Origin of the sequence: Pseudomonas sp. DL, from assembly GCF_047199225.1 — a bacterium.
Lineage (GTDB): Bacteria > Pseudomonadota > Gammaproteobacteria > Pseudomonadales > Pseudomonadaceae > Pseudomonas > Pseudomonas aeruginosa.
The window spans coordinates 5180719-5295543 of record NZ_CP178323.1 but is presented as its reverse complement, the minus strand read 5'-3'; the positions used below and the strand labels follow the sequence as shown (position 1 = coordinate 5295543).

Genomic DNA, 114825 nt, shown 5'->3' with positions numbered 1-114825 from the left:
CTTCGGCTCCCTTGCGTTCTCCGGCCTTCCTGGCCGCTTGCGCAGTTCGCCTCGGCCACACCGGCGGGTGTTGCCATTGAGTGATTGCCGTTAAGGCAACGTTCGAGCGGGAGTCGAACCCGCGACAGACCATTTCGTGGATGGTTGCTCTACCAGGCTGAGCTATCGAACCGCGAAGCGGCATTGCCGTCATTCGCGAATGACCGTCGTTGTTGCGGGCGGCATGCACGACGCCGACACCAGGGGTGGGCTCGGGCACCGGCGGGACTGGAGTCCCGACCCGTCGGCCTGCATGGGCGATGCGGTCGAAATGGATATAGCGAGCGGCGTGCCAGGTTTTTATCGATGAGACTGTTTCTTGCTTAACTGTTTGATTTTAAAGGTGAATAAATTTTTTATTGCGCTTCGTCGGCGAATTCGATGGAGAGATGCCTGGCTATTTCTATATATTTTCATATCGATCTTTATCTTGAAGGATAAGCAGTGATGAAACGCACGGTCGCCATCGGCTTCATCGGCGCCACCCTCGACCGTCTCGGCAAGGGCGCGGCGCGCTGGCAAAAGTGGCGGCCGAGCATCGGCCTGTGCCAGCAGCCGGACCTGCTGATCGACCGCCTCGAACTGATCCACGGCAACGACGCCCGCGACCTCGGCCTGGCCGAGCGGATTCGCGCCGACATCGCCGCGGTGTCGCCGCATACCGAGGTCCGCCTGCAGCAGATGGAACTGCGCAACCCCTGGGACTTCGAGGAGGTCTATGGCGCCCTGCACGATTTCGTCAGCGCCTACCCCTTCGACACCGAGCGCGAGGACTACCTGGTGCATATCACCACCGGGACCCATGTCGCGCAGATCTGCTGGTTCCTCCTTACCGAGGCGCGCTACCTGCCGGCCCGGCTGGTGCAGACCTCGCCGTCGCGGCGCAAGGACGAGGCGCGCCATCCCGAGGGCTCGGCGACGCTGATCGACCTCGACCTGTCCCGCTACGACCGCATCGCCTCGCGGTTCCGCCGCGAACAGGAGGAAAGCCTGGCTTTTCTCAAGTCGGGAATCGCCACGCGCAATGCCGCTTTCAACCGCTCCATCGAGCAGATCGAGCGGGTCGCCGTGCGTTCGCGGGCACCCATGCTGCTGGTGGGGCCGACCGGTGCCGGCAAATCGTTCCTCGCCCGGCGCATCTATGAACTCAAGCGCAGCCGGCACCAGCTCGACGGGCGTTTCGTCGAGGTCAACTGCGCCACCTTGCGCGGCGACGGCGCGATGTCGGCACTGTTCGGTCACGTCAAGGGCGCCTTCACCGGCGCGCAGAATGCGCGCGAAGGCCTGCTGCGCGCAGCCGACGGTGGCATGCTGTTCCTCGACGAGATCGGCGAGCTGGGCGCCGACGAACAGGCGATGCTGCTCAAGGCTATCGAAGAGAAGCGCTTCTTCCCGCTGGGTTCGGACCGTGAGGTGGAGAGCGACTTCCAGCTTATCGCCGGGACCCACCGCGACTTGCGCGGACGAGTGGCCGAAGGCCTGTTCCGCGAGGACCTGTTCGCCCGCATCAACCTGTGGACCTTCGAGCTGCCGGGCCTGGCTGGACGCCGCGAGGACATCGAGCCGAACATCGACTTCGAACTGGAGCGGCACGCCCGCGAGCAAGGGCGGCAGGTGCGTTTCAACCTGGAGGCCAAGCGTCGCTACCTGGCCTTCGCCGGTTCCAGCGAAGCGCGCTGGGCCGGCAACTTCCGCGAGCTGTCGGCTTCCATCACACGGATGGCGACCCTGGCCGACAGCGGGCGGATCGACGAGGCGCTGGTCGAGGAGGAGATCCTCCGCCTGCGCCAGGCCTGGGGGCTCGATGCGGGCCGGGAGCCACTGGCCGATCTGCTGGGGCAGCGGGTGGAGGTCCTGGATCTGTTCGACCGCCTGCAACTGCAGGCGGTGCTGGAGGTGTGCCGCGGGGCTAAGACCCTTTCCGAGGCGGGACGCCGGCTGTTTGCCGTTTCGCGCCAGGACAAGCGCAACCCCAACGACGCCGACCGGCTGCGCAAGTACCTGGCGCGTTTCGGCCTGGACTGGGCGCAGATACGCGCCTGAACACCACTTCGGGATATCCTTGGCGTCTTTTCACGGGCTCCAGGGACGAATGCCGATGAGCGAGATAATGGACGTCGAGCGGCTGCGCCAGCGCTGCGCGGCCGGCGAAAGCTTCAAATACCTGTATTTCTGGGGACATCGCCCGGCGACGGATGACAAGGTCGGCAAGAGCTGTTTCAGCCAGTGGTACGAGGCTTCGTTCAAGCTCGACGGGGTGCGCTACGCCAGCGCCGAGCATTACATGATGGCGGCCAAGGCACGCTTGTTCGACGACCCTAGGTTGCTCGAGCGCATCCTGGCGGCGCGCAGCCCAGGCGAGGCGAAGGCCCTCGGCCGCGAAGTCGCCGGCTTCGACGAGGCACGCTGGAACGCCGAGCGGGTGGGAATCGTGATCGAAGGCAACCTCGGCAAGTTCGGCCAGAACGCTTCGCTGAAGAAATACCTTCTGGGCACCGCCGACCGGGTGCTGGTCGAGGCCAGCCCGGTGGACGCGATCTGGGGCATCGGCCTGGCCGCGAGCGATCCCCTGGCAGCCGAGCCGGCGACCTGGCAAGGCCTCAACCTGCTCGGCTTCGCCCTGATGGAGGTGCGCCGGAGGCTGGCTCAGTAGTAGTACCAGCGCAGCTCCAGCTTCACCTCGTTGATCGGCTTGCCGACATGGCTGAACTCGCGTTCGGCGCTCAGGCGCAGGCCGAGGTCGCGGCCCAGCTCCACCTGCTGGACGAAGCCCAGGCTGCGGCGCACTTCACCGTTGTGGAAGTAGTCGCCCTTGGCCTCCAGGGTCAGGTTGCCCAGCGGGTTGCGCCACAGCAGGCCGCTGTCGAAGCCCACCGCCGGGGCGATGGCGGCGGCGAAGTCCCTGTTGTTCTCGATCCGCGCGGTGCCCATGGCGTAGAGCAGCAGGTCGTCGCCGAACATCCAGCTGCCGCCGGCGCCGCCGTTCAGGTGGCTGACCAGGTTTTCGTCGCCGTCCTCGCCCGGCACCCGCTCCAGGCCGCCGGCGACCTGCCAGGACAGCGGCTTGAGCAACTGGTTGCGCGGGGTCAGCGAGCGGATGGTGACCAGGTCGAGATTCTGCAACTGCCAGCGGTTGCCTTCGTACTGGCGCAGCTTGAGCTGGCCGATCTCGATCTGCGCGCCGAGGGGGAAGCCATAGGCGTTATCGGCGAGGTCATGGTAGGCCATGCGCAGGCCGTACTCGGCGAAGGCGCGGTCATCGCGGCTGCCGACGCCGAACTGCCAGGTCCGTGACTCGTGGCCGTCTTCCGGCTGGCCGGGGCGCTCGACCTGGAGGTCCGGCGGCGGGTTGCGGTTGATCGCACGCAACAGGTTGTAGCTGCGCGAGGCGATGCCGCTGTCACGCGCCTGACCGGTGGCGCGGTAGCGCACCAGGCGGAAGGCGGCGTCCTGGATCAGCGCCTGGCGCGGCATCGGCAGGGCCTTGAAGTCGGGAGCGTCGAGCAGGCTGTCGTCGTCCGCCAGGCGCTTGGCCCAGTCGCGCTCGGCATGGTCGAGCGGTTCGGCGCGGGCGAGCAGTTCCTTCTCGCGCGACGGCCGGTAGTCGATGCGCTCGATCAGCCCGGCGTTCTTCACCGCGCGGACGGTGTCGGTGGGGATCGCGGTAAGCGGGAACTGCTCGGTCAGCTCGATGCCCGGGCGGGCGATCTCCATCAGTTCGAGCAGGCGGAACGAACAGTTCTCGTCGAAGAAGTAGTAGTCGAAGCGGACCTGCTTGAGTTCCCAGACGTGTTCGACCATGCGCCCGGTCTCCTCGGGCGTCAGGTTCAGCTTGTATTCCCAGAGGTCGCGGTTCTCCAGGCGGCTGTATTCGGCCAGCTTCTCCCGGTACGGGACCAGCGCGAACAGGCCGGGATAGCCGCCCATCAGGCCTTTCCAGGCATAGAGGATGCTGTTGTCCATGCCTTCGATGTAGGCGCCGAAGTTCAGCGCGTAGCTGAGCAGGGCAGTGTTGTTGCTGGTGACGTCGGCCTGGTCGATGCGCAGCAGGGTGTGGCCGAACATCGACGACGGGCTGTTCAGGTAGGCCGCGGGGAACACCAGCACCGCGCTGTGCGGGTTGATGTCGCGGTACCAGTTGTCGTATTCGCCGCACTGCGGCTGCGGCAGGTCGTCGAGTTGCAGTTGCTGGCGCAGCCAGCGGGTGCGCGCCGGGTAGACGCACTGAGCGTGCTTGTCGCCAAGGCTGGGCGAGGCATAGAGCGCCTTTAGCGTGGCCGCCAGTTCGGCGTCCGGGTGGCTCTCGCCGTTGTCGGCGAGGAAGAACCGCTCGTCGTCGACGTAGCTGCGCCAACCGCCGAGCTTGCCGCGTTCGTAGTGGCCGAGGGCGATCCAGTAGGGATCGGCGGCCAGTTGCTGGAGGCGGGCCTCGGGAACCGTGGGCGCAGCCAGAAGGGGGGAGCAGGCGCACAGCGCCATCCAGGGCAACAGGCGTTTCGGCATCGGCAAGGCTTAATGCTTGGGGAAAGGGGCCTGCCCGCGAACGGGCAGGCGGCGAGGCTCAGGCCTGCTCGGCGTACTTGGCCAGGCGGGCGTCCTGTTTCAGGATCGCCTGGGTGTTGGCATAGACGTCGGCGGCGGTGGCGTCGGTCTTGTTGAAGATCTCGGAGAAATGCTCATGGGTGACGGCGGCGAAGTGCTCGCGGTCCTGCGGTTGCACGCCCAGCACCACGGCATAGGTGGTCAGCGCTTCGCCATTGCCCTTGGCCATGTCTTCGGAGAGCTCGTCCATCATGCTGCCGAGCACCAGCAGGGGCTTGCCGCCATAGGACAGCGCGCCGTTGGTATGGCAGCCGTTGGTGCCGGTGGTCATGCCGAAGGTGTTGTTGCCGGAAGTACCGTTGGTGGTCGCCGCGACCACGTGGGTGGCCACGCCGCGCTGGCCTTTGAAGAGCATGTTGCCCCAGCCGCAGCCGGCGCCGCCGGGAGCGTCGGCGAAAGCGTTGAAGGAGGCGGCGGCGAACAGGGTACCGAGCAGAATCCGTTTCATCGTTTGTTCTCTCTTGAGGTGGATCGGAGCCATCTGGAGCGGGCCAGCGACGCCGTGAGCTTTTCGGAATGCCACCGGGGTGTCAAGGCACCGAATGGGTGGCAGCGCGCAATGCCGGGCGAAAATTGACCGGCGTCAGCGGCAATCCGCTTGGAACCGTCCAGACTTGGGAAAGTTCTGGTCGGTCTGAGCGAAACCGGCCTTGGTCAGCCGTTCCTCATGCAGGAGGTGGATATGAGCGCTTTCGACCCCGCTACCGCCCTGGAAACCCTGGCGACCGAGTACGCGGCACGCGCCGCGGCGATCCGCCGGGACCTGGCGCGCAGCCATTCGCCGGACTTTGCCGAGCAGGCGGTGCAGCGCCAGAACGACGAAGTGCTCGAAGGCCTGCTCGCCGAGGCGGAGGCGGGGATGCGCCAGGTCGGCCTGGCCCGCCTGCGCCTGGCGGAAGGTCGCTACGGCCAGTGCGAGCGCTGTGGCGAGGCTATCGAACCGGCGCGCCTGGCCGCCCTGCCTGCGGCGGAATACTGCCTGCGCTGCGCCGACCTGGTACATCGGTGAGATAGCGCCATCCGCGCCTTGTCAGTGGCGCGAGGCTGGGGGGAGAATGCGGGCGACGACACCCCGCGGCGATCTGCCGCCCGATGCAAGGATTCCCGATGCCCGATTCCGTCGCTGCCGGCCTGCGCCTGGCGCCAGAAGAACTGACCCGCCCGTTCGCTCCCGAGCAATTCGCCTTCGACACCACCGATGACCTGGAGCCCTTCCGCGGCGTGCTGGGCCAGGAGCGTGCGGTCGAGGCGCTGCAGTTCGGTGTGGCGATGCCGCGTCCGGGTTACAACGTATTCGTCATGGGCGAGCCGGGGACCGGACGCTTCTCCTTCGTCAAACGCTATCTGCAAGCCGAGGGCAAGCGCGTCGCCACGCCCTCCGACTGGGTCTACCTGAACAATTTCGACGAGCCGCGCGAACCTCGGGTGATCGAGCTGCCGCCGGGCAGCGCGACCGAATTCAGCGCCGACATCGACCGTCTGATCGACAACCTGATGTCGACCTTCCCGGCGGTCTTCGAGCATCCGGCCTACCAGCAGAAGAAGAACGCCGTCGACCGCGCTTTCAACCAGCGCTACGACCGCGCCCTGGACTCGGTGGAGCGGCGCGCCCTGGAGAAGGACGTGGCGCTGTACCGCGACAGCGCCAACGTCGCCTTCACCCCGATGAAGGACGGCAAGGCCCTCGACGAGGCCGAATTCGCCCAGTTGCCCGAAGCCGAGCGCGAGCGTTTCCACAAGGATATCGCCGCCCTCGAGGAGTACCTCAACGAGGAACTGGCGAGCCTGCCGCAGTGGAAGCGCGAGTCGAGCAACCAGTTGCGCGAGCTCAACGAGGAAACCATCACCCTGGCCCTGCAGCCCCTGCTGGCGCCTCTGGTGGAGAAGTACAACAACAACCCGGGCGTCTGCGCCTACCTGCAGGCGATGCAACTGAACCTGCTGAAGACCGTGGTCGACCAACTGGTCGACGACAGCCGCACCGACGCCCAGCGCAAGCAAGGGCTGATCGAGCAGTACGCGCCGAACCAGGCCATCGTCCACCACGCGACCAGCGGCGCGCCGGTGGTGTTCGAGTCGCACCCGACCTACGACAACCTGTTCGGCCGCATCGAGTACAGCTCGGACCAGGGGGCGCTCTACACCAGCTACCGGCAGTTGCGTCCGGGGGCGCTGCACCGGGCCAACGGCGGCTTCCTGATCCTGGAAGCGGAAAAGATGCTTGGCGAGCCGTTCGTCTGGGACGCGCTCAAGCGTGCCCTGCAGTCGCGCCAGTTGAAGATGGAGTCGCCGCTGGCCGAACTCGGCCGCCTGGCTGCGGTTTCCCTGACCCCCCAGGTGATCCCGCTGCAACTGAAGGTGATCATCATCGGCTCGCGGCAGATCTACTACACCCTGCAGGACCTCGATCCGGACTTCCAGGAGATGTTCCGGGTACTGGTGGACTTCGACGAGGACATCCCGCTGGGCGAGGACAGCCTCGAACAGTTCGCCCAGTTGCTCAAGACGCGCACCTCGGAAGAGGGCATGGCGCCCCTCAGCGGCGCGGCGGTGGCGCGACTGGCGACCTACAGCGCGCGCCTGGCCGAGCACCAGGGGCGGCTTTCGGCACGGATCGGCGATCTGTTCCAGTTGGTCAGCGAAGCCGATTTCATCCGTCAGCTGGCGAACGAGGAGGTGATCCAGCTCGGCCACATCGAGCGTGCCCTCAAGGCCAAGCAGACCCGCACCGGACGGGTGTCGGCGCGGATCCTCGACGACATGCTGGCGGGGATCATCCTGATCGACACCGCTGGCGCCGCGGTCGGCAAGTGCAACGGACTGACCGTGCTGGAGGTGGGCGACTCGGTGTTCGGCGTGCCGGCGCGGATTTCCGCGACCGTTTATCCGGGCAGCAGCGGCATCGTCGATATCGAGCGCGAAGTCAACCTCGGCCAGCCGATCCACTCCAAGGGTGTGATGATCCTTACCGGCTACCTGGGTAGCCGCTACGCCCAGGAGTTCCCCCTGGAAATCTCCGCCAGCATCGCCCTGGAACAATCCTACGGCTACGTGGACGGCGACAGCGCCTCGCTGGGCGAGGTCTGCACGCTGATCTCGGCGCTGTCGCGGACGCCCTTGAAGCAGTGCTTCGCCATTACCGGCTCGATCAACCAGTTCGGCGAGGTGCAGGCGGTCGGCGGCGTCAACGAGAAGATCGAGGGCTTCTTCCGCCTCTGCGAAGCGCGCGGCCTGACCGGCGAACAGGGTGTGATCATCCCGCGCGCCAACGTCACTACCCTGATGCTCGACGAGCGCGTGTTGCAGGCGGTGCGCGCCGGGCAGTTCCACGTCTACGCGGTGCGCGAGGTGGACGAGGCGCTGGCGCTGCTGGTGGGCAAGCCGGTCGGTGCCCAGGACGAGAAGGGACGCTTCCCGAAAGGCAGCGTGAACGATCTGGTCGTGGCGCGCTTGCAGGAGATATCCGAACTCGGCATGGAAGAGGACGACAAGGAAAAGGACAAACCGGCGGAGAAAGAGACCGTCGTGGCGAAGGACAAGGCCGCGGCGAAGAAGGACTGAGCCTGGCGCGCTGTCGGAACCTGTCGAGGGCGGGGCTGGAAAGCCCCGCCCTCGTGCGTTTCAGCCCTGTGGACAAGTTCCCGCCGGCGCTATGCGGAACCTGGCGGCAGGTGTAGGCTCAAAACTGGGAACCCCCGTGAGGATGCCGCCATGCCGCGTAACCTCTGCCTCATCCGCCCTTGTCTGGGGCTGACCACGCGAATCGAATGCGTGGTCAGGCCGCTGGCCGGAGAGAACGGACTCTGGACCCTGCTTTGCGCCGCCGGCATGTCCGGCTCCCAGCCTTCGGCGATCAAGGCCCAGGGCCCCTTCCACGGACCGCTGGTGGCCGAAGGGGTGTTGCAGGCGATTGCCGACTGCCTGGCCCAGCAAGGCTATATCGAAGCCGTCGACCCGCCGATCTGGCGCCTGCACCTGCAGGGCGAACTGCGCCGACTCAATGGCGAACGACGGCCGCATGTCGGCGACTACCTGTTTCGCCCGGAATCCTGAGCGGCGCCTGGGCAAAGCCTGAGCAATCCGGCCGAGGCCCCGTGCCATCATCGCTGGCGGGATCCATCCCGGCTCGGTGCACATATTTATCCACAGATTTTCTGGATAAAAACCGCCGGCCGCTGCGTTATACTCGCCGCCCCATTTTCCCCTGCACATACACACAAGAGACCATGGAACGCTTTTTCGAAAACGCCATGTACGCCTCGCGCTGGCTGCTGGCTCCCATCTACATGGGCCTGTCGCTGGCGCTGCTGGCGTTGACCATCAAGTTCTTCCAGGAAATATTCCACGTCATCCCGAACATCTTCGCGATGGCCGAGGCCGACCTGATCCTGGTCCTGCTCTCACTGATCGACATGGCTCTGGTTGGCGGCCTGTTGGTCATGGTGATGATCTCCGGCTACGAGAACTTCGTTTCGCAACTGGACATCGACGAAGGCAAGGAAAAGCTCAGCTGGCTGGGCAAGATGGATTCCGGCTCGCTGAAGAACAAGGTGGCCGCCTCCATCGTGGCGATCTCTTCGATCCACCTGTTGCGCATCTTCATGGACGCGAAGAATGTGCCGGACAACAAGCTGATGTGGTACGTGATCATCCACATGACCTTCGTGCTCTCGGCGTTCGCCATGGGCTACCTGGATAAGCAGACCCGTCACTGACGACCCTCTCCAGTGTTTCGCTCGCGCCGCCCGGCCGTTGTAAAACGGACGGGCGGCGGCGTTTCCGGCTTGCGTTGCCTGCCGCCTGGGCAAGACTTTCCTGTGATATCGGGCGGACGCCGGGAGCGGGCGTCCTTCGCATCGTCGGGGCCTGCCGGCCGGACGATGCCGGGAGTCGGGCCGGCGCTGTCGGGACCGAGGCGGTTGGCGGAAACCTGGAGGCTTCCGCTGCCTGCGCAACCTCGAGAGGTTCGCGATGAACATGCAGGATCTCGCCGGCCGGGTCCAGGCCGGACATATCGACGCCTTGCACCTGGTGTCGCTGGAGGGCGGCATCTATGTCCTGGAGGCGCAGATGGGCGACCGCGCCTATCCGGTGGAGGACGATCTCGGCCAGCCGGTCAGCCTGCGCTCCGTGGAGCATGCGCGCCAGGTACTGCGCGGGCTGGACAGGGTTCCGGTGGAGTTGGTGTGCGCCGATGTCGATGACGAGATGTGTGGACTCCTGGCCGAGTCGGGTTCGTTTATCGGCGGGCTGCCGCTGTCGATCCGCCAGGGTTGAGCACAAGCGGCTGCGCCGGTAGGGGGGAAGGGCCTTCTGTGCTAGGCTGGCCGCCCTTTTTCGACCCCACAGCGGAGCAGCGCCATGAGCGAACTCAACCTGACCACTGACGAAGCCCGTGTCAGCTACGGCATCGGCCGTCAACTGGGCGACCAACTGCGCGAGAATCCGGTTCCGGGCATGACCCTGGACGCAGTCCTGGCCGGCCTGTCCGATGCGTTCGCAGGTATCGACAGCCGGGTTTCCGGCGAGGCGCTGTCGGCCAGCTTCCAGGTGATCCGCGAGCGCATGCAGGCCGAAGCCCAGGCCAAGGCCGAAGCCGCCGCTGGCGAAGGCCGCGCCTACCTGGCCGAGAACGCCAAGCGCGAAGGCGTGACCGTGCTGCCCTCGGGCCTGCAGTTCGAAGTGCTGAGCACTGGCGAGGGCGCCAAGCCTTCCCGCGAGGATACCGTGCGCACCCACTACCACGGCACCCTGATCGACGGCACCGTATTCGACAGCTCCTACCAGCGTGGCCAGCCGGCCGAGTTCCCGGTGGGCGGCGTGATCGCCGGCTGGGTCGAAGCGCTGCAACTGATGAACGCCGGCTCCAAGTGGCGCCTGCACGTACCGAGCGAACTGGCCTATGGCGGCCAGGCCGTCGGCAGCATTCCCCCGCACAGCGTGCTGGTGTTCGACGTCGAACTGCTGGAAATCCTCTGAGGCGCATCGGCCCCAGGAAGGAGCGAAACGCCCCGTCGACGCATCGACGGGGCGTTTTTCATGGCGGCATCAGTAGCGGGCATCCAGCGGACGCTTGTCCTTCGGCCAGTCCTTGATCTTGTCCGGGAAGTCCGGGCGCGGCTGGTGCGAAAAGTACTCCGCGACGTCCACTGCGTCCTGGTCGCTGAGGCCGCCCTGGCCGAGCGGGAAGCGTTCCTGGAAGCCGATCGGCATGTTGTGCTTGACGAAGGCGGCAGCGGTGAAGGTCCGCGCCATGCCGGCGCCGATATTGAACGACTCGTCGCCCCACAGCGGTGGGAAGAGCATCTCGCCGGCACTGTTCCTCAGCCCCTCGCCATTCTCGCCATGACACACCGCGCATTGTCGGGCGTAGACCTTGCGGCCGTTCTCCGGGTCGGGCTTCAGCGCCGGGTCGACCTTGCCGACGCCGCGGCCGGCGACCTTGTCCTGCGGCCGGGTGTTGTTCTTCATCCAGTCGAAGTAGGCCACCATCGCCTGCATGTCGGCAGAGTCCGGCGGCAGAGGCTTACCGTTCATCGAGCGCCGGAAGCAGCCGTTGATGCGTTCCTCCAGGCCGATGACCTTGCCCGCCCGGGGCGCGTAGCTGGGGAAGAACGCCGAGACGCCGACGAAGGGCGAGCCGTCGGCTACGGTTCCGGCGTTCAGGTGGCAACTGGTGCAGTTCAACTGGTTGCCGACGTTCGCCGGCAGCAGCTCGCGGGTCTCCAGGTGCAGGCGCATGCCGCGTACCACCTGTTCGGCGTTCGGCGCCGCGAGCATGTCCGCCAGGCGTGGAGAGACGAAGGTCGTGGCCGGGCCGTTGCCGGCCTCGATCCGCTGGCGCAGTTTCTTCACCTGGCCGGCATCGATCGACGAACCCTGGTTGCCCCAACTGCTGCGGACGAAGCTGAGGATCTCGGCGATTTCGCGGTCTTCCAGCTGGGCGAAGCCGGGCATGGTGTAGACCCGCGAGTGGGTTGCGGTCTGCGCGGTTTTCCAACCGGTAAGGGTGATATGCAGTAGCGTGCTCGGGTTGGCCGAAGCGACCGTGGGGTTGCCGGCCAGCGGCGGGAACATGCCCGGGACGCCGCTGCCGTCCTTGCGGTGGCAGTCGGAGCAGAACTGCGCGTAGCCGAGACCGCCCCGCGAGCTGTACAGGTCGACCGGTGCTGCCAGTGGGCGTTCGCTGTCGGGCATGGGCAGGTCGTCCTTGCCGGCCGGCAGGGACTTCAGGTAGCTGGCGATGGCCAGCAGATCGTCGTCGCTGAAGTGCTGGGTGCTGTGGTGGATGACATCGGTCATGCTGCCGGACACCGTGGCGAAGCGGTTCTGCCCGGTCTTCAGCAACTGCACGGTGTCCTCCACCGTCCACAGGTTGCGCAGGCTCAGGGCTTGCCATTGTTCGACGGTTTCTCCGGCGAGGTAGAACTGCCCGGAACGACCGGCTTCGCTCATGGCTTTTTCCTGGAAGGCGATGCCGCGCGGAGTATGGCAGGCGCCGCAGTGGCCGAGCCCCTGTACCAGGTAGGCGCCGCGGTTGATCACCGGGTCCGCGTCGCTGGAGGGGGTGAACGGCGCGTCGTCGAGGAACGCCCAGTTCCACAGCGACAGGCCCCAGCGCTGGTTGAACGGCCAGCTCATCGCGCTCGGCGTATTCGCCTGGGTGACGGGTTGCACGCCGTGCATCAGGTAGGCGTACAGCGCACGCATGTCTTCTTCGCTGATCTTGGCGTAGGACGGGTAGGGCATCGCCGGATAGAGATTCACTCCCTCGGCGGTCACCCCCTTGCGCATGGCGCGGTCGAACTCTTCGAAGCTGTAGCGGCCGATGCCGGTCTCCCGGTCGGGAGTGATGTTGGTCGAGTAGATGGTACCCATTGGCGTCTTCAGCTCCAGGCCGCCGGCCATCGGCGCGCCCTGCGGGCCGGTATGGCAGGCGATGCAGTCGCCGAGCTGGGCCACGTAGCGGCCTTTTTCGATGAGCGCAGCGTCCGTGGTCGGTTCGCTGGCATGGAGCAGGGGAACGATGGAGCACAGTGCGCCGAGCAAGCCGAGGCGCGGGAAAGAAGCAGGCATTTCCTCATCCTTAGGCGTAGGCCTGGGGCGGTCCCCTCGGCCACGGTCCATTCTTTTTTTCGTTATGCGGCCGTCGGCAGGACGACGGTCACGCCGCTGTTGTAACGGCTTTCAGGCGAGGTCGGCTTGATGTGGATCAGGCAGGAATCCCTATCGCGGCGAGGGGCTGCCGGCGTGCTCGGGCGAGGCGTTGCGGAAAGACCGGGACATGAGGAAAGTGACTCCGGGAAGGTCGTCCGTGACCTTCCCGGAACCGGCCGGAGGCGCCTTTGCCTCCGTTCGTGCGATCCGCCTCCCGGGCAGCGGCGCACGGATGACGCGTCCTGGCGTCATCGCAAAGGCTCAGCGCAGGGCGCGGGCGTAGCAGAAGAGGAACAGGTTGCGTACCAGCTCCTTGAGGATCAGCGGTTCGCTCGAGTTCAACTCGTGCAGGTCCAGGCCGCCCTGGTCACGCAGTTCGTCCAGCGCGTCTTCTTCCAGGACTGCGCAGATTTCCCCGGTTTCCCGGTGCAGGATCCGCAGGTAGGGGTGTGGCCGATCAAGCCAGGCATCGATCAAATAAGTCATGGCGCTCATCTCCGTGACAAGACTGTGAGATGAGAATAATTCTTATTATCGTAATAGCAAGTCTTGATCGTGCCTTTCGTCGCAAAACGAAAACGCCGCCGTGAAAACGGCGGCGTTCGTCACAAGTCGAGCCCGGTTCAGTGGGTACGGGCGACAGCGAATTCGCTGAGTTCGACCAGGGCGGAGCGGTATTCGTTGTCCGGCAGCGTATCCAGGCAGGCGATGGCGCGGGCGGCGTAGTCGCGGGCGAGGTTGGCGGTATAGTCCAGGGCGCCGGCAGCCTCGACGGCGGCACAGACGCTCTCCAGGTCCTGGCTGCCGCCTTGCTGGATGGCCTTGCGTACCAGCGCGGCCTGCTCCTCGGTGCCGTCGCGCATGGTGACGATCAGCGGCAGGGTGGGCTTGCCTTCGGCGAGGTCGTCGCCGACGTTCTTGCCGAGGGTCGCGGCGTCGCCGCGGTAGTCGAGCAGGTCGTCCACCAGCTGGAAGGCGATTCCCAGGTAGTCGCCGAAGCGGCGCAGTGCCTCGGACTGTTCCTCGCCGGCCTGGCACAGCGCGGCGGCGCTGTGGGTCGAGGCCTCGAAAAGCATCGCGGTCTTGCCGCGGATCACTTCCATGTAGGTCTCTTCGGTAGTGCTGGCGTCGCGTACCTTGGACAATTGCAGCACTTCGCCCTCGGCGATCACCCGGGTGGCCTGGGATATGATGCGCATGACCGGCATGGAACCCAGCTCGACCATCATTTCGAAGGAGCGGGCATAAAGGAAGTCGCCTACCAGCACGCTCGGCGCGTTGCCCCACAGGGCATTGGCGGTGGAGCGGCCGCGGCGCAGGCCGGAGGCGTCGACGACGTCGTCGTGCAGCAGAGTGGAGGTGTGCAGGAATTCGATGGTGGCGGCCAGCAGGCAGAGGTCGTCGCCCTTGTAGCCCAGGGTCTTGCCGGCGAGCAGGACCAGCAGCGGACGCAGGCGCTTGCCGCCGGCGGAGATGATGTAGTCGCCGATCTTTTCCACCAGGGGAACGCGGGAGGTGAGTTGGCGACGGATGATCCCGTCGACGGCGGTGAAATCTTCCGCCACCACGCGGTAGAAGGCCTGGGGTTGCATCAGTGACAATAGCTCCACAAAGATTGCGCGGCATGCTAGGTGGCAGGGGGGGGACTGTCAAGGAAAGGCCCGTGGCACTTGCCTCGGCCTGGACCTTTCCGTACAATCGCGGGCCCTGAACTTCCTTGGCATACCCTGCCTTACGCAATTGCACGGGCGTCCGATCCGACCCCATGCAGCCATGCCGGCCGATTCCTACTTCTATAAAGCGTCGGGTGAGCAGGTTTAACGGAGATACACATGTACGCAGTGATTGTTACCGGTGGCAAGCAGCACAAAGTCACCGAAGGCGAATTCCTCAAGGTCGAGAAACTCGACGTCGCTACCGGCGAAGCGATCGATTTCGACCGCGTCCTGCTGGTTGCCAATGGCGAAGACGTGAAAATCGGCCTGCCGGTCGTCGAAGGTGCGAAGGTTACCGCTGAAGTGGTTTCCCACGGCCGTCACGACAAGGTCCGCATCATCAAGTTCCGCCGTCGTAAGCACCACATGAAGCGTCAGGGCCACCGCCAGTGGTTCACTGAAATCAAGATCACCGGCATTCAGGCCTAATTCCTTTCTGGAGGATATGACTCATGGCACACAAAAAAGCTGGCGGTTCTACCCGCAACGGCCGCGACTCAGAAAGTAAACGCCTTGGCGTGAAACTGTTCGGCGGCCAGGCTGTAAAGGCTGGCAACATCCTGGTTCGTCAGCGCGGCACCAAATTCCACGCCGGTTACGGCGTTGGCCTGGGCAAGGACCACACCCTGTTCGCGAAAGTGGACGGCGTGGTCAAGTTTGAGACCAAAGGCGCCTTTGGTCGCAAATACGTGAGCATCGTTGCTGCCTAAGCAATAGCTCGCTGAAAAAGCCCTGTCTCGCGACGGGGCTTTTTTGTTTCTGCGCCGGCTTCCGGCCATGCCCTGCTTTCGGGGCATCCTGTATCCTATGTTTTTTTCTGTTAACCCGCCCTCGTGGTGGGAGGCATATCCATGAAATTCGTCGATGAAGTATCAATCCACGTGAAAGCCGGTGACGGCGGCAATGGCCTCATGAGCTTTCGTCGCGAGAAGTTCATCGAAAAGGGCGGTCCCAACGGCGGCGACGGTGGCGACGGCGGTTCCATCTACCTGGAAGCCGACGTCAACCTGAACACCCTGGTCGACTATCGCTACACCCGCCGTTTCGATGCCCAGCGCGGCGAGAACGGCGGCAGCAAGGACTGCACCGGGGCCAAGGGCGACGACCTGATCCTGCCAGTGCCGGTCGGTACCACCGTGATCGACGCCAATACCCAGGAAATCATCGGCGACCTGACCGAGCCCGGTCAGCGGCTGATGGTCGCTCAGGGGGGCTGGCACGGCCTCGGTAACACCCGTTTCAAATCCAGTACCAATCGGGCGCCGCGCCAGACCACCCCGGGCAAGCCGGGTGAGGCGCGCGACCTCAAGCTGGAACTGAAGGTGCTGGCCGACGTCGGCCTGCTGGGACTGCCGAATGCCGGCAAGAGCACTTTCATCCGTGCAGTGTCCGCGGCCAAGCCGAAGGTGGCCGACTATCCGTTCACCACCCTGGTGCCGAACCTCGGCGTGGTCAGTGTCGGTCGCTACAAGAGCTTCGTGGTCGCCGACATTCCCGGCCTGATCGAAGGTGCCGCCGAAGGCGCCGGGCTGGGCATCCGCTTCCTCAAGCATCTGGCGCGGACCCGCATCCTCCTGCATCTGGTGGACATGGCGCCGCTGGACGAAAGCGATCCGGCCGATGCCGCCGAGGTCATCGTTCGCGAGCTGGGTCGCTTCAGTCCGGCGCTGACCGAGCGCGAGCGCTGGCTGGTGCTGAACAAGATGGACCAGATCCTCGATCCGGCCGAGCGCGAGGCGCGCAAGCAGGCGGTGATCGAGCGGTTGGGCTGGGAAGGCCCGGTCTATGTGATCTCCGCCCTGGAGCGCGATGGCACCGAGGCGCTCAGCCAGGACATCATGCGCTATCTCGACGAGCGTACCCTGCGCCTGGAAGAAGATCCGCAGTATGCCGAGGAACTGGCCGAACTCGACCGGCGTATCGAGGACGAGGCGCGGGCCCGTCTGCAGGCCCTGGACGATGCGCGAGCGCTGCGGCGTTCGGGTCTGAAGAACGCCGGTGCGGTGGATGACGATGATTTCGATGATGAGGAAGACGACGGCGACGGTCCGGAGATCTTCTACGTTCCCTGATGGCGTGATACCCCGCCGGGCGGGCCGGCGGGGCTGAAGAGTCGAAGCCTGGGCTTCTAAGGTTGAGGGTATGCGGGACAAGGTGACTGGCGCGCGGCGCTGGGTGGTGAAGATCGGTAGCGCCCTGCTGACGGCCGATGGCCGTGGGCTGGATCGCAATGCCATGGCCGTTTGGGTCGAGCAGATGGTGGCGCTGCATTGCGCCGGCATCGAGCTGGTGCTGGTGTCGTCCGGCGCCGTCGCCGCCGGTATGAGCCGCCTGGGCTGGGTGTCCCGACCTAGCGCGATGCACGAACTCCAGGCCGCCGCCTCGGTGGGGCAAATGGGGTTGGTGCAGGCCTGGGAGTCCAGCTTCGCCCTGCATGGCCTGCAGACCGCCCAGGTGTTGCTGACCCATGACGACCTCTCCGACCGCAAGCGCTACCTGAACGCCCGCAGCACCCTGCGGACCCTGGTCGAGCTGGGCGTGGTTCCGGTGATCAACGAGAACGACACGGTGGTCACCGACGAGATCCGCTTCGGCGACAACGACACCCTGGCGGCACTGGTGGCCAACCTGGTCGAGGCCGACCTGCTGGTGATCCTTACCGATCGCGACGGGATGTTCGACGCCGATCCGCGCAACAATCCCGATGCCCAACTGATCTACGAGGCGCGTGCCGATGATCCGCAGCTCGATGCGGTGGCCGGCGGCAGTGCCGGCGCCCTGGGGCGCGGCGGAATGCAGACCAAGCTGCGGGCGGCGCGCCTGGCGGCGCGTTCCGGCGGGCATACGGTGATCGTCGGTGGGCGTATCGAGCGTGTCCTCGACCGCCTGCGCGCCGGCGAACGCCTCGGCACCCTGTTGACCCCTGATCGCAGTCGCAAGGCGGCGCGCAAGCAATGGCTGGCCGGCCACTTGCAGATGCGCGGCACCCTGGTGCTGGACGATGGGGCGGTGAAGGCGGTGAGCCAGGATCACAAGAGCCTGTTGCCGGTTGGGGTCAAGGCGGTCCAGGGCAGCTTCCGTCGCGGCGAGATGGTGGTCTGTGTGGACCAGGGCGGGCGCGAAGTGGCGCGCGGCCTGGTCAACTACAGTGCGTTGGAGGCGCAGAAGATCCTCGGTCAGCCGACGGATGCCATCGAGGCCTTGCTTGGCTACGTGGATGGGCCGGAGCTGGTGCATCGCGACAATCTGGTTCTGGTCTGAGGAGAGGGCGAATGCGCAAGCTCGCGGGGTTGCTGGGTGGTCTGCTGCTGTTGCCGGCGCTTGCCGGGGCGGAGGAGATCGGCGAGGTTTCCACGGTGTTCAAGTGGGTCGGGCCGAACGACAAGATTGTCGTCGAGGCTTTCGACGATCCCAAGGTGCAGGGCGTGACCTGCTATCTGTCGCGCGCCAAGACCGGTGGGGTCAAGGGCGGCCTGGGGCTGGCGGAGGATCGCGCCGAGGCGTCGATCGCCTGTCGCCAGGTGGGGCCGATCCAGTTCAGTGGCGAACTCAAGGATGGCGAAGAGGTGTTCAAGCAGCGCACTTCGCTGGTGTTCAAAAGCATGCAGGTGGTGCGCTTCTTCGATCGCAAGCGCAATGCCTTGGTCTATCTGGTCTACAGCGACCGGGTGATCGAAGGTAGTCCGCAGAACGCGGTGACGGCGATTCCCCTCATGCCATGGCCGACCGCTCGCTGAAGCGAGCGAGTCGCGGGCAATAAAAAACCGGCCATTGGCCGGTTTTTTATTCGAGCAAGGCGTGCCTTAGGCGGCAGCGGTGCTGAGGGCCTTGATGTGGCCGCTCAGACGGCTCTTGTGACGAGCAGCCTTGTTCTTGTGGATGATGCCTTTGTCAGCCATGCGGTCGATCACCGGTACAGCGGCGGTGAAGGCGGCCTGGGCTTTTTCCAGGTCCTTGGCGTCGATGGCTTTCACGACGTTCTTGATGTAGGTGCGCACCATGGAGCGCAGGCTGGCGTTGTGGCTGCGACGCTTCTCAGCCTGTTTGGCGCGTTTTTTGGCGGAAGGTGTGTTGGCCACCGTCGAGCTCCTCGAAAAAAACTGGGTAAATAGCGAACAAATTAAGGCCGCGAATAATGCCGTCGCCTCCAGGGGTTGTCAAGGGGCTGCACATGCGGCCGGAAAGATCGGCGACGGATGTCGCCTGCTTTCTTGCGGGTGATTTATTCCGGCGCGCATTCTACACTCGGCGCGCCCTTGCGGACCGCCGTTCGGCGGCGAGGGCGTACTCGCGCGATGAACCGGCCCGGCCGGTCGCGGTCTTGGACAGGATCAATTTCGACATGCCGGCAGCCCGACATCCATGAATCTTCTCAAATCATTGGCGGCGGTGAGTTCCATCACCATGCTGTCGCGGGTCCTCGGTTTCGTCCGCGATACCATCCTGGCGCGGATCTTCGGTGCCGGCCTCGCCACCGACGCCTTTTTCGTCGCCTTCAAGCTGCCCAACCTGTTGCGGCGGATCTTCGCCGAAGGGGCGTTTTCCCAGGCTTTCGTGCCGATCCTGGCAGAGTACAAGAACCAGCAGGGCGAGGAGGCGACGCGGACCTTCATCGCCTACGTTTCCGGCTTGCTCACGCTGGTGCTGGCGCTGGTCACGGCGCTCGGCATCCTCGCCGCGCCCTGGGTTATCTGGGTCACCGCGCCGGGCTTCGCCGATACCCCGGAAAAGTTCGCCCTGACCACCGACCTGCTGCGGGTGACCTTTCCTTATATATTGCTGATCTCGCTGTCGTCCCTGGCCGGCGCGATCCTCAACACCTGGAACCGCTTCTCGGTGCCGGCCTTCGTGCCGACCCTGCTGAACGTCGCAATGATCGGCTTCGCGCTGTTCCTCACGCCTTATTTCGATCCGCCGGTCATGGTGCTGGGCTGGGCGGTGCTGGCCGGCGGCCTGTTGCAGCTCCTCTATCAACTGCCGCACCTGAGGAAGATCGGCATGCTCGTGCTGCCGCGCCTGAACCTCAGGGACAGCGGCGTCTGGCGGGTGATGAAGCTGATGCTGCCGGCGATCCTGGGGGTCTCGGTGAGCCAGATCTCGCTGATCATCAACACCATCTTCGCCTCGTTCCTGGCAGCCGGTTCGGTGTCTTGGATGTACTACGCCGACCGCCTGATGGAGCTGCCTTCCGGCGTATTGGGCGTGGCGCTGGGGACGATCCTCCTGCCGATGCTGGCGAAGACCTATTCGAACAAGGATCGCCATGAGTACTCGCGCCTGCTCGACTGGGGCCTGCGCCTGTGCTTCCTGCTGGTGCTGCCCTGTTCGCTGGCCCTGGCGATCCTCGCCGAACCTCTGACCGTCTCGCTGTTCCAGTACGGCAAGTTCACCACGGTGGACGCGGCGATGACCCAGCGCGCGCTGGTCGCCTACTCCGTCGGCCTGCTCGGCATCATCCTGGTCAAGGTTCTGGCGCCGGGCTTCTATGCCCAGCAGAACATCCGTACGCCAGTGAAGATCGCGCTCTTCACCCTGGTTTCCACCCAACTGATGAACCTGGCCTTCATCGGCCCGCTTCAGCATGCCGGCCTGGCCCTGTCCATCGGCCTGGCCGCCTGCCTGAATGCCGGCCTGCTCTACTGGCAACTGCGCAAGCAGCGTCTGTACCTGCCGCAACCGGGCTGGGCGAAGTTCCTGGTCAAGCTGGTGGTCGCGGTGCTGGCGATGTCGGCGGTGCTGCTGGCCACGATGCATTGGCTGCCGGCCTGGGAGCAGGGCGCCATGCTGGAGCGATTCCTGCGCCTCGGCCTGCTGGTGGTTGCCGGTCTCCTGGCCTATTTCGGTATGCTCGCGCTGCTGGGTTTCCGCCTGCGCGACTTTTCCCGCCGGGCGGTGCTGTGAAGCGCGTCCGGGCTGGCGGCGGGATCATGCCGTTTTGCCTGTTGTCCGGCGCCCGGTACGCGTATAATCGACCACTTTCTGAGCAATAAGCGTGCTATGCAGCTGCTTCGCGGACTACACAACCTGCAGCCCCTGGCCGGGGGCTGCGTCGCCACCATCGGTAACTTCGACGGCGTCCACCTCGGGCACCAGGCTATCCTGGCGCGTCTGCGCGAGCGCTCGCTGGAGCTGGGCGTACCCAGCTGCGTGGTGATTTTCGAGCCGCAGCCGCGCGAGTTCTTCTCCCCCGATTCGGCGCCGGTGCGCCTGACCCGCCTGCGCGAGAAACTCGAGTTGCTGCGTGGGCAGGGCGTCGACGTGGTGCTCTGCCTGGCCTTCAACCGCCGCTTGCGCGAGCTGTCGGCAGCCGAGTTCGTCCGCCAGGTCCTGGTCGATGGACTGGCGGTGCGGCATCTTGAAGTGGGCGACGATTTCCGTTTCGGCTGCGACCGCTCCGGTGACTTCGCCTTCCTGGTGAACGCCAGTCGCGAGCAGGGGTTCACCGTCGAGGCGGCCACCACCGTCGAACTGGACGGTGTGCGGGTGAGCAGCACGCGGGTCCGCCAGGCCCTGGCCGAGGGCGACCTGCATCTCGCCGAGCGCCTTCTGGGGCGTCCCTTCAGCCTGAGCGGACGGGTCCTGCATGGACAGAAACTCGGCCGGCAACTGGGCTCGCCCACGGCCAACATTCAACTGAAACGGCGCAAGGCGCCGTTGAACGGGGTCTACCTGGTCAGTACGCTGGTCGATGGTCAGCGTTGCCAGGGGGTGGCGAACATCGGCACCCGCCCTTCGGTGAACGGCGACGGCCGTCCCCATCTGGAAGTGCACCTGCTCGATTTCGCCGGCGATCTATACGGCCGGCATCTGCAGGTGACCTTCCACCAGAAGCTGCGCGACGAGCAGCGTTTTGCCTCCCTGGAGGCACTCAAGGCGGCGATTCTCGCGGATATCGCCGCCGCCCGGGCCTACTGGCTGGGCCAACCGCTTGATTGAAGAGATCCTGAACAGGCCCTGAGATGACCGACTACAAAGCGACGCTAAACCTTCCGGAAACCGCCTTCCCAATGAAAGCCGGCCTGCCCCAGCGCGAGCCGGAAACCCTGAAGTTCTGGAACGACATCGGTCTGTACCAGAAGCTGCGGGCCATTGGCGGCGACCGTCCGAAGTTCGTCCTGCACGATGGCCCTCCGTACGCCAACGGCAGCATTCACATCGGTCACGCGGTCAACAAGATTCTCAAGGACATCATTGTCCGCTCCAAGACCCTGGCGGGCTACGACGCGCCCTATGTGCCGGGCTGGGATTGCCACGGCCTGCCCATCGAGCACAAGGTCGAGACCACCCACGGCAAGAATCTTCCGGCGGACAAGACCCGCGAACTGTGCCGCGAATACGCAGCCGAGCAGATCGAAGGGCAGAAGGCCGACTTCATCCGCCTGGGCGTGCTCGGCGAGTGGGACAACCCCTACAAGACCATGAATTTCGCCAACGAGGCGAACGAAATCCGCGCCCTCGCGGAAATGGTCAAGCAGGACTTCGTGTTCAAGGGCCTGAAGCCGGTCAACTGGTGCTTCGATTGTGGTTCGGCGCTGGCCGAGGCCGAGGTCGAGTACGCCGACAAGAAGTCGCCGACCATCGACGTCGGCTTCCCGGTGGCGGATGCCGACAAGCTGGCCGCGGCCTTCGGCCTGGCGGCCCTGGACAAGCCGGCGCAGATCGTCATCTGGACCACCACGCCCTGGACCATCCCGGCCAACCAGGCACTGAACGTGCATCCGGAGATCGACTACGCGCTGGTCGATGCCGGCGATCGCTACCTGGTGCTGGCCGAGGCCCTGGTCGAGTCCTGCCTGGCGCGCTACCAGCGCGAGGGCAAGGTGGTCGCCACCGCCAAGGGCGAGGCGCTGGAGCTGATCAACTTCCGCCATCCGTTCTACGAGCGTCTGTCGCCGGTGTACCTGGCCGACTACGTGGCCCTCGACGCCGGCACCGGTATTGTCCACTCATCGCCGGCCTACGGCGAAGACGACTTCTACACCTGCAAGCGCTACGGGATGAGCAACGACGACATCCTCAGCCCGGTGCAGAGCAACGGCGTCTACGTCGACTCGTTGCCGTTCTTCGGCGGTCAGTTCATCTGGAAGGCCAACCCCAACGTGGTGGCCAAGCTGGAAGAGGTCGGCAGCCTGCTGGCCCACGAAACCATCAATCACAGCTACATGCACTGCTGGCGGCACAAGACGCCGCTGATCTATCGCGCCACCGCGCAGTGGTTCGTCGGCATGGACAAGCAGCCCAGGCAGGGTGCTTCCCTGCGCGAGCGAGCGCTGGAAGCCATCACCCAGACCGAATTCGTCCCGGGCTGGGGCCAGGCGCGTCTGCACGGAATGATCGCCGGGCGTCCCGACTGGTGCATCTCGCGCCAGCGCAACTGGGGCGTACCGATCCCGTTCTTCCTGCACAAGGCCAGTGGCGAACTGCATCCACGCACCGTCGAGCTGATGGAAGAGGTCGCACAGCGAGTCGAGAAGGAAGGCATCGAAGCCTGGTTCAAGCTCGACGCCGCCGAGCTGCTCGGCGAGGAGGCCGCGCAGTACGAGAAGATCAACGACACCCTGGACGTCTGGTTCGACTCCGGCACCACCCATTGGCACGTGCTGCGTGGTTCCCACCGGATCGGCCATGCCAGCGGCCCGGTCGCCGATCTCTACCTGGAAGGTTCCGACCAGCACCGCGGCTGGTTCCACTCCTCGCTGCTGACCGGCTGCGCGATCGACAACCATGCGCCGTACCGCCAGTTGCTGACCCACGGTTTCACCGTCGACGAGTCCGGCCGCAAGATGTCCAAGTCGCTGGGCAACACCGTGGTGCCGCAGACCGTCATCGATACCCTGGGCGCCGACATCCTGCGCCTGTGGGTGGCTTCGACCGATTACTCGGGCGAGATCGCGGTATCCCAGCAGATTCTCCAGCGTAGCGCCGATGCCTACCGGCGGATCCGCAATACCACGCGCTTCCTGCTGTCCAACCTGAACGGTTTCGATCCGGCCACGGATCTGCTGCCGCCCCAGGAAATGCTGGCCCTGGATCGCTGGGCGGTCGATCGCGCCCTGCTCTTGCAGCGCGAGATCGAAGAGGCGTACCGCGAGTACCGCTTCTGGAACGTCTATTCCAAGGTGCACAACTTCTGCGTACAGGAGCTGGGCGGGTTCTACCTGGACATCATCAAGGACCGCCAGTACACCACCGGCGCCAACAGCGTCGCCCGGCGCTCCTGCCAGACCGCACTGTTCCACATCGCCGAGGCCCTCGTGCGCTGGATCGCCCCGATCCTGGCGTTCACCGCTGAGGAAGTCTGGAAGTTCCTGCCCGGCGAGCGCGCCGAGTCGGTAATGCTCGCCACCTGGTACGACGGCCTCAGCGAACTGCCGGCCGACGTGACGCTGAATCGCCAGTACTGGGAACAGGTCATGGCGGTGAAGGCCGCGGTCAACAAGGAGCTGGAGAACCAGCGCGCGGCCAAGGCCGTGGGCGGCAACCTGCAGGCCGAGGTCACCCTGTATGCGGAAGACGCGCTGCAGGCCCAATTGGCCAAGCTGGGCAACGAGCTACGCTTCGTCCTGATCACCTCGACCGCGACCCTGGCGCCGCTGTCGGCGGCTCCGGCCGACGCGGTGGACAGCGAAGTCGCCGGCCTCAAGCTGAAAGTGGTCAAGTCGACCCACGCCAAGTGCGGTCGTTGCTGGCACCATCGCGAGGACGTCGGTCAGCACGCTGCGCATCCTGACCTGTGCGGTCGCTGCATCGAGAACATCGAAGGCAGCGGCGAGGTTCGCCACTATGCCTGACGTCGATCGTTTCGGGCGCTTGCCCTGGTTGTGGATCACCGTGCTGGTGTTCGTCCTCGACCAGGTCAGCAAGGCGTTCTTCCAGGCCGAACTGAGCATGTACCAGCAGATCGTGGTGATCCCCGATCTGTTCAGCTGGACCCTGGCCTACAACACCGGTGCCGCCTTCAGCTTCCTGGCCGACAGCTCGGGCTGGCAGCGCTGGCTGTTCGCCCTGATCGCCATCGTCGTCAGCGCGATCCTGGTGGTCTGGCTGAAACGCCTGAAGAAAGGCGAGACCTGGTTGGCCATCGCCCTGGCGCTGGTGCTCGGCGGCGCCCTGGGCAACCTTTACGACCGCATGGTCCTTGGCCACGTGGTGGACTTCATCCTGGTGCACTGGCAGAACCGCTGGTACTTCCCAGCGTTCAACCTGGCCGATAGCGCCATCACCGTCGGCGCCGTCATGCTGGCGCTCGACATGTTCAGATCGAAGAAATCCGGAGAAGCCGCCCATGGCTGAGTCGACCCGCATTGGCCAGGAGAGCCGCGTCACCCTGCATTTCGCCCTCAAGCTGGAGGACGGCAACGTCGTCGACAGCACCTTCGACAAGCAGCCGGCCTCGTTCAAGGTCGGCGACGGCAACCTGCTGCCGGGCTTCGAACAGGCGCTGTTCGGCTTGAAGGCTGGCGACAAGCGCACCCTGAGCATTCTTCCCGAGCAGGGTTTCGGCCAGCCGAATCCGCAGAACGTGCAGATCATGCCGCGCGACCAGTTCCAGGACATGGAGCTGGCCGAGGGCCTGCTGGTGATCTTCAACGACGCGGCCAAGACCGAACTGCCGGGCGTGGTCAAGGCGTTCGATGAGCAGCAGGTTACCGTCGACTTCAATCATCCGCTGGCCGGCAAGACCCTGGCCTTCGAAGTCGAGATCATCGACGTCCAGCCGGCCTGAACCGTCGGTCGCTGCGCCCTTCCCAAGCGGGGAGGGCGGTAGCAAGGTTCATTCGTCCAATCACCGCGTCGCCCACGAGACCGCCATGCAAATCAAACTCGCCAATCCCCGCGGCTTCTGCGCCGGCGTGGATCGCGCCATCGAGATCGTCAACCGTGCCCTCGATGTCTTCGGTCCGCCGATCTACGTGCGTCACGAGGTGGTGCACAACAAGTTCGTCGTGGACAACCTGCGCCAGCGCGGCGCCATCTTCGTCGAGGAACTCGATCAGGTGCCGGACAACGTCATCGTCATCTTCAGCGCCCACGGCGTTTCCCAGGCGGTCCGCAAGGAAGCCGAGGGGCGCGGCCTGAAGGTTTTCGACGCGACCTGCCCGCTGGTGACCAAGGTGCACATGGAAGTGGTGCGCTACAGCCGCGACGGCCACGAATGCGTGCTGATCGGGCATGAAGGGCACCCCGAGGTGGAAGGCACCATGGGCCAGTACGATGCCAGCAACGGTGGTGCCATCTACCTGGTGGAGGACGAGGCCGACGTCGCCGCGCTGGAGGTGCGCAAGCCCGAAGCCCTGCACTACGTGACCCAGACGACCCTGTCGATGGACGACACCTCGAAGGTCATCGATGCCCTGCGCGCCAAGTTCCCGCAGATCCAGGGACCGCGCAAGAACGACATCTGCTATGCCACCCAGAACCGCCAGGATGCCGTGAAGGAACTGGCCGACCAGTGCGACATGGTCTTGGTGGTGGGCAGCCCCAACAGTTCCAACTCCAACCGCCTGCGCGAACTCGCCGAGCGGATGGGCACGCCGGCCTACCTGATCGACGGCGCCGAGGACATGCAACGCGGCTGGTTCGACGGTGTGCGTCGCATCGGAATCACCGCAGGCGCTTCCGCGCCGGAAGTGCTGGTGCGCGGCGTGATCGCCCAGCTACGCGAGTGGGGGGCGTCGGAGGAGCAGGAACTGGAGGGGCGGGAGGAGAACATTACCTTCTCGATGCCCAAGGAACTGCGGGTCAAGGCTTTGTGAACCGTGCGCAATGAAAGAGCCCCTCTCGTAGAGGGGCTCTTTCGTTTCAGCGCCAGCAGTCGTTGACGGTGCTGTTGTTGCCGGTCTTGCCGGCTGCGCCGCGTTCGCCGAGCTGATTGAGGGTCAGCTTGCCGCAGGTCTTGTCGCGGGTCTGCGAGTTGATCGGCGTGGCGGTCAGGGTATAGGTGGTGCTGGTGGGCGTCGCTATGGTGAGGTTGTACAGGTTGTTCGGCGAGTTGGCCGAACTCATGCCCAGCTTGGCCACGTCCTTGGTGTAGCCGACCCCGGGGTTCTGCGAGTAGTAGCGTTCCTGGCGCGCGGCCGCGTCCGAGAGCAGCGCCTGCCCCTCGGTGCGGTTGGAGCGGATCACGTAGTTCTGGTAACTGGGAATGGCGATGCCGAGGAGGATGCCGATCACCGCCACTACCACCACCATTTCCAGCAACGTGAAGCCCTTCTGTCTTGTCCTCATCGGGGCTGCTCCTCCCCGTCCTGGCGGGGCTGTTCTTTCTCGATCATCTCGGCCAGCTCCTGTTCGCTCATCTGTTTGTGAATGTAGATATCGGTGATGGTGGACCACGGCTGGCTGACGGTGCCAGAGTAGGACACCACGGAGCCCGGCTTGACCTGAAACAGGCTGGGCATGCCGTTCCTGACGGTGCTGTTGGGCAGGTGGTAGAGCCGGTGGTCGATGTCCACCAGGTTCTTCTCGACCTGGACTTCGAAGACCACGCCAGCGCCTTCGAAGGTCTGGGGATCTTCGGCCCAGCAGAGGCCGGGAACGGCCAGGGCCAGCAGCATAGGCAGCACTTTCATATCAGTTCTTTCCTTCGATGGGGCGCCAGTTCTGGCGGCCACGGGTGTTCGGACCGGGGTTCACGGTCAGGCATTCGCCCGAGGAGCAGACTTCCGGATTGCCCTGTTCGTTGGTGCTCAGCGTCAAGCCTCCCAGGCCTTTCTGCTCGGTACCGGATACCGCGACGTTCTGCTTGTTGTAGCTGTAGTCGGATTTCGAGTCCACGACGCCCTGGCGTGCCAGGTCGAACACGGTGAAGCTGGTGCGACCGCCGGTATAGGGATCGAGGCCATAGGTCCAGTTGCTGGCGCCGTCGGCACAGGGGTCATCGTTCGGGGTGATGGTTTGCAGCAGCACCACCTGGCCGATGGCGATCATGTCCTCGATCAGCATCTCGCCCTTCAGGGTGCCGTTGACCATGAAGTCCAGATACCAGCCGGACTGCTTGGTGCTGCCGTCATTGTTCAGCCAGTTGACCGGGTTCTGACTGGCGATGCGAATGGTGCGAGCGGTCGAGGCAAAGGTCGAGTCGGCCTGGAGGTCCAGGGTCTGCTGCTGCAGGTTGCCGCGCGTCAGTCGGGGTGTGCTGCCCGCGGCTTCGCCCTTGGTTTGCTGGTCCCAGATGCCGTAGAGCGTCTGGGCGCGGCTGGTATCGGCCCGGGCGTCGGCGTTCTCGAAATACTTGCCGGTACCGAAGATCACGATGTAGCCCTTGCGTGTCGGATGGCGAACCAGTGAGGGCGCGGCGGTGATCGCTTGCGCCGCGCCGGCGGAGTCGACCGCCGAATAGAGCGGCTGGCCACCGAAAGACACCCTGAAGCTCGAGGCCACCGCCGGGCCGTCGTTGGCTCGGCTGAACGGATCGTCCTGGTTGACCTTGCCGGCGATCAGGTCGAAGCGCCAGAGGTTGCCTTGCAGGTCGCCGGCGTAGGCGTAGTCGGCTACGCCGTCGCTGTTGTTGTCTGCCAGGCGAGGGCTGGATAGACCGTTGGGTACGCCGGTCCTGCCGGTGACTTCCAGTTTGCGGGTGATGGCCCCGGTCTCCAGGTCGATGATCAGCAGCGCGGCCTTGTCGTTCAGGCTGGAATAACCGTTTCCGGTGACCACGGCCCACTTGCCGTTGTGCAGCCGGGCGACCGTGGGTTTGGGGAAGCTGTAGCCAAGGTCGGGCTCCTGGTCCACGCCGATTTCCCAGAGCAGCTTGATGTTGGCGGGGTCGGTCACGTCGAGGGCGAACAGACCCTTGCCGCCGGCGCGCAGGCTGCCGATCAGCACGGTATGCCAGGCGCCGCCGAAGAAGGCGTCGGCGACCACCGGCGAGCCGTCGACGTAGAACTGGTGGGCGCCGCCCTGGTAGCCGCGGGCGGTCAACTTGTGGAGCTTCTCGAAGACCGCGCTTGGGATGAAGGCGAAGGTCTCGTTACCGTCGGTATCGAAACCGTGCAGCATGCCGTCGTTGGCGCCGACGTATACCCGCGGGGCACGGGTTTTCTGTGCTTCTGCGAACGTGGAGTAGTTGCCGCTGGGCTCGATCGGCTGGGCCAGGTAGGTCAGGTACTGGGCCTTGCCGACCGTCGCCGGCGAGGAGTTGATGATATCGCCGAGGATCGAGTTGCGGGTGCGGAAGTTGTCGCTGTTCTCCTTGCTGCGATCGCCACGCAGGAAGGCCACTCGGTCCTGGCCCTTGGTGTCGGCGACATCGTTGCGGTCCGGATCGCGGTTCAACTGCCGCTGCTGGTCGGCGCTGAGGCTGCCCCAGGTGAACTCCTTGAGGCCCGAGGTACCGGATCCGGCCATCATGATCTTGCGGCCAGCTCCACCGTTGGGCATCGCGTCGAGGATACTCTGCGCGCTCCACAGCTTGGTCTGCACGGTGGCCTTGTCCTGGGTGGTCAGGCTGTAGCGGGTCAGGTCGCCAGCCCAGTTCTTGTCGCTGGCGAAGCTGGTCTGGTAGGCGAAGCGGGTCAGCTTGTCGCCAGTGTCGTCTTCCTGCAGGGACGAGCTGATGGCGGGGCGGGATGCCGGCAGGTCCTTGCCCGAAATTCGGTTGAGGATGTCCTGGAAGGCCGCGACCAGTTGGTCCGGCGAGTCGGCGCTGAAGAACTCGCCCCGGGAGTTCACTGCGGCGTGCCACAGGTCATAGACGTTGTTGCTATGGTTATTCGAAGCGTTCGGCCAGCTGAGGCGCCCGGCGGCGATTTCGTCATAGCCGCCGGAGTAGGTGGAACCCTCCCACTTCGGGCTGGTGAGGCTGGTGGTCAGGCCCAGGCCCAGGGTATAGGTCACCATGTGCTGCCAGGTCGCCGGATCGTTGCGCGGATTCCAGTACTCCGCCGAGGGATTGGCCTGGTCCGGGTAGGGAATGTACGGCTTGATATTGTCGTCGATATCCGGCCGGGCATCGGTGGCCCAGTAATGGAAGGCCTGGTCGGCCAGGGTATTGGACGCAGCATCCCTGTAAGGCGTCTGGCTGCTGTAGCTCTTGCCATCGGGGAGGCTACGACTCGTGCTGTCGGCATTGCCTACGCTGGCCGAGTCGTTGTTCCAAAGACCATCGGTCATCAGAATGTGATAGCTGCCACGGCAGCTGTATTCCGGCGAGGTCTGGGTACCAGGTCGATAGGCATAGGGGCCGTTGACGCCGGTCTTCTTGAGAAACTCCCCTGCTCGAGTCATGGCCTGACGCAGCGGAGTACCACCTCCGACCGACAGGTTCTCCAGCCAGTTGAAGAAGTTCACCCGATGTTGCCCGGTGAAGTCTCTCAGGTAGTTGTTGTAACAGTTACTGGAGCCACTGCCGATCAGGCACGAGGAACTGTTCAGTAGTTGCCAACTGATCCGGGCGTTTTCAGGCAGGCTGTAGAACGCCAGGTTAGCGGCGGTCTGGGTGGCCAGGGCGCGGGTACGATAGAAGGAGTACCAGTTGGCGAAGTTCTGCTGCTGGGCCGCGCCGCTGATTTCCACACGGGTGTAGCAACTCGAAGTGGTGAGGCTGCAACCGCGGCCCCCGCTGTATTGGTAGTAGAAGGCAGGAGCCCCGTACCAGTCGATGCTGGACTCGGTGCCTGCTCCCGATCCGCCCTGGTACTGCACCGTTGGCCTGTAGTCACGGGAAAGGTTTACCCGGCCTTCCTGAGTGAAACCGTTGCGCCATGCCGCGGTGAAGCTGGGCTTGGAATAGTCCTGCACCTGGATCTGGCCATTGGAAAGGGTCACCTTTTTCGGCAGCTTGTACTGGGTATTCGGGTCGAAGTACATCGGGTTGTAGCTGTTCGACGCGAAATAGACGTTGTTGCGGCTGTTGACCAGGCTATCCGGTGCATAGGCATAAGCCATACTGCCCGAGTCGTCGAGAGTCACCAGCATGTTCGGGGCGACGCCCTGGATCAGCATCAGCGGCTGCTGGCTGACCGACAGGGCGGCGGCGTGGGTGGTCTGGGCGGAGAGCAGGACGGCGCCGCTGAGCGCGGCTGCCAGCGAGGTCTTGCCGATCTGGTGGAGTACCGATTTCATGCGAGGCTCGATCAGTTGGTATAGAGACGGGCGAGAACGGTCTGCAGGACGGTTTCGCTGTTGGTCTGGTTGCGCGCGACGCTATTGGTCTCGTAGTAGAAGGTGCCGATGCCGCGCATCAGGTTGCCGTATTCGGGGCTTTCCGCTTCGTTGACCTGGCCGCCCGAGGGAATGGGCAGGTTGTTCCACTGCACGCTGTAGAGCGTGCCCGCGGTGGTCGCGCTGCTGATGTCGCTGCCGCGGTAACTCATCCAGGTATTGGCGATGCCCTTCAGCACGCCGACCGGATTCTGGTGGGTGTCCGCCAGCTTCAGGTTCAGCGCGGCGAGGTCCAGCAGGCAGGGGCGGGCCACGTTGTCGGCCGTACAACCGGTGCCGGGCTCCGGCGGACGCAGGGTGTTGACGAAGCGCCGCTCGCCTTCGCGGAGTCCGGACTCGGCGGCGTTCTGCAAGCGAGTCTGTTCGATGACGTTGCCGGTGATGCGGCTTTCCAGTACCACTTCGCGCATGCTCGAGACCGCCAGCAGGGTGACGATCACCAGGATCGCCAGGGCGATGACCAGCGTGGCGCCGCGCTGTTGTGCAGGGAAGTTGTTCATGGCACGAGATTCCTGAGTGTCTGGCTGCCCTTGGCGATCTGGTAGAGGCGGTCCTTGTCGTTGCCTTGCAGGCTGGTCTTGGACGAGGGGTAGAGCGTGATCCAATCGTCCAGGGTCTTGCTGTCGCCCTGGCGCAGGTTCTTGTCGCTGGCCATCAGCGCGGAGTAGCGCAGGGCACGCACCGGACGGTCGGCGATGTTGGCCTGTTCGACGAAGCTTTCCACCTCGCGTTTGCCGGCCATGGTCGGGCCGACGCCGTACTCGAGCTTGAAGTCGACCAGGCCGCTGACGATCTCCTGGCCTTTTTCCTTGATTGTCTGCGCGGAGCAGGCGAGGCTGCCGGGGACATCGGCGGTCGCGGGAACGAACAGAACGCGTGCGGTGATGGCCTGGGCGGTAGCGAAGGGATCGCTGGGGGTGGTGATCGAGTTGCCTTCGCAGTCGTAGGCTTCGCCTGGCGCCGGTTGATAGCGGTAGCAGAATCCGCTCTGGCCGGCCTTGACCACGGCGGGCACCAGGGTCGAGCCGGCTTTGAATGCCTCGCAATAGGCGGTTTTCTGCTGCGCCGGGAAGGCAAACTCGTTGGGGTCGTCCGCACGCCTACGGAAACCCACCTTGGCCAGTTGCTGGTCCAGGAACATCATGGCGAAGCGTCCGTTTTCCTGGTTGCCTGCCTGGCCTTGCTGGAACAGGTAGTTGCGCTTGTTGTCCAGGTAGATCTGGGTAATCCCGAGAATCAGGAAGCTGCTGATGGCGAGGGCCACCAGTAGTTCGATCATGGACAGGCCCGATTGCCGTCGGGAGCGGTTGTTCATGCTCATGGCTCGACCCTGAGGGTGTAGTAGCAGAGGGAGGTGTCGGCGCTGCTGTCGGCGGCGTTGACGCAGGCGCCTTGCTTGCCGCGCCAGGCAAGGCGGATTTCCAGCATGGAGCCCTTGCCGTCGCAGTCGCCCGGCTTTGAGCTGCGGCAGATGTAGTAGTCGCTCTTCAGCAGGTCGCCAGCGCCTGGCAGTTCGTTCTTCACCTGTTCCGCCCAGCATCCCAGGCGGTCCTTGATCGCGTCGGGCAATGGCGTGCAGGAGGACGGCGCGGTGGGGAACGCCGACCCCTTGGCCTTGAAGAAGTCGGATTGCGTGGCCATCTGGTCCTTGACGTCGTACAGCGCCTTCGGGCTCGCCCGCATGCTTTCCAGCAGGTTGCTGCCGAGCATGGCTGCCTTGTTGCGCTCGACCGAGTCGGCGGTGTACTGGATGGTCTTGCCCTGCATGGCGATCATGCCCAGCACGCCGATGCTGATCAGCAGCAGGGCGACCAGCACTTCGATCATGCTGAAGCCGGATTGGTGCAGCGACCTGTGTCGCGATTTCAATAGCATGACTGGGGCGCCTTGGAGGAAGGTTCGAGTTGGATCCGGCCGGCCTGGCTGATGCTCAGCACGCGGCCCCCGTCGGTCTTGCCGTTCTGGCAGATGGCGAAGGTTCGTTCCGTTGGCGGTACGAGGGTACCGTTGGCCGTGAAGGTCAGATGTTCCACGGCGCTCTTTTCCTTCGCTGTCAGCGTGGCGGCACGGAAGCCGTCGTGTTTGCGCAGGGGCGCGGCGATCGAGCCGGAGGCCAGGACACCTATGCTCAGGCCCTTGCCCCAGTCCTTGTCCTTCAGCGCCTGGATGCTGATCGCGCGCCTCTGGGACACGGCTTCGCTGCGAGCGTACTGCAGCATCGCATTGAGTTCCTCGGCGGCGCTCTGCAGTTCGTTGCGTTCTGTCAGCTGCTTGAAGTTCGGAATGGCGAAGCTCGCCATGATGGCCAGCAGGACGACGATGATCAGCAACTCGATCAGGGTGAAGCCGGTCGAGTTGGAACGATATGACATGCGGTTGCTCCAGGGGGTCTACGCCTGGAAAGCATGCCAAACGGGCCTGGGAGCGTCTTGCGGTCGTTGACGGTCGGCCCGTGGGGCAGGACAACTGGTCCATGATCATCCGGAAGTGCTGCATAGCTCACGTTTCTCCCGGTTCTCCCTGGCGCTCGCGGTACGGAGCCGGCCCTGCCGGTTGAGGATCAGTTGCCAGGCAACGGTATGCCTTCCGCAGAGCAGAAACCGCCCGTTGTGAATGTTGAGCTGGCCGCTGGGGAGGAACCTGAGGCGGTTCGAACGGTTCCAGCGGAGCCTTTCCTTCTTTGCAAGCGCGCGTCCCACGAGAAGCCGTTCCCCACCGTCTTCCGCAAGCAGCCAGCCCTCTCCCCAGTCGCTGCCGCAGTGACGGCCATCGGTCGACGGACAGAGCGTCACCGGGCGCTGGTAGGCGACGGCATGGGTTCTGCCCAGCTGGATGCTCGCGCTCAGCTCGTGCAACACACTTCGCTCGCGATTGCCGTCCAGCCAGGCTGCCATCCCGGGCAGCGCCAGGCTTCCCAGTATTCCCAGCAGAACCAGCGCAAACAGCAGCTCGGTGAGCGTCAACGCTCTCTGCGACCTTTCGACCATGGCAGGCGGTCCTTTTGCTCGTATCATTCCGCGACGGTCGTATCTCGCCGGATTTTCCCCGTTGCCTCAATCAGCTGCGGGATGAGGCGTATGACCGACTTTTCTGCAACCCCTGTGTGATCGTGGAGGCCCTGGTGTCGGAAAGAGTTGTGGTAGTGGGCGCTGGCGTCATCGGCCTGTTGACCGCCCGGGAGCTGGCGCTCGCCGGACTGCGGGTGACCCTGGTGGAGCGGGGCGAGAGTGGGCGTGAGGCATCCTGGGCGGGAGGCGGGATCGTCTCGCCGCTCTATCCGTGGCGCTACAGCCCGGCGGTGACCGCCCTGGCGCACTGGTCGCAGGACTTCTACCCGGCCCTGGGGCAACGTTTGCTCGACGAGACCGGGCTCGATCCCGAGGTCCATACCGTTGGCCTGTACTGGCTGGACCTGGACGACCAGACCGAGGCACTGCAGTGGGCACGCAAGCACACCCGGCCGTTGAAGGAAGTGCCGATCGAGGAGGCCTACGCGGCGGTGCCCGGGCTGGGCGCCGGCTTCCAGCGGGCGGTCTACATGTCGGGCGTGGCCAATGTGCGCAATCCTCGCCTGGCGCGCTCATTGCGGGCATCCCTGCAACAATTCGCCAATCTCGAACTGCATGAGCAGACGGAGGTGCGCGGCTGGTTGCGCGACGGCGATCGAGTGCTCGGCGTGGCGACCTCGCGTGGCGAGATCCGTGGCGACAAGGTGCTGCTGGCGGCGGGCGCCTGGAGCGGCGAGTTGTTGAAGCCGCTTGGCCTGGAACTGCCCGTGGTACCGGTGAAAGGGCAGATGATCCTCTACAAGTGCGCGGCGGATTTCCTGCCGCGCATGGTGCTGGCCAAGGGGCGCTACGCGATTCCGCGGCGCGACGGCCACATCCTGATCGGCAGCACCTTGGAACATTCGGGCTTCGACAAGACGCCGACCGACGAGGCGCTGGAAAGCCTCAGGGCGTCTGCGGCAGAACTGTTGCCGGAACTGGCGGACATGCAGCCGGTGGCCCACTGGGCAGGGTTGCGCCCGGGCTCTCCCGAAGGCATCCCCTATATCGGTCCGGTGCCTGGCTTCGACGGGCTCTGGCTGAATACCGGGCACTACCGCAACGGGCTGGTCCTGGCACCGGCGTCGTGCCGTCTGCTGGCGGATCTCATGAGCGGGCGGGAACCGATCATCGACCCGGTCCCCTACGCCCCGGCTGGTCGCCTCTGAGGAGCGAAAACCAAAAGGCCTGTCTTCGGACAGGCCTTTTCACTTTCAGTCGATGCCCAGCTTTTTCAGGCGGTAGCGCATCGAGCGGAACGTCAGGCCCAGGCGCTGGGCCGCGGCGGTGCGGTTCCAGCGGGTCTCCTCGAGCGCCTGCATGATCAGCTTGCGCTCGATGTCTTCCAGGTAGTCCTCGAGGTTGTCTATTTCGCTCAGGCTCGCGGCGCCTTCCTGGCTGGCACCCGGCGCATCGGCCAGGCGCAGGTCGTGAGGCTGGATCTGGTCGTCTTCGCACAGGGTGTAGGCGCGCTCCAGCATGTTTTCCAGCTCGCGGACGTTGCCCGGGAAGCGGTAGTTCTTCAGCTTCTCCTGTGCGTCGCCGGTCAGCCTGGCGGCCGGCAGGCCGGTGTCGCCGGCCAGGCGCTTGAGGATGCGTTCGGCGAGCAGCGGGATGTCCTCGCGGCGTTCGCGCAGCGGCGGTACGCGCAGCTCGATGACGTTGAGGCGGTAGTAGAGGTCCTGGCGGAAGCGCCCGGCGCCGACTTCGGCGGCGAGGTCCTTGTGGGTGGCGCAGAGGATGCGCACGTCGACGGCGACCTCCTGCTGGCCGCCGACCGCGCGCACGGCCTTTTCCTGGATCGCCCGGAGCAGTTTGACCTGCATGGCCATCGGCAGGTCGGCGACTTCGTCGAGGAACAGGGTGCCGCCGCTGGCGGCCTGGAACAGGCCCTGCTTGTCTTCGATAGCGCCAGTGAAGCTGCCTTTCTTGTGGCCGAAGAACTCGCTTTCCATCAGTTCGGAGGGAATCGCGCCGCAGTTCACCGGCACGAACGGCCGCTCGATACGTGGCCCCTGCTCGTGGATCAGGCGCGCCACCAGCTCCTTGCCGCTACCGGACTCGCCACTGATGTAGACCGGCGCCTGGCTGCGCGCCAGCTTGCCGATCTGGTTGCGCAGGGCGCGCATCGGCGGCGACTCGCCGAGCAGGCGGTTGTCCACCGGCGCTTCCTCGGCTTCCGGGTTGCGCAAGCGCAGGGCGGTTGCCACCAGCTCCCGCAAGCGACCGAGGTCGACCGGTTTGGTGAGGAAGTCGAAGGCACCGGCCTTGAGCGCCTGGATCGCGGTGTCCAGGCTGCCGTACGCGGTGATCATGGCCACCGGGGTTTGTGGATGGCGCTGCTGGATGTACTGGACCAGATCGAGGCCGCTGCCGTCCGGCAGGCGCATGTCGGTGAGGCACAGGTCGAACGGCTCGCGGGCCAGCAACTCGCGGGCTTCCTTGACGTTGCGGGCGCTGCGGGTGTCCAGCTTCATGCGGCCGAGAGTGATTTCCAGCAGTTCGCGGATATCCGGTTCATCGTCGACGATCAGGGCTTTTTGTCGGCTCATGCGTGCGGCTTCCGTCAGCTGAGTTTGCGCGGGTGGGCGAAGGTGATGCGGAAGCAGCCGCCGCCTTCCTCGCGATTGCGGTAGTCGATCCGTGCCTGGTTGCTCTCGCAGAGCTCGCGGGAGAGATAGAGGCCCAGGCCGGTGCCTTTGCTTTCTGTAGTAAAGAAGGGTTCGAACAGGTTGTTCAGTTTGTCCGCCGGTACGCCGGGACCGTCGTCGATGATTTCCAGCACCGGCAGGTCGCTCTCCGGGTCGCGCGCGAGGCTCAGCCAGACCTGGCCGCGCCCGTGCGCCTGGGCGCTGTAGCGAAGACCGTTCTGCACCAGGTTGCTCAGCACCTGGTTCAACTGATGTGGGTCCATGCGGGTCTGGATGTCGCCGGCACCGAGCTGCAGGTGCAGTTGGCTGTCGTTGCGCAGCCTGCCGGGGTATTCGTCGACGAACCGCTGAAGCCACTCCTTCAGGTCGAGCTGCTGCGGTTCGGCCTGGCGGCGACGGGAGAGCTGCAGGACGTTCTCGATGACCAGGTTCATCCGCTTCGACTGGTCCTGGATGATCTGCGTCAGGCGTCGGTCCGGGGCATCCAGTTCCTCTGACTCCTGCAGCAGTTGGGCGGCGTGGCTGATCGCGCCCAGCGGGTTGCGGATCTCATGGGCGATGCCGGCGGTCAGGCGGCCGAGACCGGCCAGCTTCATCTGCTGCGCCTGCTGGGCGATCTGCGAAATGTCTTCGAGGAAGATCAGCACGTGCTGGTCGTCTTCGCGGTTGAGGCTGATAAAGCTGGGTTGCACCGTCGGGCCATCCGGCACCACCTTGAGCGTCGGCGGACGGAGGCTGGGATTCAGGCGCCATTGCTTCATGCAGTGCATCAGCATCGGGCTGTGGCGGCCGAGGCTGGCGCCCTGCACGTCGTCCTGCCTGAGCAGGCCGAGGGCGGCCTGGTTGGCGAGGAGGATGGCCTGACGGCTATCGACCACAAGGATGCCGGTGCGCATGCGCTGCAGGATCAATGCGTTGAGTTCCTCCAGGTTGGCGACCGTCTCGGCGCGTTCTTCGGCCAGCGTTTCGGTCTGCTCCTGGCGCCGCACCAGGGCCTGGATCACCAGCGCGGCGGCGAAGCACAGGGTGCCGAGGCCGCCGGCCTGGACGTAGTGGTTGGTGGCGTCCGGACTGCTCAGGCTGAGGAAGAAGGTCAGGTAGAGCAGACCGAGGCTGGCCGCCGCCGCGATGACCAGGCCGATGCGCCCGCGCAGCAGGATGTTGGCAATGGCCACCGCCACCACCAGCAGGCTGCCGATGCCGCTGGGTACGCCGCCACCTGCGTAGAACAGGCCGCAAAGCATCAGCACGTCGGTGAGCGCGAGGATGAAGATCGGCAGCAATTGCCGTGACGGCGGCAGGAACAGCGCGACCAGGATGTTGAAGACCAGGTAGCACCAACTGCCGACATGGAACAGTTCAGGGTGGACGAGCTTGAGGACCTGATCTTCCAGTTCGCTGGAGATCAGCAGGACCAGTACCAGGCCGATGGTCAGGCGGTACAGGTGGTACAGACGGAGGATGCGTTGCCCCTGCTCCTCGCTCAGCCGTAGCCGTTCAGCGCGCACGGTCGCCCTGGTCCTGGCGCAGGTGCGCCTGGCTGCAATACCAGCGTTGTTCGTGGGCGAGGGCGTTGGCCTGCGGCACGTGGACGCCGCAATGGGCGCAGCGGACCATCGGCGATGCGCTCGGCTCGTCCTGCGGACGTTGCTGCTGGCGCGGAGTGGGACGGGTAAAGCGACGCCAGAGCCAGAACGCGATGGCGATCAGGGCGATCCAGAACAGGAGGCGGAAAAGGCCCATGGTGATCTCGGAGGCTGGAGAAAGCTGCAGTTTAGCCAAGCCGCCGGCTCGATCCCAGCCGGGAAGGTCCAGGCTGTGCGGCGTTTGGCGCTGGGAGAGGCATGGCGGCGGGCAAAAAGAAGGGAGGCCTGCGCCTCCCTTCGGTGTTTCGTGCGATCAGTCGAAGAGACCGAAGGTCATGTAGCTCCACCAGGAGCGGCCGGAGTCTTCGTCGTCATCGCTCTCCGGCTTCTCGTCGTCGGCGCTGTGATCCTGGTTTTCCGGCTTCAGTTCGGCGGGGATCTCCCGCTCGGCATCCTCGTACTGCTTGATCACGTCCTTGGCGGCCTGGGTTTCCATGTGCGGCGGCGGCTCGCCGCCTTCGATCAGGCCCAGGGTGGCCTTGGCCAGCCAGGAGCGGGTGTCGGCCTCGCTTTCGCGGGCGACGAACTCGCCATCCTTGAGGCTGGCGTTATCCGGATAGTTGAGCTTGAGGGTTTCCAGGCTGGTGCTGGCCAGGTCGTCGAGACCCAGGCGACGGTAGGCTTCGACCATGATCGCCAGGCCATCGCCGACGGCCGGGGTTTCCTGGAAGTTCTCCACCACGTAGCGACCGCGGTTGGCGGCGGCGACATAGGCCTGGCGCTTCAGGTAGTAGTGGCCGACGTGCACTTCGTAGGCCGCCAGCAGGTTGCGCAGGTACACCATGCGCGCCTTGGCGTCCGGGGCGTAGCGGCTGTTGGGGAAGCGGCTGGTGAGCTGGGCGAACTCGTTGAAGGAGTCGCGGGCGGCACCCGGGTCGCGCTTGGTCATGTCCAGCGGCAGGAAGCGCGCCAGCAGGCCGCGGTCCTGGTCGAAGGAGGACAGGCCCTTGAGGTAGTAGGCGTAGTCGACGTTGGGGTGCTGCGGATGCAGGCGGATGAAGCGTTCGGCGGCGGCGCGGGCGGCTTCGGGCTCCATGTTCTTGTAGTTGGCGTAGATCAGCTCGAGCTGGGCCTGCTCGGCGTAGCGGCCGAAGGGATAGCGCGATTCGAGGGCTTTCAGCTTGGTGACGGCGCTGTTGTAGCTCTTGTTGTTGAGGTCGTCCTGCGCCTGCTGGTACAGCTGGCTCTCGCTCAGGTTCTCGTCGACAGTCTCCTTGTTCGAGGAGCAGGCTGCGGTGAGGGCGAGGATGGCGATCAGCAGCAGGTGTTTCACTTGCATGGCGGCTTGCGTCCCTGGGACGGTCGGCTTGGCCTCAACCGTCTGTTATGATTGGCGCCCCAGGCACCCCCTGGGACAAAGACCCCGTATTTAACCACAGCGCGTAGCCGATTCCAAAAGCCGCGCTGAGCATCGTCTCCTACTCATGTCCGATATGATTCAACGCGCGGCCGAGGTGCCGTTCGAGCTGGGTGGCCAGCGTCTCGACCAGATCGCCGCCCAGCTTTTTCCCGAACACTCCCGCTCCCGTCTGGCCGGCTGGATCAAGGACGGACGCCTGACCGTCGACGGCGCCGTGCTGCGCCCGCGCGACATCGTCCACAGCGGCGTGCAACTCGTCCTGGAGGCCGAGCAGGAAGCCCAGGGCGAGTGGCTCGCACAGGACATCGAGCTGGAAATCGTCTACGAGGACGAGCACATCCTGGTGATCGACAAGCCCGCCGGCCTGGTGGTCCATCCGGCTGCCGGCCATCAGGACGGCACCCTGCTGAATGCCTTGCTCTACCATGTCCCGGACATCGCCAATGTGCCGCGCGCCGGGATCGTCCACCGCCTGGACAAGGACACGACCGGCCTGATGGTGGTGGCCAAGACGCTGGAGGCCCACACCAAGCTGGTGGCGCAACTGCAGGCACGGTCGGTCAGCCGCATCTACGAGGCGATCGTGATCGGCGTGATCACCTCCGGTGGCACCATCGATGCGCCGATCGGACGGCATGGCGTGCAGCGGCAGAAGATGGCGGTGGTCGACGCCGGCAAGGTGGCGGTCAGCCATTACCGCGTGCTGGAACGCTTCCGTGCGCACACCCATACCCGGGTCAAGCTGGAGACCGGGCGTACCCACCAGATCCGCGTGCACATGAGCCATATCGGCTATCCCCTGGTCGGCGATCCGGTCTACGGTGGGCGCTTCAGGATTCCCCCGGTGGCCAGCCAGACCCTGGTCCAGACTCTTCGCGAGTTCCCCCGGCAGGCGCTGCACGCGCGCTTCCTCGAACTGGATCACCCGGCCACCGGCGTGCGCATGAAGTGGGAGTCGCCGCTGCCGGAAGACTTCCTCTGGCTGCTCAGCCTGTTGCGCCAGGATCGCGAGGCGTTCGTCGGATGAACGCCTGGCTGACCCCCGACTGGCCGGCGCCGGCCCGTGTGCGGGCCTGCGTGACCACGCGCAGTGGCGGGGTCAGCCAGGCACCCTTCGACAGTCTGAACCTTGGCGCCCACGTCGACGACGATCCGCGCGCCGTGGAAGAAAACCGCCGACGCCTGACCGAGCGTCTGGAATGCCGGCCGAGCTGGTTGGACCAGGTGCACGGAGTGACGGTGGTGGAGGCCGACCCGAGCCGGGTGCTCAGGGCCGACGCCAGCTGGAGCGCGATGCCGGGCGTCGCCTGTACGATCATGACCGCCGACTGCCTGCCGGCGTTGTTCTGCGACCGCTCGGGCACCCGCGTGGCGGCGGCCCATGCCGGCTGGCGCGGGCTGGCGGCGGGCGTGCTGGAGGCGACGGTGGACAGCCTGGGCGTGCCCGGCGACGAACTGCTGGTCTGGCTGGGGCCGGCGATCGGCCCGCAGGCCTTCGAGGTCGGCGGCGAGGTCCGCGATGCATTCGTCGCTGCGCACGCCGAGGCGCGCTCGGCTTTCGTACCTAGCGCCAATCCGGGCCGCTTCATGGCCGACATCTACCGACTCGCGCGGATCCGCCTGGGCGCCCATGGCGTCACCGCCGTGCATGGCGGTGGCTTCTGCACCTTCAGCGATACCGCGCGCTTCTATTCCTACCGCCGCTCGTCGCGTACCGGCCGTTTTGCCAGCCTGGTCTGGCTCCAGGACTAGGCCCGCGCAGGTTATCCGGCGGCAACTGACCGATGTCACGGTCCGGTCGCTTGAACCGCGGAAAATCGCCCTTATCTACTGAGTCATCTCGGCGGGCTTTTCTTCATCAGGGACACCCATCGTTCCGGCCCGCTCTATAGAAGGAAGGACGACCCATGCGAATAGACCGTTTGACCAGCAAGCTGCAACTGGCGCTCTCCGACGCCCAGTCCCTGGCCGTTGGCCATGACCATCCGGCCATCGAGCCGGTGCACCTGCTTTCCGCCCTGCTCGAGCAGCAAGGCGGTTCGATCAAGCCCCTGCTGATGCAGGTCGGCTTCGATATCGCCGCCCTGCGCAGCGGCCTCAACAAAGAACTCGACGCGCTGCCGAAGATCCAGAGCCCGACCGGCGACGTGAACCTGTCCCAGGATCTCGCACGCCTGCTCAACCAGGCTGACCGCCTGGCCCAGCAGAAGGGCGACCAGTTCATCTCCAGCGAGCTGGTATTGCTGGCCGCGATGGACGAGAACACCAGGCTCGGCAAGCTGCTGCTCGGCCAGGGCGTGTCGCGCAAGGCGCTGGAGAATGCCGTGGCCAACCTGCGTGGCGGCGAAGCGGTGAACGACCCGAACGTCGAGGAGTCGCGCCAGGCGCTGGACAAGTACACCGTCGACATGACCAAGCGCGCCGAGGAAGGCAAGCTCGACCCGGTGATCGGTCGCGACGACGAGATCCGCCGGACCATCCAGGTCCTGCAGCGGCGGACCAAGAACAACCCGGTGCTGATCGGCGAACCCGGCGTCGGCAAGACCGCCATCGTCGAGGGCCTGGCCCAGCGCATCATCAACGGCGAAGTGCCGGACGGCCTCAAGGACAAGCGCCTGCTGGCCCTGGACATGGGGGCGCTGATCGCCGGTGCCAAGTTCCGCGGCGAGTTCGAGGAACGCCTGAAGGCGGTCCTCAACGAACTGGGCAAGCAGGAAGGCCGGGTCATCCTGTTCATCGACGAACTGCACACCATGGTCGGCGCCGGCAAGGCGGAAGGCGCCATGGACGCCGGCAACATGCTCAAGCCGGCTCTGGCGCGCGGCGAGCTGCACTGCGTCGGTGCTACTACCCTCGACGAGTATCGCCAGTACATCGAGAAGGATGCCGCGCTGGAGCGCCGCTTCCAGAAGGTGCTGGTGGACGAACCGAGCGAGGAAGACACCATCGCCATCCTCCGTGGCCTCAAGGAACGCTATGAAGTGCACCACGGGGTGAGCATCACCGACGGCGCGATCATCGCCGCGGCCAAGCTGTCGCACCGCTACATCACCGATCGGCAACTGCCGGACAAGGCCATCGACCTGATCGACGAGGCCGCCAGCCGCATCCGCATGGAGATCGACTCCAAGCCGGAGGAACTGGATCGTCTCGACCGTCGCCTGATCCAGCTGAAGATCGAGCGCGAGGCGCTGAAGAAGGAAGACGACGAAGCCACCAGGAAGCGCCTGGCCAAGCTGGAGGAGGATATCGTCAAGCTCGAGCGCGAATACGCCGACCTCGAGGAGATCTGGAAGTCCGAGAAGGCCGAGGTGCAGGGCTCGGCGCAGATCCAGCAGAAGATCGAGCAGGCCAAGCAGGAGATGGAGGCGGCGCGGCGCAAGGGCGACCTCGAGAGCATGGCGCGCATCCAGTACCAGACCATCCCGGACCTGGAACGCAGCCTGCAGATGGTCGACCAGCACGGCAAGACCGAGAACCAGTTGCTGCGCAACAAGGTGACCGACGAGGAAATCGCCGAAGTGGTTTCCAAGTGGACCGGTATCCCGGTGTCGAAGATGCTCGAGGGCGAGCGCGAGAAGCTGCTGCGCATGGAGCAGGAGCTGCATCGGCGAGTGATCGGCCAGGACGAGGCGGTAGTCGCCGTGTCCAACGCCGTGCGCCGTTCGCGCGCCGGCCTCGCCGATCCGAACCGGCCGAGCGGCTCGTTCCTCTTCCTCGGCCCGACCGGGGTGGGCAAGACCGAGTTGTGCAAGGCGCTGGCCGAGTTCCTCTTCGATACCGAGGAGGCGCTGGTGCGGATCGATATGTCCGAGTTCATGGAGAAACACTCGGTGGCCCGCCTGATCGGCGCGCCTCCGGGCTACGTCGGCTTCGAGGAAGGCGGCTACCTGACCGAGGCGATCCGCCGCAAGCCTTACTCGGTGGTGCTGCTGGACGAGGTGGAGAAGGCCCATCCGGATGTATTCAACATTCTCCTCCAGGTGCTCGAGGACGGACGCCTGACCGACAGTCACGGGCGTACGGTGGACTTCCGCAACACCGTGGTGGTGATGACCTCCAACCTCGGTTCGGCACAGATCCAGGAGCTGGCCGGCGACCGCGAGGCGCAACGTGCCGCAGTGATGGACGCGGTCAATGCGCACTTCCGTCCGGAATTCATCAACCGGATCGACGAAGTGGTGGTATTCGAGCCGCTGGCTCGCGAGCAGATCGCCGGCATCGCCGAGATCCAGCTCGGTCGCCTGCGCAAGCGCCTGGCCGAGCGCGAGCTGAGCCTGGAACTGAGCCAGGAGGCGCTGGACAAGCTGATCGCCGTCGGCTTCGACCCGGTCTATGGCGCACGCCCGCTGAAGCGGGCCATCCAGCGCTGGATCGAGAACCCGCTGGCGCAACTGATCCTGGCCGGCAAATTCGCGCCGGGTGCCAGTATCTCGGCGAAGGTGGAAGGCGACGAGATCGTCTTCGCCTGACCTCTTCGTGGACGGACAGGGAAAGCCCCGCTTCGGCGGGGCTTTTTCATGGGCGTCCGGTAGGAGCGAGAGCGCTGCCGCATGCAGTGGAAGGGCCGTTTTGCCGCTCGTGGAAAAAGAAGAAAAACTTTTTGGATCAGAGGGTTGACATGCCCGCGCGCATCCGTAAAATGGCGCGCCTCTGAGACGCGAATCCAGCAACACCGGAAGCGTCCAGGGTTGGAAGAAAGACGTTCCGCGATAGCTCAGTCGGTAGAGCAAATGACTGTTAATCATTGGGTCCCTGGTTCGAGTCCAGGTCGCGGAGCCAACTTCCAATCGGGGTATAGCGCAGTCCGGTAGCGCGCCTGCTTTGGGAGCAGGATGTCGGGAGTTCGAATCTCTCTACCCCGACCACCTCATACTTGGGTCGTTAGCTCAGTCGGTAGAGCAGTTGGCTTTTAACCAATTGGTCGTAGGTTCGAATCCTACACGACCCACCATATTCAAGACGAAAAAGCCCACCTGCGAAGGTGGGCTTTTTCGTTTCTGTACCCTTATTTTCCGAATGCTGGCCTGTGGGAAGGAGGAGGGGCCGCTCTTCCAGCCCTGTTTCTCCGACGCCTGGCCTTCCCGCATGGCATTCATCGAGCGTCTGGAGGCGGCGGGCCCTGAGGCCCGGCCGCTCCATCGAACAGGAAGCCTCCCGGTACGGGTACCGGGAGAATCGATTCACAGGTTGTAGTGGCGACCTATCATTGGAACGGTCGCCGCAGCCCCGTATACCGAGTTCCAGGACTGCCAGCCAAAATTGATGCCGATCAGTCCGCCATGGATCTGGTTGGGGATTTGTGGCTCCAGCCTGCCGCTGGCCGAAGAACCCATGACATTCCCCTGGTTCCAGGCGACCAGGCCGCCCAGCAGACCCGAGCCTCCGACCTTGCCGGAAGCGGAAGCGCCGCTGATGGTGGCGGTGCTGAAGCCCACCAGCCCGCCAATATAGCTATCGTAGCCCGCCGTCACATCGCCGCCGGCCGAGGCCCCCAGGATGAGAGCCTGCCAGCCCTCCAGGGAGCCGACCAGTCCGCCGGCCCTGATCCCGGCGCCTCCGCTCACCGCACCGCTGGCCTTGGCGGAGCGGATCGAGGTGTTTTCACCGCGGCCGACCAACCCTCCCAGGTTGTGGCCGGTCTTGTCGTTCACGATTCCATGACTGCTGGCGAGCATCAGCGAACCTCGCAGGTCACTGCCGATCAACCCGCCGATGGCCCTGGAACCACTGGCGCTGACGTTGCCCGAAGCCGAGACGTTCGTCAGCGAGGCGGCATCGTTATAGCCGACGAGTCCGCCGACGCGACTGCCCTTGCCCCCGGTGACATTGCCGGATGCCGCCAGGGTGCTGTGGTTGCCGCCCCGGTTGTGGCCGATCAGCCCTCCCACGTCACTGTTCGCCCCTGCGTTTACCCACCCGGAGGCCTTCAGGTTGGAATGATTGCCGCCGAGGTTGGACCCTATCAGGCCACCCAGGGTTTTGCCGCTGCCGTCGGTGACTTCGCCACTGGCGGAGCCGTTGATGACGGAGCCGTACAGGTTTTCTCCGAGCAGACCGCCAACCGCTTCTGCTCCGCGGGTAGCGACATTGCCCTTGGCGGAGGCATTGACCAGCGAGGCATTGGCGTTGAGACCGATCAGGCCGCCGGCCTGGAGCAGCGACCCACCACTCAGGTTGCCGCTGGCACTGACGTTGGCCAGATTGCCTGCCTGGTTGTGGCCGATCAGGCCTCCCAGGTAGCGACCGTCTTGCAGGCTGACATCGCCATGGGCGCTGGCGTTGTTGATGGCCGCGTTCAGGTTCCGGCCGATCAGCCCGCCCAGTGCTTCCGCGTCTGTGCCCCGGACCTTGCCGCTGGCCGTGGCGTGGGCGATACCACTGTTTACGTTGAGGCCGATGAGCCCTCCGTACAGGCCGTGCTGTCCGTTGCCTGAGACGTCGACGGAGGCGGATACGTCCGCCAGTCCGCCGGCGGAGCTGTATCCGACCAGTCCTCCCAGGTTCATTCCGTGACCGCTCAGCGACAGCGTTCCCTGACTGCCGCTGCTGCGGATGAGGCCGCCGCGGTTCCTGCCTACCAGGCCCCCCGCGCCGTAGTGGCTGGCATGGTCCTTCAACTGGCCGGAGATGGCAAAATCGGCCCGGCTGTTGGAGATGCTGGCCACGCCCCTGGCTGTGCTGATGTTTTCGGCTGCGAGTCCGCCCAGAGCATAGGTGTGGCGGTTGCCGACCAGCGTGCCGCTGGCGCTGGCGTTGTCGATACTGCCCAGGTTCAGTGCGACCAGCCCGCCGAGGCTGTTCAGCTTCGAGGCCGCGGCGATACGGATGTCGCTGGCGTTCACATTGTCGATGCGACCGAGGTTGACGGCGGCCAGGCTACCGACCTGGACGTTGTAGTGGGTGGCCTGTGCTCCATCGGCGGAAATGCGTTCCAGGTTCAGGTTGCGGAGGGTGCCCCGGTTGACGCTGAACAGGCCGGAGTAGGCGCCGGTGCCGTAGACGGCGAGATTATCGATGGTGTTGCCCAGGCCGTCGAAGGTACCGCCGAAGGCGCTCGCGTTGCCTATCGACAGGAAGCTGGAGTTGCCGCCTGCGATTCGATTGCCGAGGACATAGCTGCCGCCCAGGTCCCTATCGATGCCGCGCAACTGCTGCAGGTCCTGGATCACGCTGTAGTCCCGCCCATTGGCGCGGAATCCTGCGTTCTTGCCGGACAGGGTGATCCGGGTGCCTTCGGCCAGGGCATAACCCTTGTCCGAATTGAATTCGACCCGGGCTCCCTGGCCAGTGAGAGAGAGGCTGTCGTCGATACGGAGAGGGCGCTGCCCGGCATTGAGAGTAAGGCTGGCGTTTTCCCCCTGGGCCGTCAGCGCGCCATTGATCCTGAGGTCCCCGCGCTCGGCGGTTAGCGTCAGGCCGTTGCCGCTGTCCCAGGACAGCGGCGCGCCGACATGCGCGTTGCCCCGGGTGGCGACCACTTCGACGTTGCTTGTGGAAAGGTTGCGGGCCAGGGTATCGGCATGCAACGTCGGGCCTTTTCCCGCGCTGCTTGGATTCGCCAGGCCGGAACCGACATTCTCGTTGCTCCGGGCCTGAACGGTACGTGACCTGACGTTGGTGGCGGAGTTGCCGAAGACCTTGTTACCGCCGGTCTGGACCTGCACGACATGCACATTGCCGGCGTCGGCGGCGATATCGGGTAGCGTCTGGACCTGGACGATGCTGGAGCCATTGGCGCCTGGGCTCAGGTTGGGGAGAGTCTGGGTCTGGACGACATCGATTCCGCTGACGCCGGGGCCGATGTTGGCACCGCTCTGGCTCTGCACGATTGTGACGCCATTGACGCCCGAGCCGATGCTGGGGCCGCTCTGGCTCTGCACGACGCTGATGCCACTCGCGCCTGAACCGATATTTGCGCCATTCTGGCTTTGCACAACGGTGATGCCACTTGCGCCAGAACCGATATTGGCACCGTTCTGGCTCTGCACGACAGTCACGCCATTGACGCCCGAGCCGATATTGGGGCTGTTCTGGCTCTGCACGACGCTGATGCCACTCGCGCCGGCGCCGATATTGGCGCCATTCTGGCTTTGCACGACGCTGATGCCATTGGCGCCCGAGCCGATGTTGGCGCCGCTCTGGCTCTGCACTGCGGAGGTACCGTTGGCGCCGGCGGCGAGGTCGACGGCCGGCTGCTGCTGAACGATGGTCACGCCGTTGCTATCGGACGCATTGGCCCCGGCTGGGCCCTGCGCTACATGGACCTGGCCGGAACCATCACCGGCAGCGTTTGCCTGGCCGACAGCGGCTACGCTGACCTCGTGCGAGAGAATCCTCCAGGTGCCGGTTGCGCCCTGGTCGGCATGGGTGTCCACCTGCGCGGTTCGCTGTATCTCGACGTTCGCGCCCTGGTTCAGCACCAGGCCGCCATTGCCTCCGCCGATGGCGCTGGCGTCCTGCTTGCCGGCCACCCGCACGGTCCCCTGTTCGCCGCCGTCGAGGACGATGCGTCCTTCCGCGCTGCGTAGCGTCCTGGCCTCGAGAGTGCCCTGGTTGTTGACGACGGTCTTGAGCAGGCTGTCGGCGCTGCGGGCGCTCATCAGCACCTGGCCGCCATCGGCGCGGATGAGGCCGCCGTTGTGTGCGAGAGCGTCGACCGAGCCCTTGTCCACCTGCAGGTTGAGCAGGCCGTCGCCGTCGAAATTGAGGTTGATGCCCTGGCCTGCGCCCAGGGCCACGTCGCCGAGTTGCGCCTGGATCACGCCGTCGTTGCTGACCCGGGCGCCCAGCAGGGCGATGCTGCCGCCTTCGCTGGCTTGCAGGCTGCCGGCATTGCTTACGGTTGCGCCGGAGTCGCCGGAGAACTGGTAGTTGCCGGCGAGGAAGTCCCTGTCGGCCAGGTCCAGGGTGGAAGCCACCAGGCCGCCTACATTGACCTGGGCGGACTTGCCGAAGACCACGCCGTTGGGATTGACCAGGAAGACCTTGCCGTTGGCATCTATCCGCCCCTGGATATCGCTGCCGTTGCGGCCGATCACCCGGTTCAGGGCGACGGCGTCCTGGCCCGGCTGGTGGAAGCTGACCCGCTCATCGGCACGGACGCTGAACTCGTTCCAATTGGTGATCAGCTTGTGGCTCTGCTGGTCGATGACCATATGCCGGCCATCGGTGGATGTCTGGAATCCGGCATCGCCTGAAACGACCGTGGCGCCGCTGGGCAGGGCGAAGGCGGGGGCCTGGCAGAACAGGCCGAGCAGTGACGCTCCGGCGACTACGAGCGCCTTGCCGCGTCCGCTCTTGCTGCGCCGACGGGTACCTTCGCTTGCGACGTTCCAACAGCCTGTGGCCTGGTTCCAGACCAGCGTATAGCTCTTGTTCATGGCTTTTCCTTTCAGTGGGGCCCGCCGGCATGGCGGGCGGGAGCTTGCTCAGAAGTAGCGGGTCGCTTGCAACCACAGCCGGGGAGTGCGCTCGGGCTCGATGTTGTTTTCCTGGCTCAGGGGCCAGGCGGCGGTCAGGCTGACCTGGTGATCCGTTCCGTACCAGGTTGCGCCGCTGCCGACGGCGGCCATGCGGTTGCGATTGCCTTCCGTGGTGTTGGGGTGCTTGAGGAATTTCACCGCGCCCTGGTCGACGAACGAACTCAGCTGCCAGCCCGGAGCCAGGCTGTAGCGCAGCTCCGCACTGGCTTGCCAGCCTTCGTCGCCGTAGCCCTTGTAGCTGCCCAGGGGGAACGCCCGAACGCCGTAGGGGCCGCCCATGTCGAACTGTTCCGCGCTGTCGAGGTTGCCGCCGCTCCACTGGGCGTTGAGTTGGGCGAACAACTGCAGGCGGTCGCCCAGGTGCTGCAGGCGTACGGCGTTGAGCATGATCTTGTCGAAGCTGCCGGCGGTACCGATGGTGTAGCGGTCCAGCAGCCGCTCTTCGCCGGAGTCGATGGCGAGCTGGCCGTGGGCATAGGCCAGCGAGAAGCCGCTCTGTCCACCGCCGAACAAGCGGTCCTGGGCGTTTCCGCTGATGCTGGCGGTCCACAGGCGGATCTCCTTGCGGCTATGCCTCCCGGTACGCTCCTGGTCATCGCGAAGTCGCTTGTTTTCATATTGCAACTGGGTGGACAGGCTTAAGCTGCGGCTACGCAGCAGGGGCTGGCTGACGAACAGACTGTCGGTAATGGCCCGGCCATGGGCGTCCAGGCGCGAGAAATCGCGTACCAGTCGATAGGTCGTCTCGGCGTGGGCCAGTCCGATGCGCGTGCCTCGGGAACCAAGGGGCAGTTGATAGGCTGCACGGTAGTAGCGTTGGTGCCGGTCGCTGCCCAGCAGGCTCAGTCTCGCCTGGTCGCCCAGTCGCAGCGGGCTGTTGAAGTCGAGGGTGGTTCCCAGGCGATATTCCCCCATGTAGCGGCCGCCATAGTTGTCTGCCTCCAGCCTGCCGCCGACCAGCGGGCCGGGGCGGGCCTCGACGCGCAAGTCCGTGGTTCCCTGCGCCTGGCCCGGCAGCAGGGTGCCTTTGGCCTGGAGGCCGGGAATGTCGCTCAGGAGCAGAAGCGCACGCTCCAGCTCCGAGCCCTGGACCGCGGTATCTCGTTCGAGTGCGCTCAAGGGGCGGAGTAGAACGCGGTCCAGCGTTCGGGACGTGTTGTGCAGTTCGATCCTGCCGTAGCGTCCCTCGAGCACTTCGATGCGTACCGTTCCATCCTGGATTTCCTGTGCCGGGAGGAAGGCGCGCGCCAGCACATATCCCTTTTCCTGATAGAAATCGCCGATGCGGGCGGCGGCGGCGTGCAATTGGCTCAGATTGAGTTCCTGGCCCGGCAGGTCGTGCAGGAGCGCCAGCAGGCATCGATCGTCGAACTGCCTGTTGCCGCTGAGTTGGAAGCGCTTGACCAGCACCGTCGGGCCGCCCTCTTCGGCAGCCCGTGATACGCCGTCCTCGGGGCTGGGGCGCTCGGCGTCCAGTTCCACCGGCGCGGGCAGGTTCAGGCGTCGGCTTTCCACGTCACGCAGCGCCTGCCCCGCATCCGGGGCGGCATTGGCAAGGCAGGACGACAACATGGCCATTCCCATGAGGCCCGTACGGAGCAGCGGTCCGGCCCTGAGGGATGGAACAATCGAAGTGGAACTGCCGGAAGGTTTTGGAGAGGGAGGTGGGAAAGAAAGGCTAGCCTGGTTACGCGGAAAAGCTGGATGCATGGTCAATCGGCCCGGAGCGCGGTTCTTGCAGAGAAAAGAAGCCGATATCCGCAGGCATGTGCAGAACGATCGGTTTCAAGGCGGAGAATCGAGTGGGCGATAGCCTGAGGCGAGGCTGAAACGGCGACAATCGTAGTTTTCTGGCTTTGGCCGGTAGAACTTCTTGGTTTTCGTAGGGGACTGGGAGGACTGCTGTAGGAAAAACTCCGGTGATAATGGGCTCGGCAGCGGAAGCGGCGGAAACAGTGGGGCGGAAGTAGCGGCTGAGCGCGACTCCGTATCGCGACCGTGGCGGTCATGATCAAAGGGCCTGTCCGACTATCGCCCGCCGTTCGGTCTGGCGGCTGGAGCATGGGCAGGACGCAGCGCTAGAATGCCGTTCTCGGTTTAAGGGCCCTCTCAGGCTGAGCATCAACGGAGTGTGTCTTTCGGTTCTTTTTCGTGGCGTTCACCCATGACCGGCACCAAGCCCACAACGCCCGTAGCCCGCTATTTCCACCAAGAGGCGCAACGGCGCGGCTATGTGCTGGACGCAGCCCAGGGCAATGCCATTCTTCATCTCGATCGATTGGCGGAGCGCTTGCGTCGAGGTCCGTCGCTATTCCGGCAAGCGCCGCGCAGCCTCTACCTGTGGGGGCCGGTCGGGCGCGGCAAGAGCTGGCTGATGGATGGCTTCTTTCGCAGCGCCGATTTGCAGGGCCTGCGCCGGACGCATTTCCATGCGTTCTTTCGCCGGCTTCATGACGGTATGTTCCGCCGCCAGGGGCGGCCCGATGCCCTGGGCGGTGCGCTCGACGAACTGCTAGGAGACTGCCGGCTGCTTTGCTTCGACGAATTCCATGTCCACGACATTGGCGACGCGATGCTGATAACACGCCTGTTCAGGGAGCTGTTCCGCAGGAAGATCACCCTGGTCTGCACCTCCAACTACGCGCCGCGGCAACTGCTGCCCAATCCGCTCTACCACGAACGCTTCCTGCCGGCGATCCGGTTGATCGAGACGCGCATGGAAGTGCTGGAAGTAGCCGGCGCCCGGGACTACCGGACGATTTCGCCGCGGCAGGAGATCGCTTCCGGTTATGCCAGCGGCGGGTATTGCTGGCCAGCCTCATGCGCTTGCCTGGACGAGCTGGGCTTGTCCGCGCCCGAGCCCTCGCAACGCGTGACCCTGCAAAGCGGCGCGAGGACGTTGCAGGCGCGCGCGGTGTGCGGCGACCTGGTGTGGTTCGCCTTCGCCGACCTTTGCGAGGCGCCAACCGCGGTGATGGACTACCTTGCCCTCGGCGAACGCTTCTCTACCTGGGTGCTGGAGGGCGTACCGCCGATGGCGCGCTGTTCGGTCGCCGCCCAGCAGCGCTTCATCAATCTCGTCGACGTCCTTTACGACAATGACCGGCGTTTTTTCCTGAGTGCCGAAAAGGCGCTGCCGGACCTGGTCGAGGGCAGCGACCTGCCTGCGGACATGCAGCGTACCGCCAGTCGGCTGGCGCAGTTGCGCCAGCTTCGCTGTTGAAGGAACGCCCCGCGCCGACGGCAAACGGGGCGTAATGGCTCAGTGCAGCTTGAGGCGTGGCTCGGTGCTGCGCAGGCGGCCGCTAAGCATCAGCATCGCGGTGCGCAGCGGACCGTACAACGCCATCTGGTGCATGCGGTATAGCGATACGTAGAACATCCGCGCCAGCCAGCCTTCGAGCATGACGCTACCCATCAGATTGCCCATCAGGTTGCCGACCGCGCTGAAGCGCGACAGCGAGATCAGCGAACCGTAGTCGCGGTAGTGATATTCGCCCAGCGGCTTGCCTTCGAGACGGGCACGCAGCGATTTCACCAGCAGCGAGGCCTGCTGGTGCGCGGCCTGGGCGCGTGGCGGCACGTTGCGCGGTTGCTCTCCCGGTTGCGCCGGCTGGGGACAGGCGGCGCAGTCGCCGAAGGCGAAGATGTCGTCGTCGCGGGTGGTCTGCAGGGTCGGGCGGACCACCAGTTGGTTGATACGGTTGCTTTCCAGGCCGTCGAGTTCCTTGAGGAAGGCCGGAGCCCGGATGCCCGCCGCCCACACCTTGAGCGTCGCCGGGACGAATTCGCCGTCGCCGGTCCAGAGGCCGTCCGCATCTACCTTGCTCACCGCGGAGCCTGTCATCACCCGTACGCCGAGCTTGCTCAGGGTCTGGTGTACCGGCTGGCTGATACGCTCGGGCAGCGCCGGCAGCACCCGCGGGCCGGCTTCGACCAGGCTGATGTGCAGGTCTTCCGGGCGGATCCGGTCGAGCCCGTAGGCGGCCAGCATCTGCGCGGCGTGGTGCAGTTCCGCAGCCAGTTCGACGCCGGTGGCGCCGGCGCCGATGATGGCGATACTCACTGCGTTGTTGTTCGCGTCGTGCCCGGTATGCGCACGCAGGTACTGGCCGAGTAGTTGTCGGTGGAAGCGTTCGGCCTGGGCGCGGGTATCGAGGAAAATGCAATGTTCCGCAGCGCCCTCGGTGCCGAAGTCGTTGGTGGTGCTGCCGACAGCGATCACCAGGGTGTCGTAGGCGATGTCGCGCTCGGGAACCAGTTCAACGCCATTCTCGTCCACCAGTGCGGCCAGGCGGACCCGCTTGCCGGCGCGATCCAGGCCCTGCATGCGGCCGAGCTGGAATTCGAAGTGGTTCCACTTCGCCTGGGCGACGTAGTTCAGCTCGTCCTCGGAGGAGTTGAGCGAGCCGGCAGCGACTTCGTGCAGCAGGGGTTTCCAGATGTGGGTGAGGTTGGCGTCGACCAGGGTGACCTGGGCCTTGCCGCGTTTACCCAGGGTGCGGCCGAGACGGGTGGCGAGCTCCAGCCCGCCGGCGCCGCCGCCGACGATCACGATGCGATGGGACATGTGGATATCTCATAGTGGGAATTCCGTGAGGCGGTCGTCGGGAGCGTGGCTCGACCGGACGACTCAGGCCAGGTAGCTGAGGAGGCGGCTGAGCAGGCCCAGGCCGATGACCACGGCGAGCAGGACGAACATCAGGAACCACGGGCGGAACGGCGCACGCTCGACCTGGTGCAGCGGCGAGGCGAGGTACTGCTCGACCTTCTGCTGGTCTTCGGGGCTCAGTCGGCTGGACATGGCAGGCCTCCGTTTTCGATGTCGGTCATTCTAGACAGACAGGGGGCTCGATCACCAGCGGATCGTCGAGGCGGATCACTCCGCTGCCGATCACCCGCGCGGTGATGCCGCCCTGTTCGCGCACGCTCTTCAGTGTGCGGTGGTCGATGTGCTTTTCCAGGCGTCCGCAGGGTTGGTACCAGCCAGTGGTTTCCAGCAGCGCGCCGCCGAGGCGGAAGCGACGGTCCTTCAGGCTGAGCAGGTTGATGCCGGCGACGGCGATGTTGCGGCGCATCTCGTTGGGCAACAGCGGCCTGCCCAGCAGGGTACCGAGGGCCTCGATGTGTTCCCACTGCACCAGGGTGACCTGGCGCGGCGGGTGCGGGTGGTCGCCTGTCAGTCCCAGGCCGCGCCGTGCCTCCACCGCCTCCAGTTCCTGGATCGGCGCGCGGCTGCCGGAGCGCACGCCGATCCACTTCACCCGCCCTTCGCTCACAGGCCTACCCCGGCGTCGAACAGGATGCTGCGGCCGAGGTTGGCGCGCAGGAATTCGGGGGCGCCGGAGTGAGCGAAGAGCACCCGGGCAAAGGTCGGACCGACCATCGACAGAGAGCGCCAGCCTTGGCGCAGGTATTCGGTGGGCGGCGGGAAGGGCGTATTGAAATCGGGCACCGCGCGCTTCAGGTTGACGAAGGCCAGCAGGTCCAGTTCGCCGTGGTCGATGCCGCGCTCGCTATAGTTGTGCGCCTTCTTGCGCAGGGTTGGCGCCAGTCGTGCCTGCAGCTCGGCGGCGGCGATCCGTTGTGGCCGCTCTTCGCGTCGGATCAGTTGGCGCAGGCTGACGGCCTGGCGGCGACGGGTCAGTTCCTCGCGCCACTCCTCATTCAGCCGGCGACCTTCATCGAGGACGAAGAACACCTCGAAGCCGGCACCCTTGAACAGGACGTCCGGCGGCTGTTCCCCGGGGGCGGCGAAATCCTCCTGGCGATAGGGCACGTTGAGGGCCTCGAGGAAGCGCTGGCAGACCCAGCGCTCGCGGTCCCATTTACGTGCGTTGGAGAGGAAGTCGTTGGCTTGTTCGGCCTGACGGGTGAGCAGGCGCAGATAATCCGCTTCGTTCATGGGCTCAGCTTAGTCTGCCGGCGGGCCCGCTTTCCAGCCCACAGGCGCTCCGGCCGCGACAATCCGTCCCGGAGCGCGCCAGCGGCGAGGCTCGGTGTACACTGCCGTTTCCCTTGGGCCGGAGCCGTTCCGATGCAACTTCGCAGCGTCATCGCCGCCGATCACCCGGCACTCTTCGCGCTATGGTCGCGAACGCCAGGTATCCGCCTCCGTGCGGAGGACGCCTATCCCTTCTTCCTCGCCTACCTTCAACGCAACCCCGGGCTGAGCCTGCTGGTCGAAACCGAAGGGGAGGTGATCGCCTGCCTGATGGCCGGGCATGACGGTCGCCGTGGTTACCTCCAGCACCTGGTGGTCGATCCCGGTTATCGAGGGCTGGGGCTGGCGCGGCGGATGCTCGACGAGGTGTTGGCACGCCTGGCGAGGGAGGGGATCGGCAAATCCCATGTCTTCGTCCTGGATGCCGCCGAGGAGGCACAGGCATTCTGGCGAGCCCAGTCGGACTGGGAGCGGCGCAAGGACATCCAGGTATTTTCCACTCGGGAGGGACACGCGTGAAACGACTGCATTGGGTTCTGCTGGCCATGCTGCTGCCCGGCCTGGCGCTGGCCGTGGAGAAGGGCTCCACCCTGGAGCCCTGGACGTTGCAGGACCAGTTCGAAAAGGCGCACTCGCTGGACGACTCCACCCGGGTCCTGCTGGTGGCGCGGGACATGGACGGCTCGAAGCTGGTCAAGGCGGCGCTGGCGGAACGCCCAAAGGGCTACCTGGAGGCACGCCACGCGCTGTTCCTGGCGGACATCAGCCGCATGCCGGCGCTGATTTCCCGGCTTTTCGCGGTGCCGGCCATGCGTGACTACAGTTATCCGGTGCTGCTCGATCGCGACGCGGCCATCGCTTCTCGCTATGCCTCGGACGAGGGCAAGGTCCTCTGGGTCAGGCTGGAGCAGCGCCGCGTGTTGGAAACCCGCCAGTTGGATTCGCCGGTGGCCCTGCGCATCGCCCTGGAACAACTGCAGCCGTGATCGCTGCCGAATTGCTGTCGGCGGAAAGCCTGGAACTGGGCTGGGCCATCTATGCGCCGGTGCTGCTGCTCGCCGCCTGGCGCGCGCCCTGGGTCGAGCTGGTCAGCGATACCCGCCGCCAGCACCTGGTGTTCGGTACCATGCTCGGGCTGTTCCTGCTCTGGCTGGTGCGCCGGGACTTCGAGTCGGGACTGTCCTTCCATTTCATCGGTATGACCGCCGTCACCTTGCTGCTCGACTGGCCGCTGGCGATCGTGGTGGGGCTGGTGGCGCAACTGGGCTTGTGCCTGCTCGGCCGCCAGGATTGGCTGGCGATCGGCGTCAACGGCGTGCTGCTGGTGGCGATCCCCGCGCTGATCGCGGAGCTGGCGGCGTTGTTCGTGGAAAAGCGCCAGCCGCGCAACCTGTTCGTCTACATCTTCTGCTGCGGTTTCTTCCCGGCGGCCCTCACCGCGGTGGTGGTCCTGCTGCTCGGCCTTGGCGTGGTCTGGATCGACGGCCTTTTCCCGATGCCGCCCTGGCTGGAGGACTTCGCCGGTTACCTGTGGCTGATCATGTTCCCCGAGGCCTTCATCAACGGCACGGTGATCACCGGCCTGGTGGTCTACTACCCGGAGTGGCTGGAAACCTTCAATCGCACGCGCTACCTGCAGGCGCCCTGGAAGGACGAAGAGCGCAAGCCCTGATGACCAGTCATTCGCCAGGTTCATGGCGGGCGGCGGCTGACTTGCGTCAGTGTTTCGGACGAAGCCGGCCGCGATCCTGCCGTTTTCCCAGGTGAGGAGCGGAACATGGGTGTCCATGAATGGGCCCGAGAGGGCCTGCGAGAGTTGCTGTCGAAGAGCGACGAGGCGGACCGGGCAATGCGCCTGCGCGCGTTGCTCAGCGCAATCGTCGAACTGAACCGGGCGGAGCGCGATGCTGGCGACCTGGCCAGCGAACTGCAGTTTCTTGCGGAGAATCTCGACGACCAGCGCGACTACGCTTTCATGCGCCCCTGAAGGAACGGGCCAGCCGGATTGGCTGGCCCGTTGCGTTCAATGCTCGCGAGGCGGCAGGTCGGCGGAGAAGATGTCGTCTTCCAGGGTGTCGCCGGGGATCGCATGTTCCTCGGCGGCCCAGGCGCCGAGATCGATCAGCTTGCAGCGGTCGGAGCAGAAGGGGCGGTACTTGTTGTCGCTTTTCCATTCGACGGGCGCGCCGCAGGTCGGGCACTCCACGGTCAGGGGCTGGCTCATGCTCGGCCTCCTCGCAAGGTCAGGTAGAAGGCGTGCAGTCGCTCGACTTCACGCTGCAGGTGGGACAGGTCGCCGTCGTTGACCAGCACGTCGTCGGCGTGCTTCAAGCGCTCGTCGCGCCGGGCCTGGGCCTGGAGGATCGAGCGCACCTGCTCCTCGGAGACCTTGTCGCGAAGCATGGTGCGCTGTAGTTGCAGATGTTCCGGGGTATCCACCACCAGCACGCGGTGGGTCATCTGGCGCTGGCCGGACTCCACCAGCAGCGGCGAGACCAGGATGGCATAGGGCGATTCGGCCCTGGCCAGGTACTGGACGATCTCCGCGCCGATCAGCGGGTGCAGCAATTGCTCCAGCCAGCGCCGTTCCTCCGGCGCCTGGAAGATCCGCTCGCGCAAGGCGGCGCGGTCGAGCTGGCCATCGGGCAGGAGGATGCCGTCGCCGAAGCGTTCGACGATCTTCGCCAGGGCCGGACGCCCCGGCTCCACCACCCAGCGGGCGGCATGGTCGGCGTCCACCAGGTGGACGCCGAGGGAAATGAAATGCTCGGCGGCTGCGCTCTTGCCGCTGCCGATACCGCCCGTGAGGCCTAGTATCCAGGGTTGGGTCATTTGAATCCGGCGAATTGCAGATAGGTCCGGGTTATTTGATCACCCCAGAGCAAAGCAATCCACCCGGCAATCGCCAGATAGGGACCGAAAGGGATCGGCGTGCCGCTTTCGGCGTTGCGCAGGCGCAGCATGATCACCCCGAGGATCGCCCCGACCAGCGACGACAGCAGGATGGTCAGCGGCAGGATCTGCCAGCCGCCCCAGGCACCGAGCATGGCCAGCAGCTTGAAGTCGCCGTAGCCCATGCCCTCCTTGCCGGTCACCAGCTTGAACAGCCAGAACACCGACCACAGGCTCAGGTAGCCGAACACCGCGCCGAACAGCGCATCGTCGAGGCTGGCGAAGAGGCCGAAATGGTTGGCGATCAGGCCCAGCCAGAGCAGCGGTAGCACCAGCACGTCCGGCAGCAGTTGGTGATCGGCATCGATCAGGCTCATCGCCAGCAGACCCCAGGTCAGCAGGAGCATCGCGCCCGCCTGCCAGGTGAAGCCGAAATGCCAGGCGACGTAGCCGGAAAGCAGCGCGGTGGCCAGTTCCACCAGGGGGTAGCGTTTGCCGATGGCGGCCTTGCAGGACGAGCACTTGCCGCCCAGCGCCAGGTAGCTGACCAGCGGGATGTTTTCCCAGGGGCGGATCTCGTGGCCGCAGCGCGGGCACGCCGAATTCGGCAGCACCAGGTTGTAGGTCGCCTGCTTGGGTTCCGGCTCCAGCCCGAGCGCTTCGCGGGCCTCGGCCTTCCAGTTGCGCTCCATCATCTTCGGCAGGCGATGCACGACGACGTTGAGGAAGCTGCCAACCAGCAGGCCAAGGAGGATAGCGCACAAGACAAAGGCCAGCGGATGGCTGGCCAGGTAGTCGAGGAGGGTCATTTAGACGACGTTGCCCAGCTGGAAGATCGGCAGGTACATGGCGATGATCAGGCCACCGACCAGGACCCCGAGGACCGCCATGATCATCGGTTCCATCAGCGCGGTCAGGTTGTCCACGGCATTATCCACTTCCTGCTCGTAGAAGCCAGCGACCTTGGCCAGCATGTCGTCCAGCGCGCCCGACTCCTCGCCGATGGCGGTCATCTGGATGGCCATGCTGGGGAAGATGTTGGTGGTGCGCATGGAGAAGTTCAGCTGCATGCCGGTGGACACGTCCTGCTTGATCTTGCCCACCGCGTCCCTGAACACCACGTTGCCGGTGGCGCCGGAAACCGAGTCGAGGGCTTCCACCAATGGCACGCCGGCGGCGAAGGTGGTCGACAGCGTCCGCGCGTAGCGTGCCACGGCGGATTTGTAGAGGATGGCGCCGACGATAGGCAGCTTCAGTACCGTTCGGTCGGTGGCGTCGCGGAACTTCTCCGAACGCTTGTAGGCGTGGTTCAGCAGGAAGCCGGCGCCGCCCATCATCAGCAGTACCAGGAGCCACCATTCCTGAAGCACGTTGGAGATATTGATGACCATTTGGGTGAAGGCCGGCAGTTCGGCGCCGAAGCCCTCGAACACCGACTGGAACTGCGGCACCACCTTGATCAGTAGGATCGCCGAAACGATGATGGCGACGACGATCACCGCGATCGGGTAGGTCATGGCCTTCTTGATCTTGGCCTTCAGCGCCTCGGTCTTTTCCTTGTAGGTGGCGACCCGGTCGAGCAGGGTTTCCAGGGCGCCGGATTGTTCGCCGGCGTCCACCAGGTTGCAGTAGAGCGAGTCGAAGTACTGCGGCTTCTTGCGCAGCGAGTTGGCCAGGCTGTTGCCGCCGGCAACTTCCTGCTTGATCTCCTCCACCAGCTTGCGCATGTTCGGATTGTCGAAGCCTTCGCTGATGATGTCGAACGACTGCAGCAGCGGCACGCCGGCGGCCATCATGGTGGACATCTGGCGGGTGAACAGGGCGATGTCCATAGGCTTGATCTTCTTCCCCGCCCCCAGCAGGGAAATGCCTTTCTTGCGGACCTTGACCGGCGTGATGCCCTGCTTGCGCAGTTGCGCCTTGACCAGGGTCGGGTTCTGGCTGGACAGCTCGCCCTTGACCTTGGTGCCTTTCTTGTCAGTGCCTTCCCATACGAAGACACTGGTCTTTAACGCTTTGTCCGCCATGGATTAATCCTTGGTCACGCGGTTGACTTCCTCCAGGCTGGTGATTCCCTGCATGGCTTTCAGCAGGCCTGAGGTGCGCAGATCGTTGAAGCCTTCTTTGCGGGCTTGCTCGGCGATCTCGATGGAGTTGCCTTCTTCCATGATAATCCGCTGCAGGGCGGGGGTGTTTTTAACCACTTCATAAATACCGACGCGACCTTTGTAACCGCCTTTGCAGTTTTCGCAGCCTACAGGCGAATACAGCTTGAAGGTGCCGATCAGCTCTTCGGGGAAACCTTCGTGAAGCAGGGTTTCCTTCGGCACGTCGTGTTCTTTCTTGCAGTGCGAACAGAGTTTTCGCGCAAGGCGCTGGGCGATGATCAGGTTCACCGAGGTCGCCAGGTTGAACGCCGGCACGCCCATGTTCAGCAGGCGGGTCAGGGTCTCGGCGGCGCTGTTGGTGTGCAGGGTGGACATCACCATATGCCCGGTCTGCGCCGCCTTGATGGCGATCTCGGCAGTCTCCAGATCGCGGATCTCGCCGACCATGATCACGTCCGGGTCCTGGCGCAGGAAGGCGCGCAGCGCCTGGGAGAAGTCCATGCCCTGGCGCGGGTTGACGTTGACCTGGTTGATGCCTTCCAGGTTGATCTCCACAGGGTCTTCAGCGGTGGAGATGTTGATGTCGGTGGTATTGAGGATGTTCAGACCGGTGTACAGCGAAACCGTCTTGCCCGAGCCGGTGGGGCCGGTGACCAGGATCATGCCCTGTGGCTGCTTGAGCGCGGCCAGGTAGAGTTCCTTCTGGTCCTCTTCGTAGCCCAGTGCGTCGATGCCCATCTGCGCGCTGGAGGAGTCGAGGATCCGCATCACGATCTTCTCGCCCCACAGGGTCGGCAGGGTGTTGACGCGGAAGTCGATCGACTTGTTCTTCGATACGCGCATCTTGATCCGTCCGTCCTGCGGTTTGCGTCGTTCGGAGATATCCAGGCCGGCCATTACCTTGAGACGAGCAGAGATACGACTGGCCAACTGGATCGGCGGCTTGGCCACTTCGTGGAGCATGCCGTCGGTACGGAAGCGCACCCGATAGGTCTTTTCGTAGGGCTCGAAGTGCAGGTCGGAAGAGCCGCCGCGGATGGCGTCGAGCAGCATCTTGTTGACGAAGCGCACCACGGGGGCGTCTTCGGCATCGTCGCCGCCGTCGTCCTGGCTGGCGCTTTCCGCCTTGCCGACATCGACCCCGTCGAGATCGATATCGCCGAGGTCGCCGAGGGCGTCCATGGCGCCCTCGTAAAGCTTCTCGATGGCTACGCCGAGCTTGTCGTCCTCTACCAGCAGGGCTTCGGTGGTGAGGCCGGTGCTGAACTGGATATCGGTGACCGCCTGATGGTTGGTCGGGTCGGAGAGACCGATGAACAGTTTGTTGCCGCGTTTCCACAGCGGCAACACGCGGTGCTGGCGGACCAGGCGCTCGCTGATGACATCCTTCGGAATGCTTTCCCGATCCAGGCTGTTCAGGTCGCAATAGGCGATGCCGAACTGCTCGGCGGCCACCTCGACCAGCGCCCGGCTCTGCACCAGCTTGGCCTGGACCAGGTGGCTGACCAGCGACTGCTTGTTGCGCGCGGCCTGCACCTGGGCCTGGCGGGCGGTCTTTTCGTCGAGGAGTTCGTTCAGGACCAGTTGCTTGGCAAGGCCGCTGAGAGGCGTGGAATCGTTCATTGGGGAACATCTGAAGAAGGCTTGGAGCGAGACTTATAACGCAGATGCCAAAGGCTGCCAAACCGACGATTCCGAGATGCCAAAAAGTGTCACATATTGCCGGCAGGGGAGAGCGGAACACTTTCGAAGTCCCCGTAAGAGTTGCGAAAGGAGGGAGTTTGAAAGGTTGGCATGCAACCTGCTTTGGAGGGGGAAGGCGTTTGGCCTATACATACCACATGGAGATATTCATGAAAGCTCAGAAGGGTTTTACTCTGATCGAACTGATGATCGTGGTCGCGATCATCGGCATCCTAGCCGCCATTGCCATCCCGCAATATCAGGACTACACCGCCCGTACCCAGGTGACCCGTGCCGTGAGTGAAATCAGCGCGCTGAAGACCGCTGCGGAGTCGGCGATTCTGGAAGGCAAGAAGCTCGTTTCCAACGATTCTCCCAAAAACGATGAGTATGATCTTGGCTTTACCAGTTCTACTCTGCTTACTGGTAGCGGTAAGGGGCAGATCAAGATTGACAAAGCTGATACCGCAACTCCGGAGATTTCTGGTACCTTGGGCGGCTCTTCTGGTAAAGGTATTGCTGGCGCTGTCATCACTGTCAAGCGTGATGATAAAGGAGTATGGACCTGCGGCATCACTGGTTCGCCGACCAACTGGAAAGCCAACTACGCTCCGGCCAATTGCCCGAAATCCTAATAGGCTTTTCGGTCTGGTCTAGTGGTAAAAGAAAAAACCCCGCATTGCGGGGTTTTTTCATTATGGACTCGCGATGAATCGAACAAGAGTGATCTGGCAAGACGGGACTGCTTTGCCTTCTTTCGTAGGGCTTGCACTGCTATCCCTGATAGCAGCTATGCTGCTTTCGACTGTAATTCATTATGGGGTTTCTCCGAACTGGCACGACCAGCAGCGCATATTCCAGTTGCTGTTGTTGAGTGGCTCATCACTGTTTTTTTTCTTGTATTTTCCTTCTTCGCTTATTAGGCGAAAGGTTTTTGCCGCTCTATTGTTGACTCTCGGGCTGGGTGTTTTTTCCTCCTTTCTTTCTGATAATTCTTCCTGGGCGCTCAAGGAGTGGTCGGTATTCGCCGGCCTGATGCTGTTCTCCTTCAATATTTCCGTCAGTCCCGAGTGGGTTCGCCGTGCCGCTATCTGGGGGCTGGTCGTGTTGGGAGGGTTCTTCTGCTACCAGTTCCTGCTTTCCTATCTCGCGGCCTTCGTCAGCGGGCTCCGTGAGTTGAATCCCAGGGTTCTGCTCAGCGGCTTTTCCAACGTCCGGACCATGGGGCAGTTCCAGGCCATGCTGCTGCCGCTGATGGCTGCGCTGGGGTTGTACCTGCGAGAGACCGGGCGGTTCAGACTGTCCTGGCTTGTCATGCTGCTGCTGGCCATCCAATGGTGCATCTCCTTCGCCTTGGCTGGACGCGGGCTCTGGTTGGGTTTCGCCGTCGCGCATCTTGCGCTTTGCTGGATCGGCCCCGTGGGGCGCCGCTTTTTGATCGTCCAGTTGTCCGCGGCATTCGTCGGGTTGGCGCTCTATTTCCTGTTAATGGTTGCCTTGCCGACCTGGCTAGGTATCGACATGACCCTCATGTCCGGTATGCGCAGTGGTCTGTCTCTGCGCGACGTGTTGTGGCGAGATGCCTGGGGCATGTTCGTAGCCCATCCTTTGCTTGGGGTCGGGCCCATGCATTTCTCGGCGGTGCCGAACAGCGTCGGTGCCCACCCGCACCAGATGCTGCTGCAGTGGTTCGCTGAATGGGGCGGGGTCGCTGGCCTTCTGGTGGTTGGACTGATGACCCTTGGTCTGCTTCGCGGCGCGCGTTACCTGCGTGAACAGGGCGATCCGATGGATGCCGGACTGTGGCTGGCCCTCGTTTCGGTCCTGGTCCTGGCCCAGGTGGACGGCGTGTTCGTCATGCCCTTCACCCAGACCGTATTGGCCTTGCTGGTAGGCATCGCCATGGCACGCTGGTCGAAGCCGGTCGCGCCGTCCCCCGCACAGCGCTGGCTCTGTCGGGGCCTGGCTGTCGTTGTCATTGTCGTGCTGGGGCGCGTGTTGCTGCTCGAGGTGCCGGGGCTGACCGCGGCCGAGGAGCGCTACCTGGAAATCCACGGCGGCGGTGAGGCGCCACGTTTCTGGATTCAGGGTTGGATTCCCATGTGAGGGGGAATATCGGTTGAAATCCGGCTGTGCCGAGTGATACCTTCCCCGCGCCGCCGGATTAGCTCAGTCGGTAGAGCAGCTCATTCGTAATGAGAAGGTCGGGGGTTCGATTCCTCTATCCGGCACCAGTCGTAATAAAAAGCCCCGCTTCGGCGGGGCTTTTTATTACCTGCGATTCGTTCAGAGGGTGAGGCGCATGGACAGGTCGACGGCCCTGACATCCTTGGTCAGGGTGCCGATGGAGATGTAGTCGACGCCGGTCTCGGCGATGTTGCGCAGGGTGCCCTCGTTGATTCCGCCGGAAGCTTCCAGCTTGGCACGGCCGGCGGTGAGGGCGACGGCGGTGCGCATGTCGTCCAGGCTGAGCTCGTCGAGCATGACGATATCGGCGCCGGCCTCCAGTGCCTGGCGCAGTTCATCGAGGTTCTCCACTTCCACTTCCACCGGCTTGCCGGGTGCTATGCGCCGGGCTTCGGCGATTGCCCGATCGATACCGCCGCAGGCGGCGATGTGGTTTTCCTTGATCAGGAAGGCATCGTAGAGGCCGATGCGATGGTTGTGGCAACCGCCGCAGGTGACCGCGTACTTCTGCGCCAGGCGCAGGCCGGGCAGGGTCTTGCGCGTGTCGAGGAGCTTCACCGCGGTGCCGGCGACCAGGTCGGCGTAGTGCTGGCTGCGGGTGGCGGTACCGGAAAGCAGCTGGAGGAAGTTCAGCGCGCTGCGCTCGCCGGTGAGCAGGGCGCGGGCCGGACCTTTTAGCTGGAACAGCATCTGGTTCGGCTCGACTCGCTGGCCGTCCTCCACCTGCCAGGTCACCAGCACTCGGGGATCGACCTGGCGGAAGACCTCGTCGACCCAGGCGCGGCCCGCGATCGTCGCGTGCTCGCGGGTAATCACCCGGGCCTCGGCCTCGCGCTGTGGATCGATCAACTGAGCGGTAAGGTCGCCGCCGCCGACGTCTTCCGCCAGGGCGGTGCGGACGTTGGCCTGGATTTCGCCTTGGAGGTCGGCAAGGGTGAGGTTAGGCATGGCGGGCTCCTGTACGAGATCGGGCGATTATACGGAGCGCAGCGGACGGCGTCTGTGCCTGCCTGGGCGCCGGTCGGGACGGCCGCCATTCATCGGCCTTCGCTTGTGTGAAGAGAGTCATGTCTATAGGAAAACCCTCTATCTAGATTTGAAAGTATCTCTATAATGAATGTAGATACTTGTTTTTGACGCCTGGAAATTGACGTTACGGACGACGCCAATCGATCCTCTGTGCCCGATTTTTGCCATTCCATGCGCGGCCGCGAGGGTGGCAGGAGAGTCCCGATGCAGAACGATGCCAATGTGGTGCACCTGACCAGGGTCGCTTCCGAGCCGTCGCCGAACGCCGGAGCGGGGCGCCTGCCGGTCATCCTCGTGCAGGTGCGCGACAAGGCGGCGTTGCAGCTGAAACAGGCGTTGCAGGCGTTGTTCGACAACGCCGACGACACCCTCTTCGAAATGGCCGACCGAGCCACCAGCAACCTCGAACAGAACGCTTTCTTCGAAGCCATGCGCGACCTGCGCCTCAAGCGCAAGAGTATCGAGCGGGTCTACCTGCAGAAGGTCTTCGAGGAGTTCTCGGCGCTCAACCAGGTACAGTCCGGCAAATCCGTGCCGACCCTGGATACCGTGTCCTTCGACAGCCTCAGCCTGGTACAGAACGAGGAACTGGAGGAGTCCGTCGCGGTGGACGCGATGGTGGCGCGGGTGATGAGCCGCGATGCCACCGCGCTGGCCCACCTGAGCACCCGCCTGAACACCCTGGTCGGGCGGAAGGTCGACGAGAAGAGCAATCCCCTCGCTCCGCGTCCGCTGACCGCGGCTTTCCTCGATGCCTGCCAGGGGCTCGGCGTCGAGATCAAGGTCAAGCTGATCATTCTCAAGCTGTTCGAGAAGTACGTCCTGGCCCATTGCGACCAGTTGTACGCCGAGGCCAACCAGATCCTGGTTGCTGCGGGCGTGCTGCCGGAACTCAAATCCGCACTGCCGCGGCGTCAGCCCGCTGTCCGTCCCGAAGCGGTACGCGATGCCGGGACCCTGCAGGCACAGGCTGCGCTACTCGACGGCGGCCAGCAGGAAGTCTTCGGCGCGCTGCAGGAACTGCTGGCGCAGGTCCGCGACAATCCTTCCTTCTACCGTCGCGAAACGCCTGAGAATGCCGCGCCGATTTCCAGCAACGACCTGATGCGCCTGCTTTCCCACCTGCAGCAGCACCTGCCGGGCCCCGGCGCCGCGGAGTTCGACGTCCGCGACGGGGTCGACCAACTGCTCCAGCGGGTCAGCCACAAGAGCGGCCGTTCTCGGGTGGTCGGCCAGGTGGACGATGACGTCATCAACCTGGTGTCGATGCTGTTCGAGTTCATTCTCGACGACCGCACCCTGCCTGATTCGCTGAAGGCCCTGATCGGTCGGATGCAGATCCCGATGCTCAAGGTGGCCCTGCTCGACAAGACCTTCTTCAGCCGCGGTAGCCATCCGGCGCGTCGCCTGCTCAACGAGATCGCATCCGCGTCGCTGGGCTGGGCCGAACACAATGATGCCCGGCGCGACAGCCTGTACCAGAAGATCGAACAGGTCGTGATGCGGCTGTTGAACGACTTCGTCGACGACCCGGCGATCTTCGCCGAGTTGCTGGAGGACTTCATTGCCTTCACCGGCGACGAGCGCCGCCGCAGCGAGCTCCTCGAGCAGCGCACCCGCGACGCCGAGGAAGGCCGCGCCAAGGCCGAACTGGCTCGGCAGGACGTGGAGCAGGTGCTGAACCAGCGACTGCTCGGCAAGGTCCTGCCGGAGGTGGTGGTGCGTCTGCTGCGGGATGCCTGGAGCAAGGTGATGCTGCTGATCTGCCTCAAGCATGGCAAGGCTTCGGCCGAGTGGCGGGAGGCCCTGGATACCATGGACGAGCTGATCTGGAGCGTCGGCCCGCATGACGATCCGCTGTCCCGCCAACAGTTGCTGGAGCGTGTACCTGGCCTGCTCAAGGCGCTGCGCGAGGGGTTGGCCAGCGCAGCCTTCGATCCGTTTTCCACCGGAGAATTCTTCAGCCAACTGGAAACCCTGCATGTCCAGGGTCTGCAGCGCGACAAGCGCGGCGAGGCGGCGGTCGCGGACAGCCCCCTGCTCGACGAAGCGAGCCCGGGCACGGCCGCGGAAAAGCCCCGGGCGCCGGTCATGCTGCGGGTGGTCGAGGAAATCGTCCTGACCTCGCCGGACGCCGCCCCGGCGCCTGTCGAGAGCGAAGTGCGCCTGCCGGACAACGACGAGGCACTGCTGCGGGTCGATGCGCTGCGTGTCGGCAGTTGGGTGGAGATCCAGGAGGACGCCGAGCACAAGCTGCGCTGCAAGCTGGCGGCAGTGATCCGGCCCACCGGTCGCTACATCTTCGTCAATCGCACCGGGATGAAGGTCCTGGAAAAGACCCGCATGGGCCTGGCGGTGGAGTTTCGCCGGCAGGCGGTACGCCTGCTGGACGATGCCTTGCTGTTCGACCGGGCCCTGGAGTCGGTGATCGGCAACCTGCGGCGCCTCAAGGGCGCCTAGCCGCTTCTCGAGGACCCGGCGGATGCCGGGTCTTTTCGTTCTTGCGGGTAATACCTTTCCTCGAAGCATGTCGAAGCGGCCGATCCAGAGCCCGCCTGATCGTCATTCCGGCGCCGCTGGATTAGAGTGGGGGCTCGTTCAGGAGCCCGTATGCATTTCGATTCCGTTACCGGCTGGGTCCGTGGCGTCCGCCACTGCCCTTCACCGAATTTCAACCTGCGTCCGCAAGGGGACGCGGTGTCGCTGCTGGTCATCCACAATATCAGCCTGCCGCCGGGACAGTTCGGCACCGGCAAGGTCCAGGCGTTCTTCCAGAATCGCCTGGACCCGAACGAACATCCCTATTTCGAGGAGATCCGCCACCTGACGGTTTCCGCGCATTTCCTCATCGAACGCGACGGCGCCATCACCCAGTTCGTCTCCTGTCACGACCGCGCCTGGCATGCCGGGGTTTCCTGCTTCGACGGTCGCGAGGCGTGCAACGACTTCTCCCTTGGCATCGAACTGGAGGGGACCGACACGGAACCGTACACGGACGCGCAGTACACTGCCCTGGTCGGGCTGACGCGGCTGTTGCGTGCGGCCTTCCCGGCGATCACCCCGGAACGCATCCAGGGCCACTGCGATATCGCCCCGGAGCGCAAGACCGATCCCGGCGAGGCTTTCGACTGGTCGCGCTACCGCGCCGGATTGACCGATTCCAAGGAGGAAACATGACGTTCCTGGTGTTGCTGCTGGCCCTTGCGCTGGAGAAGTTCTCCGGCTGGCGCCGGCGTATCCAGCGCGATGGCGCCTGGCTCGCCTGGTTGGGCCTGGTCGAGGACCTGCCCTCGGTGTCCCGCCGCTCCTGGCTGGGGCTGCTGCTCGCGGTGGTCCTGCCGTTGCTGCCGCTGGCCCTGTTGCTGACATTGCTGCAGCCGTTGGCCTATGGCTGGCTGAGCCTTCCGCTGCATCTTCTGGTGGTGGTCTACAGTCTCGGCCGCGGCGACGTCATGGCCGACCTCGGGCCGTTCCGCGACGCCTGGCGGCGCGAGGAGGCCCAGGCTGCCTTCCATGTCGCCGAACGCGATCTGGGGATCCTGGGCGGCAGCGAGAGCGAACTGATCGGCCGGGTGCACGGCCATCTGCTCTGGCAGGGCTACCAGAGCTTCTTCGCAGTGATCTTCTGGTATGCCTTGCTCGGCCCGGTGGCGGCCCTGGCCTATCGCCTGCTGGCACTGGCGCTGGAGCACGCCCGCCAGCCGGCGTTGCGCGAACAGGCGGCGCGCGTCCGGCATATCCTCGACTGGTTGCCGGTGCGTGCGCTGGTGCTGAGCTTCGCCCTGGTCGGCAACTTCCTCGCGGTTATCCGCGTGCTGCTGCACTGGCTGCTGGCCTGGGACATCTCGGCGGCCGCGCTGCTGGGCAAGGCCGGACGGGTCGCCAGCGATGTCGAAGCGGTCGAACTGGGTGCCGCCGGCGTCGCCAGCCTGGATGCGCTCTGGCAATTGCTGGTGCGCGCGGCCGTGCTCTGGTACGCCGTGTTCGCCTTCTGCGCGCTGTTCCTCTGAGCGCAGCGACGGGGAATCCGCCTGCGATTCCCCGTTAACCTTAAGTTACAGAACACCAGGCCGATATCGGGTACACAGGTGAACGTGTCCGCATGATTTCGAAAGGCCATTACCGAGCGGACTCCGTGCGTCAATGTCGCCACGCGGCGGCATCTCTCAGAACGATAAGAACAATCAGGAGACGTCTGGGTGAAGACCGTACTCTATCCCGCCATCGCGCTGATGAACCGGCTCAGCTTCGGCATGAAGTTCGGCCTGATCAGCGTGCTGTTCTTCCTGCCGCTGCTGATCACCAGCTTCTATCTGGTGCGCGATGCCTATCGCCAGTTCAGCGACACCCGGATCGAACTGCAGAGCTTGACGCTGCTGGGTAGCGGACTTCAGATCCGGCGTAGCCTGGAGTCCCTCAACGATCTGTTGCAGATCAATGCGGTCATCGGCCAGTCCGGCAAGGCCGGCGATCTGGAAGCGCGCATCGCGGACGTCCAGAAGGGGCTGCGCGGGCGGCTCGAGGCGCTGGCGCCGCTCAGCGAGGATGGTGCGGCGGTAGCCGAATTCGAGGCCCAGCGCGACCGGTTGCTCAACGGCTTGCAGGCCGTGGAGGCCGAAGGGTCCCTGCAGGGCAAGGGCGCACGGGCGGAGAAGCTGCTCGGTAGCGCACAGGTATTCATCAAGTTGCTCATCGCCCAGGCCGGGCTCAGCCAGGACAGCCAGCGCCAGGTGCGCCAGCTCAGCGAGCTGGTCGGCTCGATAACGCCGGAGGTGACGGCGGCCATCAGCAAGGGGCGCGCCATCGGCGCCTACTCCCTGGGCCAGGGTTTCCTCAATTCGTCCTCCAGCGCGCGGCTCGACGAACTGCTGCTGGAGTTCGAGAAACTGCATGGCGAGTATGGCCTGAAGCTGCAGGAGTCCCTGGCCGGCAGCCCACAGCTGCTCGAGGAGGCCGCCCAGGCCAGTCGCGAGACCCTGAAGAGCCTGGGGCAGTTGTTCGAGGACCGGGTGATCGTGGCCGAGACGCTGGATACCCCGTGGACGCAGTTCTACGATCAGGTCAGCGCGGCGATGGACAAGACCTACCAGCTCGACGACGCCGTTCTCGGCTATCTCGATACCCAGTTGCAAAAGCGCCTGCAACAGGTGCGCACGCAGATGCTGTTGCTAGTCGCCGCGCTGGCCGTGGTTTTTGCCGCAATCCTATACCTCTACGGCGGTTTCTACGTTTCCACCCGTGCCACCCTGAAGGATCTCGGGCGAATGATGGAGCGCGTCGCCGGCGGCGACATGACGGTCAGCTTCCAGGCCCGCAGCCGTGACGAGCTGGGCGAGCTGGGACAATCGTTCAACGAATCGGTGGCGAAGATCCACGACCTGATCGAGCGGGTCAGCCAGACCGTCGGCGAGGTCGAGCGGCAGACCCTCCGCGTCGAGTCGGTGTCGGCCGAAAGCAACCAGGCGGTAGCCGGGCAACGCAGCCAGATCGAGCAGGTGGCCACGGCGATGAACCAGATGGCCGCTACCGCCCAGGAAGTGGCGCGCAGCGCGGCGATGGCGGTGAGCAGCGCGAACAGCGTGAACCAGGAAACCCTCAGCGGGCGCAGCCTGGTCGAGTCGCAGGTGGGTAGCATCCAGCGCCTGGCCGGCGAGATTGACCAGTCGGTGGCGGCGATCAATCGCCTGGCCAGTGACAGCGCCTCGATCAGCCAGGTGCTGGATGTGATCAAGGGCATCGCCGAACAGACCAACCTGCTGGCGCTCAATGCGGCGATCGAGGCCGCTCGTGCCGGGGAGCAGGGGCGCGGTTTCGCGGTGGTGGCCGACGAGGTGCGCACGCTGGCCAAGCGCACCCAGCAATCCACTGCCGAGATCGAACAGATGATCCTGCGCCTGCAGGGCGGCGTCGATGCGGCGGTGAAGGCGATGGGCAGCAGCCACCATACCGCCGATGGCACGGTCAACGAGTCGGCGCAGGTGCAGCAGGCACTGGAGAATATCCTCGGCGCGGTGGGCATGATCGTCGACCAGAACCAGCAGATCGCCGCCGCCGCCGAGCAACAGACCGCCGTGGCCCACGATATCGACCAGAACATCGTCGAGATCAACCAGGCCGGCGAGCGCACCGCGGAAGGCGCCAGCCAGACCGAACGGGCCAGCCGCGAACTGGGCGCCCAGGTGACCCAGCTGAAACGCCTGATCGGCGCGTTCCGGGTGTAGGCGCAAGGCCTGCGCGGGACGTTTTTCGTCCATCCGATTGAACGCTGGGCGGACGGGGACATTCCACTGTCATGCACATGGGGTAAAGGCTGAGCAGGTCAATCCGGCGGTGCGACAGGCGGAGGCGAAATCGCGGCATTTTTTTATTGATCTCGCGTCCCCTTGGTCCTAAAGTTCGCGCCCGAACGTCCATGCTGGAAACGATCCATCCGGCTCAAGTACTGACGACGAGAGATCGCCTTGTGGCAAGGCGACGTCCGCTGCTCAAGCGGCCAGGTCGTCGCGCGGGACACGCGCGCGACCTACCAGGATGAACAGGCGGTGGCTGCCGGCAGGCAGGTGATACTCGGCGACATGCCTTGGGAAGTAGGCGAACCAAAGTGGGGAAACGGATTAGACGTTCAGCTTCACCCCTACGAATCCATGTGTTTTGCCATTGGGAGTCCCAACCATGTCCATCAAGGTCGAGGATTATTTCGCCCCTGAAACCTTCCAGCGCATGAAGGCCTTCGCCGACAAGCAGGAAACCCCCTTTGTAGTCATCGACAAGCAGACCATCGCCGATGCCTACGACCAACTGACCGACTGCTTCCCCTTCGCCAGGATCTACTACGCGGTGAAGGCCAATCCCGCTACCGAAATCACCGAGCTGCTGCGCGACAAGGGTTCGAACTTCGATATCGCCTCGATCTACGAACTGGACAAGGTGATGAAGACCGGCGTCGGTCCGGAGCGCATCAGCTACGGCAACACCATCAAGAAATCCAAGGACATCCGCTACTTCTACGAGAAGGGCGTGCGCCTGTTCGCCACCGACTCCGAAGCCGACCTGCGCAACATCGCCAAGGCCGCTCCCGGCGCCAAGGTCTACGTGCGTATCCTCACCGAGGGCTCGACTACCGCAGACTGGCCGTTGTCGCGCAAGTTCGGCTGCCAGACCGACATGGCCATGGACCTGCTGATCCTGGCCCGCCAGCTGGGCCTGGAGCCCTACGGCATTTCCTTCCACGTCGGTTCGCAGCAGCGCGACATCTCGGTGTGGGACGCGGCGATCGCCAAGGTCAAGGTGATCTTCGAGCGCCTGAAGGAAGAAGACGGCATCGTCCTGAAGATGATCAACATGGGCGGCGGCTTCCCGGCCAACTACATCACCAAGACCAACGACCTGGAAACCTATGCGGAGGAGATCATCCGCTTCCTCAAGGAGGACTTCGGCGACGACCTGCCGGAAATCATCCTCGAGCCGGGCCGTTCGCTGATCGCCAATGCCGGCATCCTGGTCAGCGAAGTGGTGCTGGTCGCCCGCAAGTCGCGGACCGCCGTGGAGCGCTGGGTCTATGCCGACGTCGGCAAGTTCTCCGGACTGATCGAAACCATGGACGAGTCGATCAAGTTCCCGATCTGGACCGAGAAGCAGGGCGAGATGGAAGAGGTGGTGATCGCCGGCCCGACCTGCGACAGCGCCGACATCATGTACGAGCACTACAAGTATGGCCTGCCGCTGAACCTGGCGAGCGGCGACCGCCTTTACTGGCTGTCTACCGGCGCCTACACCACCAGCTACAGTGCGGTGGAGTTCAACGGCTTCCCGCCGCTGAAGGCGTTCTACCTCTAGCGCAGTCGCCTCTGCTACGAAGAGCCCCGCCTCGGCGGGGCTTTTTCATGTCGCTCTGGAAGCCTCGCGGCGCTCGTGTCAGCCTTGTTCGACAACCCATGACAAGGACGCCGACATGACAGGCAATGGTGTTTCCCTGGTGACCCTCGGGGTCGCCGATCTGGCCCGCTCCTCTCTCTACTACCAGGCGCTGGGCTGGCAGCCCTCTTCGGACGGCAACGAGCAGGTGGTATTTCTCAAGGGCCGCAACCTGGTCCTCGGCCTCTACGGACGCAGCGCCCTCGCCGAGGATGCGCAGGTGGAAGATCGCCCGACCGGCTTCGCGGCTATCACCCTGGCCTGCAACTGCGCCTCGCGGGACGAGGTGGACCGTCTGTTCTCCGCAGCTACGGCGGCCGGCGGGCAGGCGACCAAGATGCCGCAGGAAGTGTTCTGGGGTGGCTACTCCGGATATGTCGCCGACCCGGATGGACACCTTTGGGAAATTGCCTACAACCCGTTCTGGCCGTTCGACGAGCAGGGCAACCTGGTCTTGCCCTGAGGGCGCTACGGATGGAAAAACGCCCCGCTCGGCGGGGCGCATTCCTTGGCGGCGGTCAGCCTTCGTTCGGCTGGCGGGACGGTGCGCGCGGCGTCGTTGGCGCGGGTCGTCCGGCCTGGGCTACCTGCTGCCCGGCGTCGGCCTTGTCCAGCGGCAGCTTGTCGAAGTCGCGCAAGCCATTGTGGGCATAGGGGTTGCCGATCCAGCGGACTTCATGCTGGAAGTCGTTGCTCACCAGGCTCTTGGTCGGATCGAAGAGGTCATAGTTGAGGCCGGCGAGGTCGGACCAGGTATGGATCAGGTCTTCGCTGCTGTAGCGTCGGTCGACCAGGGCCTGCAGGTCGCGCGGATGGGTCTGCTGCCAGCTGGGCGAAGTCCAGACCAGGAAGGGCACGGTGTACATGCCGCGGGTCGGGTCGCCTTCGTTGCGGCCGAGACGGTCGTGCGGGGCTTCGTCGAAGACTTCCTCGCCATGGTCCGAGAGGTAGACCAGGAAACCGTTCGGATCGCTGTTGGCGAAGCCCTTGATCAGGCTGGAGACCACGTAGTCGTTGTACAGCACGGCGTTGTCGTAGCTGTTGTAGACCTCCACCTGGTCATCGCTGAGGGCCGCCGGGGCGCCCTGGCGGTCGACGAAGCGAGCGTAGTCGGCGGGATAGCGGTACTTGTAGTTCATGTGGGTGCCGAGCAGATGGACCACGATGAATTTCTTCGGCGCCGGGTCGTCCAGCACCTTGGCGAAGGGCGCCAGCACCGCGCCGTCCAGCTGGCTGGCGTTCTGGCTGCGCTGGTTGTTCAGGTAGAACTGCGCATCGGTCTGCTGGGCGAAGGTCGTCAGCATGGTGTTGCGCTTGGTCATGGTCTGCTGGTTGGTGATCCAGAAGGTCTTGTAGCCGGCCTGCTTCATCAGGTTCATCAGCGACGGATCGGTGAGGAAGCGGTCGGGATGCTCCTGGTCAGCGAACGTCAACACCTGCTGCAGCACCTCGATGGTGTATGGCCGCGACGCCACCACGTTGTTGAATACCGTGAGGTTCCGGTTCGCGGCCTTCAGTGCGTCCAACTGCGGGGTCGTTTCGCGTGGATAGCCGTAGAGGCTCATGTGCTTGCGCGACGTGGATTCGCCGATCACCAGGACCAGCGTGCGTGGCGTATCGCCATTGGCATCGACGAGGTTCTTCAGCGGCGGTAGGGCCGCGTTCTTTTGCAACAGCGCCTGCATGCTGCCCAGTTGCTGGCGGTATTGCTGGTAGCCGATCAGCAATTGCCAGGGCACCGCCGGTTCCATGCGCGCCTGGACCTTGTCCAGGGCTTCGTCGAAGGGTCGGCCCTGGCTGACCAGTTGCTTGTAGAACGGATAACCGATGGTCGCGACGATCAGCAGCACCGCCACCGGCAGGGCGCTGAAGCGCGGCAGGTAGACCGGGCGCAGGCGGCGCCAGAGGAGGATGGCGACCAGGCTGTAGAGCACCAGGCCGAGGGTCATCCAGGGGTTGAAGTACTGGCTGAAATATTCGCTGGCCTCGGCGGTGTTCGACTCGAACATCACGAAGATCACGCTTTGCGAGAATTCCTGGTGATAGATGCCGAAATAGCTCAGGCCGACCAGCGAGGCGGCCCACAGCACCAGCCCGATGACGGCGGCCAGCGGCTTGGTCCAGCGCGGGAACAGCAACACCGGCGCAAGCCAGATGGTGCTCAGCACCATGGCGTTGCGGAAACCGGAGAAACCGCTGTTGCCGGAGGTCAGCAGGAGCAGTTGGGTGATGCCGGAGAAGAACCAGAAGAACAGGAACAGCCAGCCCAGGCCGGCCCAGTCGATGCGATTGCGCGTAACGCTTGGTGGAGTGGGGGACACGATAGCCTCGTACGATGGACCGGAGGCGCGATCGTCGCTCGCCTCGATGAAGCGGCGAGGGTAGGGAAAGGCTTGTCAAAAAAGTGTTATGTGGGTGTGAACAAAGGGTTGGGCGTTGTTCGTCAGACGGGCAGTCGTGCGTACCCGTGACGTTCGAGCGCCTGTTCCAGAGCCTCTCGATCGGTGTCGTCGCCCAACTGCGCCGCGCGTCGGTAGTAGGCCAGCGCCAGGCTGCGGAATGGCGGGTGGGCCGACTGCTCCAGGCCATGGCGGGCACTGCGCAGGAAGTTCAGGTTGCCGCCTTCGAGGGCACGCCGGAGCCAGGTTTCGGCTTCGGCATGGCGGCCCGAGGCGCTGAGCATCGCGGCGTGGCTGAACTGGCCGCGAAAATCGCCGCCCTCGGCGGAACGTCGATACCAGTGCGCAGCTTGCGCCAGGTCGCGAGCGACCACCAGGCCTTCTTCGTGGTAGCGCCCCACCAGGTTCATCGATTTGGCGTGGCCCTGCTCGGCCGCTTGCCGATACAGCGCATAGGCGCGCGGCTGGTCCTGGGGCACGCCGCGGCCGGTGGCGTGGAGATTGGCCAGGTTGTAGCGGGCCCAGTCAAGGCCGGCCTGGGCGGCGATCCGATAGTGGACGGCTGCCGCGGCTGGATCCGCCGGGCCGCCCCAGCCATGTTCAAGACAGCGAGCGAGCATATTGCGCGCCATTGCGTGGCCGCGTTCGGCGGCGATCGTGAACCAGGTCCGCGCCAGGCTCGGGTCGCGCTGGATGCCTTGGCCGTCCAGAAGGATCTGTCCGAGCAGGGCCTGGGCTTCCGTCAGGCCCTCGCGCGCAGCGCCGAGGATGGCCTGGGCAACCTCGCCCGGGGTACCGGCCAGTTGTGCGGCGAAACCTTCGGCGTCCAGCGCTTCGTGACGAAGCAGCAGGTGGCGCATGTTCAGAGTTCCGACCAGCGCCGCAGGAGATTGTGGTAGGTACCGGTGAGGCGGATCAGCGAGGGGTGGTCGGGGACGTCGCGGGTGAGTCGCTGGATCGACTGGTCCATTTCGAATAGCAGGGTGCGCTGGCTGTCTTCGCGGACCAGGCTCTGGGTCCAGAAGAACGAGGCGTAGCGCGCGCCGCGGGTGACCGGATTGACCTTGTGCAGGCTGGTGCCGGGGTAGAGCACCAGATCGCCGGCGGGCAGCTTCACCTGTTGCAGGCCGTAGGTGTCCTGGATCACCAGTTCGCCGCCGTCATAGTCCTCCGGGTCGCTGAAGAAGAGGGTCGAGGACAGGTCGGTACGGACCCGCTCGCGGCCGCCATGGATGTCGCGCACGGCGTTGTCGATGTGGAAGTCGAACGAGCCCCCGCCGGTATAGCAGTTGAACAGCGGCGGGAAGACCTTGAGCGGCAGGGCGGCGGACATGAACAGGGGATGGTTCCACAGGCGCTGCAGCATGGCTTCGCCGATCTCCCGGGCCAGCGGGTGGTCCTGCGGCAGTTGCAGGTTGTGCTTGGCCTTGGCCGATTGGTAGCCGGCGGTCGCCTTGCCGTCGGCCCATTCCGCCTGCTCCAGGGCTGCGCGGATCCGGGAGACTTCCTCGGCGGTGAAGATGGCGGGAATATGCAGCAACATGGCGCTGTCCATGAAGGCGAAATGATTGCCAATGATATTGATTTGCATTGGCCATGTAAAACCGCCAAATGTTCCAGACGAGCGAGATGGGAAAAAATGTAATGAGAAAATTGTAAAGAATGTAAATTCCTGTCGAATGCGAATCCGTAATAATTGATAACAATTCTGATCTGCAATAAATTCCGCGACCTTCACAGCTCCCGGGGAGGGGTTTCGAATGTCGCGTCAGTCCACGGATACCGCCGTTTCTTCGCAACGTCTGCTGGCTTCGGCCATCGGTGTGGCCATCACCGCCATCGCCGCACCGCAGGCAGCCCACGCCGACGAGGCCGGGCAGAAAAAGACCGACAAGGACCGCGTACTGTCGCTGGATGCGGCCACCATCGTCGGCGAGCAGCAGGACGAAACCACCTACAACGTCGACCGCTCGGCGTCGAAGAAGTACACCGCGCCGCTCTTGGATACGCCGCGCTCCGTCACGGTAGTACCAAAGCAGGTGATCAAGGATACCGCCGCCGTGTCTCTCCAGGATGCACTGCGTACCGTTCCAGGTATTACCTTTGGCGCGGGCGAGGGCGGCAATCCCACCGGTGACCGGCCATTCATTCGCGGCTTCGATGCGCAAAGCGATACTTACGTCGATGGTGTACGCGATACTGGTGCACAGACCCGCGAGATCTTCAACCTTGAGCAGATCGAGGTCAGCAAGGGCCCTAACTCGGCATTCGGAGGACGGGGCTCGGCCGGCGGCAGCCTCAATCTCGTCAGCAAGCAGGCCAAGGCTGGGAACTTCATCGATGGAGGCTTCACCTATGGTTCTGACCAGACTCGCCGCTACACCCTGGACCTCAACCAGGAATTCCTCGATGGCAATGCGGCATTCCGGCTGAATCTTCTCAAGCACGATGCCAATGTCGCGGGCCGCGATGAAGTCGATGTCAGTCGCTGGGGCGTAGCGCCGTCGCTCACCTTCGGTCTTGGCTCGCCGACCCGAGTGACCGTCAGCCATTATCACCTGGAAAGTGACGATACCCCGGATTCGGGCATTCCCTATGCCAAGAGTAGCGATCGCAGCAAGCACAATCCGGACAAACCGGTGAATGTCGATCGAGGCAATTTCTATGGGCTGACGGGGCGCGATTTCCAGAAGAGCCGCATCGATACCAGTACCATCACCGTTGAGCATGATCTGACTGACAGCCTCACTATTCGCAATACCTCGCGTTACGGCAACAGTCATCAGGACTATCTGTGGACACAACCGGATGACAGCCAGGGCAACATCAACAATGGCTCGGTCTGGCGCCGCCAGAACAATCGGGTAAGTACCACCACCACAGCAGTCAACCAGACTGACCTGTTTGGAGAGTTCTACCTGGGTGGCTTCAAGAACAGCTTCAGCACCGGCCTGGAGTTCAGCCGAGAAGACAGCAAGCGCGATGGGTATACCGTCGATACCAATACCGGCCTGGGCAGCAACAAGTGCAATCCATCGCTGATCGGGGCGCCTAGCGGCTATAACTGCACTAGTCTGGAAAATCCCAATCCGCACGATCCATGGAATGGCAGTATTACCCGGAAATATGCGCCGCTGAATACGGTCGGCACCACCAAGGCAATATATGCGTTCGACACCATCGACCTGAACGAGCAGTGGCAGGTCAATATTGGCGCGCGCTTCGATAGTTTCGAAACTACGGCGAAGAACCACGGTGTAAGACCCGCTACCAAACTCAGCGACAAGTCGAGCTTCTGGAACTGGCAGGCAGGCTTGGTGTGGAAGCCTGTACCCAACGGCAGCATCTATGCGTCCTACGCCACTTCGGCTACGCCGCCGGGTAGCATGCTCGATAATGGGGATACCTCGAATGCTGTCGACGGGTTCGCCATCAGCAACAACCTTGAGCCGGAAGAAACCACGAACTACGAGCTTGGTACCAAGTGGGCTTTCTTCAACGAGCGGCTGGAGCTGAGTGCCGCGATCTTCCGCACCGACAAGGACAATACCCGCATCCTGGTCGCCAACCAGACCTACGACAACGCCGGACAATCCCGCGTCGACGGCGTGGAGTTGAGCGCCAGCGGCAAGCTGACCGAGAAGTGGAAGGTGTTCGCGGGCTACAGCTACCTGGACAGCGAGTTGGTCGATGCCGGTAAGGCTGGGCGTAACGGCAATGTGAACGCATCGGCGGCTTCCAACAACGGCAACGAGATGCCAAATACGCCGAAGAACAGCTTCAGTCTCTGGACCACCTATGACATCTTCCCGAAGACCACCATCGGCGGCGGGGCTTTCTATGTCGACAAGGTCTATGGCGACGTTGGCAATACCGTCTATGTCCCCGATTACTGGCGCTATGACGCAATGGCCAGCTACAAACTGAGCAAGAACGTCGATTTCCAGTTGAACGTGCAGAATGTGTTCGACAAGAAGTACTTCGACAAAGCCTATGCGGCGCACTATGCGTCCCAGGCCGCTGGAAGGACGATACTGTTCAGCACCAACTTCCACTTCTGACAGCCGCTCTCGCTCCCCACGAAAGCCCCATTCCCTCTACGGGATGGGGCTTTCCCGCATCCAGGTGGGTAAATAGAGCGTAAAGAACGTTAATTCGGCTTTATCGCAACTGATTATCAAATAGAATTGCCCGCCGACGTCCTCGTGTCGTCTGGCCGGCGCTTGGCGTCGGCGTAGTCCCGTTGTTGCCGCGCGGCGGCCGTGAAGGTGATCCTGTGAAGAAAGTCTGGTTCCAGTTGCATTGGTTCTTCGGTATCAGCGCCGGCCTGGTGCTGGCGCTGATGGGCGTCACCGGAGCGACCCTGTCGTTCCAGGACGAGCTGATGCGCGCGCTCAACCCTGACGTGCTGGTGGTGCAGAAGCGCTCCGAGGGTGTGCTGCCGCTGGACGAACTGGTGCGCCGTATCGAAGGTGCCGAGCCGGGGCGGAAAGTGGCCTTCGTCTGGGTCGAGATGGACAGCGACAAGGCCGGGCGGATCTTCTATACCCCGCCGCCGGGACAGCGCCGCGGCGAGTCGCGCTGGATCGATCCCTACACCGGGGCTTTCGTCGGCGAGCCGCGCGGCGAGGGTTTCTTCAACCTGATGATGCAACTGCACCGGTTCCTCGCCATGGGCGAGTACGGCAAGCAGGTCACCGCCGTCTGCACCCTGATCCTGATCTTCTTCTGCCTGTCCGGTCTCTACCTGCGCTGGCCGCGCAAGGTTTTCGACTGGCGCGCCTGGCTGACCCTCGACTGGTCGCGCAAGGGGCGCAGTTTCAACTGGGACCTGCATGCCGTGGCCGGCACCTGGTGCCTGGCGCTCTACCTGCTGGCTGCGCTGACCGGCCTGTACTGGTCCTACGAGTGGTACCGCAACGGCCTGTTCAAACTGCTCGACGACGCGCCCGCCGGCCAGCAGGCGCAGCGCGGCAAGCCGGGCGGACGTGGCGAGCGCCCGGCCGATGCGGCTCCGCTGGTGGTCGACTACGCGGCGGTATGGAACAGCATCCGCCAGGCCGGCGGCGACCGCTTGCAGGCCTACAACCTGCGCCTGCCGCCGGCGGGCGGCCAGCCGGCGACAGTGTTCTATCGTCTGACCGACGCGCCGCACGAGCGTGCCTTCAACACCCTGACCCTGGACCCGGCCAACGGCCAGGTGAAAAGCGACCAGCGCTATAGCGACCGTTCTTTCGGCAGCCAGTTGCTGGCCAGCGTCTATGCATTGCACGTAGGCAGCTATTTCGGCATGGCCGGACGCATCCTGATGATGCTCGCCAGCCTGGCGATGCCGCTGTTCTTCATCACCGGCTGGCTGCTCTACCTCGACCGCCGGCGCAAGAAACGCGCGGTACGGGCGAGCCGCGCCGACCTGGGCGGCAGCGCCGGCGCCAGCGGCGAGCCCTGGTTGATCGGCTACGCCAGCCAGAGCGGTTTTGCCGAGCAACTGGCCTGGCAGAGCGCCGGCCAGTTGCAGGCGGCCGGGTTGCCGGTGCGGGTCGAATCGCTGGCGCGCCTGGATGCCGGGCAACTCGCCGAGGCGCGCAAGGCGCTGTTCGTGGTCAGCACCTTCGGCGACGGTGAGGCGCCGGACAGCGCCCGCGGCTTCGAACGCAAGGTGCTTGGCCAGGCCGCCAGCCTCGATGGCCTGAGCTACGCCCTGCTGGCCTTGGGAGATCGCCAGTACGAGCAGTTCTGCGGCTTCGCCCGGCGCATGCAGGGCTGGTTGCAGGGGCAGGGCGCGCGGAGCCTGTTCGCCCCGGTGGAGGTCGATGATGGCGACGCCGCGGCCCTGCGCCAATGGCAGGAAAGCCTGGCCGAGGTGACCGGCGGTGCCGCCCCGGCGGCCTGGGAAGCGCCGGCCTTCGAGGTCTGGTCGCTGGCGCGGCGGGAGTGCCTGAATCCTGGCAGCCAGGGCGAGTCGACCTGGCTGCTGGACCTGCGTGCGCCGACCGACAGCGCCATCCAATGGCGCGCCGGCGATCTGCTGGAGATCGTCCCGCACCAGGCGCCCGCGCGCATCCGCGAATGGCTGCAGCGGCATAACCTGGACGGCCAGGCGCGGGTGGCGGTCGAGGGCGTCGAGCAGAGCCTGGAGCAGGCCCTGGCTGGGCGCTTGCTGCCGGACTCTTTCGAACACCTGGTCGGCTTGCACCCGCAGGCGCTGCTGGATGCGCTGATTCCGCTTTCCGTGCGCCAGTACTCCATCGCGTCGCTGCAGAGCGATGGCGACCTGCAACTGATCGTACGCCAGGAGCAGCATGCCGACGGCAGCCTGGGCATCTGCTCCGGCTGGCTCACCGAGTACCTGCCGCTCGGCGCCGCGCTGACCCTGCGCCTGCGCCGCAACGCGGGCTTCCACCTGCCGGAGGATGACGTGCCGCTGATCCTCATCGGCAACGGTACCGGGCTCGCCGGCCTGCGCAGCCTGTTGCGCGCCAGCATTGCCGCCGGGCGCAAGCGCAACTGGCTGCTGTTCGGCGAACGCAATTTCGCCCACGACTACTACTGTCGTGCGGAGCTGGAGCAAGCCCTGGCCAGGGGTGAGCTGCAACGCCTGGACCTGGCCTTCTCCCGCGACCAGGCGGAGAAGATCTATGTCCAGGACCGCCTGCATGAAGCGGCGGATGAACTGCGGCGCTGGATTGACGAGGGTGCGGCCTTGTACGTCTGCGGCAGCCTGCAGGGCATGGCCGGCGGTGTCGACCGGGTGCTGCGCGAAGTGCTCGGTGAGGAGGCCTTGCAACGCCTGGCCGACGAAGGACGTTACCGACGCGACGTGTACTGAACGGATGAATGAAAAAGGCTCCCAAGGGAGCCTTTTCGTTGCCAACTGCCGGGACTGCTGGGCTTTGCGGGGTGTAGGGCGAATAACCGCAGAGCGGTTATCCGCCATTTCGGCGGGGTGTCGGCGGATGACGCCGTTGGCGTCATCCGCCCTACGGAGCTATTGGGACTTCGCGCTGTCCGTGGCGTAGAGCGAATAACCGCAGAGCGGTTATCCGCCATTTCGGCGGGGTGTCGGCGGATGACGCCGTTGGCGTCATGCGCCCTACGGAGCTATCGGGACTTCGCGTTGTCCGTGGCGTAGGGCGGATAACCGCAGAGCGGTTATCCGCCATTTCGGCGAGGTATCGGCGGATGACGCCGTTGGTGTCATACGCCCCACGGAGCTATCGGGGCGTTGCGTCGCCGGGCCTCAGATCCACAGGATGAAAGCCAGTACCAGGGCGAAGAAGCCCCATTTCTGCAGGTAGTAGAGCTTGCGGTTGCGCTTCTTCAAACGTTTGCCCTGCAGGCGGATCTTGTAGAGGCTGTCGAAGATCCGATTGAGTCCGCCGGTCCGGTCGCCTGCGTTGTTCGGGGCGGCCGCGGCAGCCATCACGTTGCGGCTGAACCAGCGGTTGAAGGCGGTGGCCCAGCCCTGGGTCAGCGGCCGCTCGATGTCGCAGAAGAGAATGATGCGGTTGTGTTCGGTGGCGTTTTCCGCGTAGTGGATGAAGGTTTCATCGAACACCACCGCCTCGCCGTCGCGCCAGTGGTAGCGCTCGCCGTCCACCTCGATGAAGCAGGCCGGGTCGTTGGGGGTGAACAGTCCCAGGTGGAAGCGCAGCGAGCCGGCGTAGGGATCGCGGTGTCGCACCAGCTTCGAGCCCGGCGGCAGTTCGGCGAACATCGCCGCCTTGACCGAGGGAATCTGCCGCAACAGGGCGGTGGTCTGCGGGCAGAGTTGTCCGGCGGAGGGATGGGCCTCGTCGTACCATTTCAGGTAGAAGCGCTTCCAGCCGCTCTTGAAGAACGAGTTGAAACCGATATCGTCGTACTGTTCGGAACGCTTGATGTTGCCGGCGTCGTGCAGGTGCAGCGCCTCGCTGCGGATGGCTTGCCAGTTGTCGACCAGAACCTGCAGTTCGGGGAAGGTCTGCGGTGCCAGGTAAGGGCGGTTCGGTACCTTCGAGAACAGGTACATCAGGCAGTTGATCGGAGCGAGGAAGCTGGAGTGGTCGCTCAATTGGCGCGACAGCTTGTGGCGTACCCGGCCGCGGAAATGGACATAGAGGATGCTCAGCGCATAGGCCGCCAGGATGAGAACTTTCATGAATGCAAGGTCGTCGGTGCAAAAGAGGAGAATTTACTCCTGTTCTCAGTGCCTGAGTATGCTACCTGACGCTAATTCGCCAGCACTGCGCTCATTTTTCCGTAATCCTGGCCTCGAAAGGAACGCACAATGAACGACACCGGCCGGCGTATCCTGCTCAACTGCGACATGGGCGAAAGCTTTGGCGCCTGGCGCATGGGCGACGATGTCCACAGCATGCCGCTGGTTGACCAGGCCAACCTGGCTTGCGGCTTCCACGCTGGCGACCCGCTCACCATGCGGCGCGCGGTGGAGCTGGCGGTACGCCATGGCGTGAGCATCGGCGCGCACCCGGCCTATCCCGACCTGAGCGGCTTCGGCCGGCGCTCGCTGGCCTGCTCTGCCGAAGAGGTGCATGCCATGGTGCTGTACCAGATCGGCGCGCTGGACGCTTTCTGCCGTTCCCTCGGTACCCAGGTGGCCTACGTCAAGCCGCATGGCGCGCTGTACAACGACCTGGTCGGCGACGATGAGCTGCTGCGCGCCGTGCTCGACGCCTGCGCCGCCTATCGCAAGGGCCTGCCGCTGATGGTGCTGGCCCTGGCCGACAACGGCCGCGAGCTGGAACTGGCCGACGAGGCCGACGTGCCGCTGCTGTTCGAGGCCTTCGCCGATCGCGCCTACCTGCCGGACGGTCGGCTGGCGCCGCGGCGGCTTGGCGGCGCGGTGCATCACGATCCGCAGCGGATCATCGAACAGGCCCTGGCCATCGCCCGCGGCGAAGCCTTCCCCGACTACGACGGCAACCCGCTGCGCCTGACCGCCGACAGTCTTTGCGTGCATGGCGACAACCCGCAGTCGCTGGCGGTCCTCCGGCGCCTGCGCGCGGCCCTGGACAGCCTGTGATCCGCATCGAACCCGCTGGTGCCGAAGCCCTGCTGCTGACGCTCGCCGAAGAGCCCGAAGTGGACCTGTCTGTGCGCCTGGCCGAGCTGGCCAGACGTCTGCGCGAGGGGCTCGGCGAAGGCGTCAGGGATCTGGTGCCGGGCTGGACCACCCTGATGCTGCATTACGACCCCTACCGCATCGCTCCGCAGGTACTGGAAGAACGCCTGGGTCCGCTGCTGGCGGAGTGGCATGCCTGGCGCCCCGCCGAGGATGCCGGGCGCCTGCACGAGATTCCCGTCTGGTACGCCGGCGAGGACCTCGCGACGGTAGCGGTTGCCTGCGGATTGACTGGCGAAGGGGTGATCGAACTGCACAGCGCGGCCGAATACCGGGTCGGCGCGATCGGTTTCGCTCCGGGATTCGCCTACCTCGGCGGCCTCGATCCGCGCCTGGTCCTGCCGCGGCGGGCCACCCCGCGGGCGCGCGTACCGGCCGGCAGCCTGGCCATTGCCGAGGCGCAGACGGCGATCTATCCGCAGGCCTCGCCCGGCGGCTGGCACCTGCTGGGACGCAGTCCGTGGCGTCCCTTCGATCCGGCCGCCACTCCTCCGTGCCCACTGGCGCTGGGCGACCGGGTGCGCTTCGTCGCCATCGGGCGCGAGGCTTTCCTCGACCTGGGCGGGCGCGAATGAATGGTTTGCGGGTCGTCAAGGCGGGTCCGCAGAGCCTGCTGCAGGACGACGGCCGGCGCGGCTGGCAGCACCTCGGCGTATCCCCGGGCGGCCCTCTGGACCGCCAGGCGGCAGCCTGGGCCAATCGTCTGCTCGGTAATCCCTGGGGGACGCCATTGCTGGAAATCGCTTTCGGCGGCTTGGTGCTGGAGTGCAGGGTGGAGGCGACCTGGCTGGCGTTGACCGGAGCGCGCCTGGCGCTGACGGTGGACGGTCGCGAATGCCTGCCCTGGAGTCGCTTCCGGGTCCGCCGCGGGCAACGCATCGAACTGGGCTTCGCCGAGGCCGGGCAGCGTGCCTACCTGGCCTGCGCCGGCGGTTTCCGGGCGAGGCCGGTACTGGGCAGCGTCGCCTGCCAGGTTCGCGACGGGCTCGGCGGTTTACAGGGCGATGGCCGGATCCTGGCGGAGGGCGATTGCCTGCCGTGTGCCGAAGCGGGAGCGGCGTGTCCGTGGGATGCCAGCGTGCCCTGGCGTTTCCAGCCGGACTACCGGCAGCAGCGGCCCTTGCGCGTGCTGCTCGGCGGCGATGCGGCGGCCTTCGACGCAGCCAGCCGGCAAGCCTTCTTCGCCAGCGCCTGGCGAATCAGCCCGCGGTCCGATCGCATGGGTGTCCGCCTGGCCGGCGAGCCACTGCGCGGGGCGCCGCGCGCCTGGTCGCAGGGCGTGGTGGAGGGCGCTATCCAGGTTCCGCCCGATGGCCAACCCATCGTGCTGATGGCCGACCGCCAGAGCATGGGCGGCTATCCGCTGCTGGGCTTCGTCCATCCACTGGACCTCTCGCGCCTGGCGCAAAGCCCCGCGCATAGCGAGGTAACCTTCGTCGAGAGCGACCTGGCGACGCAGCAGGCCGATCTGCTGCGCTTCTACCGCTTCTTCCGCGGCTGAGCGCTCAGCCGGCCAGGTGGCCGAGCGGCAGCGGCGAGGGCGCCTTGACCGTCTTGATCGCGAAGTTGCTGCGAATGTCGCTGACCCCGGGCAGGCGCAGCAGGGTCTCGCTGAGCAGGCGTTCGTAGGCGCGCAGGTCGGGGACCACCACTTGCAGGAGGAAGTCCGACTCGCCGGAGACGAGGTGCACCGAGATCACCTCCGGCAGGTCGACCACCGCACGGTGGAAGGCCTCGGCCTGCTCCTGGCGGTGGCGTTCCACCTTGATCCCGACGAACACCGTGAGGCCGAGGCCGACCTCGTCGCGGTCGATGCTGGCCTGGTAGCCGCGAATCACCCCGGCCTCTTCCAGCAGGCGCACGCGGCGCAGGCAGGGGGACGGGGAGAGGCCGATCTCCTCGGCCAACTGGACGTTGCTCAGGCGGCCGTCGCGCTGGAGGGCGGCGAGGATGCGGTGGTCATAGGCGTCGAGTTTCATCTTGGCATATCCGGATGGATAGTCTCCAGAGAGTGGAATTTACTGCCAAATAGAATGGATAGGCTGGTGGAAAACGCAAGCACCTGCCCTGCCTTGCGGGCATAGAATCGTTATCCGGGTCACCTTTCTGGAGCCGATACGATGGACACGAGCGCTTTCCTGATTGCCCTGGCGGTGGTTTACCTGGTGCCCGGACCAGACATGCTCCTGCTGTTCCAGACCGGCGCCCGCCAGGGCCGTCGCGCGGCGCTGGTCACCGCCCTCGGCCTGGCGCTGGCTCGGGCCTGCCATGTGCTGATGGCCGCGACTGGACTGGCGCTGCTGTTCCGTACCGCTCCCTGGACCTTCGACCTGGTGCGCTTGCTCGGCGCCGCCTACCTCGCCTGGCTTGGCCTGCAGATGCTGCGCGGTGGCGGACTGGCCTTGCCGACCAGCGACGCGGGCTCCGCGCCGGTGGTCCCTTACGCCGACCGCCGGGCCTTGCTGCGCGGACTCCTGACCAACCTGCTGAACCCCAAGGCCCTGCTGTTCTGTTCGGTGCTGCTGCCGCAGTTCGTCAGTCCCGGGGCCGGTTCGCTGGCCGTCCAGTTCGCCGCGCTCGGTACGGTCCTGGTTCTGGTTGGCCTGGCCTTCGACTGCGCCTATGCGCTGGCCGGTGGCCGCCTGGGCCGCTGGCTGGCGTCCCGGCCGCGGGCACAGCGCCTGCAGCAGTGGGGCTTCGGTGGGTTGTTGATAGGGTTCGGGGTAAGGCTGGCGCTGCTGCGCCAGCTCTGAAGGGCTGCGGGGCGGCGAGCGCCCCGTGGCGCTCAGCCGAGGAATTGCTCGGCGTGGTGGCAGGCCACCTGGCGCTGGTCGAGCAGGCGCAGCTCGGGCACCTCGCTGCGGCAGCGCTCGGTGGCGTAGGGGCAGCGCTTATGGAAGGCGCAACCCTCCGGCGGGTTCAGCGGGTTCGGCAGTTCGCCCTGGATGCGGATCTTCGGCTTCGTCGGGTCCGGGTGGATCGCCGGGGTCGCCGAGAGCAGCGCGCGGGTATAGGGATGCAGCGGGTTCTCGTAGAGCTTGTCCGCCGGCCCCATCTCCGCCGGTCGGCCGAGGTACATCACCAGGACGTCGTCGGCGACGTGGCGGACCACCGCCAGGTTGTGCGAGATGAACACGTAGGCGGTGCGGAACTGCTGCTGCAGGTCCATGAACAGGTTCAGTACCTGGGCCTGGATCGACACGTCGAGGGCCGAGGTCGGCTCGTCCGCCACCAGCACCTTGGGTTGCAGCATCATCGCCCGGGCCAGGGCGATGCGCTGGCGCTGGCCGCCGGAGAACATGTGCGGGTAGCGCTGGTAGTGCTCCGGCCGCAGGCCGACCTGGCGCATCATCTGCTGGACCTTTTCGCGGCGTTCCTCGCGCGACAGCGCGGTGTTGATCAGCAGCGGCTCGGCCAACTGGTCGCCGATCTTCTGTCGCGGATTGAGCGAGGCGTAGGGGTTCTGGAAGACCATCTGCACGTCGCGGCGCAACTGCCGGCGCTGGTCCTTGCTGGCGCCCTTGACCTCCTGCCCGGCGATTTTCAGCGAGCCGGAGGTGGGTTCCTCGATCAGGGTCAGGGCGCGCGCCAGGGTCGACTTGCCGCAGCCGGACTCGCCGACCACGGCGAGGGTCTTGCCGGCTTCCAGTTCGAACGATACGCCGTTCAGCGCGCGCACCTGGGCATGGCCCTTGAACAGGCCGCGGGAGACTTCGTAGTGACGGGTCAGATCACGGGCGGTCAGAACGGTTTCCATCAGGCCACCTCGTTCAGCAGGTTCAACGGATAGAAGCAGCGCACCGCGCCGCGCTCGTGCGCCTCCAGGGCCGGCCGCTCCTGGCGGCAATGCTCCTGGGCATAGGGGCAGCGTGGCGACAGCAGGCAACCGCGCGGGCGGTCGTAGCGCCCCGGAACGATGCCGGGTAGGGTGGCCAGGCGGGCTTCGCCGGCACAGTGCTCGGGGATCGCCTTGATCAGCGCCTCGGTGTAGGGATGGGTCGGGCGGTCGAACAGCGCCGGCACGCCGCCGATCTCCACCGCTTCGCCGGCGTACATCACGCAGACGCGCTGGGCGGTCTCGGCGACCACGGCGAGATCGTGGGTGATCAGGATCAGCGCCATGTCCTGGTCGCGCTGCAGGTTCAGCAGCAGCTCCATGATCTGCGCCTGGATGGTCACGTCGAGGGCGGTGGTCGGCTCGTCGGCGATCAGCAGCTTGGGCTCGGCGGCGATAGCCATGGCGATCGCCACGCGCTGGCTCATGCCGCCGGAGAGCTGGTGCGGGTAGGCGTCGAGACGGCTGGCGGCGGCCGGGATCTCGACCCGTTCGAGCAGTTCCAGGGCGCGCTGGCGCAGGGCCTTGCCGCGCAGGCCGAGATGCAGGCGGAGGACTTCCTCGATCTGGTAGCCGACGGTGTAGCTGGGGTTGAGGGCGGTCATCGGGTCCTGGAAGACCATCGCCATGTCCTTGCCGACGATGCGCCGGCGCTGGCGGCCCTTGAGGGTGAGCATGTCGTGGCCGTCGAAGCGCAGGTGATCGGCGGATACCCAGCCGGGGGCGTCGATCAGGCCCATCAGGGCCATCATGGTCACCGACTTGCCGGAGCCGGACTCGCCGACGATGGCCAGCACCTCGCCCTTGTCGACGCTCAGGTCGAGGCCGTCGACCACGGGCACTGCGGTGGTGTCGCCGAAGCGCACGCTGAGGTTCTTGATATCGAGGAGGCTCATGCGGCGGTCTCCTGTGGCGCGGATACGGATGCGCTGTTCATGGTTGTGCTCCTCATGCCGCGTTCTTCAGTTTCGGATCGAGGGCGTCGCGCAGGCCGTCGCCCATCAGGTTGATCGCCAGTACGCTGAGCAGGATGGTCAGGCCGGGCAGGCTGACCACCCACCAGGCGCGCTCGATGTAGTCGCGGGCGGAGGCGAGCATGGTGCCCCACTCGGGGGTCGGCGGTTGCACGCCGAGGCCGAGGAAGCCGAGGGCGGCGGCGTCGAGGATCGCCGAAGAGAAGCTCAGGGTGGCCTGGACGATCAGCGGCGCCATGCAGTTCGGCAGCACGCAGACGAACATCAGTCGCAGGGTGCCGGCGCCGGCCAGGCGCGAGGCGGTGACGTAGTCGCGGTTTAGCTCGGTCATCACCGCGGCGCGGGTCAGGCGTACGTAGGCCGGCAGCGAGACGATGGCGATGGCGATCACGGTGTTGATCAGGCCCGGGCCGAGGATCGCCACGATGGCCACCGCCAGCAGCAGCGACGGCAGCGCCAGCATGATGTCCATCAGGCGCATGATCAGCGGCCCGGCACGGTTCGGCGAGAAGCCGGCGAGCAGGCCGAGGAGGATGCCGGGGATCAGCGAGATCACCACCGAGGACAGGCCGATCAGCAGCGACAGGCGGGCGCCGTGGATCAGCCGCGAGAGCAGGTCGCGGCCCAGCTCGTCGGTGCCGAGCAGGAAGCGCGCCTGGCCGCCTTCCAGCCAGGATGGCGGGGTCAGCAGGAAGTCCCGGAACTGCTCGCTCGGATCGTAGGGGGCGACCCAGGGGGCGAACAGCGCGCAGAACACGATCAGCAGCATGAACAGCAGGCCGCCGAGGGCGCCCTTGTTGTGCGCGAAGGCCTGCCAGAATTCCTTCAGCGGGGACGGGTAGACCAGGCTCGGGTCGCTGGCGGGAGCGTTGTGCATGGCGTTCATCGGCTGGCTCCTCAGCGTTGGTGGCGAATGCGCGGGTTGGCCAGGCCGTAGAGGATGTCCACGACGAAATTGACCAGGATGACCAGGGTGGCGACCAGCAGGATGCCGTTCTGCACCACCGGGTAGTCGCGACGGCTGATGGCGTCGATCAGCCACTTGCCGATGCCCGGCCAGGAGAAGATGGTTTCGGTCAGCACCGCGCCGGCGAGCAGCGTGCCGACCTGCAGGCCGAATACCGTCAGCACCGGAATCAGCGCGTTGCGCAGGGCGTGCACGAAGACCACCCGGGCCGGCGACAGGCCCTTGGCGCGGGCGGTGCGCACATAGTCTTCGCGCAGCACCTCGAGCATCGCCGAGCGGGTCATGCGGGCAATCACCGCCAGCGGGATGGTGCCCAGCACGATGGCCGGCAGGATCAGGTGGCGCACGGCATCGAGGAACGAGCCCTGTTCGTCGGAAAGCAGGGTGTCGATCAGCATGAAGCCGGTCTTCGGCTCGATGTCGTAGAGCAGGTCGAGACGGCCGGACACCGGCGTCCAGCCCAGCGACACGGAGAACAGCATGATCAGGATCAGGCCCCACCAGAAGATCGGCATCGAATAGCCGGCGAGGGACACCGTCATCACCCCGTGGTCGAACAGCGAACCGCGTTTCAGGGCGGCGATCACCCCGGCCAGCAGACCGAAGGTGCCGGCGAAGAGCATGGCGGCCAGGGACAGTTCCAGGGTCGCCGGGAACAGGGTGAGGAATTCGTGCCAGACGCCTTCGCGGGTGGTCAGCGATTCGCCGAGATTGCCCTGTGCCAGGTTGCCCACGTAGTCCAGGTACTGCTGGTACAACGGCTTGTCCAGGCCCAGGCGGTGCAGGGCCTCGGCATGCATCTGCGGATCGACGCGACGTTCGCCCATCATCACTTCCACCGGGTCGCCGGGAATCAGGCGGATCAGCGCGAAGGTGAGCAGCGTCACGCCGAAGAAGGTGGGGATCAGCAACCCCAATCGTCGTGCAATGAAACTAAGCATGTTGGCGGGTAACTCCTCATCGCGGACCGTGCGCCCCGCTGGCGGCGGGGCTGTGGTCCTTGTTCTTCTACGGCTTCACCGAGGTGGTGGCGAAGTTGTTGTTGCTCAACGGATTGATCACGTAGCCCTGCACCGTGTTCCGCCGGACGTTGAACAGCTTCGGGTAGGCCAGCGGTATCCATGGGGCCTGTTCGTGGAATACCACCTGGGCCTGCTCGTACAGTTTCGCCCGCTCGGCCGGATCGCTCACCTCGCGGGCCTTGCGCATCAGCGCCTCGAAGTCCTTGTCGCACCAGCGCGCCTGGTTTTCACCCGACTCGGCGGCGGCGCAGCTCAGGTTCGGGCTGAGGAAGTTGTCCGGGTCGCCGTTGTCGCCGGCCCAGCCAAGCAGCGACAGGTCGTGCTCGCCGGCCTTCGAACGCTTGAGCAGCTCGCCCCATTCCAGGGAACGGATGGTCAGCTGGATGCCGGCCTTGGCCAGGTCTGCCTGCAGCATCTGTGCCGCCAGGGCGGGGTTGGGGATGGTAGGCGAGGTGCCGTTGCGAATGAACAGGGTGATCCTGAGATTTTCCGCGCCGGCTTCCTTGAGCAGCGCCCTGGCGCGTTCGGGATCGTGCGGCCAGTCCTGGATCGAATGGTTGTAGCCGAGCAGGGTCGGGGGATAGGGACCGACCGCCGGACTGGCCGCGCCGGGGCCGAACACCGCGTCGAGCATGGCCTTCTTGTCCAGCGCGAGGTTGATCGCCTGGCGCACGCGCGGGTCGTCGAGCGGCTTGTGCTGGGTGTTGATGGCAATGTAGGTGGTCAGCAGGGCATCGATCTCGTCCACCGCCAGGTTCGGGTCCTGCTTCAGGCGCGGCACGTCCTCCGGTTTCGGGTACAGCGAGACCTGGCACTCGCCGGCACGGACCTTCTGCATGCGCACGTTGGGATCGAGGGTAATGGCGAACACCAGGTTGTCGATCGGCGGCTTGCCGGCGTAGTAGTCCGGGTTCGCCGTATAGCGGACCTGGGCGTCCTTGGCGTAGCGCTTGAAGACGAACGGCCCGGTGCCGATCGGCTGGTTGTTCAGCTGGCCCTGCTTGCCGGCGGCGAGCAACTGGTCGCCGTACTCGGCGGAATAGATGGACGCGAAGGGCATCGCCATATCGCGCAGGAACGGCGCTTCGGGACGGTTGAGGACGAAGCGCACGGTGAGCTCGTCGACCTTTTCCACCGACTTGATCAGCTCGCCCATGCCCATCGCGTCGAAGTAGGCGTAGCCGCGCAGCGCCGAGGCATGCCAGGGATGCTTCGGATCGAGGGCGCGCTGGAAGGTCCACAGCACATCATCGGCATTCAGGCTCCGGGTCGGCTTGAAGTAGTCGGTGGTATGGAATTTCACGCCGGGGCGCAGGTGGAAGGTATAGCTCAGTCCGTCGGCGCTGACGTCCCAGCGCTCGGCCAGCCCCGGGATCACCTCGGTGGTGCCGGGGCGGAAGGCGAGCAGGCGGTTGAACACGGTTTCCGCGGAGGCGTCGGCGGTCACCGCGCCGGTGTACTGGACGATGTCGAAGCCTTCCGGGCTGGCCTCGGTGCAGACCACCAGGTTCTTCGCCTGGGCCGCGCCGGCGGCGCATAGCGCCAGGGCCAGGGGCAGGTGTCGGAGCAACGGATGGAGCATGGGGTCCTCCTCGTGGGCCCCGTCGCCGGGGCCGCCGGTTGTCGCAGGTTTACAGCAGGTTGAAGGGGAAGGTGCTGACCAGGCGCAGTTCGTTGACGCTGCCGTCGACCTGGTTCTGGCTGGCCTTGTGCATCATGTAGGTGAGCTTGAAGGTGCTGTCCTTGATCGGCCCGTTCTGCACCTTGTAGGCCGCCATCAGGCCCAGCTCGTGGTGCTTCTCGCCGTCCTGGGCGCGCACCTCGGCGTAGTTGCCGTAGGCACCGTTGCGATCGCCGTCGTAGTGGGTGCCGTCGATGTCCCAGCCCTTCACGTACCACACGCCGGTGCTCAGGCCGGGGACCCCGTAGTAGCTCCAGTCGGTCTCGTAGCGGATCTGCGCGGACTTCTCGTTGGGGCTGTTGTAGTCGGCCAGCATCGAGTTGGCCAGGAAGATCGCCGAGGTCTCGTGCACGTAGTCGAAGTATTCGTTGCCGTCGACCTGCTGGTAGGCCAGGGTCAGGGCGTGGGCGCGATGGCCGAGAGTGAAGGCCAGGCTCCAGGTGTCGTTGTCGATGTAGCCGGCCTCGCGCGCGCCGGTGTCGCCGGTGTGGTAGCCGTTGAAGGCGGTGCGCAGGGCGATGCCGTTCTCGAGGTCGCCGATGTCGTGGGTCACGCCCAGGTAGTACTGGTTCCAGACGTCCTGGAAATGCGAGCCATAGAGGGAGATTTCCAGCCCGTCGAGCGGCTTGTAGTTGCCGCCCAGGTAGTTCAGGCGGTCGCCCTTGACCTGGCGGGTGCCGTACTCGGTGGTCATGTCCTCGTCGCCGGAACCGGTCCGCGGGCTGACCTTGCGGAAGCTGCCGGCCTGCAGGCTGAGGTTGTCCAGCTCCTCGCTGGTCACGGCGAAGCCGGTGAAGCTGGAGGGCAGGGCACGGTTGTCGATATAGCTGAACACTGGAGTGTTGACCAGGAAGCGACCGGCCTTGAATTCGGTATTCGAGGCGCGCAGGCGGATGTTGGCGACGCCCAGCTTGGACCACTCGCCGATCGCCTCGCCATCGCTGTTCGCCAGGGTCCGGTTGCCGCCGCCGCCGATGCGGCCCTTGCCGCGCTCCAGGGCGATCTCGTTGAAGGCTGCGACGTCGAAGCCGAAGCCGATGCTGCCCTGGGTGTAGCCCGAGCTGTACTTGAGCACCGTGCCCTGGACCCAGGCGTTGCGCTGGTGGATGCGCTGGGAGCCGCCGCCGGCCTTGGGAATGCGGAAGGTGAAGCTGTCCTTCATGTTTTCCCGCGAGTAGAAGTTGCGGGTGGTCAGGGTCAGGCTCTGCCCCTCGAACAGCCCGCTGGCGCCGGCCTGGCCCTTGATCGGTTTCTCCACGCTGGGGATGCTCTGCACCTGGGCGGCGTAGCTGGGATTGTCCGGGGTCGGCGGGGTTGCCTGCTCGTCCGCTGCCCAGCCTGGCGCGGCCGATGCCATCAAGGCCAATCCCAGCGTCGCGCCGGTCACTCGTTGGTATCTCATCACCTGATTGCTCCCTTTATTGTTGTCATGGCACCTGTTTTACCCACCAGGTTTGCGCCGGTTTCGCCCGCGCCTGGGCGCGGCGGTCGAATACGGCGAGGCGAGCGCTCCTGGCGGAACGCGCGCAGCGCCGTTCTGGAACACGGGCAGGAAAAGCAAAGAAATGAAGTACGGGTCGTGCCGTTCTTCTGCACCCCGGTCGTTTCACGACCGGGGTGGCGTCGGCATCAGGGCTGGTTGGCTACGCCATAGAAGGCGTTCCGCGAGAAGGGGCTGATCTTGAAGTCATGCACCGACTTGTTCATCGGCTGGTACACGGTGGAGTGGGCGATCGGGGTGATCGGCACCTGCTCCTTGAGGATGTGCTGGGCCTGCTTGTACAGCTCGCTGCGCTTGTCCTGGTCGGAGACCCGCTTGGCAGCCTTGACCAGCTTGTCGTAGGCCGCGTCGCACCATTTCGATACGTTGTTGCCGTTGATCGAGTCGCAGCCGTAGAGGGTCGCCAGCCAGTTGTCCGGATCGCCATTGTCGCCGGTCCAGCCGAACAGCATGGCGTCATGCTCGCCGGCATGGGCGCGCTTGATGTACTCGCCCCATTCGTAGCTGACGATCCTGGCCTTGATGCCGATCTTCGCCCAGTCGGCCTGGATCATCTCCGCCATCAGCTTGGCGTTGGGGTTGTAGGGACGCTGCACCGGCATCGCCCACAGGGTGATCTCGGTGCCCTCGGCGACGCCGGCCTTCTTCAGCAGTTCCCGGGCCTTGGCCGGATCGAACGGGGCGTCCTTGATGGTTTCGTCATAGGACCACTGGGTCGGCGGCATGCCGTTCACCGCCAGTTGCCCGGCACCCTGGTAGACGGCGTCGATGATGGCCTGCTTGTTCACCGCCATGTCCAGCGCCTGGCGTACTTCGAGCTGGTCGAACGGCTTGTGGGTGACGTTGTAGGCGATGTAGCCGAGGTTGAAGCCTGGCTGCGAGGGCACCTTCAGGTTCGCCGCTTCCTGCAGGGCCTTGAGATCGGCGGGGCGTGGGTTGAGGGTGATCTGGCACTCGCCGGCCTTGAGCTTCTGCGCGCGCACCGCGGCGTCGGTGTTGATCGAGAAGATCAGGTTGTCGATCTTCACGTCTTCGGGTTTCCAGTAGTCCTTGTTGCCCTTGAAGCGGATCTGCGCATCCTTCTGGTAGCGGCTCAGGATGAAAGGCCCGGTGCCGATCGGCTTCTGGTTGATCTGCTGTGGCTTGCCGGCCTCGAGCAACTGCCCGGCGTACTCGGCGGACTGGATCGAGGCGACGTCCATCGCCAGGTTCTGGATGAAGGCGGCGTCGACCTCGTTGAGGGTGAACTTCACCCTGTGCTCGTCGAGCTTCTCGACCCTGGCGATGTTCTTGTCCAGGCCCATGTCGGTGAAGTAGGGAAACTCGGTGGGGTAGGCCTTGCGGAACGGATGATTCTTGTCGAGCATGCGCTGGAAGGTGAACAGCACATCGTCGGCGTTGAATTCGCGGGTCGGCTTGAAGTAGTCGGTGCTGTGGAACTTCACACCCTTGCGCAGGTGGAAGGTGTAGGTCTTGCCGTCGTCGCCGATGTCCCAGCTTTCCGCCAGGGCCGGGATCGCCCGGGTGCCGCCGCGCTCGAACTGGACGAGGCGGTTGAACAGGGTGACCGAGGTCGCGTCGTAGTCGGTGCCGGTGGTGTACTGGGCGGGATCGAAGCCGGCCGGGCTGCCCTCCGAGCAGAACACCAGGTTGCTGGCGGCGTGGGAGAACGGGGAGCCGAGGATCAGACCGGCTGCCAGCCAGGCCCGAAGGGGAAGGATCTTACGCATGCAAACCTCATTTTTTCTTTTTCTAAGGGCATCGTCTGAGGATCGGCCTTATGGGCCATGGCAACTCTCGCCTTTCCATGGATGGCGGGTGACAGCCATGGACCCTGTGCGGCGACAGCGATCGTCCGTTTGTTGTTGGTCGACGATTCGCTGATGCCGAAATTAAGTCATGCTGAAATTGTGGTCAACGAAAATTAAGCACGACTAACATTTCTATTGCGAAAACGTTTGCCTGACAGGATGGGAAGGTGCGCTACGGACTGGCTCAGGGCGTCGGATGGTCGTCGAACAGGCCCATGGTGGTGATGGTCAGGACTTCCGCCACATCGCTGCCGACGTTGGCCAGGCAATGGGTCTTGGTCGCGTCGAAGTGCACCGAGTCGCCGGCGCCGAGGGGGTACTGGCGCCCCTCGATGGTGTAGACGATCTGCCCGGACAGGACGTAGGAGAACTCGGCGCCCTCATGGGAGATCAGCTCCGACTGGTAGCCCACCGGCATGTTCATCTTGACCGCATTGATCAGGTTGCCGGGGAAGGAGCTGGACAGGCGTTCGTAGGCCAGCGGCTGGCCCTCGATGGTGTAGCGTACCCGCTCGCCTTCGTGGGAGTCGGGCTGGGGTTGTGCCGGTTGGTCGAACAGGGCATTGAGCGGGATATTCAGCGACTTGGCGATGTTGGCCAGGGAAGAGATCGATACACCGGTGAGGTTGCGCTCCGCCTGGGAGAGGAAGCTCGCGGTGAGACCGGATTCGCTGGCGACTTGGTGCAGGGTCTTCTTGGCGGCGCGGCGATAGCGACGCAGGCGTTCGCCGATGCGGTCTACGGTCATTGGGGAGACTCTTGTTGAAAGGCGCAGTATACCCAGCGCGGGGCGTCAATAAAGTCTGACAGATGAACTACCCGAACCCCTATTTTTTAAGTGTGACTGAAAATTTGTTTTGACCTGAATTTAAGCTCGACTTAAATTTCAGCCCGGTCCAGACGAGGAGAACAACAAATGACCGTGGGTGTTGGCGGGAGTACCCCTGCGCAGGCGCTGGAGCGTCTGCGGAACATGATGGACGGCGCGCAGCCGATCGGCCTGGCGTCTTACCGTGCGCGAATCGCCGCGGCCCAGGCGTGGATGGGCGAGCATGGCATCGCCGCGGCGTACCTGCATGCAGGCAGCAACCTGCGTTACTTCAGCGGCGTGCAATGGCACCCCAGTGAACGCCTGGTGGGTGCTCTACTGCCCGCCGAGGGCGCCCTCGAATACCTTGCGCCGGCCTTCGAGGAAGGTACGGTGCGCGACTTCCAGGTGGTCGATGGCGCCATCCACACCTGGGAGGAACACCAGGATCCCTATCGCCTGCTGCTCGATCGCCTGGAGGCGCTCGGCGTGGGCGAGCGCAGCACGGTCGCACTGTGTCCGAGCCTGCCGTTCGGCATGTTCGAGCGCTTGCGCCAACAGGCGCCGGGCAGGAACTTCGTCAGCGCCGCGCCGCTGATCGACCAGGGACGGATGCGCAAGTCGGCCGAGGAGCTGGCGCTGATGCAGCGGGCCAAGGACATGACCCTGGAAGTGCAGAAGGCCGCGGCGAGCATTCTCCGCGAAGGCATCAGCACCACCGAAGTCGCCGAGTTCATCCACCAGGCGCACCGCAAGGTGGGCGCGCCCGGTTCGACCTTCTGCATCGTCCTGTTCGGTGCCGCCAGTGCCTTCCCGCATGGGGTGAAGCATGCGCAGGTGCTGAAGGATGGCGACATGGTGCTGATCGATACCGGCTGCCAGGTCCACGGCTACCAGTCGGATATCACCCGCAGCTATGTGTTCGGCACGCCTAGCGCACGCCAGCGCGAATTCTGGGGGATGGAGCGCGACGCCCAACTGGCGGCCTTCGAGGCCGCGCGTCTGGGCCAGCCCTGCGAGGCGGTGGACGCCGCCGCGCGGCGTTCGCTGGAGGCCAACGGCCTGGGGCCGGACTACCGCCTGCCTGGCCTGCCGCACCGCACCGGGCATGGCATCGGCATGGACGTCCACGAAGGCCCGTACCTGGTGCGTGGCGATCGCACGCCGCTGGATGTCGGCATGTGCTTCAGCAACGAACCGATGATCTGCGTGCCCGGCGAGTTCGGCATTCGCCTGGAGGATCACTTCTACATGACGAAGGAAGGACCGCGCTGGTTCACCCAACCGAGCCCGTCCATCGACGATCCCTTCGGCCTCGGCGGCTGATCCGGCCGAACGATAACGCCGCACGCGGGAAGGCAAGGACCAGGGCTTCCCGCGTGCGGCGCAGCGATCAGTCCAGCTTCACCCGCGAAAAGTCCCGCGCCGACATCGGGCTCATGCGGTAGCCGCTGACGTTCTTGCGTTGCGCGTCGAACATCAAAGGATGCGCCAGCGGCAACCAGGGCATCTGCTCGTGGAAGATCCGCTGCGCTTCCTTGTACAGCGCTACCCGTTGGCTCTCGTCGTTGCTCATGCGCGCCTTGCGGATGGCTTCGTCGAAGCCCTTGTCGCACCAGCGCGCGCGATTTTCCCCGGACTCCACCGAGGCGCAGCCGAGGTTGTGGGTGAGGAAGTTGTCCGGGTCGCCGTTATCGCCGATCCAGCTGTAGAGCATCATGTCGTGTTCGCCGGCCTTGGTGCGCTTGACCATCTCGCCCCACTCGAACTGGCGGATGTTTACCCGGATGCCGATGGCGGACAGGTCGGACTGGATCAGTTGTGCCACTCGCGCCGGGTTGCCGCCGGGGCCGCTGCCGGTGCTGATGTAGAGGTTCAGGGGTGTGTCCGGGGTGACGCCGGCTTCCTTCAACAGGGCCTTGGCCCGTTCGGGGTCGTAGGGCCAGTCGCGGATGCTGTCGTCGTAGCCGAGCAGCATCGGCGGGTAGGGGCCGATGGCCGGACGGGCCTGATCGCCGAAGACGATCTTCAGGTAGGACGGCTTATTGAAGCCCATGGCGATCGCCCGGCGCACGCGCGGGTCGTCGAACGGTTCGTGCCGGGTGTTGATCGCGGCGTGGGAGGTGATCATCGCCGCTTCTTCCAGCACCGTCAGTTGCGGGTCCTGGCGCAACGCGGCGACGTCTTCGGGCTTGGGCGTCAGGGCGATCTGGCATTCGTTGCGGCGCAGGCGCTGCACGCGCACGTTGGGGTCGAGGGTGATCGCCAGCACCAGGTGGTCGATGGCCGGCTTGCCCTTCCAGTAGTCGGGGTTGGCTGCGTAGCGCACCTGGGCATCCTTGCGGTAGCGGGTGAAGACGAACGGGCCGGTGCCGATCGGCTTGCTGTTGAGTTCGTCGCCCTTGCCCCTGGCGATCAACTGGCCGGCATATTCGGCGGAGAGGATCGAGCCGAACGGCATGGCCAGGTCGGCGAGGAACGGCGCCTCCGGGTGCTTGAGGACGAAGCGCACCTGATGTTCGTCGATCTTCTCGATGCGCTCGATGATGTCGCGCAGTTGCATGGCGTCGGCGTAGGGGTAGCCGCTGGGCGAAAGGTCGTGGGCGGGGTGCTGCGGATCGAGCATGCGCTGGAAGCTGAACAGCACGTCGTCGGCGTCGAATTCGCGGGTTGGCTTGAAGTAGTCGGTGCTGTGGAATTTCACGCCCTGGCGCAGGCGGAAGGTGTAGACGAGGCCGTCAGCGGAGACGTCCCAGCTTTCCGCCAGGGCCGGGATCACCGTGGCGCTGCCCGGAGCGAACGCGGCCAGCGCGTTGTACAGCGGATGGGCTGAGGCGTCGAAGGTGTAGCCGGAGGTATAGCGGGCCGGATCGAACCCTTCCGGCGCCGCTTCGGTGCACACCGCCAGGGTCTTCGGCTGGGCCTGGATGGCGGCGCTGGCGGCGAGGGCGAGCAGCAGCAGGCTGTAGCGCAGGGCAGAGCGTGGTCGCATGGATGACTCCTCTGGAGCGGGACGGCCGGGTCGGCCGCCCCGGGGAGAGGCGCCGCCTCGCTCGTGGCGGGGCGGCGCGGCTGGCAGGCGAAGCTACTTGCCGACGCTGACCTCGTAGAACGAGTTCAGGCCGAAGGGACTGATCCTGAAGTCGTGTACCGTCTTGCGCATCGGCTGGTACACGGTGGAGTGGGCGATCGGGGTGATCGGCACCTGTTCCTTGAGGATGTGCTGGGCCTGCTTGTACAGCTCGGTGCGCTTGCCCTGGTCGGTGGTGCGCTTGGCATCCTTGACCAGCTTGTCGTAGCCGGCGTCGCACCATTTGGAGAAGTTGTTGCCGTCCACCGCGTCGCAGCCGTAGAGGGTGCCGAGCCAGTTGTCCGGGTCGCCGTTGTCGCCGCTCCAGCCGATCAGCATGGCGTCATGCTCGCCGCCCTTGGCGCGCTTGATGTATTCGCCCCATTCGTAGGTGACGATCTTCGCCTTGATACCGATCTTCGCCCAATCGTTCTGCAGCATTTCCGCCATCAGCTTGGCGTTGGGGTTGTAGGGGCGTTGTACCGGCATGGCCCACAGGGTGATCTCGGTGCCCTCGGCGACGCCGGCCTTCTTCAGCAGCTCCCTGGCCTTGGCCGGATCGTAGGGCGCGTCCTTGATGGTCTCGTCGTAGGACCACTGGGTCGGTGGCATGCCGTTGCTCGCCAACTGGCCGGCGCCCTGGTAGACGGCGTCGATGATGGCCTTCTTGTTCACCGCCATGTCCAGCGCCTGGCGTACTTCCAGCTTGTCGAACGGCTTGTGGGTGACGTTGTAGGCGATGTAGCCGAGGTTGAAGCCGGCCTGCGACGGCAGGTTCAGGTTCGGGTCCTTCTTCAGCGCGTCGAGGTCGGCGGGGCGCGGGTTGAGGGTGATCTGGCACTCGCCGGCCTTGAGCTTCTGCGCGCGCACCGAGGCGTCGGTGTTGATGGCGAAGATCAGGTTGTCGACCTTCACCTCGTCCGGCTTCCAGTAGTCCTTGTTGCCCTTGAAGCGGATCTGCGCATCCTTCTGGTAGCGGCTGAACACGAACGGGCCGGTGCCGATCGGCTTCTGGTTGATGTCGCTGGCCTTGCCCTGCTTGAGCAGTTGCGCGGCGTATTCGGCGGACTGGATCGATGGGAAGGGCATCGCCAGGTTCTGGATGAAGGCCGCGTCGACCTCGTTGAGGGTGAACTTCACCGTATGCTCGTCGAGCTTCTCGACCCTGGCGATGTTCTTGTCCAGGCCCATGTCGGTGAAGTAGGGAAACTCGGTGGGGTAGGCCTTGCGGAACGGATGATCCTTGTCGAGCATGCGTTCGAAGGTGAACAGCACGTCGTCGGCATTGAATTCGCGGGTCGGCTTGAAGTAGTCGGTGCTGTGGAACTTCACGCCCTTGCGCAGGTGGAAGGTATAGGTCTTGCCGTCGTCGCTGACGTCCCAGCTTTCCGCGAGGCCGGGAAGGACCTTGGTGCCGCCGCGCTCGAACTGGGTCAGGCGGTTGAAGACGGTTTCCGCCGCGGCGTCGAAATCGGTACCGGTGGTGTACTGGGCGGGATCGAAGCCGGCCGGGCTGCCTTCCGAGCAGAAGATCAGGTTGCTGGCGAAGGCCTGGGGAACGGCGGCGACCAGCGCTGCGCCGAGCAGCGAGGGAATGATCGCGGAGCGGATGACGGCGTTTCTACGCATGGAGTGACCTCTGGTTATTTTGATTGTCTGCGAGGGACAGCCTCGTGAGCTGTCTTGCGCGAAGCTATGCAGGGCATGTGCCGGCCGCAAGCGTCGAGGTCGGTTCAGTGTAGATGTTGTTATCCGTTTGAAAGGGAATGTCGCATTTTCGAATTTGCGCAAACGCGACGCAGGCCGCGTTTGCTGCGCGAGAGACAGTGGAAACGCAAGAGGCAGCCCGGAGGCTGCCTCTTGTGGTGCGCGCCGACCGGATCAGGGCATCTGCACCTCGATCACACCGTCGGCGTTGACCGTGACCTGGCTGGTCCCGGCCTCGATCTCCGGCGCCTGGGCGCCACCGAAGCTGGCGTCGGCCTTCATCGCCGCCATCCGCATCACCGGGTACGGGCGCGGTGCGCCGGCGCTGTTCACGCTCAGGCTGACCAGCTTGTAGCCCTTGCCGCCGAGCGCCTCGGTGAGCAACTGGGCGCGCTCCTTGAACGCGTCCACGGCGCCTTTCATCAATTGGTCCTCGTTCTTCTTGCGGGTCGCATCGGCGATGCTGAAGTCCATGCCGCCCATTTTCAGCTTGCCCAGCAGGTCGGCGGAAAGCTGGCCGAGGGCGGCGAAGTCGGAGCTTTCCAGGCGCAGCTCGGCGCGCTCGCGCCAGCCGGTGATCTTCTGGCCCTTGTCGTCGTAGACCGGATAGCTGTTGCGACTGCCCAGGCTGATGGTCACGCCCTTGACCTTGCGCGCGTCGGCGACGGCGGCGTTGAGGACGCTGGTGGTCTCGGCGGCGAGCTTGGCCGGATCGCTGCCCTGGTTTTCGCTGTAGAGGGTGACCTGCATCAGGTCGTGGGCCACCTGCTGGCTGACTTCGGCGTGCAGCGAGACCTGGTTGTAGCGCGGCGCTTCCTCGGCGACGGCCGAGAGGCTGGCGGCGCAGAGGGTGACGGCGGCGGCCAGGCGGGAAATCGCAGACATCGGGCAACTCCTTGTACTAAGGCTGAATTCACACTGTAGAGCATCGTTCCGGCAGGCGCGGCAAACACGCCTATACGCCAGTCTTGGACCATGAGACGAAGGCTTTTCCCGGAACGGGTTAGGCGATTTCGGAAAAAACGTGAAATTTACTGATCTGAGCCCTGACAGCGCTCGGCGAAACAGGGCAGGATGGCGACCTGCGAGGTTTCTGAGTCACTTTGCCGCAGAGTTGCCGACAGCGTCTTGGCTATACTCGCGCTTATTCCGGAAGAAAACATGCGCGCACCGGTTTTCCTGCTCTCCGCCAGTCGCCAGAACCTTGGCCGTCTGCTCCTCATCCGTATTCTCGTGCTGGCCGCGCAGGCCGGCTCGGTGGGTTTCGCCTGGCTTTCCGACCTGTTGCCGCTGCCGTGGCTGGCGCTCGGCCTGACCCTTGGCCTGTCCGCCTGCCTGATTCTGTTCACCGCGCTGCGCCTGCGCGCGCCGTGGCCGGTGACCGACCAGGAGTACGCGGTACAACTGGCCTGCGACCTGATCATCCACAGCACCTTGCTGTATTACTCGGGCGGCTCGACCAACCCCTTCGTCTCCTATTACCTGGTACCGCTGACCATCGCCGCTGCGACCCTGCCCTGGATCTACTCCATGGTGCTCTCCGGCCTGGCCCTGACCGGCTACACCCTGCTGCTGATCTGGTACCACCCGCTGCACCTGCAGGCGGTTCAGCACGAGGCGATGCTGATCAACCTGCACCTGTTCGGCATGTGGCTGAACTTCGCCCTGTCGGCGGCCTTCATCACCTTCTTCGTGGTGAAGATGTCCGAGGCGCTGCGCTGGCAGGCGCACATGCAGGCCGAGCGGCGCGAGGAAAGCATGCGCGACCAGCAGTTGCTCGCGGTGGCCACCCAGGCGGCCGGTGCCGCGCACGAACTGGGTACGCCGCTGGCGACCATGAGCGTGCTGCTCAACGAGCTGCGCCAGGAGCGCCCGCAGGACCCGACCCTGCAGGAAGACCTGGCATTGCTCCAGGAACAGGTCAAGCAGTGCAAGCACACCCTCCAGCAACTGGTACGGGCGGCCGAGGCCGACCGTCGTCAGGCGATCGAGGAGCAAAGCGCCGCGGAATGGCTGGAATCGGTGCTGCGCCGCTGGCACCTGATGCGTCCGGAGGCTTCCTACCGCTACCAGTGCCTGGGCCTCGGCTCCGCGCCGCGCCTGACCCCGCCGACCGACCTCAGCCAGGCTCTGCTGAACCTGCTGAACAATGCGGCGGACGCCTGTCCCGACGACCTCGACATCCGCCTGGACTGGGACAGCAGCAGTATCTGCCTGAGTATCCGCGACCACGGCGTCGGGGTGCCCCTGGCGATCGCCGAACAGATCGGCAAACCGTTCTTCACCACCAAGGGCAAGGGCTTCGGCCTCGGCCTGTTTCTCAGTCAGGCCAGCGTGACCCGCGCTGGTGGAACGGTGAAGTTGTATAACCACGAAGATGGCGGCACTCTGACCGAACTGCGCTTGCCGCGCAGCTACGGAATGGCTTGAGTGATCCGTCTGAGAGGCCCTGCCTATGTCTGAAGAGCTGCTCTTCGAAGGGGAAGAACAACCCCATCTCCTGCTGGTGGACGACGATCCCACCTTTACCCGGGTCCTGGCGAGGGCCATGAGCCGTCGCGGCCTGCGGGTCAGCACCGCCGGCTCCGCCGAGGAAGGCCTGGCGCTGGCCCAGCAGGACACGCCGGACTATGCCGTGCTCGACCTGAAGATGGAAGGCGACTCCGGCCTGGTGCTGCTGCCGAAGCTGCTGGAACTGCACGCGGACATGCGGGTGGTGATCCTCACCGGCTATTCCAGCATCGCCACCGCGGTGGAGGCGATCAAGCGCGGCGCCTGCAACTACCTGTGCAAGCCGGCGGATGCCGATGACGTGTTGGCCGCGCTGCTCTCCGAGCACGCCGACCTGGACACCCTGGTGCCGGAAAACCCGATGTCGGTGGATCGCCTGCAATGGGAGCACATCCAGCGCGTGCTCGCCGAGCACGAGGGCAACATCTCCGCCACCGCCCGCGCCCTGGGCATGCATCGACGGACCTTGCAGCGCAAGCTGCAGAAGCGGCCGGTACGGCGCTGAAGCGTAAATGACAACGGGGGCGCCGCATGGCGCCCCCTATACTTTCCGCTTTCCGTCGAATCGCGGTGGATTTCGCACATTCCGCCGGTCGCCGGGGATATCCAGCGGACAGCGCAATCGTTAAGATGCAACTTTCATGAATCGCACGACCAGGGATTGATCATGCGTATCTTCGGTTCGAGTGCCGGCTGCCTGTCGGTGCTGTTCGGACTGGCCTTCGGGCTGCCTGCACTAGCCGAGCCTTCGGTGGACCTGGATGGTCCGACGGCAGGCTGGCGCTATTCCGGCCTGCTCGAGCAGCCCGATGCCCCGCGTGTCGCCTATCCGACTCCGCCCATCGATCGCGGCGGCCAGCGCGGCCGCAGCCTGATCGAAGGACACCTGCGCGAACTGGTCGGCACCGAGCGCGCCCAGCGCCTGGTGGTCAACGGCAATCCTCTCCCTCTCTATACCGACGGCGCCGGGCGCTTCGTCCGCCCCTATGCGTTCGGCCACGGCTCCAACGGCGTCCAGGTCGGCAGCGCCGACGGCAAGATCCTCAAGCGCGTACAGTTCTACGAGGCCAATCGCTCCCAACTGCCGCCGCGCGTGCGCGTGGTGCTGGGTTGGGACGATCCGAAGGCCGAGCTCGACCTGCATATCGTCACCCCCGATGGCCAGCACGCCTACTGGGCGCATCCGCGCCTGAGCAACAGCGGCGGCCTCGATCCGGACGGCGTCGACGGGCCCGGCCCGGAGATGTTCACCATGGGCGCGCCGCTGCACGGCACCTACCTGATCTACGTGAACTACTGGGGCAACCTCAACAACCAGGGCTACAACTTCCAGGCCGGCAGCAACGTACAGGACGTGATCACCGCGCAGGTCAACCTGGTGTTCAACGAAAACAGCGTCGACGAGAAGCACGAGACCTTCGTCGTGCCCCTGCGCACCATTGGCGACCTGGTGCTGGTCAAGACCTTTACCTACTGAAGCATCCCCTCGTACGGATGACACGGGATTAGCGAACCATGAGCGAGAACAACACCCCCAGCCCTGCCAACGGAACCCCTGCGCCCGCCGCTGTGCGCACCCGAAGCGCCCTGTGGCCGGTGCTGGGGATCGTCGCCGCGCTGGCCGCCGGCGGTGTGCTGGCCTGGCAGATGGGCTGGCTGGAGCGGCTCGGCGGAGGGCGCCCGGCCGAAGAGGACCTCGGCCAGCCGATCGGCGCCCAGGCACCCGCGGACGCCGGCGCGCCGCGTGCCTACCGTGACCTGCGCAAGCCCGACGCGCTGATCGAGAGCGTGTCGCTGAGCCGCCTGCCGAAGGAAATCCTCGAGGTGCCGTTGCTGCGCGATACCCTGACCGAGGACTTCGTCTTCTATTACGAGAACAATGGCGACCGCCTCGGCCTGACCGGTACGTTGCGGCGGATCATCTACGAGCACGACCTGACCCTGAAGGACAGCCTGGTCGAGGAACTGCTCGACCAACCGGCCCAGGTCGCCCTCTGGCGCGGCGCCGACGGCCGCCTGCGCGACTTCGTGGTGGTGCTCAAGCGCGGCGGCCTGGCGCGGGTGCTCGAGCCGCTGGCCCATATAGCCGCCGACGACCAGCAGTTGCGCAAGGTCGGCGAGCTGGCGGGAACCTCGGTCTATCGCCTGCGCTACGGCAACGACAAGGCGATGCTGTTCCTGTCCAAGGGCGACCGGCTGTTGTTGCTGTCGAACCCACGGATGCTCTTCGACGATGGTGGCGAGAGCGACGACAGCCCGCTGAACGCTCCGGCCAGCGAAGACCTGGAGGCACTGCTCGACGGCGACGAACTGTTCCCCGAGCGCTTCGGCCTGCCGGGCCGCGGCGAGCTGCGCCAGCGCATCACCCTCAATGCCAGCGTCCTGGCCATGGGCTACCAGCGCTTCATCCCGAGCTTTGCCGGGGTGCGCTTCGAGAAGGGCGAGCAGGGCTGGAGCAGCTACCTGGCGCTGAACGAGGTGGAACGTCAGCCGCCGCTGGACTTCGCCCCGGTCTGGCAGGCCATGCCGATGGGCGCCAGCGCCTGCGTGGCGCTGCCGGTCACCCCCGGCCTGTACGGGGTGATGCTGGAGCGCCTGGGGGCCGAGCAGAAGATGGCCCAGGCCTTCTCCGAGCATCTCAGCGGCGCCGCCGGTCTCTGCTGGTACGCCAGTTCGCGGCTGCATTCGCCGCTGCTGGTGGGCCAGTTGAGCGCGCCGGCCAGTGCCGAACTCGACGACGAGCTGGGCAAGCTGTTCGGCCGTGTGATCGGCGCGAAGGAAGCCAAGGTCGAGGGTGGCAGCTTCCCGGTGGAAGACCGGGTGGATGGCCAGACCCGCCGCTGGACCCGCCAGGTCAGCTCGAACTTCGGCGCCTATCCGGCCAGCCAGGCGGACAACCCGGACAGCATCAGCGGCCGCGCGTTCTTCCGCATCGGCATGGCGCGCCATGGCCAGACCCTGCTGTTCTCCCTCGACGACCAGTTGCTCGGCAAGGCCCTGGACACCCTCGACAAGCGCTATCCGCCGCTCGCCGAGGTGTTGCCGAAGGATGCGCTCGTACCGGCCTACCTGGCGCCGCAGCCGCTCTCCGAACTGCTGCAACGGGAAACCCTCGACAGCCTGCCGCAGGACATGGAGCCGGTATTCCGCAATGCCGCCGACACCTACCTGATGCCGCGCCTGAAAACCCTCGCCGGCAAGGGCAGCTACGCCCTTGGCCTGCCTGCCGGAAGCCAGGCCAACGCACCGTGGCAATGGCTGCCGCTGGAATGGCGGTCGCTGTGAGACGCCTGACTGCCTTCGGCCTGGCGCTGCTCCTGCTGGCCAGCGGCGTTGCCCGCGGCGAGCCCCCGGTAGCGCTCGACCCGCAGCAATCGCAGGTATTCCGCGCCTGGTTCGTGCGCATCGCCCAGGAACAGTTGCGCCAAGGGCCGAGTCCGCGCTGGCACCAGCAGGACTGCGCCGGCCTGGTGCGCTTCGCCGCCAACGAGGCGCTGAAAGTCCACGATGGCAAGTGGCTGCGCGCCAACGGCCTGTCCAACCGCTACCTGCCCCCGGAGCTGGCGCTCAGTCCCGAGCAACGGCGCCTGGCGCAGAACTGGCAGCAGGGTGGCGGCCAGGTCGGGCCCTACGTGAATGCGATCAAGCTGGTGCAGTTCAACAGTCGGCTGGTCGGCCGCGACCTCAACCAGGCGCGCCCCGGCGACCTGATGTTCTACGACCAGGGCGACGACCAGCACCTGATGATCTGGATGGGCCGCTCCATCGCCTATCACACCGGCAGCAGCACCCCGACCGATAACGGCATGCGTTCGGTCAGCCTGCAACAACTCATGACATGGAAGGACACCCGATGGATCCCCGACGAATCCAATCCCAACTTTATCGGCATCTATCGGCTGGCTTTCCTCTCTCAATGAATCGCGTCCCAGTGAAGACAACAGCAATGAGCAACCTGCGCCGTTTCAGCCGTAGCCTGGCGGTCGCCGCCCTGGTCCTGCTGCCGTTCGCCGCCGTCCAGGCGGAAGACACGGTGGAACCGAGCGGCTACACGCCGATGGCCGGCGAATCCTTCTTCCTGCTCGCCGACAGCAGCTTCGCCACCGACGAGGAAGCGCGGGTCCGTCTCGAAGCGCCCGGCCGCGACTACCGGCGCTACCGCATGGAGCCCTATGGCGGGGTCGACGTGCGCCTGTACCGGATCGAACAGCCGCTGGAGTTCCTCAAGCGGCAGAAGAACCTGCACCGGGTCCTGGCCGAGGGACAGTTCAAGGGCGAAGGCCTGTCGAACACCCTGGCCTATCTCTGGGACAACTGGTATCGCAAGTCGCGCCGGGTGATGCAGCGCGCCTTCTCCTACGAGTCGCGGCAACAGGTCACCGAGGCGGTGCCCGAGCTGAAGATGGGCAACGCCATGACCGCGCCGACCCCCTACGACGCGCAGCCGCAATACGCGCCGATTCCCGGCCTGCCGCTGGTCAGCCAGTTCCGCTATCCGCTGTGGGACGCCAAGCCCATCGAGCCGCCGCAGGACGTCAAGCTGGCCGGTTCCTCCAGCGAGTTCATCAACGTCGTGCCGGGCAATGTCTACATCCCGCTGGGCAAGCTGAAGCCGGGCCTGTACCTGGTCGAGGCGCTTGTCGGCAAGTACCGCGCCACCACCGTGGTGTTCGTCTCCAACAGCGTGGCGGTGAGCAAGGTCGCCGGCGACGAGCTGCTGGTCTGGACCGCACGCAAGCACGAAGGCACCCCGGTGCCCGACACCAAGGTGCTGTGGACCGACGGCCTGGGCGTGATGAGCAGCGGCAATACCGACGCCGACGGCCTGCTGCGGCTCAAGCACGCCAGTCCGGAGCGCTCCTACGTGATCGGCGAGGACCGCGAGGGCGGGGTCTTCGTCTCCGAGAACTTCTATTACGACAGCGAGATCTACGACACCAAGATCTACGCCTTCACCGACCGCCCGCTGTACCGGCCGGGCGACTGGGTCTCGTTGAAGATGGTCGGCCGCGAGTTCAAGGACGCCCGGCAATCCCAGGCCGCCGCCAGCGCGCCGGTGCGCCTGAGCGTGATCGACGCCAGCGGCACGGTATTGCAAAGCCTGGACCTCCGCTTCGACGCGAAGAGCGGCGCCAATGGCCGCTTCCAACTGCCGGAGAACGCCGTCGCCGGCGGCTACGAGTTGCGCTTCGACTACCGCGGGCAGACCTACAGCAGCGCCTTCCGCGTCGCCGAATACATCAAGCCGCACTTCGAAGTCGCCCTCGACCTGGCCAAGCCGGACTTCAAGACCGCCGAGCCGGTGAAGGGCGAGATCGTCCTGCTCTATCCGGACGGCAAGCCGGTGGCCAACGCGCGCCTGCAACTGAGCCTGCGCGCCCAGCAGTTGTCGATGGTGGACAACGAACTGCAGTATCTCGGCCAGTTCCCGGTGGAACTGAGCAGCACCGAACTGACCACAGACGGCAAGGGCCGCGCCGCCATCGAATTGCCGCCGGCCGAGAAACCCAGTCGCTACATGCTGACCATCTTCGCCAGCGACGGCGCCGCCTACCGGGTCAAGACCAGCAAGGAGATCCTCATCGAGCGCGGCGCCGCGCGCTACCGCCTGAGCGCGCCGCAGCGCTTCAGCGCCGCCGGCGAGAAGGTCGAGTTCAGCTATGCCAGCGAACAGCCGACCCCGCTCAAGCCGAGCAGCTACCAGTGGATCCGCCTGGAGGACCGCGCCACCGATAGCGGTCCGGTCGCCGACGGCCGCTTCGCGCTGACCTTCGAGCGCCCCGGTACCTATTCCGTGGAGCTGCGCGACGACAAGGGCCAGCTCCTTGGCGCCACCGGCCACTCGGTGAGCGGCGAGGGCGTGAAGTCGGTGCCGGGCACCGTCGAGGTGGTGTTCGACAAGCCCGAGTACCGCACCGGCGAGGAAGCCTCCGCACTGATCACCTTCCCCGAGCCGGTGGAGGATGCGCTGTTGTCCCTGGAGCGCGACAAGGTCGAGGCCACCGCCCTGCTGTCCAAGGGCGCCGACTGGCTGCGCCTGGAAAAGCTCAATCCGACCCAGTACCGCGTGTGGATCCCGGTGCGCGAGGAGTTCTCGCCGAACCTGACCTTCTCGGTGCTCTACACCAAGGGCGGCGACTACAGCTTCCAGAACGCCGGGATCAAGGTCGGCATGCCCCAGGTAGAGATCGACATCGCCACCGACAAGGAGCGCTATGAACCGGGCGAGACGGTGACCGTGACCCTGGCCACGCGCTTCGCCGGCAAACCGGTTTCCAGCCACCTGACCGTCAGCGTGGTGGATGAGATGGTCTATGCCCTGCAGGCGGAGATCGCCCCCGGCATCGACCAGTTCTTCTACCATCCGCGGCGCAACAACGTGCGCACCAGCGCCAGCCTGGCCTTCATCAGCTACGACGTGGCGTTGCCCGGCAGCACCAGCGCACCCGGACGGGCGAACCGCAGCGAGCGCGGCGTCAAGGTACTGGAGCGGCCGCGCCGCGAGGACGTCGACACCGCCGCCTGGCAGCCGGAGCTGGTCACCGACGCCCAGGGCAAGGCCAGCTTCAGCTTCCGCATGCCCGACTCGCTGACCCGCTGGCGGATCACCGCGCGGGCCATCGACGACAACGGCCAGGTCGGCCAGAAGAAGCAGTTCCTTCGCTCGGAGAAGCCGCTGTACCTGAAGTGGAGCGGGCCGACTCGCTTCCGCCAGGGTGACCAGCCCGACCTCGGCCTGTTCGTCTTCAACCAGGGCGAACAGCCGGTCAAGGCCGAGCTGCTCAGCGGGCCGCCTGGCAGCCAGCGCAGCCAGACCCTGGAGCTGGCCAAGGGAGTCAACTACATTCCGCTGGCGCAACAGCCGCTCAGCGATGGCGACTGGAGCGCCGAGCTGCGCCAGGACGGGCAGGTCCGCGACCGCCTGGCGGTGCGCTTCAACCTGCTGGCCGACGGCTGGCAGGTGGAGCAGGTGCAGAACCTCAGCCTGGCGGCGGCGAGCAACCCGCTGCAACTGCCGGCGGACGCGCGCGACGTACGCCTGCGCCTGGCCGATGGCCCGGCCGCTGCCTACCTGGGCAATCTCGATGATCTGCTGGAGTATCCCTACGGCGGCGTCGAGCAGACCGCCAGCCAACTGCTGCCGCTGAGCATCGCCTATCCGGCGCTGGCCGGCGGCGAGCCGCGGATTCGCGACCGCCTGCGCCTGATCATGCAGAACAGTCGCCTGCGCCTGGTGCAGATGGCCGGCCCGGACGCCTGGTTCGCCTGGTGGGGTGGCGACGTCGATGGCGACGCTTTCCTCACCGCCTACGCCTACTACGCCGACTGGTACGCCAGCCGCGCACTGGAGATCCAACTGCCGGCCGAACACTGGCAGCGCATCCTCGAGCCCTACGCCAAGCAGGCGACGCAGACCCCGCTGCTGCAGCGTGCGCTGATCCTGGCTTTCGCCCGCGACATGCAGTTGCCGGTGAACACCCTGCTCGGCGGCCTGCTCAACGATCTGGCCAACGCCGGCGAAGGGCAGGCGCGCGCGGAGCCGCTGGAGGCCGACGACGGCCTGGTGCTGGGCGACCCGGACTCGGCCGTCGGCCTGGCCGCGGCGCGAGTACTGGCGGTGGACCTGGCACGGCAACTGCGGGTCGCGGTGCCCGCTCCGCTGGCCGCCCAGGCCGAGACGGCGACGCAGCGCCTGCGTGAGGCCGGCTTGCCGTTCACCGATGCCTTGCTGGCCTCTCACTCGGCCGTGGATGGCCAGCAGGCCAGCGCTTTGCTGCAACGCCTGGCGCCGGCGCAATCGACCCTGGAACGCGCCCTGGCCCTGACCTGGCTGCAGGGCGCCCTGGCCCAGGCGCCGCAGGGCAAGCTGCCGCAGCCGCCGAAGGACTGGCAGGCGCAGCGCGGCGCCAGCGGCGAAACCTACTGGCAATGGCGCGGCCGCGGCATTCCGAGCTGGGTCGACCTGGACGAGGCGCCGGCCCGGCCGTTGCCGGTTGCGCTCAGCTACCGCAGCGCCCAGGCGCCGAGCGGGCAACTGCCGGTGCAGATCAGCCGTCGTCTGCTGCGCCTGGTGCCCGGTGAGGGGGCGTTCGAGTTCAAGGTCGAGGAGGTTGGCGACAAGCCGCTTTCCAGCGACGAACTGTATCTCGACGAAGTGACCCTGAACGTTCCGGAAGACACCGCTCTACGCTACGGCATGCTGGAACTGCCGCTGCCGCCCGGCGCGGATGTCGAGCGCACCACCTGGGGCATCAAGATCAGCGGCCTGGCCGGCGACGAAGCGACCACCCTGGAGCGCGCGCGCAACGAACCGGGCGAGTTGTTCTACGGGGTGCCGGTGGACAGCCTGAGTGGCGAGCAGCGTTTCCGTCACCTGGTGCGTTTCTCCCAGAAAGGCAGCTTCAACCTGCCACCGGCCCGCTACCTGCGTCTCTACGCGCCGGAACAGCAGGCCCTGGAAGCCAAGCCGGCGCTGGCCAAGGTCAAGGTCGAGTGATTGCGTTGCGCGCCTGGCTGGTCCTGCTGTGCGCCGTGCCGTTGCTGCTTCGCGCAGCGGAGGCGCCGGTCCAGCTGGCCTGGCGCACGACCCAGGGCTACGAACTGGTGAGCCTGGATCGCCAGCGGGTGCTCGAGCGCCGGCCGTTGCCGGCCGATTTGCAGGCTCCGCTGGGCAGCCTGTGGAAACTGTTCGTCTTCGCCTGGCTGAGCGACACCGGCCAGGCCGAGCCGCCCTATACCTGCCAGGGGCGCAGCCGCGAGGAGGTCTACTGCTGCGAGAATGGCCAGACGATCGGTCGTGACCGCGCCCTGGTGCGCTCCTGCGGGCTGTATTTCGAGCCGCAGCGCCTCGCCTTGCGGCCGGAGGCCTGGCGCGGCTACTGGCAGGCGCGCCAGGCACCGGCCTGGTTGCTCGATCTGGAACGGCTGCAACCGCAGACGCGGGTGCCGGTTAAGGAGCTTCTGGAACAGTTGCAGCGACTACCGGCCCAGGGCGAGGCGCGGCGGGTACTGCTCGACGTGGCGTTGCAGGCCGGCGACGGCCATGCCGTGGCCAGCCTTGGCGGCCGCCTGCGGGTGAAGACCTGGAGCTGGCTCGACGACCATGACCCGCAGGCGCGCCAGGGCGGTTTCGCCGGCTGGCTGGTCGATGGAACGCCGCTCTGGCTCGGCGGCCCGGGAACCAGCAAGGTGATTCTGGACCGCTACGCCGAGGTGCTCGGGCGCTTCCTGCCGAGTCCGTGGCCGGCCGATCCGGGCCGTTGCGTGGAAGCGAACCTGTTCAGCCGCTATCCGCTGCGCTCGGTCAGCGATCCCTCCGGCCACCCGGCCGCCGAAGGCCTGCTGCATGGTCCGCAGCAAGTGCTCTTCGCCAACGGCAATCGACTGGACATCGCCAGCGCCGGCGACCTCTTCCTGCAACGGGTGGATGGCGTGCCGCGCCTGGTCGCGCGGGTTTCGCGCGAAGAGTACGTGGCGCGGGTGCTGGAGCGCGAAGCCTCGGCGCAGCCGAAGGAAGCCGCTCGCGCGCTGGCGGTGACCATTCGCACCTATCTATTGCAAAACGCCGCGCCGCGCGGCGAATGCCTGGCCATCGATGACAGCAGCCAGCGCCAGCGCGTGGCGCCGCGCCCGGCCAGCGCGCCGACGCGGCGGATCGCTGCCTGGAGCGCCGACCTGGTGCTGGCCGGGGCGACCGTCAACTATCACTCCGACCAGCCTGGTCCGGCGCGCCTGTCCTGGAAGCACGCGGTGGAGCAAGCCGGGCAGGGACTGGGCTACGACAGCATCCTCGCCCAGGCTTTCCCGCGCAGCAGCCTGAGCCGCTGGGACAACCCGGTGGCCGCCTGCCAGCCGTTGCCGGCTGCCGAAGACTGGCTGCGCAAGCAGCGCCGGCAGTGGCGCGAGCGTCTCGACCGAGAGCCCGGCTACGAGGAGATTCCGAGTTTTTCCGTGTGCCGCCTGGCTTCCGGGCGGCCCTATGTCGATCGCGAGCGCGAACGCATCTTCGTCCGCGGCCTGTATTCCCTACAGGAACGCTTGGACCTCACCCACGAATACCTGCACCTGGCCTTCCGCGCCCATCCCAGCGGCCAGGACGAAAACTATATCGAAAGCCTGGCCCGGCGCCTGCTACTGGAATGACTCCATGAACCGAATGTCCCTTGCCGCCCTGCTCAGTTGCCTTCCCCTCGTCGCCTGGGCGGACAACCCCGTGAAACTGGATACGCCGGTCTCCGGCTGGCGTGCCGGCGACGGTTCCGCCGCCAATTACCGGCAGGTGGTGAACTACCCGGCGTCCTCGGTCAACGTCGCCGCCGACCAGGCGACCACCGCGCGCATTCGCGGCGCGATCGAGAGCCAGCCCAAGGACCGCCCGGCGACGCTGGTGGTGAACGGTGTGAGCATGCCACTGAAGGTGGACGCCGATGGCAGCTTCGACCGCCCGTTCGCCTTCCCGTCCGGCAGCAACAGCGTCGAGGTGCGCAACGCCGCCGGGCAGTCGCGACGGGTCCAGTTCTATCACGGTGGCGGCGGCGGGGAAGTGCCGGCCAAGCTGCGCGTGCTGCTGTCCTGGGACAGCGACAACACCGACCTCGACCTGCACCTGGTGACCCCGGACGGCGACCATGTCTGGTATGGCAATCGTTCGCTGGCCAACGGCGCGACCCTGGATGTCGACGTCACCACCGGCTACGGCCCGGAAATCATCGCCACGCCGACGCCGCAGAAGGGGCCCTACCTGGTCTACGTCAACTACTTCGGCGGTGGCTACGGCAGCAGCGAGGATGGC

Annotated in this window: 97 protein-coding genes and 5 tRNA genes (1 of these 102 only partly in view); 55 read left to right on the top strand and 47 right to left on the bottom strand. The window is 65.2% G+C overall.

Going from position 1 to position 114825, the window contains the following annotated elements:
- Window positions 1–98: 98 nt before the first annotated feature.
- Window positions 99–172 (bottom strand) — tRNA-Arg (locus ACI766_RS24750).
- A 314-nt stretch (window positions 173–486) separates the two neighbouring features.
- Between ACI766_RS24750 and rtcR the strand changes: the two genes are divergently transcribed.
- Together rtcR and ACI766_RS24740 are read left to right on the top strand one after the other, a co-directional pair.
- Window positions 487–2082 (top strand): RNA repair transcriptional activator RtcR, encoded by a 1596-nt coding sequence (gene rtcR / locus ACI766_RS24745; protein ID WP_016852122.1) that lies wholly within the window; start codon window positions 487–489, stop codon window positions 2080–2082.
- Window positions 2083–2137: 55 nt separating this feature from the next.
- Window positions 2138–2692: an NADAR family protein gene (locus ACI766_RS24740; protein WP_004352744.1), complete on the top strand. Its 555-nt coding sequence runs from the start codon at window positions 2138–2140 to the stop codon at window positions 2690–2692.
- Here ACI766_RS24740 and ACI766_RS24735 read toward each other — a convergent pair.
- A complete protein-coding gene (locus ACI766_RS24735; protein ID WP_003094784.1) occupies window positions 2686–4542 on the bottom strand; it encodes a DUF4105 domain-containing protein in 1857 nt (618 codons plus the stop codon). The two genes, ACI766_RS24740 and ACI766_RS24735, sit on opposite strands and share 7 nt — an antisense overlap.
- 58 nt (window positions 4543–4600) lie before the next feature.
- Window positions 4601–5089: a DUF3015 domain-containing protein gene (locus tag ACI766_RS24730; RefSeq protein ID WP_009875834.1), complete on the bottom strand. Its 489-nt coding sequence runs from the start codon at window positions 5087–5089 to the stop codon at window positions 4601–4603.
- 234 nt (window positions 5090–5323) lie between these two features.
- On the opposite strand from ACI766_RS24730, the gene ACI766_RS24725 reads away from it, so the two are divergent.
- From ACI766_RS24725 to ACI766_RS24700, 6 genes are all read left to right on the top strand, one after another.
- A complete protein-coding gene (locus tag ACI766_RS24725; protein ID WP_003112819.1) occupies window positions 5324–5650 on the top strand; it encodes a TraR/DksA family transcriptional regulator in 327 nt (108 codons plus the stop codon).
- 98 nt (window positions 5651–5748) lie between these two features.
- On the top strand, window positions 5749–8202 hold the full coding sequence (locus ACI766_RS24720) for a Lon protease family protein (protein WP_003105114.1): 2454 nt from the start codon (window positions 5749–5751) through the stop codon (window positions 8200–8202).
- Between the two features lie 150 nt (window positions 8203–8352).
- Window positions 8353–8694: a hypothetical protein gene (locus tag ACI766_RS24715; protein WP_003094775.1), complete on the top strand. Its 342-nt coding sequence runs from the start codon at window positions 8353–8355 to the stop codon at window positions 8692–8694.
- Window positions 8695–8867: 173 nt separating this feature from the next.
- Window positions 8868–9356 (top strand): TIGR00645 family protein, encoded by a 489-nt coding sequence (locus ACI766_RS24710; RefSeq protein ID WP_003094773.1) that lies wholly within the window; start codon window positions 8868–8870, stop codon window positions 9354–9356.
- Between the two features lie 256 nt (window positions 9357–9612).
- The gene (locus tag ACI766_RS24705) at window positions 9613–9918 is read left to right on the top strand and encodes a DUF6482 family protein (protein ID WP_003105116.1); all 306 of its coding nucleotides are present in this window, start codon (window positions 9613–9615) and stop codon (window positions 9916–9918) included.
- An 84-nt stretch (window positions 9919–10002) separates the two neighbouring features.
- Entirely contained in the window at window positions 10003–10620 is a 618-nt protein-coding gene (locus ACI766_RS24700; RefSeq protein ID WP_003094769.1) for an FKBP-type peptidyl-prolyl cis-trans isomerase, read from the top strand.
- Between the two features lie 69 nt (window positions 10621–10689).
- Here the strand turns inward: ACI766_RS24700 and ACI766_RS24695 are convergent, their stop codons facing one another.
- The 3 genes from ACI766_RS24695 to ACI766_RS24685 all read right to left on the bottom strand — a co-directional run bounded on the left by ACI766_RS24695 (window position 10690) and on the right by ACI766_RS24685 (window position 14390).
- Window positions 10690–12717, bottom strand: coding sequence for a c-type cytochrome (locus ACI766_RS24695; protein ID WP_003141558.1), 2028 nt, complete (start codon window positions 12715–12717; stop codon window positions 10690–10692).
- A 342-nt stretch (window positions 12718–13059) separates the two neighbouring features.
- Window positions 13060–13284, bottom strand: coding sequence for a hypothetical protein (locus ACI766_RS24690; protein WP_003094765.1), 225 nt, complete (start codon window positions 13282–13284; stop codon window positions 13060–13062).
- 137 nt (window positions 13285–13421) lie between these two features.
- On the bottom strand, window positions 13422–14390 hold the full coding sequence (locus ACI766_RS24685) for a polyprenyl synthetase family protein (protein WP_003094763.1): 969 nt from the start codon (window positions 14388–14390) through the stop codon (window positions 13422–13424).
- A 240-nt stretch (window positions 14391–14630) separates the two neighbouring features.
- Between ACI766_RS24685 and rplU the strand changes: the two genes are divergently transcribed.
- The 5 genes from rplU (at window position 14631) to ACI766_RS24660 (ending at window position 18250) form a co-directional block, all read left to right on the top strand.
- Complete coding sequence (rplU, locus tag ACI766_RS24680; protein WP_003094761.1) at window positions 14631–14942, top strand: 50S ribosomal protein L21; 312 nt, start codon at window positions 14631–14633, stop codon at window positions 14940–14942.
- Window positions 14943–14965: 23 nt separating this feature from the next.
- Complete coding sequence (rpmA, locus tag ACI766_RS24675; RefSeq protein WP_003094760.1) at window positions 14966–15223, top strand: 50S ribosomal protein L27; 258 nt, start codon at window positions 14966–14968, stop codon at window positions 15221–15223.
- Window positions 15224–15364: 141 nt separating this feature from the next.
- Window positions 15365–16585 (top strand): Obg family GTPase CgtA, encoded by a 1221-nt coding sequence (gene cgtA / locus ACI766_RS24670; protein ID WP_003094758.1) that lies wholly within the window; start codon window positions 15365–15367, stop codon window positions 16583–16585.
- 70 nt (window positions 16586–16655) lie between these two features.
- Window positions 16656–17774 carry a glutamate 5-kinase gene (gene proB, locus ACI766_RS24665; RefSeq protein ID WP_003094756.1) on the top strand — a complete coding sequence of 373 codons (1119 nt, stop codon included), beginning with the start codon at window positions 16656–16658 and terminating at the stop codon, window positions 17772–17774.
- Window positions 17775–17785: 11 nt separating this feature from the next.
- A complete protein-coding gene (locus tag ACI766_RS24660; protein WP_003094746.1) occupies window positions 17786–18250 on the top strand; it encodes a CreA family protein in 465 nt (154 codons plus the stop codon).
- A 66-nt stretch (window positions 18251–18316) separates the two neighbouring features.
- Here the strand turns inward: ACI766_RS24660 and rpsT are convergent, their stop codons facing one another.
- The gene (rpsT, locus tag ACI766_RS24655; RefSeq protein WP_003094744.1) at window positions 18317–18592 is read right to left on the bottom strand and encodes a 30S ribosomal protein S20; all 276 of its coding nucleotides are present in this window, start codon (window positions 18590–18592) and stop codon (window positions 18317–18319) included.
- Between the two features lie 283 nt (window positions 18593–18875).
- Here rpsT and murJ point away from each other — a divergent pair, with 283 nt between their 5' ends.
- The 6 genes from murJ to ispH all read left to right on the top strand — a co-directional run bounded on the left by murJ (window position 18876) and on the right by ispH (window position 26269).
- Window positions 18876–20414, top strand: coding sequence for a murein biosynthesis integral membrane protein MurJ (gene murJ, locus ACI766_RS24650; protein ID WP_003102622.1), 1539 nt, complete (start codon window positions 18876–18878; stop codon window positions 20412–20414).
- 96 nt (window positions 20415–20510) lie between these two features.
- Window positions 20511–21449 (top strand): bifunctional riboflavin kinase/FAD synthetase, encoded by a 939-nt coding sequence (gene ribF, locus ACI766_RS24645; RefSeq protein ID WP_003102619.1) that lies wholly within the window; start codon window positions 20511–20513, stop codon window positions 21447–21449.
- Between the two features lie 23 nt (window positions 21450–21472).
- Entirely contained in the window at window positions 21473–24304 is a 2832-nt protein-coding gene (gene ileS, locus ACI766_RS24640; RefSeq protein WP_003102617.1) for an isoleucine--tRNA ligase, read from the top strand.
- Window positions 24297–24806: a signal peptidase II gene (lspA, locus tag ACI766_RS24635; RefSeq protein ID WP_003102615.1), complete on the top strand. Its 510-nt coding sequence runs from the start codon at window positions 24297–24299 to the stop codon at window positions 24804–24806. The genes ileS and lspA overlap by 8 nt, the downstream gene beginning before the upstream one ends.
- Window positions 24799–25239, top strand: a complete 441-nt coding sequence (fkpB, locus tag ACI766_RS24630) for an FKBP-type peptidyl-prolyl cis-trans isomerase (protein ID WP_003102613.1) — start codon at window positions 24799–24801, stop codon at window positions 25237–25239. Before lspA ends, fkpB begins: the two co-directional genes overlap by 8 nt.
- 85 nt (window positions 25240–25324) lie before the next feature.
- Window positions 25325–26269 carry a 4-hydroxy-3-methylbut-2-enyl diphosphate reductase gene (ispH, locus tag ACI766_RS24625; protein ID WP_003094724.1) on the top strand — a complete coding sequence of 315 codons (945 nt, stop codon included), beginning with the start codon at window positions 25325–25327 and terminating at the stop codon, window positions 26267–26269.
- Window positions 26270–26315: 46 nt separating this feature from the next.
- Here ispH and pilE read toward each other — a convergent pair whose 3' ends face one another.
- The 8 genes from pilE to ACI766_RS24585 form a co-directional block, all read right to left on the bottom strand.
- A complete protein-coding gene (pilE, locus tag ACI766_RS24620) occupies window positions 26316–26741 on the bottom strand; it encodes a type 4a pilus minor pilin PilE (RefSeq protein WP_003094721.1) in 426 nt (141 codons plus the stop codon).
- A complete protein-coding gene (gene pilY2, locus ACI766_RS24615) occupies window positions 26738–27085 on the bottom strand; it encodes a type 4a fimbrial biogenesis protein PilY2 (protein ID WP_012614546.1) in 348 nt (115 codons plus the stop codon). Before pilY2 ends, pilE begins: the two co-directional genes overlap by 4 nt.
- Window position 27086: 1 nt before the next feature.
- Window positions 27087–30578 carry a type 4a pilus biogenesis protein PilY1 gene (gene pilY1, locus ACI766_RS24610; protein ID WP_003123397.1) on the bottom strand — a complete coding sequence of 1164 codons (3492 nt, stop codon included), beginning with the start codon at window positions 30576–30578 and terminating at the stop codon, window positions 27087–27089.
- 11 nt (window positions 30579–30589) lie between these two features.
- Window positions 30590–31177 (bottom strand): type 4a pilus minor pilin PilX, encoded by a 588-nt coding sequence (gene pilX / locus ACI766_RS24605; protein ID WP_003112826.1) that lies wholly within the window; start codon window positions 31175–31177, stop codon window positions 30590–30592.
- Window positions 31174–31998: a type 4a pilus minor pilin PilW gene (gene pilW, locus ACI766_RS24600; RefSeq protein WP_003119422.1), complete on the bottom strand. Its 825-nt coding sequence runs from the start codon at window positions 31996–31998 to the stop codon at window positions 31174–31176. The genes pilX and pilW overlap by 4 nt, the downstream gene beginning before the upstream one ends.
- On the bottom strand, window positions 31995–32552 hold the full coding sequence (pilV, locus tag ACI766_RS24595; protein ID WP_003119423.1) for a type 4a pilus minor pilin PilV: 558 nt from the start codon (window positions 32550–32552) through the stop codon (window positions 31995–31997). Before pilV ends, pilW begins: the two co-directional genes overlap by 4 nt.
- Window positions 32543–33049 (bottom strand): Tfp pilus assembly protein FimT/FimU, encoded by a 507-nt coding sequence (locus ACI766_RS24590; protein ID WP_003102598.1) that lies wholly within the window; start codon window positions 33047–33049, stop codon window positions 32543–32545. Before ACI766_RS24590 ends, pilV begins: the two co-directional genes overlap by 10 nt.
- A gap of 105 nt (window positions 33050–33154) precedes the next feature.
- Window positions 33155–33664 (bottom strand): Tfp pilus assembly protein FimT/FimU, encoded by a 510-nt coding sequence (locus tag ACI766_RS24585; RefSeq protein ID WP_003102595.1) that lies wholly within the window; start codon window positions 33662–33664, stop codon window positions 33155–33157.
- A gap of 134 nt (window positions 33665–33798) precedes the next feature.
- Between ACI766_RS24585 and thiO the strand changes: the two genes are divergently transcribed.
- Entirely contained in the window at window positions 33799–34893 is a 1095-nt protein-coding gene (gene thiO, locus ACI766_RS24580) for a glycine oxidase ThiO (RefSeq protein WP_003119424.1), read from the top strand.
- Window positions 34894–34938: 45 nt separating this feature from the next.
- Here thiO and pilR read toward each other — a convergent pair whose 3' ends face one another.
- The 4 genes from pilR to ACI766_RS24560 all read right to left on the bottom strand — a co-directional run bounded on the left by pilR (window position 34939) and on the right by ACI766_RS24560 (window position 39300).
- Window positions 34939–36276 carry a two-component system response regulator PilR gene (gene pilR, locus ACI766_RS24575; protein WP_003094694.1) on the bottom strand — a complete coding sequence of 446 codons (1338 nt, stop codon included), beginning with the start codon at window positions 36274–36276 and terminating at the stop codon, window positions 34939–34941.
- 14 nt (window positions 36277–36290) lie between these two features.
- Window positions 36291–37883, bottom strand: coding sequence for a two-component system sensor histidine kinase PilS (gene pilS / locus ACI766_RS24570; protein ID WP_003123394.1), 1593 nt, complete (start codon window positions 37881–37883; stop codon window positions 36291–36293).
- Window positions 37873–38118, bottom strand: a complete 246-nt coding sequence (locus ACI766_RS24565) for a PP0621 family protein (protein ID WP_003102591.1) — start codon at window positions 38116–38118, stop codon at window positions 37873–37875. The genes pilS and ACI766_RS24565 overlap by 11 nt, the downstream gene beginning before the upstream one ends.
- A gap of 156 nt (window positions 38119–38274) precedes the next feature.
- Window positions 38275–39300 carry an outer membrane protein assembly factor BamD gene (locus tag ACI766_RS24560; protein ID WP_003102590.1) on the bottom strand — a complete coding sequence of 342 codons (1026 nt, stop codon included), beginning with the start codon at window positions 39298–39300 and terminating at the stop codon, window positions 38275–38277.
- Window positions 39301–39445: 145 nt separating this feature from the next.
- Between ACI766_RS24560 and rluD the strand changes: the two genes are divergently transcribed.
- The 6 genes from rluD to ACI766_RS24530 all read left to right on the top strand — a co-directional run bounded on the left by rluD (window position 39446) and on the right by ACI766_RS24530 (window position 44335).
- Window positions 39446–40408 carry a 23S rRNA pseudouridine(1911/1915/1917) synthase RluD gene (rluD, locus tag ACI766_RS24555; protein WP_412828473.1) on the top strand — a complete coding sequence of 321 codons (963 nt, stop codon included), beginning with the start codon at window positions 39446–39448 and terminating at the stop codon, window positions 40406–40408.
- Complete coding sequence (pgeF, locus tag ACI766_RS24550) at window positions 40405–41133, top strand: peptidoglycan editing factor PgeF (protein WP_003102588.1); 729 nt, start codon at window positions 40405–40407, stop codon at window positions 41131–41133. Before rluD ends, pgeF begins: the two co-directional genes overlap by 4 nt.
- A 155-nt stretch (window positions 41134–41288) precedes the next feature.
- Window positions 41289–43853 (top strand): ATP-dependent chaperone ClpB, encoded by a 2565-nt coding sequence (gene clpB / locus ACI766_RS24545; RefSeq protein ID WP_003094682.1) that lies wholly within the window; start codon window positions 41289–41291, stop codon window positions 43851–43853.
- A gap of 234 nt (window positions 43854–44087) precedes the next feature.
- Window positions 44088–44163: transfer RNA gene (locus ACI766_RS24540), tRNA-Asn, on the top strand.
- A 9-nt stretch (window positions 44164–44172) separates the two neighbouring features.
- Window positions 44173–44249, top strand: a tRNA-Pro gene (locus tag ACI766_RS24535).
- Window positions 44250–44259: 10 nt separating this feature from the next.
- Window positions 44260–44335: transfer RNA gene (locus ACI766_RS24530), tRNA-Lys, on the top strand.
- A 229-nt stretch (window positions 44336–44564) separates the two neighbouring features.
- On the opposite strand, the gene tpsA4 is transcribed toward ACI766_RS24530, so the two are convergent.
- A complete protein-coding gene (gene tpsA4, locus ACI766_RS24525; RefSeq protein ID WP_003455748.1) occupies window positions 44565–48764 on the bottom strand; it encodes a two-partner secretion system exoprotein TpsA4 in 4200 nt (1399 codons plus the stop codon).
- Window positions 48765–48812: 48 nt separating this feature from the next.
- Window positions 48813–50450: a ShlB/FhaC/HecB family hemolysin secretion/activation protein gene (locus tag ACI766_RS24520; RefSeq protein WP_025324684.1), complete on the bottom strand. Its 1638-nt coding sequence runs from the start codon at window positions 50448–50450 to the stop codon at window positions 48813–48815.
- Between the two features lie 547 nt (window positions 50451–50997).
- Here ACI766_RS24520 and zapE point away from each other — a divergent pair.
- The gene (gene zapE / locus ACI766_RS24515) at window positions 50998–52089 is read left to right on the top strand and encodes a cell division protein ZapE (protein WP_049284759.1); all 1092 of its coding nucleotides are present in this window, start codon (window positions 50998–51000) and stop codon (window positions 52087–52089) included.
- Window positions 52090–52128: 39 nt separating this feature from the next.
- On the opposite strand, the gene ACI766_RS24510 is transcribed toward zapE, so the two are convergent.
- The 4 genes from ACI766_RS24510 to ACI766_RS24495 form a co-directional block, all read right to left on the bottom strand.
- Window positions 52129–53436: an NAD(P)/FAD-dependent oxidoreductase gene (locus tag ACI766_RS24510; RefSeq protein ID WP_003112837.1), complete on the bottom strand. Its 1308-nt coding sequence runs from the start codon at window positions 53434–53436 to the stop codon at window positions 52129–52131.
- Window positions 53437–53499: 63 nt separating this feature from the next.
- On the bottom strand, window positions 53500–53670 hold the full coding sequence (locus ACI766_RS24505; protein ID WP_003094672.1) for a DUF3094 family protein: 171 nt from the start codon (window positions 53668–53670) through the stop codon (window positions 53500–53502).
- Window positions 53671–53695: 25 nt separating this feature from the next.
- Window positions 53696–54145, bottom strand: a complete 450-nt coding sequence (locus ACI766_RS24500) for an MOSC domain-containing protein (protein WP_003094670.1) — start codon at window positions 54143–54145, stop codon at window positions 53696–53698.
- A complete protein-coding gene (locus tag ACI766_RS24495) occupies window positions 54142–54771 on the bottom strand; it encodes a DUF1780 domain-containing protein (protein WP_003094668.1) in 630 nt (209 codons plus the stop codon). The genes ACI766_RS24500 and ACI766_RS24495 overlap by 4 nt, the downstream gene beginning before the upstream one ends.
- Before the next feature lie 132 nt (window positions 54772–54903).
- Between ACI766_RS24495 and ACI766_RS24490 the strand changes: the two genes are divergently transcribed.
- The 4 genes from ACI766_RS24490 to ACI766_RS24475 all read left to right on the top strand — a co-directional run bounded on the left by ACI766_RS24490 (window position 54904) and on the right by ACI766_RS24475 (window position 56797).
- Window positions 54904–55329 (top strand): GNAT family N-acetyltransferase, encoded by a 426-nt coding sequence (locus ACI766_RS24490; protein WP_003103865.1) that lies wholly within the window; start codon window positions 54904–54906, stop codon window positions 55327–55329.
- Window positions 55326–55796, top strand: a complete 471-nt coding sequence (locus ACI766_RS24485) for a hypothetical protein (protein WP_003103866.1) — start codon at window positions 55326–55328, stop codon at window positions 55794–55796. The genes ACI766_RS24490 and ACI766_RS24485 overlap by 4 nt, the downstream gene beginning before the upstream one ends.
- Window positions 55793–56482 (top strand): energy-coupling factor ABC transporter permease, encoded by a 690-nt coding sequence (locus ACI766_RS24480; RefSeq protein ID WP_003103868.1) that lies wholly within the window; start codon window positions 55793–55795, stop codon window positions 56480–56482. The genes ACI766_RS24485 and ACI766_RS24480 overlap by 4 nt, the downstream gene beginning before the upstream one ends.
- Before the next feature lie 105 nt (window positions 56483–56587).
- Window positions 56588–56797, top strand: a complete 210-nt coding sequence (locus tag ACI766_RS24475; protein ID WP_003094660.1) for a hypothetical protein — start codon at window positions 56588–56590, stop codon at window positions 56795–56797.
- A 36-nt stretch (window positions 56798–56833) separates the two neighbouring features.
- Here the strand turns inward: ACI766_RS24475 and yacG are convergent, their stop codons facing one another.
- Genes yacG through pilB form a run of 5 tightly spaced genes read right to left on the bottom strand, consistent with a single transcriptional unit; the run spans window position 56834 to window position 61433 of the window.
- Window positions 56834–57034 (bottom strand): DNA gyrase inhibitor YacG, encoded by a 201-nt coding sequence (yacG, locus tag ACI766_RS24470; protein WP_003094656.1) that lies wholly within the window; start codon window positions 57032–57034, stop codon window positions 56834–56836.
- Window positions 57031–57642: a dephospho-CoA kinase gene (gene coaE, locus ACI766_RS24465; RefSeq protein ID WP_003112838.1), complete on the bottom strand. Its 612-nt coding sequence runs from the start codon at window positions 57640–57642 to the stop codon at window positions 57031–57033. The genes yacG and coaE overlap by 4 nt, the downstream gene beginning before the upstream one ends.
- The gene (pilD, locus tag ACI766_RS24460) at window positions 57639–58511 is read right to left on the bottom strand and encodes a type IV prepilin peptidase/methyltransferase PilD (protein ID WP_023084740.1); all 873 of its coding nucleotides are present in this window, start codon (window positions 58509–58511) and stop codon (window positions 57639–57641) included. Before pilD ends, coaE begins: the two co-directional genes overlap by 4 nt.
- Window positions 58512–59729 carry a type II secretion system F family protein gene (locus ACI766_RS24455; RefSeq protein ID WP_003161763.1) on the bottom strand — a complete coding sequence of 406 codons (1218 nt, stop codon included), beginning with the start codon at window positions 59727–59729 and terminating at the stop codon, window positions 58512–58514.
- A 3-nt stretch (window positions 59730–59732) separates the two neighbouring features.
- The gene (pilB, locus tag ACI766_RS24450) at window positions 59733–61433 is read right to left on the bottom strand and encodes a type IV-A pilus assembly ATPase PilB (RefSeq protein WP_003107297.1); all 1701 of its coding nucleotides are present in this window, start codon (window positions 61431–61433) and stop codon (window positions 59733–59735) included.
- Between the two features lie 230 nt (window positions 61434–61663).
- Between pilB and ACI766_RS24445 the strand changes: the two genes are divergently transcribed.
- The 3 genes from ACI766_RS24445 (at window position 61664) to ACI766_RS24435 (ending at window position 63727) form a co-directional block, all read left to right on the top strand.
- Entirely contained in the window at window positions 61664–62128 is a 465-nt protein-coding gene (locus ACI766_RS24445; protein ID WP_023086642.1) for a pilin, read from the top strand.
- A 157-nt stretch (window positions 62129–62285) separates the two neighbouring features.
- The gene (locus ACI766_RS24440; protein ID WP_223218619.1) at window positions 62286–63599 is read left to right on the top strand and encodes an O-antigen ligase family protein; all 1314 of its coding nucleotides are present in this window, start codon (window positions 62286–62288) and stop codon (window positions 63597–63599) included.
- Between the two features lie 52 nt (window positions 63600–63651).
- A tRNA-Thr gene (locus ACI766_RS24435) sits at window positions 63652–63727 on the top strand.
- A gap of 52 nt (window positions 63728–63779) precedes the next feature.
- On the opposite strand, the gene nadC is transcribed toward ACI766_RS24435, so the two are convergent.
- Entirely contained in the window at window positions 63780–64628 is an 849-nt protein-coding gene (nadC, locus tag ACI766_RS24430) for a carboxylating nicotinate-nucleotide diphosphorylase (protein ID WP_003104915.1), read from the bottom strand.
- 285 nt (window positions 64629–64913) lie between these two features.
- Between nadC and ACI766_RS24425 the strand changes: the two genes are divergently transcribed.
- The 6 genes from ACI766_RS24425 to ACI766_RS24400 all read left to right on the top strand — a co-directional run bounded on the left by ACI766_RS24425 (window position 64914) and on the right by ACI766_RS24400 (window position 73086).
- Window positions 64914–67169 (top strand): DUF1631 domain-containing protein, encoded by a 2256-nt coding sequence (locus ACI766_RS24425; RefSeq protein WP_003104913.1) that lies wholly within the window; start codon window positions 64914–64916, stop codon window positions 67167–67169.
- Between the two features lie 150 nt (window positions 67170–67319).
- On the top strand, window positions 67320–67886 hold the full coding sequence (gene ampD, locus ACI766_RS24420) for a 1,6-anhydro-N-acetylmuramyl-L-alanine amidase AmpD (protein WP_023084738.1): 567 nt from the start codon (window positions 67320–67322) through the stop codon (window positions 67884–67886).
- Complete coding sequence (gene ampE, locus ACI766_RS24415) at window positions 67883–68719, top strand: regulatory signaling modulator protein AmpE (RefSeq protein ID WP_003104909.1); 837 nt, start codon at window positions 67883–67885, stop codon at window positions 68717–68719. The genes ampD and ampE overlap by 4 nt, the downstream gene beginning before the upstream one ends.
- 189 nt (window positions 68720–68908) lie before the next feature.
- On the top strand, window positions 68909–70930 hold the full coding sequence (locus ACI766_RS24410) for a methyl-accepting chemotaxis protein (protein ID WP_016264273.1): 2022 nt from the start codon (window positions 68909–68911) through the stop codon (window positions 70928–70930).
- 451 nt (window positions 70931–71381) lie between these two features.
- Window positions 71382–72545, top strand: coding sequence for a type III PLP-dependent enzyme (locus tag ACI766_RS24405; protein WP_003094617.1), 1164 nt, complete (start codon window positions 71382–71384; stop codon window positions 72543–72545).
- A 115-nt stretch (window positions 72546–72660) separates the two neighbouring features.
- Entirely contained in the window at window positions 72661–73086 is a 426-nt protein-coding gene (locus tag ACI766_RS24400) for a VOC family protein (protein ID WP_003094613.1), read from the top strand.
- 55 nt (window positions 73087–73141) lie between these two features.
- Here ACI766_RS24400 and ACI766_RS24395 read toward each other — a convergent pair whose 3' ends face one another.
- The 3 genes from ACI766_RS24395 to ACI766_RS24385 form a co-directional block, all read right to left on the bottom strand.
- A complete protein-coding gene (locus ACI766_RS24395) occupies window positions 73142–74944 on the bottom strand; it encodes a phosphoethanolamine transferase CptA (RefSeq protein ID WP_003104902.1) in 1803 nt (600 codons plus the stop codon).
- A gap of 122 nt (window positions 74945–75066) precedes the next feature.
- Window positions 75067–75882 carry a tetratricopeptide repeat protein gene (locus ACI766_RS24390; RefSeq protein ID WP_003145947.1) on the bottom strand — a complete coding sequence of 272 codons (816 nt, stop codon included), beginning with the start codon at window positions 75880–75882 and terminating at the stop codon, window positions 75067–75069.
- Window positions 75883–75884: 2 nt separating this feature from the next.
- Window positions 75885–76565, bottom strand: coding sequence for a Fe2+-dependent dioxygenase (locus ACI766_RS24385; RefSeq protein ID WP_003145945.1), 681 nt, complete (start codon window positions 76563–76565; stop codon window positions 75885–75887).
- A 217-nt stretch (window positions 76566–76782) separates the two neighbouring features.
- Here ACI766_RS24385 and piuD point away from each other — a divergent pair, with 217 nt between their 5' ends.
- Together piuD and ACI766_RS24375 are read left to right on the top strand one after the other, a co-directional pair.
- Window positions 76783–79083 (top strand): TonB-dependent siderophore receptor PiuD, encoded by a 2301-nt coding sequence (gene piuD / locus ACI766_RS24380; protein WP_003104896.1) that lies wholly within the window; start codon window positions 76783–76785, stop codon window positions 79081–79083.
- Between the two features lie 215 nt (window positions 79084–79298).
- Window positions 79299–81851 carry a PepSY domain-containing protein gene (locus ACI766_RS24375; RefSeq protein WP_023087803.1) on the top strand — a complete coding sequence of 851 codons (2553 nt, stop codon included), beginning with the start codon at window positions 79299–79301 and terminating at the stop codon, window positions 81849–81851.
- A 411-nt stretch (window positions 81852–82262) separates the two neighbouring features.
- Here the strand turns inward: ACI766_RS24375 and lpxO are convergent, their stop codons facing one another.
- Window positions 82263–83162 carry a lipid A hydroxylase LpxO gene (gene lpxO / locus ACI766_RS24370; protein WP_003094463.1) on the bottom strand — a complete coding sequence of 300 codons (900 nt, stop codon included), beginning with the start codon at window positions 83160–83162 and terminating at the stop codon, window positions 82263–82265.
- A 129-nt stretch (window positions 83163–83291) separates the two neighbouring features.
- Here lpxO and ACI766_RS24365 point away from each other — a divergent pair, with 129 nt between their 5' ends.
- The 3 genes from ACI766_RS24365 to ACI766_RS24355 are packed head-to-tail and all read left to right on the top strand — an operon-like array spanning window position 83292 to window position 85647.
- Complete coding sequence (locus ACI766_RS24365) at window positions 83292–84047, top strand: 5-oxoprolinase subunit PxpA (RefSeq protein ID WP_003112852.1); 756 nt, start codon at window positions 83292–83294, stop codon at window positions 84045–84047.
- On the top strand, window positions 84044–84721 hold the full coding sequence (gene pxpB / locus ACI766_RS24360) for a 5-oxoprolinase subunit PxpB (protein ID WP_003116237.1): 678 nt from the start codon (window positions 84044–84046) through the stop codon (window positions 84719–84721). Before ACI766_RS24365 ends, pxpB begins: the two co-directional genes overlap by 4 nt.
- Window positions 84718–85647 carry a biotin-dependent carboxyltransferase family protein gene (locus ACI766_RS24355; RefSeq protein ID WP_003116236.1) on the top strand — a complete coding sequence of 310 codons (930 nt, stop codon included), beginning with the start codon at window positions 84718–84720 and terminating at the stop codon, window positions 85645–85647. The genes pxpB and ACI766_RS24355 overlap by 4 nt, the downstream gene beginning before the upstream one ends.
- Window positions 85648–85651: 4 nt before the next feature.
- On the opposite strand, the gene ACI766_RS24350 is transcribed toward ACI766_RS24355, so the two are convergent.
- Window positions 85652–86125 carry an Lrp/AsnC family transcriptional regulator gene (locus ACI766_RS24350; RefSeq protein WP_003094456.1) on the bottom strand — a complete coding sequence of 158 codons (474 nt, stop codon included), beginning with the start codon at window positions 86123–86125 and terminating at the stop codon, window positions 85652–85654.
- Window positions 86126–86266: 141 nt separating this feature from the next.
- Between ACI766_RS24350 and ACI766_RS24345 the strand changes: the two genes are divergently transcribed.
- Complete coding sequence (locus tag ACI766_RS24345) at window positions 86267–86899, top strand: LysE family translocator (protein WP_003123320.1); 633 nt, start codon at window positions 86267–86269, stop codon at window positions 86897–86899.
- Window positions 86900–86931: 32 nt separating this feature from the next.
- Here ACI766_RS24345 and ACI766_RS24340 read toward each other — a convergent pair whose 3' ends face one another.
- The 8 genes from ACI766_RS24340 to psdR form a co-directional block, all read right to left on the bottom strand.
- Window positions 86932–87903, bottom strand: a complete 972-nt coding sequence (locus ACI766_RS24340) for a peptide ABC transporter ATP-binding protein (RefSeq protein WP_003094452.1) — start codon at window positions 87901–87903, stop codon at window positions 86932–86934.
- Window positions 87903–88877 (bottom strand): ABC transporter ATP-binding protein, encoded by a 975-nt coding sequence (locus tag ACI766_RS24335; protein WP_003094451.1) that lies wholly within the window; start codon window positions 88875–88877, stop codon window positions 87903–87905. Before ACI766_RS24335 ends, ACI766_RS24340 begins: the two co-directional genes overlap by 1 nt.
- 52 nt (window positions 88878–88929) lie before the next feature.
- Complete coding sequence (locus ACI766_RS24330; RefSeq protein ID WP_003105451.1) at window positions 88930–89841, bottom strand: ABC transporter permease subunit; 912 nt, start codon at window positions 89839–89841, stop codon at window positions 88930–88932.
- Window positions 89842–89852: 11 nt separating this feature from the next.
- Window positions 89853–90863 (bottom strand): ABC transporter permease subunit, encoded by a 1011-nt coding sequence (locus ACI766_RS24325; RefSeq protein WP_003105448.1) that lies wholly within the window; start codon window positions 90861–90863, stop codon window positions 89853–89855.
- Window positions 90864–90930: 67 nt separating this feature from the next.
- Complete coding sequence (locus ACI766_RS24320) at window positions 90931–92526, bottom strand: ABC transporter substrate-binding protein (protein WP_003094445.1); 1596 nt, start codon at window positions 92524–92526, stop codon at window positions 90931–90933.
- Between the two features lie 49 nt (window positions 92527–92575).
- Window positions 92576–94030, bottom strand: coding sequence for an OprD family outer membrane porin (locus ACI766_RS24315; protein ID WP_003120938.1), 1455 nt, complete (start codon window positions 94028–94030; stop codon window positions 92576–92578).
- Between the two features lie 224 nt (window positions 94031–94254).
- Window positions 94255–95856 carry an ABC transporter substrate-binding protein gene (locus ACI766_RS24310; RefSeq protein ID WP_003116233.1) on the bottom strand — a complete coding sequence of 534 codons (1602 nt, stop codon included), beginning with the start codon at window positions 95854–95856 and terminating at the stop codon, window positions 94255–94257.
- Window positions 95857–96121: 265 nt separating this feature from the next.
- Complete coding sequence (gene psdR, locus ACI766_RS24305; RefSeq protein ID WP_003094433.1) at window positions 96122–96685, bottom strand: transcriptional regulator PsdR; 564 nt, start codon at window positions 96683–96685, stop codon at window positions 96122–96124.
- 168 nt (window positions 96686–96853) lie between these two features.
- Between psdR and mdpA the strand changes: the two genes are divergently transcribed.
- On the top strand, window positions 96854–98071 hold the full coding sequence (gene mdpA / locus ACI766_RS24300; RefSeq protein ID WP_003107426.1) for a metallopeptidase MdpA: 1218 nt from the start codon (window positions 96854–96856) through the stop codon (window positions 98069–98071).
- Window positions 98072–98138: 67 nt separating this feature from the next.
- Here mdpA and ACI766_RS24295 read toward each other — a convergent pair whose 3' ends face one another.
- The 3 genes from ACI766_RS24295 to ACI766_RS24285 all read right to left on the bottom strand — a co-directional run bounded on the left by ACI766_RS24295 (window position 98139) and on the right by ACI766_RS24285 (window position 102407).
- Window positions 98139–99737, bottom strand: coding sequence for an ABC transporter substrate-binding protein (locus ACI766_RS24295; protein ID WP_015648071.1), 1599 nt, complete (start codon window positions 99735–99737; stop codon window positions 98139–98141).
- Between the two features lie 93 nt (window positions 99738–99830).
- Window positions 99831–101444: an ABC transporter substrate-binding protein gene (locus ACI766_RS24290; protein WP_003112863.1), complete on the bottom strand. Its 1614-nt coding sequence runs from the start codon at window positions 101442–101444 to the stop codon at window positions 99831–99833.
- Between the two features lie 252 nt (window positions 101445–101696).
- A complete protein-coding gene (locus ACI766_RS24285; RefSeq protein WP_003094423.1) occupies window positions 101697–102407 on the bottom strand; it encodes an SIMPL domain-containing protein in 711 nt (236 codons plus the stop codon).
- Window positions 102408–102683: 276 nt separating this feature from the next.
- Here ACI766_RS24285 and ACI766_RS24280 point away from each other — a divergent pair, with 276 nt between their 5' ends.
- The 8 genes from ACI766_RS24280 to ACI766_RS24245 form a co-directional block, all read left to right on the top strand.
- Window positions 102684–103952, top strand: coding sequence for an ATP-binding protein (locus tag ACI766_RS24280; RefSeq protein ID WP_003094421.1), 1269 nt, complete (start codon window positions 102684–102686; stop codon window positions 103950–103952).
- A gap of 25 nt (window positions 103953–103977) precedes the next feature.
- Window positions 103978–104538 carry a response regulator transcription factor gene (locus tag ACI766_RS24275; protein ID WP_003106283.1) on the top strand — a complete coding sequence of 187 codons (561 nt, stop codon included), beginning with the start codon at window positions 103978–103980 and terminating at the stop codon, window positions 104536–104538.
- 162 nt (window positions 104539–104700) lie between these two features.
- Complete coding sequence (locus ACI766_RS24270; protein WP_003094417.1) at window positions 104701–105510, top strand: YfaP family protein; 810 nt, start codon at window positions 104701–104703, stop codon at window positions 105508–105510.
- 38 nt (window positions 105511–105548) lie between these two features.
- The gene (locus tag ACI766_RS24265; RefSeq protein WP_023086638.1) at window positions 105549–107318 is read left to right on the top strand and encodes a DUF2138 domain-containing protein; all 1770 of its coding nucleotides are present in this window, start codon (window positions 105549–105551) and stop codon (window positions 107316–107318) included.
- The gene (locus ACI766_RS24260; RefSeq protein ID WP_003141328.1) at window positions 107315–107953 is read left to right on the top strand and encodes a DUF1175 domain-containing protein; all 639 of its coding nucleotides are present in this window, start codon (window positions 107315–107317) and stop codon (window positions 107951–107953) included. The genes ACI766_RS24265 and ACI766_RS24260 overlap by 4 nt, the downstream gene beginning before the upstream one ends.
- A gap of 26 nt (window positions 107954–107979) precedes the next feature.
- Window positions 107980–112530, top strand: a complete 4551-nt coding sequence (gene magD, locus ACI766_RS24255; RefSeq protein WP_031628873.1) for an alpha-2-macroglobulin MagD — start codon at window positions 107980–107982, stop codon at window positions 112528–112530.
- Window positions 112527–114176 carry a YfaQ family protein gene (locus tag ACI766_RS24250; protein WP_412828472.1) on the top strand — a complete coding sequence of 550 codons (1650 nt, stop codon included), beginning with the start codon at window positions 112527–112529 and terminating at the stop codon, window positions 114174–114176. Before magD ends, ACI766_RS24250 begins: the two co-directional genes overlap by 4 nt.
- 4 nt (window positions 114177–114180) lie before the next feature.
- Window positions 114181–114825, top strand: partial view of a YfaP family protein gene (locus tag ACI766_RS24245; protein WP_003112868.1) — the 5' portion only. It continues 147 nt past the right edge of the window; only the first 645 of its 792 coding nucleotides appear in the window; it begins with the start codon at window positions 114181–114183; its stop codon lies off the right edge, out of view.

Coding starts and splice junctions, on each gene's coding strand:
- pilX (WP_003112826.1), bottom strand. CDS start 31,177: ATGAACAACTTCCCTGCACAACAGCGCGGCGCCACGCTGGTCATCGCC.
- cgtA (WP_003094758.1), top strand. CDS start 15,365: ATGAAATTCGTCGATGAAGTATCAATCCACGTGAAAGCCGGTGACGGC.
- ACI766_RS24660 (WP_003094746.1), top strand. CDS start 17,786: ATGCGCAAGCTCGCGGGGTTGCTGGGTGGTCTGCTGCTGTTGCCGGCG.
- rtcR (WP_016852122.1), top strand. CDS start 487: ATGAAACGCACGGTCGCCATCGGCTTCATCGGCGCCACCCTCGACCGT.
- pilR (WP_003094694.1), bottom strand. CDS start 36,276: ATGAGCCGACAAAAAGCCCTGATCGTCGACGATGAACCGGATATCCGC.
- pgeF (WP_003102588.1), top strand. CDS start 40,405: ATGAACGCCTGGCTGACCCCCGACTGGCCGGCGCCGGCCCGTGTGCGG.
- ispH (WP_003094724.1), top strand. CDS start 25,325: ATGCAAATCAAACTCGCCAATCCCCGCGGCTTCTGCGCCGGCGTGGAT.
- nadC (WP_003104915.1), bottom strand. CDS start 64,628: ATGCCTAACCTCACCCTTGCCGACCTCCAAGGCGAAATCCAGGCCAAC.
- ACI766_RS24505 (WP_003094672.1), bottom strand. CDS start 53,670: ATGTCCAGCCGACTGAGCCCCGAAGACCAGCAGAAGGTCGAGCAGTAC.
- ACI766_RS24590 (WP_003102598.1), bottom strand. CDS start 33,049: ATGTCATATCGTTCCAACTCGACCGGCTTCACCCTGATCGAGTTGCTG.
- ileS (WP_003102617.1), top strand. CDS start 21,473: ATGACCGACTACAAAGCGACGCTAAACCTTCCGGAAACCGCCTTCCCA.
- ACI766_RS24390 (WP_003145947.1), bottom strand. CDS start 75,882: ATGCGCCACCTGCTGCTTCGTCACGAAGCGCTGGACGCCGAAGGTTTC.
- rpmA (WP_003094760.1), top strand. CDS start 14,966: ATGGCACACAAAAAAGCTGGCGGTTCTACCCGCAACGGCCGCGACTCA.
- ACI766_RS24310 (WP_003116233.1), bottom strand. CDS start 95,856: ATGCGTAAGATCCTTCCCCTTCGGGCCTGGCTGGCAGCCGGTCTGATC.
- ACI766_RS24325 (WP_003105448.1), bottom strand. CDS start 90,863: ATGCTTAGTTTCATTGCACGACGATTGGGGTTGCTGATCCCCACCTTC.
- ACI766_RS24560 (WP_003102590.1), bottom strand. CDS start 39,300: ATGCAAGTGAAACACCTGCTGCTGATCGCCATCCTCGCCCTCACCGCA.
- yacG (WP_003094656.1), bottom strand. CDS start 57,034: ATGAGCCAGCCCCTGACCGTGGAGTGCCCGACCTGCGGCGCGCCCGTC.
- ACI766_RS24495 (WP_003094668.1), bottom strand. CDS start 54,771: ATGAACGAAGCGGATTATCTGCGCCTGCTCACCCGTCAGGCCGAACAA.
- pilY2 (WP_012614546.1), bottom strand. CDS start 27,085: ATGAAAGTGCTGCCTATGCTGCTGGCCCTGGCCGTTCCCGGCCTCTGC.
- magD (WP_031628873.1), top strand. CDS start 107,980: ATGAGCAACCTGCGCCGTTTCAGCCGTAGCCTGGCGGTCGCCGCCCTG.
- ACI766_RS24475 (WP_003094660.1), top strand. CDS start 56,588: ATGGGTGTCCATGAATGGGCCCGAGAGGGCCTGCGAGAGTTGCTGTCG.
- proB (WP_003094756.1), top strand. CDS start 16,656: ATGCGGGACAAGGTGACTGGCGCGCGGCGCTGGGTGGTGAAGATCGGT.
- ACI766_RS24695 (WP_003141558.1), bottom strand. CDS start 12,717: ATGCCTGCTTCTTTCCCGCGCCTCGGCTTGCTCGGCGCACTGTGCTCC.
- ACI766_RS24490 (WP_003103865.1), top strand. CDS start 54,904: ATGCAACTTCGCAGCGTCATCGCCGCCGATCACCCGGCACTCTTCGCG.
- ACI766_RS24720 (WP_003105114.1), top strand. CDS start 5,749: ATGCCCGATTCCGTCGCTGCCGGCCTGCGCCTGGCGCCAGAAGAACTG.
- pilD (WP_023084740.1), bottom strand. CDS start 58,511: ATGACCCTCCTCGACTACCTGGCCAGCCATCCGCTGGCCTTTGTCTTG.
- clpB (WP_003094682.1), top strand. CDS start 41,289: ATGCGAATAGACCGTTTGACCAGCAAGCTGCAACTGGCGCTCTCCGAC.
- ACI766_RS24725 (WP_003112819.1), top strand. CDS start 5,324: ATGAGCGCTTTCGACCCCGCTACCGCCCTGGAAACCCTGGCGACCGAG.
- ACI766_RS24385 (WP_003145945.1), bottom strand. CDS start 76,565: ATGTTGCTGCATATTCCCGCCATCTTCACCGCCGAGGAAGTCTCCCGG.
- pilB (WP_003107297.1), bottom strand. CDS start 61,433: ATGAACGATTCCACGCCTCTCAGCGGCCTTGCCAAGCAACTGGTCCTG.
- ACI766_RS24270 (WP_003094417.1), top strand. CDS start 104,701: ATGCGTATCTTCGGTTCGAGTGCCGGCTGCCTGTCGGTGCTGTTCGGA.
- ACI766_RS24700 (WP_003094769.1), top strand. CDS start 10,003: ATGAGCGAACTCAACCTGACCACTGACGAAGCCCGTGTCAGCTACGGC.
- ACI766_RS24355 (WP_003116236.1), top strand. CDS start 84,718: ATGAATGGTTTGCGGGTCGTCAAGGCGGGTCCGCAGAGCCTGCTGCAG.
- pilV (WP_003119423.1), bottom strand. CDS start 32,552: ATGCTATTGAAATCGCGACACAGGTCGCTGCACCAATCCGGCTTCAGC.
- ACI766_RS24290 (WP_003112863.1), bottom strand. CDS start 101,444: ATGCGTAGAAACGCCGTCATCCGCTCCGCGATCATTCCCTCGCTGCTC.
- ACI766_RS24425 (WP_003104913.1), top strand. CDS start 64,914: ATGCAGAACGATGCCAATGTGGTGCACCTGACCAGGGTCGCTTCCGAG.
- ACI766_RS24445 (WP_023086642.1), top strand. CDS start 61,664: ATGAAAGCTCAGAAGGGTTTTACTCTGATCGAACTGATGATCGTGGTC.
- ACI766_RS24585 (WP_003102595.1), bottom strand. CDS start 33,664: ATGGTCGAAAGGTCGCAGAGAGCGTTGACGCTCACCGAGCTGCTGTTT.
- ACI766_RS24740 (WP_004352744.1), top strand. CDS start 2,138: ATGAGCGAGATAATGGACGTCGAGCGGCTGCGCCAGCGCTGCGCGGCC.
- pilY1 (WP_003123397.1), bottom strand. CDS start 30,578: ATGAAATCGGTACTCCACCAGATCGGCAAGACCTCGCTGGCAGCCGCG.
- ACI766_RS24730 (WP_009875834.1), bottom strand. CDS start 5,089: ATGAAACGGATTCTGCTCGGTACCCTGTTCGCCGCCGCCTCCTTCAAC.
- ampE (WP_003104909.1), top strand. CDS start 67,883: ATGACGTTCCTGGTGTTGCTGCTGGCCCTTGCGCTGGAGAAGTTCTCC.
- ACI766_RS24455 (WP_003161763.1), bottom strand. CDS start 59,729: ATGGCGGACAAAGCGTTAAAGACCAGTGTCTTCGTATGGGAAGGCACT.
- ACI766_RS24715 (WP_003094775.1), top strand. CDS start 8,353: ATGCCGCGTAACCTCTGCCTCATCCGCCCTTGTCTGGGGCTGACCACG.
- ACI766_RS24735 (WP_003094784.1), bottom strand. CDS start 4,542: ATGCCGAAACGCCTGTTGCCCTGGATGGCGCTGTGCGCCTGCTCCCCC.
- ACI766_RS24685 (WP_003094763.1), bottom strand. CDS start 14,390: ATGCAACCCCAGGCCTTCTACCGCGTGGTGGCGGAAGATTTCACCGCC.
- ACI766_RS24285 (WP_003094423.1), bottom strand. CDS start 102,407: ATGTCTGCGATTTCCCGCCTGGCCGCCGCCGTCACCCTCTGCGCCGCC.
- ACI766_RS24350 (WP_003094456.1), bottom strand. CDS start 86,125: ATGAAACTCGACGCCTATGACCACCGCATCCTCGCCGCCCTCCAGCGC.
- ACI766_RS24365 (WP_003112852.1), top strand. CDS start 83,292: ATGAACGACACCGGCCGGCGTATCCTGCTCAACTGCGACATGGGCGAA.
- ACI766_RS24710 (WP_003094773.1), top strand. CDS start 8,868: ATGGAACGCTTTTTCGAAAACGCCATGTACGCCTCGCGCTGGCTGCTG.
- tpsA4 (WP_003455748.1), bottom strand. CDS start 48,764: ATGAACAAGAGCTATACGCTGGTCTGGAACCAGGCCACAGGCTGTTGG.
- ampD (WP_023084738.1), top strand. CDS start 67,320: ATGCATTTCGATTCCGTTACCGGCTGGGTCCGTGGCGTCCGCCACTGC.
- coaE (WP_003112838.1), bottom strand. CDS start 57,642: ATGACCCAACCCTGGATACTAGGCCTCACGGGCGGTATCGGCAGCGGC.
- pilE (WP_003094721.1), bottom strand. CDS start 26,741: ATGAGGACAAGACAGAAGGGCTTCACGTTGCTGGAAATGGTGGTGGTA.
- ACI766_RS24320 (WP_003094445.1), bottom strand. CDS start 92,526: ATGCTCCATCCGTTGCTCCGACACCTGCCCCTGGCCCTGGCGCTATGC.
- ribF (WP_003102619.1), top strand. CDS start 20,511: ATGCAGCTGCTTCGCGGACTACACAACCTGCAGCCCCTGGCCGGGGGC.
- ACI766_RS24335 (WP_003094451.1), bottom strand. CDS start 88,877: ATGAGCCTCCTCGATATCAAGAACCTCAGCGTGCGCTTCGGCGACACC.
- ACI766_RS24440 (WP_223218619.1), top strand. CDS start 62,286: ATGCTGCTTTCGACTGTAATTCATTATGGGGTTTCTCCGAACTGGCAC.
- rplU (WP_003094761.1), top strand. CDS start 14,631: ATGTACGCAGTGATTGTTACCGGTGGCAAGCAGCACAAAGTCACCGAA.
- murJ (WP_003102622.1), top strand. CDS start 18,876: ATGAATCTTCTCAAATCATTGGCGGCGGTGAGTTCCATCACCATGCTG.
- ACI766_RS24275 (WP_003106283.1), top strand. CDS start 103,978: ATGTCTGAAGAGCTGCTCTTCGAAGGGGAAGAACAACCCCATCTCCTG.
- ACI766_RS24520 (WP_025324684.1), bottom strand. CDS start 50,450: ATGGGAATGGCCATGTTGTCGTCCTGCCTTGCCAATGCCGCCCCGGAT.
- ACI766_RS24345 (WP_003123320.1), top strand. CDS start 86,267: ATGGACACGAGCGCTTTCCTGATTGCCCTGGCGGTGGTTTACCTGGTG.
- ACI766_RS24280 (WP_003094421.1), top strand. CDS start 102,684: ATGCGCGCACCGGTTTTCCTGCTCTCCGCCAGTCGCCAGAACCTTGGC.
- fkpB (WP_003102613.1), top strand. CDS start 24,799: ATGGCTGAGTCGACCCGCATTGGCCAGGAGAGCCGCGTCACCCTGCAT.
- lpxO (WP_003094463.1), bottom strand. CDS start 83,162: ATGAAAGTTCTCATCCTGGCGGCCTATGCGCTGAGCATCCTCTATGTC.
- psdR (WP_003094433.1), bottom strand. CDS start 96,685: ATGACCGTAGACCGCATCGGCGAACGCCTGCGTCGCTATCGCCGCGCC.
- ACI766_RS24705 (WP_003105116.1), top strand. CDS start 9,613: ATGAACATGCAGGATCTCGCCGGCCGGGTCCAGGCCGGACATATCGAC.
- ACI766_RS24690 (WP_003094765.1), bottom strand. CDS start 13,284: ATGACTTATTTGATCGATGCCTGGCTTGATCGGCCACACCCCTACCTG.
- ACI766_RS24400 (WP_003094613.1), top strand. CDS start 72,661: ATGACAGGCAATGGTGTTTCCCTGGTGACCCTCGGGGTCGCCGATCTG.
- ACI766_RS24565 (WP_003102591.1), bottom strand. CDS start 38,118: ATGGGCCTTTTCCGCCTCCTGTTCTGGATCGCCCTGATCGCCATCGCG.
- piuD (WP_003104896.1), top strand. CDS start 76,783: ATGTCGCGTCAGTCCACGGATACCGCCGTTTCTTCGCAACGTCTGCTG.
- ACI766_RS24405 (WP_003094617.1), top strand. CDS start 71,382: ATGTCCATCAAGGTCGAGGATTATTTCGCCCCTGAAACCTTCCAGCGC.
- ACI766_RS24510 (WP_003112837.1), bottom strand. CDS start 53,436: ATGTCCCATCGCATCGTGATCGTCGGCGGCGGCGCCGGCGGGCTGGAG.
- ACI766_RS24330 (WP_003105451.1), bottom strand. CDS start 89,841: ATGAACGCCATGCACAACGCTCCCGCCAGCGACCCGAGCCTGGTCTAC.
- ACI766_RS24295 (WP_015648071.1), bottom strand. CDS start 99,737: ATGCGACCACGCTCTGCCCTGCGCTACAGCCTGCTGCTGCTCGCCCTC.
- mdpA (WP_003107426.1), top strand. CDS start 96,854: ATGACCGTGGGTGTTGGCGGGAGTACCCCTGCGCAGGCGCTGGAGCGT.
- rluD (WP_412828473.1), top strand. CDS start 39,446: ATGTCCGATATGATTCAACGCGCGGCCGAGGTGCCGTTCGAGCTGGGT.
- ACI766_RS24340 (WP_003094452.1), bottom strand. CDS start 87,903: ATGGAAACCGTTCTGACCGCCCGTGATCTGACCCGTCACTACGAAGTC.
- pilW (WP_003119422.1), bottom strand. CDS start 31,998: ATGAGCATGAACAACCGCTCCCGACGGCAATCGGGCCTGTCCATGATC.
- ACI766_RS24265 (WP_023086638.1), top strand. CDS start 105,549: ATGAGCGAGAACAACACCCCCAGCCCTGCCAACGGAACCCCTGCGCCC.
- lspA (WP_003102615.1), top strand. CDS start 24,297: ATGCCTGACGTCGATCGTTTCGGGCGCTTGCCCTGGTTGTGGATCACC.